107 protein-coding genes, 2 tRNA genes and 2 riboswitches (1 of these 111 only partly in view) are annotated in these 111021 nt (G+C 65.1%); of the genes, 64 read left to right on the forward strand and 45 right to left on the reverse strand.

All coding sequences use genetic code 11. The features are described from left to right. From EN857_RS12945 to EN857_RS12975, 7 genes are all read left to right on the forward strand, one after another. Positions 1 to 313, forward strand: the 3' portion of a protein-coding gene (locus EN857_RS12945; RefSeq protein WP_127392168.1) for a LysE family translocator. Its footprint begins 284 nt before the window's first position; 313 of the gene's 597 nt are visible here — the last part of the coding sequence; its start codon lies off the left edge, out of view; it ends in the stop codon at positions 311 to 313. 340 nt (positions 314 to 653) lie between these two features. Beyond that, positions 654 to 1931: an efflux RND transporter periplasmic adaptor subunit gene (locus tag EN857_RS12950; protein ID WP_127392167.1), complete on the forward strand. Its 1278-nt coding sequence runs from the start codon at positions 654 to 656 to the stop codon at positions 1929 to 1931. Beyond that, a complete protein-coding gene (locus tag EN857_RS12955; protein WP_127392166.1) occupies positions 1928 to 5092 on the forward strand; it encodes an efflux RND transporter permease subunit in 3165 nt (1054 codons plus the stop codon). The genes EN857_RS12950 and EN857_RS12955 overlap by 4 nt, the downstream gene beginning before the upstream one ends. A gap of 69 nt (positions 5093 to 5161) precedes the next feature. After that, on the forward strand, positions 5162 to 5767 hold the full coding sequence (nthA, locus tag EN857_RS12960; RefSeq protein ID WP_127392165.1) for a nitrile hydratase subunit alpha: 606 nt from the start codon (positions 5162 to 5164) through the stop codon (positions 5765 to 5767). Between the two features lie 13 nt (positions 5768 to 5780). Beyond that, a complete protein-coding gene (gene nthB / locus EN857_RS12965; protein ID WP_127285262.1) occupies positions 5781 to 6440 on the forward strand; it encodes a nitrile hydratase subunit beta in 660 nt (219 codons plus the stop codon). Next, positions 6427 to 6795, forward strand: a complete 369-nt coding sequence (locus EN857_RS12970; RefSeq protein ID WP_127392164.1) for a nitrile hydratase accessory protein — start codon at positions 6427 to 6429, stop codon at positions 6793 to 6795. The genes nthB and EN857_RS12970 overlap by 14 nt, the downstream gene beginning before the upstream one ends. Before the next feature lie 152 nt (positions 6796 to 6947). Continuing rightward, the gene (locus EN857_RS12975; RefSeq protein ID WP_127285265.1) at positions 6948 to 8075 is read left to right on the forward strand and encodes an ATP-dependent RecD-like DNA helicase; all 1128 of its coding nucleotides are present in this window, start codon (positions 6948 to 6950) and stop codon (positions 8073 to 8075) included. Positions 8076 to 8087: 12 nt separating this feature from the next. On the opposite strand, the gene EN857_RS12980 is transcribed toward EN857_RS12975, so the two are convergent. Next, a complete protein-coding gene (locus EN857_RS12980) occupies positions 8088 to 8492 on the reverse strand; it encodes an STAS/SEC14 domain-containing protein (RefSeq protein WP_127392163.1) in 405 nt (134 codons plus the stop codon). 145 nt (positions 8493 to 8637) lie between these two features. Between EN857_RS12980 and EN857_RS12985 the strand changes: the two genes are divergently transcribed. Together EN857_RS12985 and EN857_RS12990 are read left to right on the forward strand one after the other, a co-directional pair. Then, positions 8638 to 9378, forward strand: coding sequence for a pyridoxine 5'-phosphate synthase (locus EN857_RS12985; protein ID WP_127392162.1), 741 nt, complete (start codon positions 8638 to 8640; stop codon positions 9376 to 9378). A 103-nt stretch (positions 9379 to 9481) separates the two neighbouring features. Next, positions 9482 to 11401 (forward strand): potassium transporter Kup, encoded by a 1920-nt coding sequence (locus tag EN857_RS12990; RefSeq protein ID WP_127285268.1) that lies wholly within the window; start codon positions 9482 to 9484, stop codon positions 11399 to 11401. Positions 11402 to 11456: 55 nt separating this feature from the next. Here EN857_RS12990 and EN857_RS12995 read toward each other — a convergent pair whose 3' ends face one another. After that, a complete protein-coding gene (locus EN857_RS12995; protein ID WP_127394059.1) occupies positions 11457 to 12350 on the reverse strand; it encodes an SDR family oxidoreductase in 894 nt (297 codons plus the stop codon). A gap of 138 nt (positions 12351 to 12488) precedes the next feature. Between EN857_RS12995 and EN857_RS13000 the strand changes: the two genes are divergently transcribed. Both EN857_RS13000 and EN857_RS13005 read left to right on the forward strand, forming a co-directional pair. Next, positions 12489 to 12899 carry a helix-turn-helix domain-containing protein gene (locus EN857_RS13000; protein ID WP_127394058.1) on the forward strand — a complete coding sequence of 137 codons (411 nt, stop codon included), beginning with the start codon at positions 12489 to 12491 and terminating at the stop codon, positions 12897 to 12899. A 78-nt stretch (positions 12900 to 12977) separates the two neighbouring features. Continuing rightward, positions 12978 to 14216 (forward strand): NAD(P)/FAD-dependent oxidoreductase, encoded by a 1239-nt coding sequence (locus EN857_RS13005; RefSeq protein WP_135858709.1) that lies wholly within the window; start codon positions 12978 to 12980, stop codon positions 14214 to 14216. Here the strand turns inward: EN857_RS13005 and EN857_RS13010 are convergent. Beyond that, a complete protein-coding gene (locus tag EN857_RS13010; protein WP_127392873.1) occupies positions 14164 to 14928 on the reverse strand; it encodes a glutathione S-transferase family protein in 765 nt (254 codons plus the stop codon). The genes EN857_RS13005 and EN857_RS13010 overlap by 53 nt on opposite strands. A 96-nt stretch (positions 14929 to 15024) precedes the next feature. On the opposite strand from EN857_RS13010, the gene EN857_RS13015 reads away from it, so the two are divergent. The 3 genes from EN857_RS13015 (at position 15025) to ilvC (ending at position 17340) form a co-directional block, all read left to right on the forward strand. Then, positions 15025 to 15480, forward strand: coding sequence for a MarR family winged helix-turn-helix transcriptional regulator (locus EN857_RS13015; protein ID WP_127283379.1), 456 nt, complete (start codon positions 15025 to 15027; stop codon positions 15478 to 15480). 160 nt (positions 15481 to 15640) lie between these two features. Continuing rightward, positions 15641 to 16294, forward strand: coding sequence for a TetR/AcrR family transcriptional regulator (locus EN857_RS13020; RefSeq protein ID WP_127392874.1), 654 nt, complete (start codon positions 15641 to 15643; stop codon positions 16292 to 16294). Between the two features lie 26 nt (positions 16295 to 16320). Further along, on the forward strand, positions 16321 to 17340 hold the full coding sequence (gene ilvC, locus EN857_RS13025; RefSeq protein WP_127283377.1) for a ketol-acid reductoisomerase: 1020 nt from the start codon (positions 16321 to 16323) through the stop codon (positions 17338 to 17340). A gap of 266 nt (positions 17341 to 17606) precedes the next feature. Here ilvC and EN857_RS13030 read toward each other — a convergent pair whose 3' ends face one another. Both EN857_RS13030 and EN857_RS13035 read right to left on the reverse strand, forming a co-directional pair. Beyond that, entirely contained in the window at positions 17607 to 17891 is a 285-nt protein-coding gene (locus EN857_RS13030; RefSeq protein WP_135858711.1) for a PilZ domain-containing protein, read from the reverse strand. Positions 17892 to 18041: 150 nt separating this feature from the next. After that, positions 18042 to 18620 carry a BA14K family protein gene (locus EN857_RS13035; protein WP_127392875.1) on the reverse strand — a complete coding sequence of 193 codons (579 nt, stop codon included), beginning with the start codon at positions 18618 to 18620 and terminating at the stop codon, positions 18042 to 18044. Between the two features lie 166 nt (positions 18621 to 18786). On the opposite strand from EN857_RS13035, the gene EN857_RS13040 reads away from it, so the two are divergent. Continuing rightward, positions 18787 to 19899 carry an endonuclease/exonuclease/phosphatase family protein gene (locus EN857_RS13040; RefSeq protein ID WP_127392876.1) on the forward strand — a complete coding sequence of 371 codons (1113 nt, stop codon included), beginning with the start codon at positions 18787 to 18789 and terminating at the stop codon, positions 19897 to 19899. A 28-nt stretch (positions 19900 to 19927) separates the two neighbouring features. After that, the gene (locus tag EN857_RS13045) at positions 19928 to 20653 is read left to right on the forward strand and encodes a hypothetical protein (RefSeq protein WP_127392877.1); all 726 of its coding nucleotides are present in this window, start codon (positions 19928 to 19930) and stop codon (positions 20651 to 20653) included. A gap of 4 nt (positions 20654 to 20657) precedes the next feature. On the opposite strand, the gene EN857_RS13050 is transcribed toward EN857_RS13045, so the two are convergent. After that, on the reverse strand, positions 20658 to 21728 hold the full coding sequence (locus EN857_RS13050; protein ID WP_127392878.1) for a 1-aminocyclopropane-1-carboxylate deaminase: 1071 nt from the start codon (positions 21726 to 21728) through the stop codon (positions 20658 to 20660). Positions 21729 to 21874: 146 nt separating this feature from the next. Here EN857_RS13050 and EN857_RS13055 point away from each other — a divergent pair, with 146 nt between their 5' ends. Beyond that, entirely contained in the window at positions 21875 to 22351 is a 477-nt protein-coding gene (locus EN857_RS13055; RefSeq protein WP_127283371.1) for an Lrp/AsnC ligand binding domain-containing protein, read from the forward strand. Between the two features lie 21 nt (positions 22352 to 22372). Here the strand turns inward: EN857_RS13055 and EN857_RS13060 are convergent, their stop codons facing one another. From EN857_RS13060 to EN857_RS13075, 4 genes are all read right to left on the reverse strand, one after another. Next, positions 22373 to 22615 (reverse strand): hypothetical protein, encoded by a 243-nt coding sequence (locus EN857_RS13060; protein WP_127283370.1) that lies wholly within the window; start codon positions 22613 to 22615, stop codon positions 22373 to 22375. A 91-nt stretch (positions 22616 to 22706) separates the two neighbouring features. Further along, the gene (locus tag EN857_RS13065) at positions 22707 to 23924 is read right to left on the reverse strand and encodes an ABC transporter permease (protein ID WP_127283369.1); all 1218 of its coding nucleotides are present in this window, start codon (positions 23922 to 23924) and stop codon (positions 22707 to 22709) included. Next, positions 23921 to 24628, reverse strand: a complete 708-nt coding sequence (locus tag EN857_RS13070) for an ABC transporter ATP-binding protein (protein ID WP_127393495.1) — start codon at positions 24626 to 24628, stop codon at positions 23921 to 23923. The genes EN857_RS13065 and EN857_RS13070 overlap by 4 nt, the downstream gene beginning before the upstream one ends. A gap of 4 nt (positions 24629 to 24632) precedes the next feature. Next, the gene (locus tag EN857_RS13075; protein WP_128346733.1) at positions 24633 to 25919 is read right to left on the reverse strand and encodes an efflux RND transporter periplasmic adaptor subunit; all 1287 of its coding nucleotides are present in this window, start codon (positions 25917 to 25919) and stop codon (positions 24633 to 24635) included. 101 nt (positions 25920 to 26020) lie between these two features. On the opposite strand from EN857_RS13075, the gene EN857_RS13080 reads away from it, so the two are divergent. The 3 genes from EN857_RS13080 (at position 26021) to EN857_RS13090 (ending at position 28050) form a co-directional block, all read left to right on the forward strand. After that, entirely contained in the window at positions 26021 to 26926 is a 906-nt protein-coding gene (locus EN857_RS13080) for a PhzF family phenazine biosynthesis protein (RefSeq protein ID WP_127393497.1), read from the forward strand. 106 nt (positions 26927 to 27032) lie between these two features. After that, a tRNA-Lys gene (locus EN857_RS13085) sits at positions 27033 to 27108 on the forward strand. 120 nt (positions 27109 to 27228) lie between these two features. Next, positions 27229 to 28050 (forward strand): hypothetical protein, encoded by an 822-nt coding sequence (locus tag EN857_RS13090; RefSeq protein WP_127393498.1) that lies wholly within the window; start codon positions 27229 to 27231, stop codon positions 28048 to 28050. A gap of 21 nt (positions 28051 to 28071) precedes the next feature. On the opposite strand, the gene cobT is transcribed toward EN857_RS13090, so the two are convergent. From cobT to cbiE, 7 genes are read right to left on the reverse strand one after another with little or no spacing between them, the layout of a single operon-like run. Then, complete coding sequence (gene cobT / locus EN857_RS13095; protein WP_128346732.1) at positions 28072 to 29082, reverse strand: nicotinate-nucleotide--dimethylbenzimidazole phosphoribosyltransferase; 1011 nt, start codon at positions 29080 to 29082, stop codon at positions 28072 to 28074. 24 nt (positions 29083 to 29106) lie between these two features. Continuing rightward, on the reverse strand, positions 29107 to 29883 hold the full coding sequence (locus EN857_RS13100; RefSeq protein WP_127393583.1) for an adenosylcobinamide-GDP ribazoletransferase: 777 nt from the start codon (positions 29881 to 29883) through the stop codon (positions 29107 to 29109). A gap of 3 nt (positions 29884 to 29886) precedes the next feature. Further along, positions 29887 to 31200, reverse strand: coding sequence for a cobyrinate a,c-diamide synthase (locus EN857_RS13105; protein ID WP_127393582.1), 1314 nt, complete (start codon positions 31198 to 31200; stop codon positions 29887 to 29889). Continuing rightward, positions 31197 to 32012 carry a uroporphyrinogen-III C-methyltransferase gene (gene cobA / locus EN857_RS13110; RefSeq protein ID WP_135858714.1) on the reverse strand — a complete coding sequence of 272 codons (816 nt, stop codon included), beginning with the start codon at positions 32010 to 32012 and terminating at the stop codon, positions 31197 to 31199. The genes EN857_RS13105 and cobA overlap by 4 nt, the downstream gene beginning before the upstream one ends. Then, complete coding sequence (gene cobM / locus EN857_RS13115; protein WP_127393580.1) at positions 32009 to 32773, reverse strand: precorrin-4 C(11)-methyltransferase; 765 nt, start codon at positions 32771 to 32773, stop codon at positions 32009 to 32011. Before cobM ends, cobA begins: the two co-directional genes overlap by 4 nt. Next, complete coding sequence (locus EN857_RS13120; RefSeq protein WP_128346651.1) at positions 32770 to 33156, reverse strand: cobalamin biosynthesis protein; 387 nt, start codon at positions 33154 to 33156, stop codon at positions 32770 to 32772. Before EN857_RS13120 ends, cobM begins: the two co-directional genes overlap by 4 nt. Beyond that, a complete protein-coding gene (cbiE, locus tag EN857_RS13125; protein ID WP_128346652.1) occupies positions 33153 to 34382 on the reverse strand; it encodes a precorrin-6y C5,15-methyltransferase (decarboxylating) subunit CbiE in 1230 nt (409 codons plus the stop codon). The genes EN857_RS13120 and cbiE overlap by 4 nt, the downstream gene beginning before the upstream one ends. A gap of 154 nt (positions 34383 to 34536) precedes the next feature. Here cbiE and EN857_RS13130 point away from each other — a divergent pair, with 154 nt between their 5' ends. Continuing rightward, positions 34537 to 35301, forward strand: a complete 765-nt coding sequence (locus tag EN857_RS13130) for a cobalt-precorrin-6A reductase (RefSeq protein ID WP_128346653.1) — start codon at positions 34537 to 34539, stop codon at positions 35299 to 35301. On the opposite strand, the gene EN857_RS13135 is transcribed toward EN857_RS13130, so the two are convergent. The 8 genes from EN857_RS13135 to EN857_RS13170 form a co-directional block, all read right to left on the reverse strand. Next, the gene (locus EN857_RS13135) at positions 35265 to 36029 is read right to left on the reverse strand and encodes a precorrin-3B C(17)-methyltransferase (RefSeq protein ID WP_127394070.1); all 765 of its coding nucleotides are present in this window, start codon (positions 36027 to 36029) and stop codon (positions 35265 to 35267) included. The two genes, EN857_RS13130 and EN857_RS13135, sit on opposite strands and share 37 nt — an antisense overlap. Then, positions 36026 to 36784, reverse strand: a complete 759-nt coding sequence (locus tag EN857_RS13140) for a precorrin-2 C(20)-methyltransferase (protein WP_127283355.1) — start codon at positions 36782 to 36784, stop codon at positions 36026 to 36028. The genes EN857_RS13135 and EN857_RS13140 overlap by 4 nt, the downstream gene beginning before the upstream one ends. After that, positions 36781 to 37413, reverse strand: a complete 633-nt coding sequence (locus EN857_RS13145) for a precorrin-8X methylmutase (protein WP_127394069.1) — start codon at positions 37411 to 37413, stop codon at positions 36781 to 36783. The genes EN857_RS13140 and EN857_RS13145 overlap by 4 nt, the downstream gene beginning before the upstream one ends. A 2-nt stretch (positions 37414 to 37415) precedes the next feature. Beyond that, a complete protein-coding gene (cobG, locus tag EN857_RS13150; RefSeq protein ID WP_128346654.1) occupies positions 37416 to 38882 on the reverse strand; it encodes a precorrin-3B synthase in 1467 nt (488 codons plus the stop codon). Continuing rightward, the gene (locus tag EN857_RS13155) at positions 38879 to 42637 is read right to left on the reverse strand and encodes a cobaltochelatase subunit CobN (RefSeq protein WP_135858717.1); all 3759 of its coding nucleotides are present in this window, start codon (positions 42635 to 42637) and stop codon (positions 38879 to 38881) included. Before EN857_RS13155 ends, cobG begins: the two co-directional genes overlap by 4 nt. A 17-nt stretch (positions 42638 to 42654) precedes the next feature. Continuing rightward, positions 42655 to 43692: a cobalamin biosynthesis protein CobW gene (gene cobW, locus EN857_RS13160; RefSeq protein WP_127393663.1), complete on the reverse strand. Its 1038-nt coding sequence runs from the start codon at positions 43690 to 43692 to the stop codon at positions 42655 to 42657. 10 nt (positions 43693 to 43702) lie between these two features. Next, positions 43703 to 44122, reverse strand: coding sequence for a DUF1636 family protein (locus EN857_RS13165; RefSeq protein ID WP_127393664.1), 420 nt, complete (start codon positions 44120 to 44122; stop codon positions 43703 to 43705). A gap of 37 nt (positions 44123 to 44159) precedes the next feature. Further along, positions 44160 to 44366, reverse strand: a riboswitch (cobalamin riboswitch). A gap of 29 nt (positions 44367 to 44395) precedes the next feature. Continuing rightward, a complete protein-coding gene (locus EN857_RS13170; RefSeq protein ID WP_135858720.1) occupies positions 44396 to 45595 on the reverse strand; it encodes a winged helix-turn-helix domain-containing protein in 1200 nt (399 codons plus the stop codon). A gap of 331 nt (positions 45596 to 45926) precedes the next feature. Between EN857_RS13170 and EN857_RS13175 the strand changes: the two genes are divergently transcribed. The 24 genes from EN857_RS13175 to EN857_RS13290 all read left to right on the forward strand — a co-directional run bounded on the left by EN857_RS13175 (position 45927) and on the right by EN857_RS13290 (position 71341). Beyond that, positions 45927 to 46292 carry an NADH-quinone oxidoreductase subunit A gene (locus tag EN857_RS13175; RefSeq protein WP_010910112.1) on the forward strand — a complete coding sequence of 122 codons (366 nt, stop codon included), beginning with the start codon at positions 45927 to 45929 and terminating at the stop codon, positions 46290 to 46292. Beyond that, positions 46283 to 46864 (forward strand): NADH-quinone oxidoreductase subunit B, encoded by a 582-nt coding sequence (locus tag EN857_RS13180; protein ID WP_127392359.1) that lies wholly within the window; start codon positions 46283 to 46285, stop codon positions 46862 to 46864. The genes EN857_RS13175 and EN857_RS13180 overlap by 10 nt, the downstream gene beginning before the upstream one ends. 4 nt (positions 46865 to 46868) lie before the next feature. After that, a complete protein-coding gene (locus EN857_RS13185) occupies positions 46869 to 47471 on the forward strand; it encodes an NADH-quinone oxidoreductase subunit C (RefSeq protein WP_127392360.1) in 603 nt (200 codons plus the stop codon). A gap of 26 nt (positions 47472 to 47497) precedes the next feature. Then, positions 47498 to 47875 (forward strand): four helix bundle protein, encoded by a 378-nt coding sequence (locus EN857_RS13190; protein WP_127311211.1) that lies wholly within the window; start codon positions 47498 to 47500, stop codon positions 47873 to 47875. A gap of 63 nt (positions 47876 to 47938) precedes the next feature. After that, entirely contained in the window at positions 47939 to 49129 is a 1191-nt protein-coding gene (locus EN857_RS13195) for an NADH-quinone oxidoreductase subunit D (RefSeq protein ID WP_127286224.1), read from the forward strand. Further along, positions 49130 to 50401: an NADH-quinone oxidoreductase subunit E gene (locus tag EN857_RS13200; protein WP_127392361.1), complete on the forward strand. Its 1272-nt coding sequence runs from the start codon at positions 49130 to 49132 to the stop codon at positions 50399 to 50401. A gap of 10 nt (positions 50402 to 50411) precedes the next feature. Continuing rightward, positions 50412 to 51716 (forward strand): NADH-quinone oxidoreductase subunit NuoF, encoded by a 1305-nt coding sequence (gene nuoF / locus EN857_RS13205; protein WP_127392362.1) that lies wholly within the window; start codon positions 50412 to 50414, stop codon positions 51714 to 51716. A 75-nt stretch (positions 51717 to 51791) separates the two neighbouring features. Continuing rightward, positions 51792 to 52487, forward strand: coding sequence for an NADH-ubiquinone dehydrogenase (locus EN857_RS13210; protein ID WP_127392363.1), 696 nt, complete (start codon positions 51792 to 51794; stop codon positions 52485 to 52487). A gap of 75 nt (positions 52488 to 52562) precedes the next feature. Further along, the gene (gene nuoG / locus EN857_RS13215; protein ID WP_127392364.1) at positions 52563 to 54644 is read left to right on the forward strand and encodes an NADH-quinone oxidoreductase subunit NuoG; all 2082 of its coding nucleotides are present in this window, start codon (positions 52563 to 52565) and stop codon (positions 54642 to 54644) included. 2 nt (positions 54645 to 54646) lie between these two features. After that, positions 54647 to 55690 carry an NADH-quinone oxidoreductase subunit NuoH gene (gene nuoH / locus EN857_RS13220; protein WP_127284944.1) on the forward strand — a complete coding sequence of 348 codons (1044 nt, stop codon included), beginning with the start codon at positions 54647 to 54649 and terminating at the stop codon, positions 55688 to 55690. A gap of 244 nt (positions 55691 to 55934) precedes the next feature. After that, positions 55935 to 56426 carry an NADH-quinone oxidoreductase subunit NuoI gene (gene nuoI, locus EN857_RS13225; protein WP_127392365.1) on the forward strand — a complete coding sequence of 164 codons (492 nt, stop codon included), beginning with the start codon at positions 55935 to 55937 and terminating at the stop codon, positions 56424 to 56426. A 130-nt stretch (positions 56427 to 56556) separates the two neighbouring features. Continuing rightward, complete coding sequence (locus EN857_RS13230) at positions 56557 to 57177, forward strand: NADH-quinone oxidoreductase subunit J (protein WP_126054028.1); 621 nt, start codon at positions 56557 to 56559, stop codon at positions 57175 to 57177. A 1-nt stretch (position 57178) separates the two neighbouring features. Further along, positions 57179 to 57487, forward strand: a complete 309-nt coding sequence (gene nuoK / locus EN857_RS13235; RefSeq protein ID WP_019858930.1) for an NADH-quinone oxidoreductase subunit NuoK — start codon at positions 57179 to 57181, stop codon at positions 57485 to 57487. Between the two features lie 10 nt (positions 57488 to 57497). After that, complete coding sequence (gene nuoL, locus EN857_RS13240) at positions 57498 to 59471, forward strand: NADH-quinone oxidoreductase subunit L (RefSeq protein WP_127393942.1); 1974 nt, start codon at positions 57498 to 57500, stop codon at positions 59469 to 59471. Continuing rightward, a complete protein-coding gene (locus EN857_RS13245; protein ID WP_135858722.1) occupies positions 59471 to 60976 on the forward strand; it encodes an NADH-quinone oxidoreductase subunit M in 1506 nt (501 codons plus the stop codon). The genes nuoL and EN857_RS13245 overlap by 1 nt, the downstream gene beginning before the upstream one ends. Before the next feature lie 18 nt (positions 60977 to 60994). Further along, on the forward strand, positions 60995 to 62431 hold the full coding sequence (gene nuoN / locus EN857_RS13250; protein ID WP_127309015.1) for an NADH-quinone oxidoreductase subunit NuoN: 1437 nt from the start codon (positions 60995 to 60997) through the stop codon (positions 62429 to 62431). Positions 62432 to 62435: 4 nt separating this feature from the next. After that, complete coding sequence (locus tag EN857_RS13255) at positions 62436 to 63257, forward strand: biotin--[acetyl-CoA-carboxylase] ligase (RefSeq protein WP_128273502.1); 822 nt, start codon at positions 62436 to 62438, stop codon at positions 63255 to 63257. 20 nt (positions 63258 to 63277) lie between these two features. Further along, positions 63278 to 64948, forward strand: a complete 1671-nt coding sequence (locus tag EN857_RS13260) for a ribonuclease J (protein ID WP_127391984.1) — start codon at positions 63278 to 63280, stop codon at positions 64946 to 64948. Between the two features lie 127 nt (positions 64949 to 65075). Continuing rightward, positions 65076 to 65480, forward strand: coding sequence for a methylmalonyl-CoA epimerase (gene mce, locus EN857_RS13265; RefSeq protein ID WP_126054034.1), 405 nt, complete (start codon positions 65076 to 65078; stop codon positions 65478 to 65480). Continuing rightward, positions 65477 to 65761: a DUF1467 family protein gene (locus tag EN857_RS13270; protein WP_126054035.1), complete on the forward strand. Its 285-nt coding sequence runs from the start codon at positions 65477 to 65479 to the stop codon at positions 65759 to 65761. The genes mce and EN857_RS13270 overlap by 4 nt, the downstream gene beginning before the upstream one ends. 532 nt (positions 65762 to 66293) lie before the next feature. Then, positions 66294 to 67622 carry a proline--tRNA ligase gene (proS, locus tag EN857_RS13275; protein ID WP_127391985.1) on the forward strand — a complete coding sequence of 443 codons (1329 nt, stop codon included), beginning with the start codon at positions 66294 to 66296 and terminating at the stop codon, positions 67620 to 67622. Beyond that, positions 67619 to 68920 (forward strand): lipoprotein-releasing ABC transporter permease subunit, encoded by a 1302-nt coding sequence (locus tag EN857_RS13280; protein WP_127284974.1) that lies wholly within the window; start codon positions 67619 to 67621, stop codon positions 68918 to 68920. The genes proS and EN857_RS13280 overlap by 4 nt, the downstream gene beginning before the upstream one ends. Beyond that, on the forward strand, positions 68917 to 69600 hold the full coding sequence (locus EN857_RS13285) for an ABC transporter ATP-binding protein (RefSeq protein ID WP_187331281.1): 684 nt from the start codon (positions 68917 to 68919) through the stop codon (positions 69598 to 69600). The genes EN857_RS13280 and EN857_RS13285 overlap by 4 nt, the downstream gene beginning before the upstream one ends. 490 nt (positions 69601 to 70090) lie before the next feature. Then, a complete protein-coding gene (locus EN857_RS13290; RefSeq protein WP_127391986.1) occupies positions 70091 to 71341 on the forward strand; it encodes a site-2 protease family protein in 1251 nt (416 codons plus the stop codon). 19 nt (positions 71342 to 71360) lie between these two features. On the opposite strand, the gene lipB is transcribed toward EN857_RS13290, so the two are convergent. Continuing rightward, entirely contained in the window at positions 71361 to 72104 is a 744-nt protein-coding gene (lipB, locus tag EN857_RS13295; protein WP_127391987.1) for a lipoyl(octanoyl) transferase LipB, read from the reverse strand. 237 nt (positions 72105 to 72341) lie between these two features. On the opposite strand from lipB, the gene EN857_RS13300 reads away from it, so the two are divergent. Both EN857_RS13300 and EN857_RS13305 read left to right on the forward strand, forming a co-directional pair. Continuing rightward, positions 72342 to 72426 (forward strand) — tRNA-Leu (locus EN857_RS13300). A 250-nt stretch (positions 72427 to 72676) separates the two neighbouring features. Further along, a complete protein-coding gene (locus EN857_RS13305) occupies positions 72677 to 73660 on the forward strand; it encodes an acyltransferase (protein ID WP_187331282.1) in 984 nt (327 codons plus the stop codon). A 37-nt stretch (positions 73661 to 73697) separates the two neighbouring features. Here the strand turns inward: EN857_RS13305 and EN857_RS13310 are convergent, their stop codons facing one another. The 7 genes from EN857_RS13310 to EN857_RS13340 all read right to left on the reverse strand — a co-directional run bounded on the left by EN857_RS13310 (position 73698) and on the right by EN857_RS13340 (position 82575). Further along, positions 73698 to 76382, reverse strand: a complete 2685-nt coding sequence (locus EN857_RS13310; protein ID WP_135858726.1) for a phosphoenolpyruvate carboxylase — start codon at positions 76380 to 76382, stop codon at positions 73698 to 73700. Between the two features lie 70 nt (positions 76383 to 76452). Then, positions 76453 to 77421, reverse strand: a complete 969-nt coding sequence (locus EN857_RS13315) for a D-glycerate dehydrogenase (protein WP_127394206.1) — start codon at positions 77419 to 77421, stop codon at positions 76453 to 76455. A gap of 81 nt (positions 77422 to 77502) precedes the next feature. Next, complete coding sequence (gene sucD / locus EN857_RS13320) at positions 77503 to 78402, reverse strand: succinate--CoA ligase subunit alpha (protein WP_127311843.1); 900 nt, start codon at positions 78400 to 78402, stop codon at positions 77503 to 77505. Between the two features lie 14 nt (positions 78403 to 78416). Next, on the reverse strand, positions 78417 to 79604 hold the full coding sequence (locus tag EN857_RS13325) for a malate--CoA ligase subunit beta (RefSeq protein WP_127285817.1): 1188 nt from the start codon (positions 79602 to 79604) through the stop codon (positions 78417 to 78419). Between the two features lie 18 nt (positions 79605 to 79622). Then, a complete protein-coding gene (locus tag EN857_RS13330) occupies positions 79623 to 80579 on the reverse strand; it encodes a CoA ester lyase (RefSeq protein WP_127312040.1) in 957 nt (318 codons plus the stop codon). 12 nt (positions 80580 to 80591) lie between these two features. Further along, complete coding sequence (locus EN857_RS13335) at positions 80592 to 81782, reverse strand: aminotransferase class V-fold PLP-dependent enzyme (RefSeq protein ID WP_127285815.1); 1191 nt, start codon at positions 81780 to 81782, stop codon at positions 80592 to 80594. A gap of 121 nt (positions 81783 to 81903) precedes the next feature. Continuing rightward, positions 81904 to 82575, reverse strand: a complete 672-nt coding sequence (locus EN857_RS13340) for a response regulator transcription factor (RefSeq protein WP_128346862.1) — start codon at positions 82573 to 82575, stop codon at positions 81904 to 81906. Between the two features lie 452 nt (positions 82576 to 83027). Here EN857_RS13340 and mgtE point away from each other — a divergent pair, with 452 nt between their 5' ends. Together mgtE and EN857_RS13350 are read left to right on the forward strand one after the other, a co-directional pair. Next, complete coding sequence (gene mgtE, locus EN857_RS13345; RefSeq protein ID WP_127285813.1) at positions 83028 to 84446, forward strand: magnesium transporter; 1419 nt, start codon at positions 83028 to 83030, stop codon at positions 84444 to 84446. A gap of 303 nt (positions 84447 to 84749) precedes the next feature. Next, complete coding sequence (locus tag EN857_RS13350; RefSeq protein ID WP_112618641.1) at positions 84750 to 85136, forward strand: MerR family DNA-binding transcriptional regulator; 387 nt, start codon at positions 84750 to 84752, stop codon at positions 85134 to 85136. Between the two features lie 31 nt (positions 85137 to 85167). On the opposite strand, the gene EN857_RS13355 is transcribed toward EN857_RS13350, so the two are convergent. From EN857_RS13355 to EN857_RS13375, 5 genes are all read right to left on the reverse strand, one after another. Next, entirely contained in the window at positions 85168 to 87309 is a 2142-nt protein-coding gene (locus tag EN857_RS13355) for a beta-galactosidase (RefSeq protein WP_135858728.1), read from the reverse strand. A gap of 26 nt (positions 87310 to 87335) precedes the next feature. Then, positions 87336 to 88481 (reverse strand): ABC transporter ATP-binding protein, encoded by a 1146-nt coding sequence (locus EN857_RS13360; RefSeq protein WP_127393114.1) that lies wholly within the window; start codon positions 88479 to 88481, stop codon positions 87336 to 87338. Between the two features lie 67 nt (positions 88482 to 88548). After that, positions 88549 to 89400, reverse strand: coding sequence for a carbohydrate ABC transporter permease (locus tag EN857_RS13365; protein ID WP_127285127.1), 852 nt, complete (start codon positions 89398 to 89400; stop codon positions 88549 to 88551). Further along, positions 89400 to 90284: a sugar ABC transporter permease gene (locus EN857_RS13370; protein WP_127309400.1), complete on the reverse strand. Its 885-nt coding sequence runs from the start codon at positions 90282 to 90284 to the stop codon at positions 89400 to 89402. The genes EN857_RS13365 and EN857_RS13370 overlap by 1 nt, the downstream gene beginning before the upstream one ends. A 65-nt stretch (positions 90285 to 90349) precedes the next feature. Beyond that, positions 90350 to 91621, reverse strand: a complete 1272-nt coding sequence (locus EN857_RS13375) for an ABC transporter substrate-binding protein (protein ID WP_127393116.1) — start codon at positions 91619 to 91621, stop codon at positions 90350 to 90352. A 115-nt stretch (positions 91622 to 91736) separates the two neighbouring features. Here EN857_RS13375 and EN857_RS13380 point away from each other — a divergent pair, with 115 nt between their 5' ends. Next, complete coding sequence (locus EN857_RS13380) at positions 91737 to 92915, forward strand: ROK family transcriptional regulator (protein ID WP_127285124.1); 1179 nt, start codon at positions 91737 to 91739, stop codon at positions 92913 to 92915. 41 nt (positions 92916 to 92956) lie between these two features. Here EN857_RS13380 and EN857_RS13385 read toward each other — a convergent pair whose 3' ends face one another. The 3 genes from EN857_RS13385 to EN857_RS13395 all read right to left on the reverse strand — a co-directional run bounded on the left by EN857_RS13385 (position 92957) and on the right by EN857_RS13395 (position 95821). Next, positions 92957 to 93433: an isoprenylcysteine carboxylmethyltransferase family protein gene (locus EN857_RS13385; protein WP_127393718.1), complete on the reverse strand. Its 477-nt coding sequence runs from the start codon at positions 93431 to 93433 to the stop codon at positions 92957 to 92959. Beyond that, positions 93430 to 94431, reverse strand: coding sequence for a DUF1624 domain-containing protein (locus EN857_RS13390; protein WP_127393719.1), 1002 nt, complete (start codon positions 94429 to 94431; stop codon positions 93430 to 93432). Before EN857_RS13390 ends, EN857_RS13385 begins: the two co-directional genes overlap by 4 nt. Before the next feature lie 211 nt (positions 94432 to 94642). After that, on the reverse strand, positions 94643 to 95821 hold the full coding sequence (locus EN857_RS13395) for an aromatic ring-hydroxylating dioxygenase subunit alpha (RefSeq protein WP_127393720.1): 1179 nt from the start codon (positions 95819 to 95821) through the stop codon (positions 94643 to 94645). A 132-nt stretch (positions 95822 to 95953) separates the two neighbouring features. Between EN857_RS13395 and EN857_RS13400 the strand changes: the two genes are divergently transcribed. The 5 genes from EN857_RS13400 (at position 95954) to cobO (ending at position 99058) form a co-directional block, all read left to right on the forward strand. Beyond that, positions 95954 to 96646: a gamma-glutamylcyclotransferase gene (locus tag EN857_RS13400; RefSeq protein WP_127393721.1), complete on the forward strand. Its 693-nt coding sequence runs from the start codon at positions 95954 to 95956 to the stop codon at positions 96644 to 96646. Positions 96647 to 96710: 64 nt separating this feature from the next. Beyond that, positions 96711 to 96905, forward strand: a riboswitch (cobalamin riboswitch). A gap of 36 nt (positions 96906 to 96941) precedes the next feature. Then, positions 96942 to 97121: a CbtB domain-containing protein gene (locus EN857_RS13405; RefSeq protein ID WP_126054052.1), complete on the forward strand. Its 180-nt coding sequence runs from the start codon at positions 96942 to 96944 to the stop codon at positions 97119 to 97121. A 15-nt stretch (positions 97122 to 97136) separates the two neighbouring features. Continuing rightward, positions 97137 to 97934: a CbtA family protein gene (locus EN857_RS13410; protein WP_127285119.1), complete on the forward strand. Its 798-nt coding sequence runs from the start codon at positions 97137 to 97139 to the stop codon at positions 97932 to 97934. Beyond that, complete coding sequence (gene cobU, locus EN857_RS13415) at positions 97927 to 98442, forward strand: bifunctional adenosylcobinamide kinase/adenosylcobinamide-phosphate guanylyltransferase (protein WP_127285118.1); 516 nt, start codon at positions 97927 to 97929, stop codon at positions 98440 to 98442. Before EN857_RS13410 ends, cobU begins: the two co-directional genes overlap by 8 nt. Before the next feature lies 1 nt (position 98443). Next, the gene (cobO, locus tag EN857_RS13420) at positions 98444 to 99058 is read left to right on the forward strand and encodes a cob(I)yrinic acid a,c-diamide adenosyltransferase (protein WP_127285117.1); all 615 of its coding nucleotides are present in this window, start codon (positions 98444 to 98446) and stop codon (positions 99056 to 99058) included. On the opposite strand, the gene cbiB is transcribed toward cobO, so the two are convergent. Further along, positions 99059 to 100036, reverse strand: a complete 978-nt coding sequence (cbiB, locus tag EN857_RS13425) for an adenosylcobinamide-phosphate synthase CbiB (protein ID WP_127285116.1) — start codon at positions 100034 to 100036, stop codon at positions 99059 to 99061. Here cbiB and cobD point away from each other — a divergent pair. Both cobD and EN857_RS13435 read left to right on the forward strand, forming a co-directional pair. Next, on the forward strand, positions 100035 to 101090 hold the full coding sequence (gene cobD / locus EN857_RS13430; protein WP_127394131.1) for a threonine-phosphate decarboxylase CobD: 1056 nt from the start codon (positions 100035 to 100037) through the stop codon (positions 101088 to 101090). The two genes, cbiB and cobD, sit on opposite strands and share 2 nt — an antisense overlap. After that, on the forward strand, positions 101087 to 101596 hold the full coding sequence (locus tag EN857_RS13435; protein WP_135858730.1) for a tyrosine phosphatase family protein: 510 nt from the start codon (positions 101087 to 101089) through the stop codon (positions 101594 to 101596). Before cobD ends, EN857_RS13435 begins: the two co-directional genes overlap by 4 nt. Positions 101597 to 101607: 11 nt before the next feature. Here EN857_RS13435 and EN857_RS13440 read toward each other — a convergent pair whose 3' ends face one another. Together EN857_RS13440 and EN857_RS13445 are read right to left on the reverse strand one after the other, a co-directional pair. Beyond that, positions 101608 to 102411, reverse strand: coding sequence for a creatininase family protein (locus EN857_RS13440; protein ID WP_128346786.1), 804 nt, complete (start codon positions 102409 to 102411; stop codon positions 101608 to 101610). Positions 102412 to 102467: 56 nt separating this feature from the next. Next, entirely contained in the window at positions 102468 to 102851 is a 384-nt protein-coding gene (locus tag EN857_RS13445) for a RidA family protein (RefSeq protein ID WP_127393756.1), read from the reverse strand. 357 nt (positions 102852 to 103208) lie between these two features. Between EN857_RS13445 and EN857_RS13450 the strand changes: the two genes are divergently transcribed. The 7 genes from EN857_RS13450 to EN857_RS13480 all read left to right on the forward strand — a co-directional run bounded on the left by EN857_RS13450 (position 103209) and on the right by EN857_RS13480 (position 109943). Then, positions 103209 to 104213 carry an ABC transporter substrate-binding protein gene (locus tag EN857_RS13450; protein ID WP_127393757.1) on the forward strand — a complete coding sequence of 335 codons (1005 nt, stop codon included), beginning with the start codon at positions 103209 to 103211 and terminating at the stop codon, positions 104211 to 104213. 2 nt (positions 104214 to 104215) lie between these two features. Further along, the gene (locus EN857_RS13455; RefSeq protein ID WP_127393758.1) at positions 104216 to 105040 is read left to right on the forward strand and encodes an ABC transporter ATP-binding protein; all 825 of its coding nucleotides are present in this window, start codon (positions 104216 to 104218) and stop codon (positions 105038 to 105040) included. Continuing rightward, positions 105027 to 105878, forward strand: a complete 852-nt coding sequence (locus tag EN857_RS13460) for an ABC transporter permease (RefSeq protein ID WP_127284953.1) — start codon at positions 105027 to 105029, stop codon at positions 105876 to 105878. The genes EN857_RS13455 and EN857_RS13460 overlap by 14 nt, the downstream gene beginning before the upstream one ends. A gap of 36 nt (positions 105879 to 105914) precedes the next feature. Then, entirely contained in the window at positions 105915 to 107213 is a 1299-nt protein-coding gene (locus EN857_RS13465) for a cytosine deaminase (RefSeq protein ID WP_128346773.1), read from the forward strand. Between the two features lie 2 nt (positions 107214 to 107215). After that, positions 107216 to 108613, forward strand: a complete 1398-nt coding sequence (locus EN857_RS13470) for an FAD-binding oxidoreductase (RefSeq protein ID WP_127284951.1) — start codon at positions 107216 to 107218, stop codon at positions 108611 to 108613. Between the two features lie 161 nt (positions 108614 to 108774). Then, positions 108775 to 109356 carry an NAD(P)H-dependent oxidoreductase gene (locus EN857_RS13475; protein WP_127311992.1) on the forward strand — a complete coding sequence of 194 codons (582 nt, stop codon included), beginning with the start codon at positions 108775 to 108777 and terminating at the stop codon, positions 109354 to 109356. Continuing rightward, on the forward strand, positions 109356 to 109943 hold the full coding sequence (locus EN857_RS13480) for an NAD(P)H-dependent oxidoreductase (RefSeq protein WP_127311991.1): 588 nt from the start codon (positions 109356 to 109358) through the stop codon (positions 109941 to 109943). The genes EN857_RS13475 and EN857_RS13480 overlap by 1 nt, the downstream gene beginning before the upstream one ends. Positions 109944 to 110080: 137 nt before the next feature. On the opposite strand, the gene EN857_RS13485 is transcribed toward EN857_RS13480, so the two are convergent. Continuing rightward, positions 110081 to 111021: aminomethyltransferase family protein (locus EN857_RS13485; RefSeq protein ID WP_135858732.1), on the reverse strand; the 941-nt coding region annotated here is incomplete at its 5' end.

A 111021-nucleotide genomic window follows, 5' to 3' on the forward strand; every position in this document is an offset into this window, starting at 1 on the left:
GCTGAGCAGCAAGGGCGAGATGGAAGCGCGACCGATGCGCTTCATCGATGCGGCGGCGTTCCAGTGGGTCAATCCCAAGGCCTGGGTGATGGCGATTACCGCCATGGCCGTCTATGCCAATGCGGAGCACCCGTTCCTGTCGGTGGTGCTGATCTCGGTCGCCTTCACCATCGTCAACCTGCCGAGCGTCTCGGTGTGGGCGGGCTTCGGCACGGCGCTGCGCGGGTTCCTGTCGGATCCGGTGCGGCTGAAGTGGTTCAACATCGCCATGGGTGCGCTGCTGGCGGCGACGCTGTGGCCGATGCTGCGTTAAGATCTGTCGATATTCAGGTGCGGCCGGCCTGCAAACGGCGCTTTCCTGCGCTTCCGGTGCTCACCTATCCAAAGGTACGCTCCGCTCCGGTTCTCGGAAATCAACGTTTTCGACTCGGCCTGACCTGAATCTCAACAGATCTCAGGTCGCGGTCCCGGCCCATGGGTCGGGTTGCCTCCTTATTGTGCACTGCACATTAAATCTTCGTAATGCCGTGTTTTGGCCCTTTTCCGCCAAAGCCTTGTCCTATCTATTTCGGCGAAATTCGCGGCAAGGCGCCGCGGATCGAGCAAAAATAGACCACCGGATCCGGCGTGTCGCGTGAGAGGGCTTGTTGTCGATGCGCGGAAAAATCGTCTTTGCGGTGATTGCGCTGGCCTGCGTTGCCGGGGCCGGTCTCTACCTTTCGCCGACGGCGCTGGGCAAAGTCCAGCAACTGATTTCGGGCCAGCAGGCCGCCAGCAACGGCACGGAAAAGACGGCCAAGGCACCGGACAATGCAAAGGGCGGCGGCGGTGGCTCGCATTCGGCCTCGATCGTTTCCGCGGCCGCCACCACCGCCGATTTTCCCATCCGCCGCTATGCCATCGGCTTCGTGTCCTCGCCGGAGGTGGTTGCCATCAACGCCCGCGTCTCCAGCCAGATCGTCTCGATCGCGGTCAAGGACGGGCAGATGGTCAAGGCCGGCGATCTTCTCATTTCACTGGATGACCGGGCGCTGAAGGCGCAGCTCGCAAAAGACCAGGCGACGCTGGTCAAGGACCAGGCCATGCTGGTCAGCGCCCAGGCCGACCTGCAGCGCGCCAAGGACCTCGTCGCCAAGCAGGCCGGCACGCAGCAGACCTACGATCAGGCGCTGGCGGCGCAGAAGGCGGCAGCCGCGACCATCGATGCCGACAAGGCCACCATCGACGCCGATACCGTGCAGTTGAGCTACGCGTCGATCTCGGCGCCGATCTCGGGCAGGCTGGGGGCCGTCAATGTCTCGGTCGGCGATCTCGTCACCACCAGCAACGGCAACAGCAGCAGCTCGACCCCGCTGGTGACGATCACGCAGATGGATCCGCTGCAGGTGAATTTCACCCTGCCGGAGAGCAACCTCGCCCTGCTGCACAAGGCGCTGGCCGACCCGCAGCAAGGCGACGTGACGCTGACCAAGGACGGCGATCCGACGCCGATCGGCAAGGGCACGCTCGACTTCGTCGATTCCAGCGTCGACACCGCCTCCGGCACTATCGCCACTCGGGCGAGCGTACCGAACCCGGATCTTTCGCTGTGGCCCGGCCAGTATGTGAACGTCGTGCTCGACGCCGGCACGATGCCGCAAATGACCTCGGTTCCGACCGTCGCGGTGCAGCCCAGCCAGAAGGGGCCGTTCGTCTACGTAGTCAAGCCGGACAATACGGTGGAGATGCGCCCCGTCCAGGTGGCGCTGACCGAAGGCGACAACAGCGCCATCAGCCAGGGCCTCAAGGGTGGGGAGAAGGTGGTCGTCGAGGGCCAGACCAGGTTGAAGGACGGCGCGGCCGTGCATGAGGGCAAGGCGGCCGCCAAGGGCGGCGCTCAGGGCGCACCCAAGGTCGCGCAAGCCGGCAAGGCGGGCGAGGCCAGCCAATGATCTCCGAATTCTGCATTCGCAGGCCCGTCGCCACGCTTCTGATGTCGTTCGCCCTCGTGCTGGGCGGATTGTTCGCCTACAAGTTTCTGCCGGTTGCGGCGCTGCCCAGCGCCGAGTTTCCGGTGGTCAACGTCTCCGCCCAGCTGGCCGGCGCTTCGCCGGAGACCATGGCGACGTCCGTCGCGACGCCGCTGATCAAGCAGTTCGCCACGATCGCCGGCATCGATTCCATCTCGACCACCAATTCGCTCGGCCAGACCTCGATCGCCATCCAGTTCGTGCTCAACCGCGACATCGACGCCGCGGCCGCGGATGTGCAGGCGGCGATCGCGCGCACGCAAAGGTCGCTGCCGCCCGAGATGACGGCGCCGCCGAGCTATCGCAAGGTCAATCCGGCCGACGCTCCGATCCTGTTGATGTCGCTGGTCAGCGACACGGTCCCGCTGACCGATCTCGATGCCTTCGCCGAGAACGTCATCTCGCCCTCGCTGTCGACCATCGACGGCGTGGCGCAGGTTTCGATCTACGGCCAGCAGAAATACGCCGTGCGCATCCAGATCGACCCGACGGCGCTCGCCGCGCGCGGCATCTCGATCGACCAGTTGCAGGCGGCGGTGGCGTCGGCCAACAGCAACACGCCGCTCGGCGTGCTGCAGAACGACAAGCAGCAATTGACCATCACCGCCAATACTCAGCTTAACAACGCGGCGGGTTTCGCGAATCTAATCATCGCCACCAAAGACGGTCACCCGGTACGGCTGGGCGATGTGACCCGCGTCGTCGATTCGGTTCAGACCACGACGACAGCGAGCTGGTATGACGGCACCCGCGCCATCATCATGGCCGTGCAGCGCCAGCCGGACGCCAACACGGTCGACGTCGTCGACAAGGTCAAGGCGATGCTGCCGTCCTTTCAGGACCAGATGCCGGGCGCCGCCTCGATCAAGCTGCTCAACGACCGCTCGACCTCGATCCGCCAGGCCGTCGACGACGTGCAGTTCACGCTGCTTTTGACGATCGCGCTTGTGGTGATGGTGATCTTCGTCTTCCTGCGCCGCGTCACCGCGACGATCATCCCGGCCGTCGCGGTGCCGATCTCGCTGATCGCCACGCTCGGCGCGATGTTCCTGTTCGGCTTTTCCATCGACAACATCTCGCTGATGGGACTGACGCTCGCCGTCGGCCTGGTCGTCGACGACGCCATCGTCATGCTCGAAAACATCTTCCGGCACATGGAGGAAGACGGGCTCTCGGCGTTCGACGCGTCGCTGAAGGGCGCGCGCGAAATCGGATTCACCATCATCTCGATCTCGATCTCGCTGGTGGCGGTGTTCATTCCCGTGCTGTTGATGGGCGGCGTCATCGGCCGCATCTTCAACGAGTTCGCGGTCGTGGTGACCGTCGCCATCCTGGCGTCGATGTTCGTCTCGCTGACGCTGACGCCGATGCTCTGCTCGCGCCTGCTTTCGGTCTCGAAGGCGGAGAGGGAAGCCCATGGAGGCGGCCACCGGCATGACTTCGTCACACGCTGCTACGACTGGCTGCTGAGCTTCTGCCTGCGCCACACCTTCCTGGTGTTCCTGGTCTTCATCGGCACCGCTGCGGCGTCGGTCTGGCTGATCGAGGTCTCGCCGAAGGGCTTCTTCCCGCAAGAGGACATCGGCCAGATATCGGTGACGACGGTCGCCCGCCAGGACATCTCGTTCGACGCCATGGCGAAGCTGCAGGGCCAGGTGGCCAGCGTCTTCTCCCATTCGCCCTATGTCGATCATGTGGCGTGGTCGGCGGGCAGCGGCAACAATGCGCTCAACCAGGGCCAGTTGTTCGTGCAGCTCAAGGACAAGGACAAGCGCCCGGACATCGAAAAGGTGCTCTCGGATCTGCGCAAGCAACTGGCAGGCGTGGCCGGCATCGAGACCTATATGCAGCCGGTGCAGAACCTGAGGCTGGGTTCGCGGTCGTCGGCCAGCGCCTACCAGCTCGTGGTTCAAGGCCTCGATACTGGCCAGACCGATATCTGGGCACAGAAGCTGAATGACGCGATGGCGGCGGACCACAATTTCTTCGCCGATGTCACCAGCGACCTGCAGAACAATGCCCTACAGGCGTCGTTGGTGGTGGACCGCGACAAGGCCGCCCAGCTCGGCATCGATACCGATACGCTGCGCTCGGCCCTCTATGGCGGCTTCGGCACCGATCAGGTCTCGACGATCTTCGGCTCGGCCGACAGCTATGCAGTGATCACCGAGCTCGACCCGAAGATCGAATGGTCGCCCGAGCGCATGCTTGCCATCCAGGTGCGGACGGCGAGCGGCAGCCTGGTGCCGCTTGGCGCCTTCGCCCATGTCGACCGCACAGCCGGCGCGCTCACCGTCAACCAGCTCGGCCAGCTTCCGGCGGTGACGATTTCCTACAATCTGCCGCCGGGCGTGGCGCTGGGCGACAGCGTGACCCGCATCGACCAGCTCAAGGAGCAGGTCGGCATGCCGACAACGATCGGCACCAGCTTTGCCGGCACCGCCAAGACCTTCCAGGATTCGCTCGCCAACCAGGGGCTGCTGATCGGCGGCGCGATCCTGACCATCTATATCGTGCTCGGCATGCTCTACGAGAGCTTCATCCATCCGCTCACCATCCTCACCGGCCTGCCGTCGGCGGTGCTGGGGGCGGTGGTTGCACTGCGTGTTGCCGGCATGGATATTTCGGTGATCGCGGTGATCGGCATCCTGATGCTGATCGGCATCGTCAAGAAGAACGGCATCATGATGGTCGACGTGGCGCTGGAGCTCAGGCGCGAGGGCATGTCGGCGGTGGAGTCCATCCACAAGGCCTGCCTGATGCGTTTCCGGCCGATCATGATGACGACGCTGGCGGCGCTGATGGGCACGTTTCCGATTGCGCTCGGCACCGGCGCCAGCGCCGAACTGCGCCAGCCGCTCGGCGTCGCGGTGGTCGGCGGCCTGCTCGCCTCGCAGGCGCTGACGCTCTTCGTCACGCCGGTGATCTACGTCTATTTCGAGAATTTTTCCGGCTGGCTGCTCGGCTTCTCCTTGAAGAAGGGCCGGCCGGCGCTGCATGCGGTCGAAAGTGCGGAGCAACCGTCGCTGTTCGATCCGGAAGAAGGCCGGGTCATCCAGCTCCAGAAAGCCGCGGCCGAATAGCTCGACCGCCGCTTGCTGGCCCAAGCCGTCATGCTTGCGGCCACATGTCGGCGGTTCTAGTCTGAGCTCATGTCGCATGATCATGACCATGACAACGAGCTCGATCCGTTCGCGGCGCGCGTGCGCGCGCTGGAAACGATCCTGACCCAGAAAGGCCTGATCGATCCGGCCGCGATCGACGTCATCGTCGACACCTACGAGACCAAGATCGGCCCGCGCAACGGGGCCCGGGTGGTGGCCAAGGCCTGGACCGATCCGGCCTATGCCGACTGGCTGAGGCGCGATGCGACGGCGGCGATCGAATCGCTGGGCTATACCGGCAGGCAGGGCGAGCACATGCAGGCCGTCTTCAACAGCGAGGAGACGCACAACCTCGTCGTCTGCACGCTGTGCTCCTGCTATCCGTGGACGGTGCTCGGCCTGCCGCCGGTCTGGTACAAGGCGCCGCCCTATCGCTCGCGGGCGGTGATCGATCCGCGCGGCGTGCTGGCGGAATTCGGCCTGACCCTGCCGGCGGACAAGAAGATCCGCGTCTGGGATTCGACGGCGGAGCTGCGCTATCTGGTGGTGCCGATGCGGCCGGAGGGCACTGAGGGCTGGAGCGAGGAGCAACTGGCCGAGCTGGTGAGCCGCGATGCGATGATCGGCACCGCACTGGCAAAGGCGCCGGCATGACGGGGGAGCCGGCATGAACGGGCCGCAGGATCTCGGCGGGCAGATGGGCTTTGGGCCGGTCGCGCCCGAAACGGACGAGCCCTATTTCCATGCCGGCTGGGAAAGGCGGGCACTCGGCGTGACGCTCACCGCCGGCGCCATGGGCGCCTGGAACATCGACGAAAGCCGGCATGCGCGGGAATCGCTGCATCCGGCCGATTACTATTCATCGAGCTACTACCAGATCTGGATCAAGGCGCTGGAAGTGCTGCTCAAACGGCATGGCTTCGTCAGCGACCGCGATCTGGCCGAGGGCCGGGCGGTCGATCCGGCAGCTGCTCCCAAGAGAGTGCTGAAGGCGGAAAACGTCCCGGCAGCGCTGGCCAGGGGCGGCCCGTGCAACCGGCCGGTCGCCACGCCGGCGCGGTTCAGGGCCGGCGACCGGGTGCTCATGAAGAATTTCAATCCGACCGGGCACACGCGGCTGCCGCGCTACGCACGCGGCAGGCAAGGCACCGTCGAGGTCGTGCGCGAGGGCTTTGTCTTCCCCGACAGCAATGCGCATGGGAAAGGCGAGAACCCGCAATGGCTCTATACGGTGGTCTTCGACGGCACCGAGGTCTGGGGCGAGGGCGCCGACCCGACGCTGACCGTGTCGATCGACGCCTGGGAGAGCTATCTTGAGCCGGCGTGAAGACCTCCCGGCGGACTTCGACGAGCCGGTCTTCGCCGAGCCGTGGCAGGCCGAGGCCTTCGCCATGACCGTGGCGCTGCACGACAAAGGTCTGTTTTCCTGGAGCGAATGGGCCGATGCGCTGTCCGCCGAAGTGAAGAGGCCGGATGCGGCAGCGGACAGGCATGACTATTACGAGCACTGGCTGGCGGCGCTGGAAAGCCTGCTGTCAGCCAAGGGCGTTGCCGGCAGGAGCGATGTCGATCGACTTGCCGCCGCCTGGGAGCGCGCCGCGCACGCCACACCGCACGGCAAGCCGATCCTGCTCGAGAACGATCCTGGGCTTAGCGCAGGCCGTGGCGGGCCGGGTGTGTAGGCACACTGATTGAAATCGGCATCTGTTCTCTTTACGTTCTCATTGTCGCCTGATAGCCTGCCGAGCCAGTGGTGGGTAACGGCCGCCGCCGCTGACAGTAGTTGTCGGCAGCCGATCTTGTCTTTCGCTTGCGAATCCGGTCTTTCCAGCTGATGGAATTCTCTCCCCAACAGGATGAGGCGTTGAAGGCAGTCGCGCGCTGGCTGAAAGACGGCCGGCCGCAGATCTTCCGGCTATTTGGCTATGCCGGCACCGGCAAGACGACGCTGGCGCGCTATTTCGCCGAGCATGTCGACGGCCAGGTGCAGTTCGCCGCCTTCACCGGCAAGGCGGCGCAGGTGCTGCGCTCCAAGGGCGCGGTCAACGCCCGCACCATCCATTCGCTGATCTACAGGCCGAAGGGCGAGGAATCGGTCTCGGACGAGGTGACCGGCAAGACCTCGATCTCGCCGACCTTCTCGCTCAACCGGCAAAGCCCGATCGCGCGCGCCAAGCTCGTCGTCATCGACGAGTGCTCGATGGTCGACGAGCAGCTCGGCCGGGACCTGATGAGCTTCGGGACGCCGATCCTGGTGCTTGGCGATCCGGCGCAGCTGCCGCCGATCTCGGGCGGCGGCTTCTTCACCGAGCACGAGCCGGACGTGCTGCTCACCGAGATCCATCGCCAGGCGCGCGACAATCCGATCATCCGGCTGGCGCTCGACGTGCGCGAGGGCCGCGAATTCATGCGCGGCGACTACGGCTCGGCGCAGGTCATCGGCAAGGAAGACGTCAACCAGGAGCTGGTGCTGAAGGCGGATCAGGTGCTGGTCGGCACCAACCGCACGCGGCGGCGCTATAACCAGCGGCTGCGCGAACTGAAGGGGTTCAATGCCGATTTCCCGCAGGCCGGCGACAAGCTGGTCTGCCTGCGCAACGACCCCGCCAAGGGCCTGCTCAACGGCTCGCTGTGGAAGGTGATGACCTCGTCGCGCGAGACGGTGAAGCCCGGCATCAACCTGCTGGTCTCGCCGGAAGAGGACGATCCGGACCGCGGCGTCGCCAAGATCAAGCTGCTCAAGGCGGCGTTCGAGGACCCCGACGCCGAGATCCCCTGGCAGCAGAAGAAACGTTTCGACGATTTCGACTATGGCTATGCGCTGACCGTGCACAAGGCGCAGGGCTCGCAATGGAACGACGTCGTGCTGTTCGACGAAAGCTGGGCGTTCAAGGAAACCCGCCAGCGCTGGCTCTATACCGCCATCACACGCGCGGCCGAGCGGCTGACCGTGGTCAGATAGGCCGATCCGGCCTCAGCGACGTTCGACGGGCCTGGCGCCGAGCCAGCGCCAGGCATCCGCCTCGTCTTGCGCTTCGAAATGCCGGAGCTCGAAGGGCAGGGGCGCGGCGAAGAAGCCTTGCGCGTAAGGCACCCAGTCGGGCTTGCCGACCGCGGCGCAGCGGCGGACATGCTCGAGCGCGTGGGCCGTGCCCTGCTTGACGGTTTCATCCGACACATCGGCCCAGTCGACGCCCTCGTGGTCGACCATGCGCACCAGCACGTCGATCTTGGCGTGCAGCGCATAGGCCGCCTCGAGCAGGCCGAACAGGTTTTCCGCATCGGCTGGCGTGACATGGCCGACCACATCGACGGCGAACAGGGTGTCGCGGTCGGTGTCGACGCGCCGGATTGCCGGAACGGACTCGAGGAAGTTCACGGGCACTTTCCTCCTGCTCAATGTTGGGTCGTACCCCTGGAACACCCGAAACCCTCTGTCTGTTCCCGTCAAAGACGCTATAGATGCGCGCAATTCAAACGCGGCGGCGCCCAATCGGGCGCCCAGAGGAGCCCGAGCCGAAGCCATGCCCGCCAAGCTTTCCGTAAACCTCAACGCCATCGCCATGCTGCGCAATCGCCGCGACCTGCCGTGGCCGAGCGTCATAAGGCTCGGGCGTATCGCGCTTGCGGCGGGCGCGCATGGACTGACCGTGCATCCGCGACCCGACGAGCGGCACACGCGGCGCACCGACCTGCCCGAGATCAGGGCGCTGATCGACGACGAGTTCCCGAAGGCGGAATTCAACATCGAAGGCCACCCCACCGAGGAGTTCCTGGCGCTTGTCGAAAAGCATCAGCCCGACCAGGTGACGCTGGTTCCGGACGATCCGAGCCAGGCAACCTCGGACCATGGCTGGAACTTCATCGCCGACGCGGCGTTCCTCACTCCGATCGTCAAGCGACTGAAGAAAGGCGGCTTCCGCGTGTCCCTGTTCTCCGATCCGGATCCGGGCGGCATCAATGCCGCGCGCGACACCGGCGCCGACCGTATCGAGCTCTATACAGGTCCCTACGGTAGCTGCCATTCCGATTCCGCCAAGGCGGCCAAGGAGCTGGAAAGATTGGGAAAAACCGCTGATGCGGCATTTGCCGCCGGGCTGCAGGTCAATGCCGGGCACGACCTCACGGTGGCCAATCTGCCGGCGCTGGCCAGGCGCGTTCCGGCATTGGCGGAAGTGTCGATCGGACACGGGTTGACAGCCGATGCGTTGGAGTATGGCATGGCCGGCACGGTGGGACGGTTTCTCGGAGCTTGCGGTTGGTAGGAAGGCGAGCCCCGCGTTGCCGACATGGAAGCCATAACGTGACGGCACTTGATATTGCATCGCAGCAAGCGTAGAGCACCGCGCGTTTATCGGAGTGTCGTTTATGGCCCTTGCCAACACTGGTAGTGAGGCAGAACCCGTCGACCAATCGAGCCATCCCGAAATCGAGCAGCACAGCACCAAGGTGTTGATGCTTGGCGCGCTCGGGGTGGTCTATGGCGACATCGGCACCAGCCCGATCTACGCCTTCCGCGAAGCTTTGGTGGCGTCGTCCGGCGGCAACGTCGCCGATCGCGGCGACATCCTCGGCGTGCTGTCGCTGATCATCTGGTCGCTGACCATCATCGTCACCATCAAATACATCAACTTCGTGCTGCGCGCCGATAACCGCGGCGAGGGCGGCGTGCTGTCGCTGATGGCGCTGGCGCGCGGCAGTTTCCCGACGCGCTCGGCAATCATCCTCGGAATTGGCATCGTCGGCGCTTCATTGTTTTTCGGCGATGCGGTGATCACGCCGGCGATCTCTGTGCTTTCGGCGGTCGAAGGCATGAATGTCGTCACGCCGACGTTCCAACCCTATGTGGTGCCGCTGACGCTGGTCATCCTGGCGATCCTGTTTTCGGTGCAGCGCTTCGGCACCGGCGGCGTCGCGCTGATCTTCGGCCCAATCACGGCGGTCTGGTTCCTGGCGATCGGCCTGTCCGGCCTCAACCACATCATCGCCGACCCCGAAATCCTCCTGGCGGTCAGCCCGCATTACATCGTCGCCTTCCTGATCAATTCGCCAGATGTGGCCTTCGTCACTATCGGCGCCATCTTCCTCGCCGTCACCGGCGCCGAGGCGCTCTATGCCGACCTCGGCCATTTCGGGCGCAAGCCGATCGTGCTCGCCTGGCTGTCGATCGTGTTTCCCTGCCTGCTGCTCAACTATGTCGGCCAAGGCGCCTTCGTGCTCGCCAATGGCGGCACCGTTGGCCATCCCTTCTTCGAGATGAACCAGGGCTGGACGCTGATCCCGATGGTGGTGCTGGCGACCGCCGCCACCGTGATCGCCAGCCAGGCGGTGATCTCCGGCGCCTTTTCGCTGACCAGGCAGGCGGTGCAGCTCAACATGCTGCCGAGGCTCGAGATCCTGCACACGTCGGAAAAGCAGTCCGGCCAGATCTACATGCCGCGCGTCAATCTGCTGCTGGCGCTGGTGGTGATGCTCTTGGTGGTCGGTTTCGGCGAATCCAGCAAGCTCGCCTCGGCCTACGGCATCTCGGTGACCGGCAACATGCTGGTGACGACGGTGCTGCTCTATGTCGTCATGACGCGCATCTGGAAATGGCAGCTTTGGGTGGCGGTGTCGATGACGGCGCTGTTCGCCTTCATCGACGTCGGCTTCTTCGCCTCCAACATCGTCAAGGTGTTCGAGGGCGGCTGGGCGTCGCTGGCGGTGGCCTTCACGATCATCCTGGCCATGTGGACCTGGGTGCGGGGCAGCCGCTACCTGTTCGACAAGACCCGCCGCAACGAGATCCCGCTCGATTTCCTGGCCGGTAATTTGCTGAAGAAGAAGCCGCAATTGGTGTCCGGCACGGCCGTGTTCCTGACCAGCGATCCCTTGAGCGCGCCGACCGCGCTGATGCACAGCCTGAAACACTACAAGGTGCTGCACGAGCAGAACGTCATCCTGTCGGTGGTGACGGCGCCGCAGCCGGTGGTGCCCGACAGCGACCGCGTCAAGATGGAGACGGTCAACGAGCTGTTCATGCGGGTGACGCTGACCTTCGGCTATATGGAGCAGCCGAACATCCCGCGCGCGCTGGCGATCTGCCGCAAGCAGGGCTGGAAGTTCGACATCATGACGACGTCGTTCTTCCTGTCGCGGCGCTCGCTGAAAGCTTCGCCCAATTCCGGCATGCCGGTGTGGCAGGACAGGCTGTTCATCGGCCTGGCGCGCACGGCAGCCGATGCCACGGAGTATTTCCAGATTCCGACGGGGCGCGTGGTGGAGATCGGCACGCAAGTCGCCATCTGACAGCGGAGCAAAAGGCCGTGCCGCACGGCACGGCCTTCGCACAGAATGCGTCGCTCTAGCCGGCGAACGCGGCCTTGTTGGCTTCGAGGAACTGCTTCAGCGACTTCGGCTTGCGTCCCGACAGCGTCTCGATCGCGTCCGTCACCATGGAGATGCGGCCGGAGCGGGTGTTGGCGTCGAAGGAAACGATGACGCGGGCGAATTCCTCGGGAACGCCGGCCGCCTTCACGCCTTCGGTCAGGGCCTCGTCGGGCAGCTGAATGACTTCCAGCGGTTTGCCGGTGACCTCGCTGACGAGGGCGGCGATCTCTGTCGTCGTATAGGCTTGGGGGCCGGTCAGCGTGTGGATCCGGCTGTCGGTCGAGCCGGAGGCGAGGCCGGCGGCAATCGCGGCGGCCATGTCGTCGCGCGCGCCATGGGCGATGCGCCCTTCGCCCGCCGACGTATACCACTTGCCCGAGGCAATTGCGTGCGGCAGCGCCAGGAACAGGTTCTCCTGGTACCAGCCGTTGCGGAAGATCGTGTAGGCGATCCCGCTCGCCTTGATCGCCTGTTCGGTGCCGTAGTGATCGCCGGCAAACAGCACCGGCGAACCCGGCTCCGGATTGGGCATCGAGGTGTAGAGCAGGTGGGAGACGCCGGCCGCCTTGGCTGCGGCCACCGCCGCCTGATGCTGCTTCAGGCGCCGGTCGCTCTTGAGGTCGAGGTCGCCGGTGGAGATGATCAGCACGCGGTCGGCGCCCTTGAAAGCCTCTTCCAGCGAGGCCTGGTCGTTGAAGTCGGCCGCCCTGACGGTGATGCCGAGCGCCGCCAGATCGGCGAGGCTTTCGGGATTGCGCGTGGTGGCGATGATGCGTGCCGGCGCAATCTTTTGCGCGTCGAGCAGGTGGCGCAGGACGCTGCGGCCAAGCTGGCCGGAGGCGCCGGTGACGAGAAGGGTTTCGCTCATGGGGAGATCCTGATTTTGCGCCGAAGCGGCGGGTGCTCTTTGATGGTCTCAAAAAGAGACCAGCACTAAATTAGGAATTGACCGCTCCCCGTAAAGAAGGCAGTTTTCCGGGACGTAGGCACACGCAGGGAACCAGCGATGGACGGCAAGATCGTCAATCTGAAATCGAAGATCGAGATCTACAAGGCGATGACGAACGGCGCCAATTTCGCCGATTGCCCGGTTCGCGACGTCATGCAAGGCATGAACGGCAAATGGAGCCCGTTGCTGGTGACGGCGCTTGCGGAAAAGCCTTATCGCTTCGGTGAACTGCGGCGGCTGGTTCCCGACATCTCGCAGCGCATGCTGACCCAGACGCTGCACGAATTGCAGCGCGACGGCTACGTCCATCGCGAGGTGTTCCCAACCAAGCCGCCAAGCGTCGAATACAGCCTGACCGATCTCGGCCGTTCGATGTTCGTGCCCCTGTATCAGCTCGTCCAGTGGGCGGAACTCAACCATGACGCGGTGCGCGAGGCGCGAGCCGCATTCGACGCCGCGCAGGCCTGACCCACGCTGCGACGGCGCGGTGGCTTGATTTAGCCATGCCGCTGAAGGATTGTCCGGCCACCTCGGGTTGGGCGGGCAATGCAAAAATCTCTGCACATCGCGATTGCCGGCGCCGGGCCGGCCGGGCTGGCCACCGCGCTCTATCTCAAGCGGGCAGGGCACCGGGTCACTATCTTCGAGCGGTTCGATGAGCCGAAGCCGGTCGGTTCCGGGCTGATCCTGCAGCCGACCGGGCTCAGCGTGCTGGCCGAACTCGGCCTGCTCGGCGACATCCTTTCGCTGGGCAGCCGCATCGATCGCCTGCACGGCGCCGACGCCAGAAGCGGCCGCACGGTGCTCGACGTCCGCTACGATGCCCAACGCGGCGGCCGCTTCGGGCTGGCGGTGCATCGGGCGGCGCTGTTCGGCGTGCTGTTCCGCGCCGCCCGGCGCGAAGCGATCGCGATCGAGACCAATGTCGAGGTCGAAGCGCTGGAAGCTGGCGAAAAGGTGCTGCTGGTTTGCGGCAAGGGACGCAAGGCAGGGTCGTTCGATCTGGTCGTCGACGCCAGTGGCGCGCGCTCGAAGCTGCGCCAAGGCCTGAACGATCCGGCCGAGGCGCGGCCGCTCGCCTATGGCGCGTTCTGGGCCTCGCTCGGCTGGAAGGACGAGGGCTTTGACGAGAACGCGCTGCTGCAGCGCTATGACAAAGCGAGCGTGATGATCGGCGTGCTGCCGATCGGCCGGCCCGAGCCAGGCGCCGAACGGATGGCGGCCTTCTTCTGGAGCCTGAAGCCGGCGGATGCCGAGAGCGTCCGCGCCGCGGGGCTCGATGCCTGGAAGGCGAGGGTGGTCTCGCTGTGGCCGGAGTGCGCCGCCTTCACCGACCAGATCGAGAGTTTCGAGCAACTGTCGCTGGCGCGCTATGGCCATCACACGATGAGGCAGCCCATCGGTCGGCGGCTGGCGGTGATCGGCGACGCGGCCCATTCGACCAGCCCGCAGCTCGGCCAGGGGGCGAACATGGCGCTGCTCGACGCGGCGGCGCTCAGCCATGCGCTTGCGCGGGCGGGCAGCGTCGATGCGGCGCTGGAGGGCTACGCAAAGGCGCGGCGCTGGCACGTGCGCATCTTCCAGGCGCTGTCGCTGGCCTTCACGCCGTTCTATCAGTCCGATTCCGTGGCGCTGCCGTTCATCCGCGACCGCCTGGTGGCGACGATCGCCAAAATCCCACCGGCGCCACAGTTGCTGGCTTCGATGGTGGCCGGAACGGTGGTCGACCCGTTCAGGCGTATCGGGCTTCAGGAAGCGGGGTGGCCTGATCGCGCTGCCGGATGAGTTCCGAGAGATGGGAAGCCTTGGCCCGCAGGAAAGCCTCGAGGCGCTGCGGATAATCAGGATCGACCGCGTCCTTCACCGACTGCCGTCCGCTCAATGCACGGCGCCACGCCTGGACAAGGGGCTTTCCACCGAGGATGCCGAAATCGCCGATCTCGTCGAAGACGTCGAAATAGCGGAAGATCGGGCCATAGACGGCGTCGACCAGAGAAAAACGCTCGCCGGCGAACCAGGGGCCGGGGCTGGTGCGGCCTGCTAGTTCCGCTTCGAGCCGATCGAACATCGCCGACAGGCCTTTGCTCTCGGCGGTGAAGGCGGCCTCGCTGGAGGCGGCAAAGAAGCGGCCGATGGCGTTCAGCGTGGCCGAGCCGAACTCGATCCAGGCGCGGTGCCGGGCGCGTGTCAGCGGATCGGCTGGGTGTAGCGGATTGGCCTCGGTTTCCTCGAGGAATTCGAGGATGACGGCGGACTCGAAAATCACCGTCTCTTCGCCGTCGCGATCGACGCTGAGCAGCGGCACCTTGCCGAGCGGCGATCTCGCCCTGAACCAGGCCGGCTTGTCGGCGAGATCGATCATGACGCGCTCGAACGGCACGCCCTTCTCGGCAAGGGCAATCGCCGCGCGTTGCACATAGGGGCAGAGGTGATGGCTGACGAGGGTCAGCTTGCTGGTCTCACTTTCCCCGGTGACCTTGCAGATTTCGTGTTTCATCCGATGACTCCATATAGATGCAGTTGCATTGATATGGATGCAAATGCATCGAACGTCAAGCTTGATGCAATTGCATCTATCGCTTAGGCTGCGCACATGACGAAGACATCGCCTTCACCCGCCGCCATAAAGGCCTGGGCGCGCCTGATGCGCGTTTCGCGCCAGCTCATGGAAAAGGTCGAGGATGCGCTAAAGGAGAACGGCCTGCCGCCGCTCGCCTGGTACGACGTGCTGCACGAGCTTGCCGAAGCGGGCGAGGGCGGGCTGCGGCCGTTCCAGCTCATCGAGCGGACCTTGTTTGCGCAATACAACATCTCGCGGCTGCTGGCCCGGCTCGAGGCCGATGGCCTGATCGAGAAGCTGCCGGTCGCGGATGACGGCCGCGGCCAGACCATCCGCATCACCGGCAGCGGGCGCGAGACCCGCCGCCGCATGTGGGCCGCCTACGGGCGGTCGATCGCCGAGCTGGTGGGCGCCAGGCTTCCGGTCGAGGACCTTGAGACACTGGCCACCCTGCTCGGCAGGTTGCGCGATCCGCCTGCCGGCGACTGAGCCAGCCAAGACCTGGCGGGTTGCGCGCTGCATCTGGATACCAAAATGATTTTCTCCATTTTGTCCTTGCGTCGGCAGCAGGATTGCGCAATATGCCGAACCGTAACGTACGGTACGCCACCAAGAACGGGCGTGACCTTTCATCAGGCGAGAAAGAAACGTGTTGCAGGCCGGCGCCGAGATCGACAGCAGCGAAGCGCTGACGGAGCGGCAGCAGGCCGTTCTCGACGCCGCCCTTCGCCTGCTGGTCGAGGAGGGCGACAGCCTGACCATGACCGCGGTGGCGCGGCGGGCAAGCTGCTCCAAGGAAACGCTCTACAAATGGTTCGGTGACCGCGACGGGCTGCTGACGGCGACGGTGCAGTGGCAGGCCTCCAAGGTTCGCGTGGCGCCCGTCGACCGCAAGGGCCTCGACATCGCCTCGCTGACGGCGAGCCTCGAACGCTTCGCCTCGGACTGGCTCAAGGTGATTTCGAGCGACACCTCGATCGCGCTGAACCGGGTAGCCGTCGGCCATGCCGGTTCCGGCAAGGATGACCTCGGCGCCATAGTGCTGCAGAATGGACGTTTCGCGCTCGCCAGGCGCTTGAAGCCGGTGCTGGAAGCGGGACGCGAGGCCGGATTGCTGGATTTCGCGGATGCCGAAACGGCATTCCGCACCTTTTTCGGGCTGGTCGCCCGCGATGTGCAGATGAGGCTTCTGCTCGGCGACCGGCTGGAATTGACTGAGGCGACGATCGGTGGCGATGCCGCCCGTGCGACGCAGCAGTTTCTCGCTCTCCATGGAGCAAACAACCGGCCGCAAGGCCTCTGATCTTCAAAACGGGAAGGAAGACGAAAATGCGTGTCTATTACGATCGTGACGCCGATCTCAACCTCATCAAGGGCAAGAAGGTCGCCATCATCGGCTATGGCAGCCAGGGCCGGGCGCATGCGCTCAACCTCAAGGAGTCCGGTGTCAAGGACATCGCCATCGGTCTTAAGGCCGGCTCGGCGACCGCCAAGAAGGTCGAGGCCGACGGGCTCAAGGTGTTGACCGTCGCGGACGCCGCCAAATGGGCCGACCTGATGATGATGGCGACGCCGGATGAATTGCAGGCCGACATCTACAAGAACGAGATCGCGCCGAACATCCGCGATGGCGCGGCGATTGCCTTTGCGCACGGCCTCAACGTGCATTTCGGCCTGATCGAGCCGAAGTCGACCGTGGACGTCGTCATGATTGCGCCGAAGGGTCCGGGCCACACCGTGCGTGGCGAATACCAGAAGGGCGGCGGCGTGCCGTGCCTGGTGGCCGTCAACCATGATGCTTCCGGCAATGCGCTCGATCTGGCGCTCTCCTACGCCTGCGGCGTCGGCGGCGGCCGCTCCGGCATCATCGAGACCAATTTCCGCGAGGAATGCGAGACCGACCTGTTCGGCGAGCAGGTGGTGCTCTGCGGCGGCCTGGTCGAGCTGATCCGCGCCGGCTTCGAGACGCTGGTGGAAGCCGGCTACGCGCCGGAAATGGCCTATTTCGAGTGCCTGCACGAGGTCAAGCTGATCGTCGACCTGATCTATGAAGGCGGCATCGCCAACATGAACTACTCGATTTCGAACACCGCCGAATGGGGCGAATATGTCTCGGGTCCACGCATCATCACCGCCGAGACCAAGGCCGAGATGAAGCGCGTGCTGAAGGATATCCAGACCGGCAAGTTCACCTCGGAATGGATGCAGGAATACCGGGCCGGCCTGGCGCGCTTCAAGGGCATCCGCCGCAACAACGACAGCCACCAGATCGAAGAGGTCGGTGCGAAGCTGCGCGCGATGATGCCGTGGATCGCCAAGAACAAGCTGGTCGACAAGGCAAAGAACTGAGGCGATCCACGGTCTTTGCATTGCGCGTCCTCGGGCTTCGCCCTGCGGACGCGCGGTGCCAATTCTACCCTGCCGGCCATCTGCCGCGGGTTTCTGCGCTTCCGGTGCGCGCGGACTTCAATATCCGCTCCGGTTCTCGCAACCCGCACCAGCTGACTCGGCAGGGCGAATTGTCATCAAGCTTCCGGTCGAGAAACACCGAGCCGGCGGAGCAATCCGCCGGCTTTTCGTTAAGCGGATGAGTTCGCGGTGGAAAAGAGCCCGCTTCAGCCGTAGTGCCAGTGCGGCTTCGGTTCGGTGCCGGTGAACTCGACGCCGATGCGGCCGTCGCGGCGCCAGCGCACCACGGCCTTGTAGCCGATGCCGTCGGTCGGCACGTAGAGCAGGAATTCGTCGGGCACGCGCGCCTCGATCGGGACTTTCAGTTCGGCACCGCCGGCATGCATGTTGCGCAGCGTGCATTTGACTTCCGAATTGGCGATGCCGGTCAGGATCGACGCGCCCTTCAGCACGCGCTGCCTGCGCTTGTCCCTGTTTTCGTCCTCGGCCATGGCTTTCCGCTGCCGGGCGATCCGGTCAGCCTATGTGATAGACCCGCCTGATGAACAGCGCGTTAGCGCCGATGGCGTCATGCCGCTGCCCAGGCAAAAACGGCGCCGCGAGGCGCGGCGCCGTTCGAGCATTCTTCGATTCCTTGCCGCTCAGCTATAGGGCGACCAGCACTGCTGGCGCGGGCCGTTATAGGGCTGGAACGTGTTGTCCCATGCCCGGTACGAGCGGTAGCGGTCGTAGCACCACTGGACATGCGCGCTTGAGAGACGCTGCGTCCGGTAGATCCGCCGGGGCTGAGCGTAGTAGCCGTTGTTGTAGTAGCCGTTGTTGTAGTACAGGCTGCCAAGGCCGAGACCCAGGCCAAGACCAAGAATTGCGGCATCGGAATCTCGGAAATGGCGGCGGTGATGGTGGCGTCTCCAGCGCCAGTCGTCGCCGTTCCAGTTATTGTCACCATCCCAGTTGCGGGAGAAATTGCGCTCGCGGAAATTGCCGGACCGCCAGCGGCCGTCGCGGTTACGCCAGCGCCATTCCTGATTGTTGAGTTGCCGGTCATTGCCGCCGGCCCACTCGTCGCGGACGGGCGTGATGCCCGGCGCCGCCAGGTTGGACGGGACGGACAGGTCTGGCTCAAGGATCGGACCGGCCAGCGACGGCGCCGTCACGCCCGCCACAAGACCCAGCGTCAGCAGACCGGATCTCAACGAAGACAAAAAGAGCGTTTTCATTGCACACTCCGAAGATTTCAGGCCCCACGCCCAGAATACCCCGGGAAGAGGCCCATTTATGGAACTTGCCGTCTGAACGGCGGATGAACGGAAAGGTTCCGTCAACCATGACGGGCGCATGGGAGGCCCTTGTCTTCATCGGGAGTTCTGGGCAAAGGTCACGGCCATGTCGCTGCGCCTTGCCACCTTCAATGTCGAGAACCTGATGAACAGGTTCGATTTTTCCGGCTACCGCAACCAGCTCAACGAGGATCGCACGCTGGCGCTGTTCGATATCCAGAGCGAGGCCGAGTACAAGATGCTCGAGCAGGCGCGCGCCATTTCCCAGTCCGACGACACTCGCCAGCTCACCGCGCTGGCGATCGCCGCCACCCGTGCCGACATCATCTGCATGCAGGAAGTCGACAATATCGAGGCGCTGAAGGCCTTCGAATATGGCTATCTGTTCAAGATGGTCGGGCAGGGCTACCGGCAGAAATACACCACGGCCGGCAATGATTCACGCGGCATCGACGTTGCCGTGATGATGCGCAGCGAGACGGCCGAGGGCCAGCCGATCGAATTCGTGCGCATGACCAGCCACGCCCACGTCACCTTCGAGCAATTCGGCCTGTTCACGCCGGAACTGGCGACACTCGGCTATCAGGCCATCGAGCGCATCTTCCGGCGCGACTGCCTCGAGGTCGACCTGAAGGTCGGCGGCGTACCGCTGACGCTTTATCTCGTCCACTTCAAGTCGATGGGGTCGCCGCGCAACGGCCTCGACGGACGCGAGGCGACCATGCCGCTGCGCATCGCCGAGGCGCAGGCGGTGCGCCGCATCATCGAGGAGCGCTTCGGCAAGGATCACGCCGCCGACAAGCGCTGGGCGATCTGCGGCGACATGAACGACTACCGGCAGCGGGTGAAGATCGAGGGCGACAGCGTCGACGGCTTCCGCTTCCAGGTGATCGACGAGAGCCAGTCCTGCATTAACGTGCTGACCGCCGGCGGCTTCTGCGAAAACGTTGTCGAGCGACGGCCGGAGATGGACCGCTGGAGCTTTTACCACACGCGCGGTCCGGAAGAGCGGCACCTCTGCCAGCTCGACTATATCCTGCTGTCGAAGGGGCTGGCGGCGAAGAACGCGACCGCCGTTCCCGACATCGTCCGCAACGGCCAGCCCTGGCGCACCATCTTTCCGGCGGGCCAGGAGGTCGAGCGCTTCCCGCGCGCCGGCTGGGACCGGCCGAAGGCCTCCGACCATTGCCCGGTGGTGATCGCCCTGGACATGGCCTGAGCCGGATCTCAACACACCTCCGAGTAAGATGAGCTTCGACCTCCCACGCAACGTCATCCTGCCGGTCGACAAGGTCGATGTCCGGCTCGACCCCGGCCCGCATCCGTTCGAACGCGACAACGCCGAGGCGATCGCCGAGAACTGGCGGCGCGAGATGGGGGCAAACCCAGCGCTGTTCGACGGCACGGTGGTGTTGCTCTCGGCGCTCGCCTATCGCGACGGCGGGCTCGTCGGCCGCTGCCATGCGGTGAAGTATTCGACCTTCATGCTGTGGCGGAAGAAGCGCGAGGCGAGCGGCGCCGAGCATGCCTATGCGCATGCCATGCTGGTCGCCGGCGACAATGCGCTGGTGGCGATCCGCATGGGCGCGCATACCGTCAATGCCGGCCGCGTCTACTTCGCCGCCGGCTCGTTCGAGCCGATCGATTTCCGCGACGGCCTCGTCGATGTCGACTTCAACATGATCCGCGAAGTGCGCGAGGAGACTGCGATCGACCTGTCTGGCGCCGAACGCGGCCGGCGTTATCACGCGCTGTCGACGCCGAGCGGCACGGTGATCTTCCGCCGCTATCGGGTCAGCGAGCCAGCCGACGAGATCGCGCGGCGCATCAGCGCCTTCGTCGCCACGGAGGCGGAACCGGAGATCGAAGGTCCCGTCGTCATCCGCGATGCCACCGACCTGCCGGACGGGCTGATGGGACATATGAAGCCGCTGATCGAATGGCATTTCGCGGGCGGCGACGAAGTCCTGTAATGCCTCATGGGAAGATCGGCGGCAGCGCCTCGTCCGGCATGCTTTTCCGGGAGCCGCCGTCGTCCTTATAGTAATAGCTGTAGCCGTTGATGGCCGGCGCGCCGCCGAGATGCGCGTAGAGAATTCGCGAGCCCTCGGGGAAGAAGCCCTTCCTGGTCAGGTCGATCAGGCCCTGCATCGACTTTCCCTCGTAGACCGGATCGGTGATCATGGCCTCGGTGCGGGCCGCCAGCCGGATCGCGTCGTTCGTGGCGTCCGACGGAACGCCATAGGCGGGATAGGCATAGTCGGGGTTGATGACGATCTCGTCGTCGCGGACGGCGCGGCCGAGCCCGACGAGGGCGGCGGTGTCGTCGACGATGCGGCGGACCTGGGCGCGGGTCTGGTCGAGCGTGCCGGAGGCGTCGATGCCGATCACCCGGTCGGCACGGTTTTGCGCGGCGAAGCCGACGATCATGCCGGCCTGCGTCGAGCCGGTCACGACGCAGACGATGATGTAGTCGAAGGCAAAGCCGAGCTCGGCTTCCTGCCGGGCCACCTCCTCGGCGAAGCCGACATAGCCCAGCCCGCCGAACTTGTGCACCGAGGCGCCGGCCGGGATCGGATAGGGCTTGCCGCCGGCATCCTTCACCGACTGGATGGCGTCCTCCCAGCTTTTGCGGATGCCGATGTCGAAACCGTCGTCGACCAGCCGGCTGTCGGCGCCCATCAGGCGTGTCATCAGGATGTTGCCGACCCGGTCGTAGACCGCGTCGTAGTGAGGCACCCATTTCTCCTGGATCACCACGCATTTCATGCCGATCTTGGCAGCCGTCGCGGCGACCATCCGCGTATGGTTCGACTGGACGCCGCCGATCGACACCAGTGTGTCGGCGCCGGACCGAAGAGCATCCGGCACGATGTATTCGAGCTTTCGCAATTTGTTTCCGCCCATCGCCAGCCCGGAATTGCAATCGTCGCGCTTTGCGTAGACCTGCACCTTGCCGCCCAGCGCAGCGCTCAGCCGCGGCAGATGCTCGATCGGTGTCGGGCCGAAGGTCAGCGGATAGCGTACAAACTTGGCGAGAAGTGACATCGTTCTGTCTCCGCTTCTGGTGATTTTCATGAAGCGATCATAGGCGCAGTGGCTCGAAAGGTGCTCTCGAACTTGCGGGCGGATTTTTCACATCTCCCGCAAATCAGCGATATGATTGGCCTAACCATTCGAAGAGGGCAGCAGAAATGGAAGAATCTTCCGCCGAAACTCTGGATCGCATCGACGTCAAAATCCTGCGCGCCCTTCAGGCCGAGGGACGGTTGACCAATGCCGAACTGGCGGCCCGCGTGAACGTCAGCGCTGCCACCTGCCACCGGCGCACGCAGCGCCTGTTCGAGGAGGGCTATATCACCGGAGTCAGGGCGGAGATCGCCCCCGCTACGGTCGGCCTTGGCGCGCTGGTGATGGTCGGCGTCGTGCTCGACCGCTCGACGCCCGAAAGCTTCGCCGCTTTCGAGGAGGCCGTGCTGAAGCTCAAGGAGGTCCTCGACTGCAATCTGGTGGCCGGCGACTTCGACTATCTGTTGAAGATACGGGTCCGCGACATGGCGGATTTCAACAAGCTGCACGGGCAGAAGCTGATCGCGCTGCCGGGCGTTCGGCAAACCCGGACCTTCTTCGTCATGAAGGAGGTCAAGGAGAACGCGCGGCTTCCGTTCTGAGAGGGCCGCTCTTGGTGGTGGTCAGCGCTGTCCCTTATCCGGCAATGCCTTACGGTCGTTGCGGGCGGCGACGAAGAACAGGATCACGCCGAGGCCAAGCAGCGCGCCCATCGCCATTCCCATCGTCTGGCCGACGACCTCCTGGAAATTCGCGGCGACGCGATCGGGATTCTGGAGGCCGTAGCTGGCGAGATACCACCACAGGCCAGCCAGGCCGGCCTCGATGATCGCCAGCGTCAGGACCAGCCGCGCCTTCTTGCTCATTCGTATCTCCCCCATGCGCCAAAGGTCACAGCAGTAGCATTGCAGGATGCGCGGCGACAGAGGCAGGCGAGAGCGTTTTCCCGCGCCGACTTCACTCGTGCCTGAGCGCGTCGATCGGGTCGAGCCTGGCGCCGCGCAGCGCCGGGAAGAAGCCGAACACCATGCCGATCAGCGCGGAAAAGCCGACGGCGAGCAGGATGACCGCCGGGCTCGGCGCGAAGGGAATGGTCAGCGCCACCGAGGCGATGGCGGCGAGCGAGAGCCCGATCAGGATGCCGATGATGCCGCCGAACAGCGACAGCACCGTCGCCTCGACCAGGAACTGGATGAGAATGTGCTTCTCATGCGCGCCGATCGCCAGCCTGATGCCGATCTCGCGCGTGCGTTCGGTGACCGAGACCAACATGATGTTCATGATGCCGATGCCGCCGACCAGCAGGCTGACGCCGGCGACGGCGCCCAGCATGCCGGTCATGGTGGTGGTAGCACTGGCCATGGCGTCGGCGATCTGTGTCATGTCGCGGATCGAGAAATCGTCATCGCGGTCGGGCGTGACGCGGCGCGTGTCGCGCAGGATGTCCTCGACGCGCGGCTGCAGTTCGGTTGTCGGTGTGCGGTCGTCGGCGGCGATGTAGATGGAATCGATGTCGCGGTTGCCGGCGATGCGGCGCTGGTAGGCGGCAAGCGGCATCAGCACGACATTGTCCTGGTCCTGGCCGAAGCCGGTGTAGCCCTTGGGTTCCAAGAGGCCGATGATCTTGCAGGAGGTGCGGTTGACGCGGATGGTCTCTCCTTCCGGATCGCCGGCGCCGAAGAATTGCTGGCGCACCGTCTCGCCGACCAGGCAGACCCCGGCGCCGGCGCGGGTCTCGGAATCGCTGAACGGACGCCCCGAGACCAGCTTCCAGTCGCGCGCGTCGAGATAGGCGCTGTCGGTGCCGGTGACGCCCGATGTCACGCTTTCGGTGCCGAAGATGACGCGGACCTGCTTTTGCGAGGCGGGCGAGATGGCGCGCGCGCCGTCGAGATGCTTGACGAGCGCGGCAAGGTCCTTGTCGGCAAGCGGACGAACGACCTGGTCGAGCCCGCCCGGTCCGCCTGGCCCGGCCGGGCGGCCGGAGCGGACGACGAGCAAATTGCTGCCGAGCTTGGAAATGTCGGACTTGACCTTCTGGGTGGTGCCGGAGCCGATGGTCAGCATGGCGATGACGGCGGCGACGCCGATGACAATGCCGAGCAAGGTCAGGAACGAGCGCAGCACGTTTCGCCGGATCGAGATCAGCGAAAGGCGAACTGTCTCCCAGATCATTGGGCCGCCTCCAGTTTGTTGGAGTCGGACGCGACATGGCCGTCGAGGAAGCGGATCGTGCGCTCGGCATAGGCCGCCACGTCGGCCTCGTGGGTGACCATGACGATGGTGAGGCCAAGCCCGGCGTTGAGCCGCGTCAACAGCTCCATGATCTCGTGCGTGCGGGCGGTGTCGAGATTGCCGGTCGGCTCGTCGGCGACGAGCAGCGTCGGCCTGGTGACGATGGCGCGCGCGATCGCCACCCGCTGCTGCTGGCCGCCCGAGAGTTCGGCCGGCGTGTGGTGCTCGCGCCCGACAAGGCCGACCTCGGCCAGTGCCTGCATGGCAAGCTGGCGACGCTGGCGCGCGGCGACGCCGCGATAGATCAGCGGCAGCTCGACATTCTCGGCCGCCGTGGTGCGCGGCAGCAAATTGTAGCCCTGGAAGACGAAGCCGACATAGAGGTTGCGCAGCATGGCGCGGCGGTTGCGGTCGAGCCGGCCGGCATCGATGCCCTCGAAACTGTAGGTCCCGGCCGTCGGCGTGTCGAGGCAGCCGATGATGTTCATCGCCGTCGACTTGCCGGAACCCGACGGCCCCATGATGGCGACGAATTCACCCTTGCGGATGGCGAGATCGACGCCGGCCAGCGCGTGCACACGGGCCTCGCCCTGGCCGTAGCTTTTCCAGACCTTGTCGAAGGCAATCAGCGTGGAGCCTGACACGGCGTCAGTTCCGCAGCTGCGAGCCGGTGATGACCTGCGCGCCCTCGTCGAGGCCGGACGTGATCTCGGTCAGCTCGCCGTCGGTGGAACCGACCCTGACGTTGACCGCGTGCGGCCGGCCGTTTTCCAGCACATAGAGCGTGCGCGAGCCGTCGGTCGGTCTCGGCGCCGCGTCGCGCTGACGGCCGGGGCGGCCCATGCGGCCGGTGAACAGGTCGCGCAGGCTCCATGTGCGGGCGACCGGCGGCGCCGGCCGGTAGCGGAAGGCGGTGGCTGGCACGGTGAGCACGCCCTTGGCCTGCCTGGTGACGACCGAGACGGTGGCGGTCATGCCGGGTCGGAGCAGCAGCTCGCCGTTGTCGACCTCCAGCCGAGCATTGTAGGTGACGACGCCATCGGTGGTGACAGAGGCATAAGAGATGTCGCGGATCTCGGCGTCGAAGGGCCGCTCCGGAAAGGCATCGACGGTGAAGCGGGCATGCTGGCCGGGCTTGACCGAGCCGATATCGGCCTCGTCGACCGCAGCCTGCAGTTCCATGTTCCTCAGGTCGGCGGCAATGATGAACAGCACCGGCGCCTGCAGCGAGGAGGCGACCGTCTGGCCGGGGTCGACCGAACGGGTCAGCACGATGCCGTCGATCGGCGCGTAGATCGTGCTCTTGGCGAGATCGGTCTGCTGCGCCTTGAGGTCGGCATTGGCGATGGCAAGGTTGGCCTCGGCGCTGTCTCGCGCAGCCTTGGCGCGGTCGCGCGTCGCGGTCGCCGCCTCGAGCGACTGGTCGGTCGCCATGCCGCGCTTGGTGAGCTCGTTCGCGCGTGTCAGCGCGTTCTCGTTCTCCTTCAGCGTCACCGTGGCGTCCTCGACACTGGCCGCGGCCGCCCTGGCCGACGCTTCGGCGCGCTCGATCTGAACTTCGAGCTTGGCGGTGTCGAGCGTCGCCAGCACGTCGCCTTTCTTGACCCGTTGATTCTCCTCGACCGCGACCGATCGGACGACGCCCGAAAGCTCGCTGGAGATGTCGACCTGGGTGAGGGGCTGCAGCGTGCCGGTGGCCGAGACCTGGACGGTGAGGTCGGCGACTGTGGCCGGCACCGTGGTATAATCAATCCTGGCTGGAGAAGCTGAATACAATTGGTAGCCGGCAAAAGCGGCGGCAACGGCGGTCAGCGCCAACAGGGCATAGAGCCAGCCGCGACGGCGTGTTCTGCGCAGGCCCTGATGGTCGAGGCCAAGCGCCGTCTCGATGGCGGAATCCGATTCCGTCTTTGGCGGATTGACAATCTGGTCCACGCTGGACCCCTATAACGCGCAATGTCCCTATCTGTGCACAGATCAGGCTTTGTGGTTCGAATTACAAATTAAATTTCGCCCATGTTGGGATTGAGGCAAGAATGCAGACCCGGAACTACTTGCTCTACGATGTCTTCACGACCGAGCGGCTGGCCGGCAATCCGCTGGCTGTCGTCCTGGACAGCAAGGGGCTGGACACTGCGGCAATGCAGGCCATCGCGCGCGAATTCAATCTGTCCGAAACGGTGTTCGTGCTGCCGCCCGACAACGCCAAGCACCGCGCCCGCATCCGCATCTTCACGCCCGACTATGAAATGCCGTTCGCCGGCCATCCGACCGTCGGTTCGGCGATCGCGCTTGCCGATCTGGCCGGCGAGACCGCCGGCATCTTCGTGCTCGAGGAGAATATCGGCCCGGTGCGCTGCGCGGTGAGCAAGCATGACGGCGCCACCTTCGCCGAGTTCGACCTGGCGAAGCTGCCGGAGCCGCTGGAGCTCTCCGCCGACGCGGAAGCGATCGGCGCCGCGCTTGGCCTTGGACCGCATGAGATCGGCTTCGAGAATCACCGGGTCTCGTTCTGGTCGGCCGGCGTGCCCTACGTGACCATTCCGGTCGCCGACCTGAAGGCGGCGGGCCAGATCCGGCTGGACAACCAGGCCTGGTCGGAACTGGCGCCGCGCAAGAGCGAATGGGCCTTCGCCAGCCCCTATGTCTATTGCCGCGAGACGGTCAACCACGAGAGCGCCTTCCATGTGCGCATGATTGTGCCCGGCAGCCCCTCCTATGAGGACCCGGCGACCGGCTCGGCCGCGGCCGCCTTTGCCGGCGCCATCATGCATTTCGACGGCCCGACCGACGGCATTTCGCAGCTCTGGATCGAGCAGGGGCTGGAGATGGGACGGCCGTCGCGAATCCGCCTCGAGCTCAATGTCGATGGCGGCAAACTGGCCGCCGCCCGCATCGGCGGACATGCTGTCAAGGTGGCGGAAGGCAAGCTTTTTGTCTGATGGGTGCGGCACTTAGGCGATTTGTCGGGAAATGATCCCGGCAGGGCTAGACATCCCGGGAATCGGCGGCTATATGCCCGCCAACGCTGGGTTTTACCGGCCGTGTGGGTGTGTAGCTCAGTTGGTAGAGCAGCTGACTCTTAATCAGCGGGTCCACAGTTCGATCCTGTGCACACCCACCAAATTTTTCTTCAAAGACCTAAGCGAATGCGCGCGAGCTCTACTCCAGCCGCGTCTCTGGCTACCAGCGACCGCAGTGCGTTAAATGAAGCCCAACAAGACTCTCATGGATTGGGCAAGCTATGGATTCGCTCTTACTGCCTGTGCAGCTCAAACTCGACAGAGCGACTCTGCGTGCCAAGAGCTTGCTCGAAATATCGAAGAAGTTGGGCCATGACGTCGCGAGTCATACCGAGCTTTTGCCCGAGCGCAGGGGTTTTCGTCTGATCGTCGACGACATACCGCACTTCAAGTCGCTAGATGATGCATGCCTCGATTTGAGCGAACTCGTTCACATGCTGCGCTCGGCGCTCGACAACCTCGCTTTCGCGTTAGCAAGGGTCAAGCTAGACCCTCCTACTGTGCCCGGCGCGATACACTTTCCCATTCACGAAAGCGAGGCTACGTTTTCCGACAAAAGGATTACAAACTGCTTGTCGCAGATGCCGCCACAAGCTGCAGAGAAAATTACCGAGGTCCAACCGTTTCAGAGAGGGAAGCATCCAGAGATTGGTGATGATGGCAAACCTTCCGATGATCCGCTCCTAGTGCTTCAGAAGTTGAGCAATACAGATAAACACCGGGTTCCGGCGGTGGCTTTGCTCGGGCAGGTTAAGCAGGATCACAGTCACACCGTCGAGTTCTACTCGGAAGAGGACGCTTCGGCCAACGTTCCCCCTGATACGTCAGTCGCGGTAGATCCTCTCCGGCCTGGCCTGGTCGTCCTGGAGTATAGGACGAATTGCCCGATTAAGTCGGCAACTGGACAATGGGCAATCGAAGCGAGATTGATGGTCTCAGTCGATGGCGGTTGGCTGCCTTTCGAGCAAACGGTTGAACAACTCGTTTGGTACGTGAACCTGATTGCAGATCAATTTCGGCCTTTCTTCAAGGGTGAAGCCTAACGGACAGCTACGGCCTTCCTTTCACTTCTCCGACACACCTGCCTCAGCAAAGCTCGCCATGCGGGCGTGGCATTCCAGCGCCGAGCGCACGATGTTGACGGCAAGGCAGGCGCCGGACCCTTCGCCGAGCCGCATGCCGAGGTCGAGCAGCGGCGGCAGGCCGAGCGCTTCGAGCAGGCGGCGGTGGCCGGATTCGGCCGAGACATGGGCGGCGATGGTGTGGGCGAGGCCGGTCGGGTGCAGCCGCGCCAGCGGCGCCGCGGCGGCGGTGCAGACAAAACCGTCGAGCAGGACCGGCACATTGTTGCGGCGCGCGGCAAGCGTGGCGCCGAAGATAGCGGCGAGCTCGCGGCCGCCAAGGGCTGCGGCGATCTTCAGCGGGTCGGACAGCGCGTCGGCATGGCGCTTGAGGCCGGCTTCGATCGTGGTCACCTTGCGCTTCAGGCCGGCATCGTCGACGCCGGTGCCGCGCCCGGTCCATTTCTCGGCGCCGCCACCGAACAGGGCGGCAGAAATCGCTGCCGCCGGCGTGGTGTTGCCGATGCCCATTTCGCCGAAGCAGACGAGGTCGATATCCTTGGTCACCGCGTCATGGCCGGCCGAGACGGCGGCGAGGAAGGCTTTCTCGTCCATCGCCGGCACTTCGGTGAAGTCGCCGGTCGGATGGTCTAGGTCGAGCGGAATGACGTCGAGATCGGCGCCGGCGATGCGGGCAAGCTGGTTGATGGCGGCGCCGCCGCCGGCGAAATTCGCCACCATCTGTACGGTGACTTCCGACGGGAAGGCCGAGACGCCCTGCGCGGTGACGCCGTGATTGCCGGCAAAGACGAAGACCTTCACCTTGTCCAGCCTCGGCATGTCGCGGCCCTGCCAGCGCCCCAGCCAGGCGGAGATGGTTTCCAGCCGGCCGAGGCTGCCTTGCGGCTTGGTCAGCGTGTCCTGGCGGCGGGCGACGGCATTGGCCGCGGTGTCGCTGCCGGCCGGCAGATCGAGGCAGGCAGCGCGAAGTTCATCAAGCGATTTGAAAGACATGGGGGCAAAGTCTCCGAAAAAGAGTCAGGATAGGGATACGGAAGCGACGAGCAGGACTGCGATCTCGCCAAGTTGCTGAAGGGCGCCGATCGTGTCGCCGGTCTGGCCGTCGATCTGGTTGAGGCAAAGGGCGCGGAACGCGGCAAACAGCAGACCAAGCAGGACGATCGCGACAATGGCGCCGCCTGGCCCGAGCAGGAGGAGCGGTATCGCGCCGAGCACGGCGCCAACTATTGCGGCCTCGGCCGAGACGCTGCCGGCGCCGGCCGAGAGGCCGTCGGACCGCGCCGGGGGCAAGAGATGCATGAAGGCGCCCAGCAATCCGCGCGAGGCGGCGTGCGCGGCAATGAGCGCCAGGAGCGCCTGAGTCGGGTCGGCGAATTCCGAAATCGCGCTCCAGCGGATCAGCAGCGACAGGGCCAGTGCCGACGCGCCATAGGCGCCGATGCGGCTGTCGCGCATGATCTCCAGTTTTCCACCGCGCGACTTGCCGCCGCCAAAGCCATCGGCGACATCGGACAGCCCGTCCTCGTGCAGGCAGCCGGTGGTGAGCAATGTTGCGGCAAGTGCTAGCGCGGCCGCCGGACCCATGGCAAGGCCGAACCGTTCCGCCGTGGCGTAGACGACCGCGCCGATCAGGCCGACGGCAAGACCGGCGACAGGGGCGGCCCAGATCGCGGCGGCGAGGCTGCGTCCGCGAAAATCAAAGACGGGCAGCGGCAGCCTGGTGAAGAAGACCAGGCAAAGGGCGATGTCATCGAGGACTTGCCGGAGCGAAAGGGGAAAGTTCTTGAGCTTCATGCCCTAGCCCCTCGCAATGGCATGGAAGAACGTCCCGCTAACATGGCCGCGCCGGTAGCCGGAGGCGCCGAGCGGATTGCCCTGGCCGTCGGCAAGGTCGGCCAGCGGCTCGTCGTTGCCGGTGGCCGTCATCTGCGCATAGTGGAATTCATGGCCGCGGATCAGCGTGCCCTCGGCTCCGAGCGGGCAAGCGGCGCGCAGCCGCGCCTCGCGGTAGCCGAGGTTCATCTTGCGCCTGGCGAAGCTGGTCGAATGGCCGAGCAGGCCAAGCATCGGATGCGTGTCGCCTGCCGCGTCCTCAAGAGTCTTGCCCAGCACCATGAAGCCACCGCACTCGCCGTGGATCGGCTTGGTCGCGGCGAAGCGCGCCATTGCGGCCCGGAAGTTGGTGGCGGCGGCCAGCCTGCCGGCATGAAGCTCGGGATAGCCGCCGGGCAGCCAGCAGACATCGCAGCTGTCGTCGGGCGCTTCGTCGGCGAGCGGCGAGAAGGTAACGATCTCGGCGCCGGCCTTGTGCCAGTGGGCGGCGACGTGCGGGTAGACGAAGGTGAAGGCGGCGTCCTCCGCCAGCGCGATGCGCTGTCCGGGTGGCGGCAGCGCGTCGCCGAAATCGCCAGCCGCCGGCACCAGCGGCGTGGCCAACGCCATGATGGCGTCGAGATCGAGCGACTTCTCGGCCATGTCGGCCAGCCGGTCGAGATGCGCCATCAGGTTCTCGTACTCGCCGGCCTGGACGAGGCCGAGATGGCGCTCAGGCAGGTTGAGCGTGGGATCGCGCAGGATGGCGCCGACGACCGGCAGGCCGATCGCCTCGATGGCATCGCCGGACAGCCGCCGGTGGCGCTCGCTGCCGAGCCGGTTAAGGACGACGCCGGCCATGCGCACGTCCGGGTCGTAGGTTGCAAAACCCTTGGCAACGGCGGCCGCCGTGGTCGACTGGCCGGACACATCGAGCACGAGCAGCACCGGCAGGCCGTAGAGCCGCGCAAGGTCGGCGGCCGAACCCGTGCGGCCTTCTGGGGCGGGAATGCCGTCGAACAGGCCCATGGCGCTTTCGAGGACGACGAAGTCGGCATCGTCAGCCGCTTGCCTGGCCAGCGCATTGAGCAGGGAAGGCGGCATTGCCCAGCTGTCGAGGTTGACGCCGGAGAGGCCGGTGGCGGCGGTGTGGAAGCCCGGGTCGATGTAGTCAGGCCCGGACTTGGCGCCGCGCACCTTCAGGCCGCGCCGGGCGAGCGCGCGCAGGATGCCGATGGTGACGCTGGTCTTGCCCGAACCCGAGCGCGGCGCGCCGATGATGATGGCGCGCGCCGTCATGGTTCGCCCGCCAGTGCCGCGCGCATGGCGACGATGCCGCCGACGACGATCAGCGCCGGCGAGGCGAGCCCGGCGGCCGCGGCTTCCTCGGCGATGGTGGCGAGCGTGGCGACGACGATACGCTCCTGCGGCGTCGTCGCGGAAACGATCACCGCTGCCGGCGTCGACGGCGCCAGGCCGCCCTCCAGCAGCGAAGCGGCGATCCGCGGCAGGTTGGCCATGCCCATATAGATGACGACCGGCTGGCCGGTGCGAGCGATCGCCGCCCAGTCGAGATCGTCCTCGGTGCCGGCGGCGTGGCCTGTGGCCAGGATGACCGCCTTGTTGATGCCGCGCATGGTGGCGGGGATGCCGGTGGCGGCGAGCGCGCTCAGCCCGGAGGTCAGGCCGGACAGCACGCGGAAAGGAATAGCCTCCCGCGCCAGCGCCAAAGCCTCTTCGCCGCCGCGTCCAAAGATGTAGGGGTCGCCGCCCTTGAGACGGACGACGCGGCGTCCCTCGCGGGCCAGCCGCACCAGCAAAGCGGTGATGTCGTCCTGCTTCATCGACGGCTGGCCGCCGCGTTTGCCGGCATAGAAGAGCTCGGCGCTTTCGGCGACCGCGACGATATCGGGCGAGACCAGCGCGTCGTAGACGAGCGCGTCGCATTGCCCGAGCGCGGCCAGCACTTCGAGCGTCAGGCAGCCGGGATCGCCGGGGCCGGCGCCGGCCAGCCAGACATGGCCGGGCTCCAGCGCACGCGGCTTGAAGTTCAGCCGCGCCAGCGCCTGCTCCACCGTGGCCCGTCCGTTTCTGTTGGTGCTGCCGTTCACAATCCGTCCCGTCCGCGAAAACGCCGCTGGTAGTGGGCGTCATAAAGTGAGCTTTCGCCGAAATCCTGCGCCGCGAGCGCGCTGCCGACAAAGATGATCGCCGTGCGTTCCATCGGGTTTTCCGCCAGCTGCGCCGCGATGGTGCCGAGCGTGCCGGTCAGCACGCGCTCGTCCGGCCAGGAAGCGCGAAAGACGACCGCGACCGGACATTCGGAGCCGTAGTGCGGTGTCAGTTCGGCAACGATGCGGTCGATGGCGTGGATGGCGAGGTGGATGGCGAGCGTGGCGCCGGTGCGGCCGAAGCCGGCCAGCGTTTCACCCGGCGGCATCTTCGAGGCGCGGCCGGAGACGCGCGTGAGCACCAGGCTCTGCGCCAGTTCGGGAATGGTGAGCTCGCGCCGCAGCGCGGCAGCCGCTGCCGCAAACGAGGGCACGCCCGGCGTCAGCGTGTAGGGGATGCCGTGCTTCTCCAGACGCCTGATCTGCTCGGCCACCGCGCTCCACACCGAAAGGTCGCCGGAATGCAGGCGTGCGACATCGTCGCCGGCCCTGTGGGCGGCGACATATTCGGCCTCGATCTCGTCGAGCGACATCGGCGCGGTGTCGATCAGCTTTGTCCCCGGCGCGCAATGTTCGAGCAGTTCGGGCGCAACAATGGAGCCGGCATAGAGGCACACAGGGCAGGAGGCCAGCAGCCGGCTGCCGCGCAGAGTGATGAGGTCGGCCGCGCCCGGTCCGGCGCCGATGAAATGAACGGTCATGCGGCATCTCCGCCGAGCGCGATGGCGCAGGTGACAGGACCGAGCACCGTGCGCGGCCCGAGCAGTTTCGCGCCCTTGCCGGCAGCGGCGAGCGCGGAGGCCTCCGAAACCGACGGCGTGCCGGCCTTCGACTGCGAAAGCTCGGAGTGGCTGAGCGCGCCGGATGATGCGGCTTGCATGGCATCGTTCGAGACGACGATCACAGGCAAAGCGAGATCGCTGCCGGCGAGGAAGATCGCTTCCTCGTCGCGTTTGATTTCACCGGTCGCCAGGGCCGAAAGCGCCGTCATTGCCAATCCATGCGCTTCGAGAGCGGTCTCCACGGCGGCGCGCACGTCGCTCACCGTCACGCCCTTCCGGCTGCCGATGCCCGCGACCATCATGGCTTGACCCAGCTCCACTGTGTGACCGGCATGGCCGGCCGCCAGGCTTGCATCGAGCCGACGGGCGAGGCCCGGGAGATGGCGATGCGGATGAGATCGCCGCCATGCTTGTTATGTTGGGCGAGGAGCAATCCCTCCATCTCCAGCGTCACGGCATTGGCGACGAGGCGGCCGCCCGTCCGCAAAGCCTTGATGGCTTTCTCCAGCACGCCGGCGTCGCTGCCGCCGCCGCCGATGAAGATGGCGTCCGGCGCCTCCAGTCCGGTGAAGGCCTTGGGCGCCGGGCCCTCGATCACGACAAGACCGGGCACGCCGCAATGCGAGGCGTTACGGCGGATGCGGACGGCGCGCTCCTTGTCGGCCTCGATGGCGATGGCGCGCAGCGAGGGGTGAGCGAGCATCCATTCGATGCCGACCGAGCCTGAGCCGGCGCCGATGTCCCACAGCAGTTCGCCGCGCCGCGGCGCCAGCGCCGACAGCGTCATGGCGCGGATCTCGCGCTTGGTGATCTGGCCGTCATGCTCGAACAGGTGGTCGGCAAGCCCCGACGCCAGCGGCAGGACACGGGCATCCGGTGTCGATTCAACGTCCAGCGCCAGCACGTTGAGCGGATTGATGTTCTTGAGATCGAAGCCGTCGGCGCGCGCGCTTCGGCGTGCTTCATCGGGGCCGCCGAGCGCTTCGAAGACGGTCAACCGCGAGGGTCCGAAGCCGAGTTCGTCGAGCAGCCCGGCGATCGCCGCCGGCGCATCGCCGTCGGATGTCAGCGCAAGGATGCGCGCGCCGTGGTGGAGGAGGGGGCGGACCAGGTCGATCGCGTGGCCGTGGAGCGAGATCGCCTCGACATCCTGCAGCGCCCAGCCCAGCCGGGCTGCCGCCAGAGACAGCGATGAAGGCGCCGGCAGCACCCGCATTTGCTCGGGTTTCACCTTGCGCGCCAGTGTGACGCCGACGCCGTGGAAGAACGGGTCGCCGGACGCAAGCACGCAGGTTCTTTTTCCCGCCCGTGCCAGGACATCGCCCATTTCGGTGTCGAATGGTGTCGGCCAGGCACGGCTCTCACCCGTCGCCAAGGATGCGACGAGCGCGAGGTGCCGCTTGCCGCCGAAGATGAATTCGGCTTGCGCTATGTGCTGCTTGGCCTCGTCGCCGAGACCCGCTACACCGTCCTCGCCGATGCCGACGATGGTGAGCCATTGAGGTTTTGGCTGCTTGTTTTTTGACATGCCGCGCCGCCGCTCATCCGCCTGCCGGCACCTTCTCCCCGTATAGTGACGGGGAGAAGGGGGCTGGTTGCAACGCCGGCGTTACCCTCTCCCCGTCCTTACGGGGAGAGGGTAAGGGTGAGGGGCCGCGCCGGCGCTGCGCATCGTGGTGCTCATGACGAATATTCTGATCCTCGGCGGCACCACGGAAGCCCGGCAGCTGGCGGGAAAGCTCGCCGCGCGCGCCGATCTCGCGGTCACACTGTCGCTGGCCGGCCGCACCGAAAGCCCTGTCGCGCAAGGCGTGCCGGTGCGCGTTGGCGGTTTCGGCGGCGCGCAGGGGCTGGCGGCCTATCTCAAGGAAACCGGCACGGCCCTGCTGATCGACGCTACGCATCCCTACGCGGCGCGCATCTCGGCGAACGCCGCTGAAGCTGCCCGGCAAGCCGGCGTGCCGATCCTTGCCTTGCGGCGTCCCGGCTGGGAGCCCGTGGCGGGCGATCGCTGGACGTTGGTCGACAGCGTGGCGGAGGCGGCAACGGCGCTCGGCACGGCGCCGCGCCGGGTCTTCCTGGCGATCGGCAGGCAGGAAGCCGGCGCCTTCGAGGCCGCGCCCCAGCACCACTATCTCATTCGCAGCGTCGACCCGGTCGAGCCGAAGCTGACCCTGCCCGACGCGATCTATCTGCTGGCGCGCGGACCGTTTCCGGAAGCGGACGAGCGCGCGCTGCTCGAAAGCCACGGGATCGATGCCATCGTTTCCAAGAACAGCGGCGGCGAGGCGACCTACGGCAAGATCGCCGCGGCGCGCGCGCTCGGCATCGATGTGATCATGGTCCGTCGGCCGTCCGTGCCCGACGTTCCATCGGCCGACACCGTCGATCAGCTGGCCGCCAAGGTCGATCATCTTTTCGAGCCCGTTGCCGAGCGTGGCGTGTAGACCAGCGACGGCTTGTCGCCGCGCCGAATGATCCTGGTTTCCGGCGAGCCGATGATGATGCAGGTGGCCATGTCGGCCTTTTCCGCATCGGCATCGGCGAGCAGATGCACGTCGATACGCTCGTCCGGCCGGCCGGCGGCGCGGCCGAAGATGACCGGCGTGGTCCCGGGCAGGATCGCCTTCAAACATTCGAAGGCCCGCCCGAGCTGCCAGGGGCGCGCCTTGCTGATCGGGTTGTAGAGCGCGACGACGAAGCCGGCGCCGGCGGCGGCCAGCAGGCGCAGCTCGATCAGATCCCAGGGCTTCAGATTGTCGGAGAGCGAGATGGCGCAAAAGTCGTGGCCGAGCGGGGCGCCGATGCGGGCGGCGACGGCAAGCATGGCGGTGACGCCGGGAACGACCGCAAGGTCGATCGCGCGCCATTCCGTCGGGCCGGCCTCGATCGCCTCGCAGATTGCGGCTGCCATGGCGAAGACGCCGGGGTCGCCGCCGGAGACGACGGCGACGTCATGGCCCTCGGCGGCCTTGGCCAGCGCTTCGTTGGAGCGGGCAAGCTCCTCCCGGTTGTCGGATGCGATGCGTGTCTGGTCCGGCCTCAGCTCGAGCCGGTCGACATAGGGCTTGTAGCCATAGAAGAACTTGGCCTCGGACACGGCGCGGCTCGCTTCCGGAGTGACCTGATCGGCGTTGCCGGGACCGAGGCCGATGACGGTAAGGCGGCCGCTCATGCCTTGGCTCCGGCAGCACCGGGACGGGCGGACCAGCCGGCGACCAGCACGATGGCGAAATAGGGGGCCTTGTCGTCCGGCTTGTCGGCTAGCCGCATCGAGACGCTGCCCGGCATGGTGCCGCGCTCGACATAGACGGCTTTGGCAAGCTTGCCGGTCGCCTGCAGCGCGCGGCGGATTTTCGGCAGGTTGCGGCCGACCTTCATGATCACCGCTGCGTCGGTGTCGGCCAGCCGCCGCGTCAGCTCGAACTCGCTCATCGTGCCCGGCAGGACAGTCAGCACGTCGTCGCCCTGGACGATAGGCAGGCCGGTCGCCGACCAGCAGCCGGACATGGCGGTGACCCCGGGGATGACCTCGGTCGGGAAGCGATGCGCGAGGCGCACATGCAGGTGCATGTAGGACCCGTAGAAAAGCGGGTCGCCTTCCGACAGCACGGCCACCATCCTGCCGGCGGCAAGATGTTCCGCGACCGCCTCCGCCGACTGCTCGTAGAAATCGGCGATCTGCGAGCGATAGTCGTCGTGATCCTTGTCGATCTCGGTCGTCACCGGATAGAGCAGCGGCAGCTCGATCATGTCCGGCCGGAAGCGGGCCTCGACGATGGCGCGCGCATTGCTGTTGTTGCCGCGCTTGGCGAAATAGGCGACGACGTCGGCCTCTGCCAATGCCCGCGCAGCCTTGAGCGTCAGTAGCTCGGGATCGCCGGGACCGGTGCCGACGCCGACGAGGCGGCCTTTTACAATCGCGTTCACAGGCCGGGCCTCGCCAATGCGTTGAGGGCTGCGGCGGTCATGGCGCTGCCGCCCAGCCTGCCGCGCACGATGGCGTAGGGCACGCCATAGGAATTCTCCGCCAGCGCGTCCTTCGATTCGGCCGCCCCCACGAAGCCGACCGGCATGCCAATGATCGCGGCGGGCTTGGGGCCGCCGTCACGGAGCTTCTCCAGCAGGTAGAAAAGCGCCGTCGGTGCATTGCCGATGGCGACGACCGAGCCGGCGATGCGCTCGCCCCAGAGGTCGATCGCGGCGGCCGAGCGGGTGTTGCCGATCTCCCTGGCGATCTCGGCGGTACGCGGATCGCGCAGCGTGCAGATCACCTCGTTGCCGGCCGGCAGGCGGGCGCGGGTGACGCCATGCGAAACCATCTCGGCGTCGCAGAAGATCGATGCGCCGGCGGCAAGGGCCGCGCGGGCCGCGCCGACGAAATCGTTCGAGAAAACAAAATGGCTGGCGGCCTCGACCTGGCCGCAGGCATGGATCATGCGGATCGCGACATCGGCCTCGGCGTCCGAGAAGCGCGACAGGTCGGCCTCGGCGCGGATGATGGCAAAGGAGCGTTCGTAGATCGCGGTGCCGTCATGGATATAGTCGTAGGCCGTCATGCTCAATCCTGTCGATAGATGTCGGCGATGCCGGCCGCGCCAAGCCTTGTCATGCAGGCGGCGGCTGTTTCGCCTCGATGTCGTTGCGCGCGGATCGCTGCAAGGATGCCGCCAACGCCGCGCGCGGCGTCATAGCCCGGCCTGTATCCGGCAGGAAGAGCCTTCGCCGTCCCGCCAACGACAAGTCCGGCTCCGTTTTCGTCGCCGACCAGTGTGAGGGCGGCCAAGCCGGGATGCGCGCAGCCTTTGGCGCAGCCGGAAACGTGCAGGCTGAGCGAGGCGTCGAGGAGGTCGCTGTTTTGCGCCGCGATGGTTTCGGCGATGGCACGGGTGGCGATGCGGCCAGAGGCGCAGGCCGGTGTGCCGGGGCAGGCAGCGATGCGAATTCGCGGATCGGCGGCGTCGGTGACGAAGCCGAGGGCGGCGGCGGAGGTTTGCAGCGAGGTGCAGGCGACTGAGGCGAGGCCAAGGAAGAGCATGGCGCGGCCGGGGGACAGGCGGATCTCGGTGGTGCCGAGGCCGGCGGCTTGCGTGGCAAGTTCGATGAGCGATTGTGCCGGCATGCTGCCGTAGGGCAGGCCGATACCGAGAGCAAAAGTGTCGCCGGCCAAGGGGAAAAGGCCGATAGGTTTGCGCGAGGCCCCCCCCTCTGTCCTGCCGGACATCTCCCCCTCAAGGGGGGAGATTACGCTCTCGCCAATGGTTTCGCCAATCTGCAACGTTGAAAATGGGGAGCCGGCGTCGACGCTGCCAATCTCCCCCCTTGAGGGGGAGATGTCCGGCAGGACAGAGAGGGGGGCGACAGAGTGCCAACTTGCGAGTGAATTAAGCTGCCGCTCCGACAAGTCGCGGGTATGCGCCTCACGGCCTTTTTCCGCGACCATCCTGAGTGCCGCCACAGTGATGTCGCGTGCAGCATCCTCGTCGGCCGTCGCCAGCGGCATTGCATTGCGCGCGTCTCCGACGACAGACAAACTCCAGTGCACGGCCGCGTCGGCCCGCACCGCCTTCAGCCTTACGTCGGCCGTGACCGCGTCCATCGCCAGTTGCCCGCCGCCGTCGACAACCACCGACACCTTCGGTCCCAGCCGTGGCGTCAACCCGGCCTCTTCGACGGCCGCCCTGATCCGCTCGGCGAGCGGGCGCGGATCGGCAACCTCCTGCGGATCTATGCCCGCCAGTGGCCCGGTCTCGACCGGCACGCCGATGCGCACGGCAATGCCCAGCGCATCCACCTCCGCCGCCAGCAGGCGCGCGCTTTCCGCCGTTAGGCCACGGATCTGCAAACTGCCGCGCGCGGTCACTTCCATGATGCCGTTGCCGTGGCGCAAGGCGGATTCGCCGAGTCCGATCAGCGACTTCGGGGTAAGTCCTCCAGCGACCGGATTGAGCCGCACCAGCAGTCCGTCGCCGGTCTGCATCGGGGCGCTGAGGGCAGGGCAGGCGCCGCGGCGCGAGAAGGCGTTCATGCCGCCACCTGCTGGGCTTCGGCGATCAGCGCGGCGAGATCGTCGTCGATGGAGTTCCGCAAGGGGTGCCATAGGCCACGCCGTCGCGCGGAGAGGAAGCGTTCCGCGATCACCTTCGCGGCAGCCGGGTTCTCGCGCAGGATGAAGGCGCGAACGTGCGCGTCGCCGAGATAGGCATCGTGCACCGCCTCGATCAGCGCGCCCGATATGGCATGCGTGGTCTCGGCAAAGCCGACGAGGCGGTCGACGGTCTCGGCGAATTCGGAGGCGCCGCGCGGGCCATGGCGCATCTGGCCGGCAATGAAGCGCGGGTTGACGGCGCGGGCGCGGACCACTCTGGCCACCGCTTCGCCCACCGAGCGCGGCCTCGGCTTTTGCGGGTCCGTGGTGTCGAGCACGATGACATCGGCATTTTTGCCCAGTGCTGCCAAGGCGGCCGAAAACCCGCCGATGAAGGCAACGTCGGCCGAGCCTTCGAGGATGTCGCGGCCGGGATCGTCGCCGGTGTGGACGAGCAGGTCGGCCTCGGCGATGCGGCCCTCGAAGGCGCCGGGCGCGGAAGTCGCCTCGCCGTCGGCGCCGCCATAGGCATGCGAGGTGGCGTCGAGATAGGCGCGGCCGATTTCTTCGCGGCCGACCCAGTCGCCGCTGGACAAAAGATCCTCGACGCCGGCGCCGTAGGTGCCGGGCGAGGTGCCGAAAATGCGCGGGCCGATCTTGCCCTCGGCGCGGCTCGCCGCGGCGAGCGGGTTCTCGGAATCGTCCTCGTCGCGGCTGGCGACGGCGGTGGCGGCGGCGTCGATCAGTGCGATCTGGGTCGGGAACATGTCGCGGAACAGGCCGGAAATGCGCCAGGTGACGTCGACGCGCGGCCGGCCAAGTGCTGCCGGTGGCAGCACCTCGATGCCGGTGACGCGGCCGGTGGCGGCATCCCATTGCGGCCGGCAGCCCATCAGCGCCAGGCCTTGAGCGATCTCCTCGCCGCCCGTGCGCAGCGAGGCCGAGCCCCAGAGGTCGATGACCAGCGAGCGCGGCCAGTCGCCATGCAACTGCATGTAGCTGCGCACGACTTCTTCCGCCGCCGCCTGGCCAAGGTCATAGGCGGTCGGCGTCGGCATGGTGCGCGGGTCGGCGGTGAACAGGTTGCGGCCGGTCGGCAGCACGTCGGAGCGGCCGCGCGCCGGCGCGCCGGCCGGTCCGGCCTTGATGTGGCGGCCATCGAGCGCGGCGAGAAGGGCCGCTTTTTCCGCTTTCGCGCTTTGCCTGCGCAGCGGATCAGCCTCGCCCTCGGGCGCGCGGCCATAGACGTGCAGTCCGTCCTTGACGGCGAAATCCTTGAGGTCACAGAGCCAGGCGTCGATGCGGCGCAGCGCTTCGTCCGGCGCGTCGGTTCTGGCAACGCCAGCTTCGGAGGCAAGCCCGGTTTTTCGCGCGGTCTCGACGATCAGCCTGGCCAGGCGGTCGCGGCGGCGACGGTCGAGCCCGTCGGCCTGCGCATATTCGTCGACCAGCCGCTCGAGGCGCTGCTGGTTCTCATCGAGGCCCGCACCAGTCAGCGGCGGCGGCAGGTGGCCGAGCGTGACGGCGGCGATGCGGCGCTTGGCTTGCGCCGCCTCGCCGGGATTGGAGACGATGAAGGGATAGATGACGGGCAGCGCGCCGGTGACGATCTCGGGGAAGCAGATATCGGAGAGCGCGACCGTCTTGCCCGGCAGCCATTCCAGCGTGCCGTGCGCGCCGACATGGATGAGGGCGTGGACCCCGAGCGATTTTTGCAGCCAGAGGCCGAAGGCGATCAGGTCGTGGCGCGGGGGCAAAGTGGGGTCATGGTAGTCGGCGCGGCGGTCGACTGAGCGGCCACGATCGGGGGCGAGTGCCACGGTGACGTTACCGAAGGTCGCTGCGCGGAAGGGGAAGTGGGTTTCGTGCGCTAGCCGCGAAGGCTCGCGTTCTGTCGCGCCCCCCTCTGTCCTGCCGGACATCTCCCCCACAAGGGGGGAGATCAGGCTCGCGCCGTCGATTTCGCCAATCTCCGACTTCGCAGGGGGAAAGCCGGCGGAGGAACTGCCAATCTCCCCCCACGTGGGGGAGATGTCCGGCAGGACAGAGGGGGGCGCCTCGCGCGAACCTTTCCCTTCTGCCTTGCCCCACGCGGCCTCTATTGCATCGTGCGCTGGCCTCGGTAGTTCGGCCGAAAAGGCGAAGTAGGCCTCTACGGAGAGGCCTTGCCCACCCACCTCCAGCGCATCCAGCAGTTCCCGCGGCGATTGCGGAATCCCGTCAACCGCATAGCCCTCCTCCTTCAGGTCATGCAGCATCGCGAGCACGCTCGACGGCACGTCGAGGCCGACGGCATAGCCGGTACGGCCGGGCGCGCTCGGATAATCCGGTATCAGGATCGCCAGCTTGCGCTCGGCCCGCTCGGTCCGCCGCAGGCGAATGAACGCCGCGATGCGCTTGGCGACCTGCGCGATGCGACCTGCCTCCGGCCGGTTGGCGAAGGCGCGGAAAGCCAGCGCCGGGTCGGTTTCGCTCTCGCCCTTGAACGAAATCGCGCCGGCCAGGATGCGGCCGTCGAGTTCCGGCAGCACGACATGCATGGCAAGGTCGGCGGGCGCCAGGCCGCGCTGGTTTTTCTCCCAGACCTCGCGGCGCGTGGTGGCGACGATGACCTGGAAGACCGGCACGCCGGCACGGTCGAACAGCGTCTCCGCGCCGGGTTCGGCGCCGGAGGCGAATGCAGTGGCGGTGATGATGGCGGCCGGGTTCAGTGAGGCGAGGGCGTTCTCGACAAAGGCGAGAGACGCCTGATCCTTGAGGCTCGAAACGAAGATCGGCACCGGCGCGATGCCTTGCGAGCGCAACGCCTCGACCAGCGCATCGATCGGTGCGACATCGGCGGCGAGCAGCATCGAGCGATAGAAGAGGATGGGGATGACAGCGGTGCTGAGGTTGTCAGCGTCGAGTTTCGTCGCCCCCCTCTCTGTCCTGCCGGACATCTCCCCCTCAAGGGGGGAGATTGAGCTGTCGTCGACGCTTTCGCCAATCGCCGACGTTGCAGATGGCTCTTTTGACGCCCTTGAAGAAGGGGCGCCGGGGTCGGTGACGGCTGATCTCCCCCCTTGAGGGGGAGATGTCCGGCAGGACAGAGAGGGGGGCGAAGGAGCGCCGACGCTCGATAGGACTGGTTTTTCGACAACTCCCAGGCCCGGCTCGTAGTACCCAGCCTTCGGGACGCAGACCGGCTCGGCAACCGCCTCATCCGACCCAGCCAGCCGCGCCAGCCTCTTCACCAGCGCTGTCATATTCGCAGGCCCGCCTTCGCGGAAATAGCCGAGCAATCCGTCCAGCTCGGCGCGCGGCAGGGTCGAGGCCTCGATCAGCCGCAGGTCCTCGTCGTGGCTTTCGCCGGGCAGCAGCGCCAGCTTGATGCCGCGTTCGCGCGCGACCGCGGCGAGCTGGTCGCAGCCGTAGCGCCACCAGTCATAGCCGCCGAGAATGCGGACCAGGATGACGTTGGCATGGCGGGCGACGCTGTCGATCCAGAGGTCGACGGACATCGGATGGCGGAGATCGCGCAACGCGGCGAGCCGCATTGAGGGCAATCGTTCCGCGTCGGCCTTCCATGCAGCCGCGAGCCCCGAGAGATCGCTGTCGGTGAAGGACAGCGCCACGACATCCGCAGGCGTCTGCCTGAGATCGACAGGCTCGGCGAGATCGTCGAGCGAGGCGGATGTGGTGGTGAGGATGTGCATCTTGGTTCGGGTCTGCCTCAGCCGGCGAGGATACGCTCGATCGCCGGGCGGTTCAGCCCCTTCAGGCCGATGACGACGAGGCGCGAGCGGCGATCGTCCTCGGCCGTCCAGGCGCGGTCGTAGTAGTGGTTGACGCGCGGCCCGACGGCCTGCAGCAAAAGCCGCATCGGCTTGCCGCCGACCTCGACGAAACCTTTTACGCGCAGCACGTTTTCCTCTTCGGCGGCGGCGGCGACGCGTTTTGCGAGCTCGTCCGGATTGGCGATCGATGGAATGTCGACAATGAAAGTGTCGAAGTCGTCATGTTCGTGGTCGAATGCGCCGTCATGATGGGATTTGCGGTTCTCGATGTCGTCCTCCACGGCAAGACCAAGCCCCAGCAGCACGGAGGGATCGACCTTGCCGTGCGACGTCGGCACGATCTTCACGGCGCGGGCGGAGTGTTCGTTGATGATGGCGTTGGCACGGGCCGAACCGGCGGCGTCCATCAGGTCGCTCTTCGACAGGATGATCAGGTCGGCGCAGGCGACCTGATCTTCGAACACTTCCTCGACCGGATCGTCGTGGTCGAGCGTCTCGTCTTGCGCGCGCTGCGCCTGCAGGGCGTCCATGTCGTTGGCGACGCGGCCTTCGGCCAGTGCCGGGCCATCGACCACGGCGATGACACCATCGACGGTCACGCGGCTCTTCACGCTCGGCCACTGGAAGGCCTGGACCAGCGGCTTGGGCAGAGCGAGGCCGGAGGTTTCGATCAGGATGTGGTCGACCTTCGGCGTCAGCGACAGGATCTGGTCGAGCGCCGGCACGAAATCGTCGGCGACGGTGCAGCAGATGCAGCCATTGGCCAGTTCGACGATGTTTTCCTCCGGGCAGGCATCGACGCCGCAGCCCTTGAGGATTTCGCCGTCGATGCCGACATCGCCGAACTCGTTGACGATGATCGCCAGCCGCTTGCCTTTGGCGTTCTCGAGCAGGTTGCGGATCAGCGTCGTCTTTCCGGCGCCCAGGAAGCCGGTAACGACGGTGCAGGGAACTCGGGAGACGGATGCGGTCATGGTCAGTCCTTCAGCAGGTCGAGGGAGGGATGCGGGCAACAAGGCCGCGCTTCAGGGAATCGGGCCGGCCGCGCCACGGGATGAGGCCGTCGGTCGAGGTGGCGAAGAGCTTTGCGCCAGCAACGAGGTCGGCGCCGCTGGTCGCTGTCAGGTCGCCGAAGACGTAGCTCCAGCAGCCGTCACGCAGAAGCGCTGCGCTTAGGCGACGCTTGCAATTGCCGAGGCATTCGACAGTGCGGATGCGTATGTCCTGGCCGGAAGCAGCCCGGCGCGTGTCCTCGGCGAGCAGCGCGCCGGCGCGCGGATGGGCATCGGAACCCGTTTCGTCGCGGCAGGACGAGCAGACGATGACGGTCACGCCCGCCAAGGCTTCGCCGTCGTCGGACGGTATGTCCGCTCTGTCAGCCGGAAAACTGCTGTCGCGCTCCAAATCAGGCTCCTTGCCCGGAAAACCCGCCAGGCGATCGGATTCATCTGTCTCAGACGGCAGGTCTCCTGGCTCGCGGGTCATCGCCTTGGTTGCCGCCTTCCCGGGACCATCCCAGTGGTTTTCGGCCGAGGCTCATCGCTTACAGTTGCGGGGACAGCCGCGGAATTGGGATTCTCGATCCCGCACCGCATTCCCTCTTGGCCCCTCCCTTTGCCGGGAGAAGACCGTCTGCGGCGGATTTAGGCTTACGGGTGTGGGCCTGTCAACGCACGTCTACGACGCGCTAAGGCCTGCCAGCGCCGGGCCGAGGTCGCCGGCCGGCGTCACTTCGATGCTCTCGAGGCCAAGCCAGCCCTGCATTCGCTTGAGCTCCTCGAAGAGTTCTGCCGCAGTTTCCGGCGGCGTATCAGGCTCAGCATAAGCGGCGTGGACGCGCAGCACGCTCGCCGGGCGGTCGGCGCGGAGATCGACGCGGGCGACGATCCGGTCGCCGAGCAGGAAGGGCAGCACGTAGTAGCCGTATTGGCGCTTTTCGGCCGGGGTATAGATCTCGATGCGGTAGCGGAAGTCGAAGAGCTTTTCGGTGCGGGTGCGTTCGAAGACGACGGGATCGAACGGCGCGAGCAGGGCGCGTGCCTCGATCTTGCGCGGGATGCGGGCGTCCTTGTGGAGATAGGCCGGCTTGTCCCAGCCTTCGACCCGCATCGGCAGCAGATCGCCCGTCTCGACCAGTTCCTCGATCCGGTCCTTAGTATCGCCGGGCGCCAGACGAAAATAGTCGCGCAAGTCGCTATAGGTGGCGATGCCATGCGCGCGGGCGGAAATGCGCAGCAATTCGCGATGCGCGTCCTCGACGGAGGGAACCGGCAGGTCGAGCACGGCCCGCGGCAGCACGCGCTCCGGCAAATCGTAGTAGCGCTCGAAGCCGCGCCGGTAGGCGGTGGTGATGCGGCCGGCCCAGAACAGCCATTCGAAGGCGTGCTTGGCCGCGCTCCAGCCCCACCAGCCGCCATTGCCCTTGTGGCCTTCTATGTCGGAGGCGGCGATCGGCCCGCGTTCGGCGACCTCGTTGTAGATCTCGTCAATCATCTGGCGCTGCTCACGGCCCCATTTCGCCAGTCCGAGATACATTTCCTCGCCCTGTTCGGCGCGCTGCATGCGCCAGCGCAGCAGCGGCCAGGTCTCGACCGGCAGGAAGGAGGCCTCATGCGCCCAATATTCAAAGACGGTGCGCTTGCGCGTGAGCGCGGCGTTGTCGAGCAGGGAAAGCGGGTAGGGGCCGAGGCGCGAATAGAGCGGCATATAGTGCGCGCGCACCACGGCGCTGACGGAATCGATCTGCAGCAGGCCGGTGCGGGACAGCACGCGGGCGAGGTGGCGGCGGTCCGGCGTGCCGCCCGGCTGCGGGTCGGTGAAACCTTGCGCGCCGAGCGCGATGCGCCTAGCCATCGCGAGAGATATCTTTTCCTTCATCCAGAAGCCTTGCCCCGATCCGTCTACCCGAATTTCCAGTCAATGATTCCAGCCATGCTAGCAGCAAATGGCGGGAGATATGTCAGGAGAGAAAAGTGGAGTAAAAAGCGAAGGAAATCAAACAGGAGCGGATCGGACCAGTTTCTTCCGTCTGGCGTCCAGCGCCGCGTTTTGAACAAGGTTTGACTTGCTTCGCCGAAAGCGCTGCGCTAACCCTCGCCGCGTTGCAGCATAGGCCCTTAAAACGGTTCAGCGGTGAATCTGTCACGCTTCCGCAATAGGATCGGTTGCTGTAATCAACGTGGATTGACCGCCAACGGAAAGCCGCAGCATGAACGCACTTTTGAGTTCGTATCTGCCCATCGTCCTGTTTATCGGCGTGGCGCTTGTCGTCGGCCTGGCGCTGCTTGCGGCGCCGTTCCTGGTGGCCTACCGCAACCCCGACCCGGAAAAGCTTTCCGCCTATGAATGCGGTTTCAATTCGTTCGACGACGCACGCATGAAGTTCGACATCCGCTTCTACCTGGTGTCGATCCTGTTCATCATCTTCGATCTGGAAGTGGCCTTCCTGTTCCCGTGGGCGGTGTCGTTCTCGAAGATAGGCATGCTCGGTTTCTGGTCGATGATGGTGTTTCTGGCGGTGCTGACCATCGGCTTCGCCTATGAATGGAAAAAAGGAGCGCTGGAATGGGATTGAACGACAGTTCAGGCACCCTCGTCGCGCCGAAGCCCAAGGGCATCATCGACCCCAACACCGGCCGGCCGGTGGGGCAGGATGATCCGTTTTTCCTCGAGATCAACAACGATCTGGCCGACAAGGGCTTCCTCGTCACCTCGACCGAGGCGCTGATCACCTGGGCGCGCAGCGGCTCGCTGATGTTCATGACCTTCGGCCTCGCCTGCTGCGCGGTCGAGATGATCCACACCTCGATGCCGCGCTACGACTCCGAGCGGTTCGGCGTCGCGCCGCGCGCGTCCCCGCGCCAGTCCGACATCATGATCGTCGCCGGCACGCTGACCAACAAGATGGCGCCGGCGCTGCGCAAGGTCTACGACCAGATGCCGGAGCCGCGCTACGTCATCTCCATGGGCTCGTGCGCCAATGGCGGCGGCTACTACCATTATTCCTATTCGGTGGTGCGCGGCTGCGACCGCGTCGTGCCCGTCGACATCTATGTGCCCGGCTGTCCGCCGAGCGCGGAAGCGCTGCTTTACGGCATTCTTCTGTTGCAGAAGAAGATCCGCCGCACCGGCACGATCGAGCGGTGAGCCGATGAGCCAGAAGTTGAACGAACTCTCCACCTATCTCGGCGAGAAGCTCACTGGCCGCATCGGCGAAGCCGTGCTGGCCTATGGCGAGCTCACGGTTTCCGTCGAGCCGGGCAGCCTGATCGAGGTGGCGACTTTCCTGCGCGACGATGCGCGTTGCCAGTTCGTCTCGTTCATCGACGTCAGCGGTGCCGACTATCCGTCGCGCGCCCGGCGCTTCGACGTCGTCTATCACCTGTTGTCACCGAAGCAGAATGTCCGCATCCGGCTGAAGGTCCAGGCCGACGAGGAGACACTGGTTCCCTCGCTCACCGCCGTTTATCCCGGTGCCGACTGGTTCGAGCGCGAGACCTACGACCTCTATGGCGTGCTGTTCTCCGGCCATCCGGACCTGCGGCGCATCCTCACCGACTACGGTTTCGAGGGCCACCCGCTGCGCAAGGATTTCCCGCTGACCGGCTTTGTCGAGGTGCGTTACGACGACGAGGCCAAGCGCGTGATCTACGAGCCGGTCGAGCTCAAGCAGGAATTCCGCAATTTCGATTTTCTTTCCCCGTGGGAAGGCACCGACTACGTGCTGCCGGGGGATGAAAAGGCGAAACAGTGAGTAGTCAGTAGTCAGTAGGGAAGGAATTGGGAAAGCGGATCGAATCTTATCGCGACCTGATGGTGTGGCAAGCGGCGATGGTTCTCGCCGAAGATTGCTATCGCGTCACCAAAGGTTTTCCGAAAGACGAGATCTATGGAATGACCTCCCAGATGCGCCGCTCGGCGGTATCGATCGCCGCTAATATCGCTGAGGGGTACGGTCGTGAGAACAGAGGCTCGTTCGTTCAATTTCTGCGCATGGCGCAGGGTTCGTTGAAGGAACTAGAAACTCACATATTGTTGGCGTGCCGTGTCGGTATGCTGGAGCGAGACAACGAGACTGAACTGCTGCTGCGATGCGAAGAGATTGGGAAAATGATGCGATCTCTGATCAGAACGGTGCAGGCGAAACAGGCGGAATAGTAGGCGTTGAGCTGATGATCACTACTCACTACTCACTACTGACTCTTCGCCAGAGGCGCCACAATGGCTGAAACCTCCGTCCGCAACTTCAACATCAACTTCGGACCGCAGCACCCTGCGGCGCATGGCGTTTTGCGCCTGGTGCTGGAGCTGGACGGCGAGGTGGTCGACCGCGTCGATCCGCATATCGGACTGCTGCATCGCGGCACCGAGAAGCTGATCGAGGCCAAGACTTATCTGCAGGCGGTGCCTTATCTCGACCGGCTCGACTATTGCGCGCCGATGAACCAGGAGCATGCCTTCGCGTTGGCCGCCGAGCGCCTGCTCGGCATCGAGGTGCCGAAGCGCGGCCAGTTGATCCGCGTGCTCTATTCCGAGATGGGCCGCATTATGTCGCACATCCTCAATGTGACGACGCAGGCGATGGACGTCGGCGCGCTGACGCCGCCGCTGTGGGGCTTCGTCGAGCGCGAAAAGCTGATGGTGTTCTACGAACGCGCCTCGGGCTCGCGCATGCATGCGGCCTATTTCCGCCCCGGCGGCGTGCACCAGGACCTGCCGCAGAAGCTGGTCGAGGACATCGGCAAGTGGATCGATCCGTTCCTGAAGTCGATCGACGACCTCGACGCGCTGCTCACCCCCAACCGCATCTTCAAGCAGCGCAATGTCGATATCGGCACCGTGTCGCTGGCCGATGCCTGGGCCTGGGGCTTTTCGGGCGTCATGGTGCGCGGCTCGGGTGCGGCCTGGGACCTGCGCAAATCGCAGCCCTACGAATGCTATTCCGAGATGGATTTCGACATCCCGATCGGCAAGAACGGCGACTGCTACGACCGCTACCTCGTGCGCATGGAAGAGATGCGCCAGTCGGCGAAGATCATGCGCCAGTGCGTCGACCTGCTGCTCGGCAAGGAAGGCACCGGGCCGGTGTCGAACCTCGACGGCAAGGTGGTGCCGCCGAAGCGCGCGGCGATGAAGCGTTCGATGGAAGCGCTGATCCATCACTTCAAGCTCTACACCGAAGGCTATCGCGTGCCGGCCGGCGAGGTCTATGCGGCGGTCGAAGCGCCGAAGGGCGAGTTCGGCGTCTATCTCGTCTCCGACGGCACCAACAAGCCTTACCGCTGCAAGCTGCGCGCGCCGGGCTTCGCGCATCTGCAGGCCATGGATTTCCTGTGCCGGGGCCACATGCTGGCCGACGTCACCGCCGTGCTCGGTTCGCTCGATATCGTCTTTGGTGAGGTCGATCGCTAAATGTCAGTCCGCCGTCTCGCAGATGCCAGCGTCCAGCCAGCTTCCTTCGCCTTCAACAAGGCGAATACGGCGGCGGCCAAGCAGTGGATCAAGAAATATCCGAAGGGCCGCGAGCAGTCGGCCATCATTCCGCTGCTGATGATCGCGCAGGAACAGGAAGGCTGGGTGACGAAGGCGGCGATCGAGACGATCTCCGATATGCTCGGCATGCCGCGCATCCGCGGACTCGAGGTCGCGACCTTCTATACGCAGTACCAGCTCAATCCGGTCGGCACGCGCGCGCACATCCAGGTCTGCGGCACCACGCCCTGCATGCTGCGCGGCTCGGAAGCGCTGATGGATGTCTGCCGCTCGAAGATCCATCACGACCAGTTCCACACCAATGAAAAAGGCACGCTGTCGTGGGAGGAGGTCGAATGCCTCGGCGCCTGCGTCAACGCGCCGATGGTGATGATCTTCAAGGATACGTTCGAGGATTTGACGCCGGAGCGGCTGGCCGAGATCATCGACCTCTATGAGGGCGGCAAGGGCGCCTCGGTGACGCCTGGCCCGCAGAACGGCCGCACCGGCTCGGAGCCGGCCACTGGCCTGACGACGCTGAAGAGCGAAAAGGCGATCCTGAAGTCGACGCGCGAGAAGGAAGCCAAGGCGGCGGCCAAGGCCGCCAAGGCGGCGCCGGATGCGATCATCGCGGCGCCGGTGCCGGCGCCGGCTGCCCCGGTCGCGCCCTCCAAGGCCAGCAAGCCGAAGACCGACGCGCCCGAGACCAGCCCGGCGCTGAAGACGCCGTCGCCGGTCAAGGTCGCGCCGGCCGTGGAAAGAGCGGCTAGCGTCTCAGCGCCGCGGCATTCCGCCGCCAACGCCAACAAGGCCTCGCCGGAAGTCGAGGGGGTCTCGAAGCAGCGCAACGGACCGAAGAACAAGGGCGAGCCGGTTGCCGCCTTCAAGTCGCCGGAAGCCAAGCAGCCTGCCGCCGCAAAACCTTCGCTCGACGACAAGAACCGGCCCGCCGGCATAGAACGGCCCGCCGCGGTCGACGACCTCAAGCTGATCTCCGGCGTTGGTCCGAAGATCGAGGGCACGCTGCATTCGCTCGGCATCTACACCTTCGCGCAGGTAGCATCCTGGAAGAAGGCCGAGCGCGAATGGGTCGACGGCTACTTGAACTTCAAGGGCCGCATCGAGCGCGACGACTGGGTCAAGCAGGCCAAGGCGCTCGCCAAGGGCGGGGTCGCCGAATACATCCGCGTCTTCGGCAAGAAGCCGGTCTGAGGGACGAACCATGCTTCAGGACAAAGACCGCATCTTCACCAACATCTACGGCCTCTTCGACAAGTCGCTCAACGGCGCGATGGCGCGCGGCGCCTGGGATAACACGCCTGGCTTGGTCGCCAAGGGCCGCGAGTGGATCGTCAACGAGATGAAGGCGTCGGGCCTGCGCGGCCGCGGCGGCGCCGGTTTCCCGACCGGCTTGAAATGGTCGTTCATGCCCAAGCAGAGCGACGGGCGGCCGAGCTACCTGGTCATCAACGCCGATGAATCCGAGCCCGGCACCTGCAAGGACCGCGACATCCTGCGCAACGACCCGCACACGCTGGTCGAGGGCGCGCTGCTCGCCGGCTTCGCCATGGGCGCGATCGCCGCCTACATCTATGTGCGCGGCGAGTTCATCCGCGAGCGCGAGGCGCTGCAACGGGCGATCGACGAGGCCTACGAGGCCAAGCTGATCGGCAAGAACAACACCTCCGGCTACGACTTTGACGTCTACATGCACCACGGCGCCGGCGCCTATATCTGCGGCGAGGAGACGGCGCTGCTCGAAAGCCTCGAAGGCAAGAAGGGCCAGCCGCGGCTGAAGCCGCCATTCCCGGCCAATGTCGGCCTCTATGGCTGCCCGACCACCGTCAACAATGTCGAGTCGATCGCGGTGGCGCCGACCATTCTGCGGCGCGGTGCGGCCTGGTTCTCGTCCTTCGGCCGGCCGAACAATGTCGGCACCAAGCTGTTCTGCGTCTCCGGCCACGTGAACAATCCGTGCACGGTCGAAGAGGCGATGTCTATCCCGTTCCGCGAGCTGATCGACACGCATTGCGGCGGCATCCGCGGCGGCTGGGACAATCTGCTGGCGGTCATTCCGGGCGGCGCGTCGGTGCCGCTGGTGCCGGCCGAGCAGATCATCGACACGCCGATGGATTTCGATGCGCTGCGCGACCTGAAATCCGGCCTCGGCACGGCGGCGGTCATCGTGATGGACAAGTCGACCGATATCGTGAAGGCGATCGCCAGGCTCTCCTACTTCTACAAGCATGAGAGCTGCGGCCAGTGCACGCCGTGCCGCGAAGGCACCGGCTGGATGTGGCGGGTGATGGAGCGGCTGGTGCGCGGCGAGGCGCAGAAGCGCGAGATCGACATGCTGCTCGACGTCACCAAACAGGTCGAGGGCCACACGATCTGCGCGCTGGGCGACGCGGCGGCGTGGCCGATCCAGGGCCTGATGCGGCATTTCCGCGGCGAGGTGGAGCGCCGCATCGACGAGTTTTCGCGCAACGCGCACCGGGTCGAGCCGGTGATGGTGGCGGCGGAGTAAGGTTGGAATTGCGGGCGAAAGCCCGGCGACAGGAATAACGGGCGGGGCATACGAAGAAACGACCAGGAGCACTCGATGGCGCTGTATTCGATACCCTATGCACTGATGCCCGACATGGAACAGTTGGAGAAGATGAACCAGGATCTGACCAGGATGATGCCTAAGGAGATGGCCAGCGCCGTCAATCTCCTGGCGCACCCTGTTGCTGGAGTCGCCGCCATGTCGGCGATAAGCATCGGGCTGGCCAATCATGCCTTCGGTGTCTGGCTGGGCGCGCTTTCGGGCGCCGCAGAAGCCTCGCAGCGGCTGTTCCAGCCGATCGTCGACGATTTCGAGGCGCGGAGCGAGGAGCTCGCGGAAGCCCAGAAGACCTCGTCCAAGGCGCGCAAGGCGGCAAAGACGCTGATCGCCGAGGCGCAGACCTTCGCCAGGGACGTGACCGACATCGCCCAGACCAGCGTCGAGAAGGCGCAAGACACCGGCGGCGCCGACACGGTGGCCAGCAGTGCCGCGGCCGGGCTGATGCCGGAGGATTTCAGGCAGCCCAAGGCCATCGACAGGCCGGTGGAGCCGGCCGACCTCAAGGCGATCTCGGGCATCGGCCCGAAGCTGGAGAAGGTGCTCAACGGCCTCGGCATCTGGTCATACGGCCAGATCGCGGCCTGGACGGCGGAAGAGATCGCCTGGGTCGAGGACTATCTGTCGCTCGCCGGCCGCGTCGGCCGCGACGACTGGACCAGCCAGGCAACGGCGCTGGCGGCCAAGGGTTGAAATTCAATGCCGGGCGCGGCTCTGGTCGCGCCCGCAAAGAGGGATTGCGGGACGTCCGCAGAGGTTTGAGGCGAGATGGCAAAGCTCAAGGTCGACGGGAAAGAGATCACTGTACCCGACCACTACACGCTGCTGCAGGCGGCCGAGGACGCCGGCGCGGAAGTGCCGCGCTTCTGCTTCCATGAGCGGCTGTCGATCGCCGGCAACTGCCGCATGTGCCTGATCGAGGTGAAGGGTGGCCCGCCCAAGCCGCAGGCCTCCTGCGCCATGGGCGTGCGCGATTTGCGCCCCGGGCCGAATGGCGAGGCGCCGGAAATCTTCACCAACACGCCGATGGTCAAGAAGGCCCGCGAAGGCGTGATGGAATTCCTGCTGATCAACCATCCGCTCGACTGCCCGATCTGCGACCAGGGCGGCGAATGCGACCTGCAGGACCAGGCGATGGCCTTCGGCGTCGATTCCTCGCGCTACCACGAGAACAAGCGCGCGGTGGAAGACAAGTATATCGGGCCGCTGGTCAAGACGGTGATGAACCGCTGCATCCACTGCACGCGCTGCGTCCGCTTCACCACCGAGGTCGCCGGCATTTCCGAACTCGGCCTGATCGGCCGCGGCGAGGATGCAGAGATCACCACCTATCTCGAGCAGGCGATGACCTCGGAGCTGCAGGGCAATGTCATCGACCTTTGCCCGGTCGGCGCGCTGACCTCCAAGCCGTTCGCCTTCCAGGCGCGGCCGTGGGAGCTGACCAAGACCGAATCCATCGACGTCATGGATGCGGTCGGCTCGGCGATCCGCGTCGACAGCCGCGGTCGCGAGGTGATGCGCATCCTGCCGCGCGTCAACGAGGCGGTGAACGAGGAATGGATCTCGGACAAGACCCGCTTCATCTGGGACGGCCTGCGCACGCAGCGCCTCGACCGCCCCTATGTGCGCAAGGATGGCAAGCTCGTTGCGGCAAGCTGGGCGGAAGCCTTCGCCGCGATCAGGGACGAGGTGTCGAAGACGGCGCCCGAGCGGATCGGCGCTATCGCCGGTGACCTCGCCGCGGTCGAGGAGATCTATGCGCTGAAGCTTCTGATGGCGGCGCTCGGCTCGAAGAATATCGACTGCCGCCAGGATGGCGCCGCGCTCGATCCGCCGCTCGGCCGCGCCAGCTACATCTTCAATCCGACCATCGAGGGCATCGAGCAGGCCGACGCGGTGCTGATCATCGGCGCCAATCCGCGCTTCGAGGCTTCGGTGCTCAATGCCCGCATCCGCAAGCGCTGGCGCATCGGCAATCTGCCGGTCGGCGTCATCGGCGAGGTCGGCGACACGCGCTACGACTATGAGCAGATCGGCGCCGGTCCGGAATCGCTGAAGGACCTGGCCGACGGCAACGGCAAGTTCTTCCAGGTGCTGAAGAAGGCGACGCACCCGCTGATCATCGTCGGCCAGGGCGCGCTGGCGCGCGCCGACGGTGCGGCAGTGCTCGGCCAGGCGGCCAAGCTTGCCACGGCGGTCAATGCCGCCCGGGCCGATTGGAACGGTTTTGCCGTGCTGCACAACGCCGCGGCCAGAGTCGGCGGCCTCGACCTCGGCTTCGTGCCGGGCGAGGGCGGCAAGGGCGTCGCCGCCATGCTCGGCGAGACGGACGTGCTGTTCCTGCTCGGCGCCGACGAGATCGACATGGCCAAGACCGGCGGCGCGTTCGTCGTCTATGTCGGCACGCATGGCGACGCCGGCGCGCACCGCGCCAACGTCATCCTGCCAGCCGCGGCCTACACCGAAAAGTCCGGCACCTACGTCAACACGGAAGGTCGCGTGCAGCAGACCAATCGCGCCGGCTTCGCTCCGGGCGACGCACGCGAGGACTGGGCGATCCTGAGGGCGCTCTCGGATGTGCTCGGCAAGAAGCTGCCGTTCGATTCGCTGCCGCAGCTGCGCGCCAGGCTCTATGGCGAGTATCCGCATCTTGCCCGCATCGACCAGGTTCTGGCCGGCAGCGCCGACGACATCGCCAAGGTGGCGAAGCTCGGCGGCCGGCTGAACAAGGGCACCTTCACCTCGCCGGTGAAGGATTTCTATCTGACCAACCCGATCGCGCGAGCCTCTGCCGTGATGGCGGAATGCTCGGCGCTGGCCAAGGGCGGCTTCAAGCAGGCGGCGGAATAAGCATGGAAACCTTCTTCTCCTTCTACGTGCTGCCGGCGCTGCTGATCCTGCTGAAGTCGGTCGTGCTGATCGTCGTGCTGCTGATCTTCGTCGCCTACATCCTCTACGCCGACCGCAAGATCTGGGCGGCGGTGCAGTTGCGCCGCGGTCCGAATGTGGTCGGCCCCTGGGGCACGCTGCAGGCCTTCGCCGACCTGTTGAAGTTCGTCTTCAAGGAGCCGGTGATCCCGTCCGGCGCCAACAAGGGCGTCTTCCTGCTGGCGCCGCTGGTGTCGGCGGTGCTGGCGATCTCGGCCTGGGCGGTGATACCGGTCAACGAGGGCTGGGCGATCGCCAACGTCAATGTCGGCATCCTCTATGTCTTCGCCATCTCCTCGCTCGAGGTCTATGGCGTGATCATGGGCGGTTGGGCGTCCAATTCGAAATATCCGTTCCTCGGCGCGCTGCGCTCGGCCGCGCAGATGGTGTCCTACGAAGTCTCGATCGGCTTCGTCATCGTCACCGTGCTGCTTTGCGTCGGCTCGCTCAACCTGTCCGACATCGTCATGTCGCAGCATGACGGGCTGGGCACAAGGCTTGGCCTGCCCAACACCTTCCTCGACTGGCACTGGCTGTCGCTGTTCCCGATGTTCGTCATCTTCTTCATCTCGGCGCTGGCCGAGACGAACCGTCCGCCCTTCGACCTGGTGGAGGCCGAATCGGAACTGGTCGCCGGCCATATGGTCGAATATTCGTCGACGCCGTTCCTGCTCTTCTTCCTCGGCGAGTATGTCGCCATCGTCCTGATGTGCGCGCTGGCCACCATACTGTTCCTCGGCGGCTGGCTGCCTCCGTTCGACTTCGCCCCCTTCACCTGGGTGCCGGGGCTGATCTGGTTCGTGCTCAAGGTCTGCCTGGTGTTCTTCGGCATTTCCATGGTCAAGGCGTTCGTGCCGCGCTACCGCTACGACCAGCTGATGCGGCTGGGCTGGAAGGTCTTCCTGCCGATCTCGCTGTTCATGGTCATCGCCACCGCCGCCTTCCTCAAGCTCACGGGATTTGCGTGATGGGCGACTTGGTGGTCTTGGTGTTAGGCGGCGCTTTTGGAGTCCTGGTGGGGTGGCTTATGACGCGCTCTGGGGCTCCACTCGAGCGATACCGGAAAAGGCAAACTAGCCTTTTTGGCTTTCCCCTATCCGATGAGGTGAAGCAATTGGACGAGCATTTCGTCAAGCGCGTCTTGACGGCTTATCCGCTCATATTGGGTGTCATGTTCGCGACCATTGCGTTGGTCGCGTTTGGGAGTGGCAAATGGGTGCACTAACTCAAGCCGCAAAGGCGCTGCTGCTGAAGGATTTCGTCAGCGCCTTCTTCCTGTCGATGCGCCAGTTCTTCGCGCCGAAGGAGACGATCAACTATCCGCACGAGAAGGGGCCGATCAGCCCGCGCTTCCGCGGCGAGCATGCGCTGCGCCGTTATCCGAACGGCGAGGAACGCTGCATCGCCTGCAAGCTGTGCGAGGCGATCTGCCCGGCGCAGGCGATCACCATCGAGGCCGGCCCGCGCCGCAACGACGGCACGCGCCGCACCGTACGCTACGACATCGACATGGTGAAGTGCATCTATTGCGGCTTCTGCCAGGAGGCTTGCCCGGTCGACGCCATCGTCGAAGGGCCGAATTTCGAATTCGCGACGGAGACGCGCGAGGAGCTTTACTACGACAAGGACAGGCTGCTCGCGAACGGCGACCGCTGGGAGCGCGAACTGGCGCGCAACATCGCGCTGGACGCACCCTATCGCTGACATTTGACGCATGGACGGGGCGAGGGGCCTCGTCTAAGGACAACGCGGCTTCGTAACCGGAGGCGGAAACGAAGCCAGAAAGAGCAAACAGGACGAACGTCCTGTTTGGACAGGAACCCGGGGGAACCCCATGCTGAGTGGACTAGAGGCGGCCTTTTTCTACCTCTTCGCCTTTGTCGCGGTGGCGTCGGCGTTCATGGTCATTTCGTCGCGCAACCCCGTGCATTCGGTGCTGTTCCTGATCCTGACCTTCTTCAACGCCGCCGGCCTGTTCATGCTGACCGGCGCCGAGTTCCTGGCGATGATCCTGCTCGTCGTTTATGTCGGCGCGGTCATGGTGCTGTTCCTGTTCGTCGTCATGATGCTCGACGTCGACTTCGCCGAGATGAAGGAAGGCGCGCTGCAATACGCCCCGATCGGCGCGCTGGTCGGGCTGATCCTGGCGGCGGAGCTGATCGTCGTGCTCGGCGGCTACACTTTCGCGCCACAGCTGGCGTCGACGGTGGCCAAGCCCATTCCGGATCTCGCCCAGCGCACCAACACGGCCGCGCTCGGCGATATCCTCTACACGGACTACCTCTATTACTTCCAGATCGCCGGCCTCGTGCTGCTGGTCGCCATGATCGGCGCCATCGTGCTGACGCTGCGCCACAAGCCGGGCGTCAAGCGGCAATCGATCGCAGCCCAGGTCGGCCGCACGCCGGCGACGGGCATGGAAATCCGCAAGGTCAAATCGGGCGAGGGCATCTGAGATGGTCGTCGGCATCGCGCACTACCTCACCGTATCGGCGATCCTGTTCACGCTCGGCGTGTTCGGAATCTTCCTGAACCGCAAGAACGTCATCGTCATCCTGATGTCGGTCGAGCTGATCCTGCTGGCGGTCAACATCAATTTCGTCGCCTTCTCGGCGGCGCTCGGCGATCTCGTCGGACAGGTGTTCGCGCTGTTCGTGCTGACGGTCGCCGCTGCGGAGGCCGCGATCGGTCTTGCCATTCTCGTCGTCTTCTTCCGCAACCGCGGCTCGATCGCGGTCGAAGACGTCAACATGATGAAGGGTTGACGGGACAGTCATGTATCAAGCGATCGTCTTCCTTCCGCTGCTCGGCTTCCTGATCGTCGGCCTGTTCGGCACGTCGCTCGGCGCCAAGGCGTCCGAATACATCACCTCCGGCTTCCTGGTGATTTCGGCCGTGCTGTCGTGGATCGCCTTTTTCTCGGTCGGCTTCGGCGAAGGCGAGGTGTTCACCGTACCGGTGCTGCGCTGGATCCAGTCGGGCGGGCTCGACGCGTCCTGGGCGCTCAGGATCGACACGCTGACGGTGGTGATGCTGGTCGTCGTCAACACCGTGTCGGCGCTGGTCCACATCTACTCGATCGGCTACATGCACCACGATCCGAACCGGCCGCGCTTCTTTGCCTATCTGTCGCTGTTCACCTTCGCCATGCTGATGCTGGTGACGGCCGACAATCTGGTGCAGATGTTCTTCGGCTGGGAAGGCGTCGGTCTCGCCTCCTACCTGCTGATCGGCTTCTGGTACAAGAAGCCGTCTGCCAATGCCGCGGCGATCAAGGCCTTCGTCGTCAACCGCGTCGGCGATTTCGGCTTCGCTCTCGGCATCTTCGGCGTCTTCGTGCTGTTCGGCTCGGTCAATCTCGGCACCATCTTCGCCAATGCGGCGAGCTTCGTTCCGGCGGAGGGCGCCAAGCACGGCGCCGCCGTGCTCACCTTCCTTGGCTATGCGCTCGACAAGCACTCGGCGATGACCGTGGTCTGCCTGCTCCTCTTCATGGGCGCGATGGGCAAGTCGGCGCAGGTGCCGCTGCACACCTGGCTGCCCGACGCCATGGAAGGCCCGACGCCGGTCTCGGCGCTGATCCATGCCGCCACCATGGTGACGGCAGGCGTGTTCATGCTGGCCCGGCTGTCGCCGCTGTTCGAGCTGTCGCATTCGGCGCTGACGGTCGTCACCTTCATCGGCGCCTTCACCGCCTTCTTCGCGGCCACGGTCGGCCTGGTCCAGAACGACATCAAGCGTGTCATCGCCTATTCGACCTGCTCGCAGCTCGGCTACATGTTCGTGGCGCTCGGCGTCGGCGCCTATGGCGCGGCGATCTTCCATCTGTTCACGCACGCCTTCTTCAAAGCGCTGCTGTTCCTCGGCTCGGGCTCGGTGATCCACGCCGTCTCCGACGAGCAGGACATGCGCAACATGGGCGGCCTGAGGACGCTCATTCCGAAGACCTACTGGATGATGGTGATCGGCACGCTGGCGCTGACCGGCGTCGGCATCCCGGTGACGGTCATCGGCACCGCCGGCTTCTTCTCCAAGGACGCCATCATCGAGAGCGCCTTCGCCAGCCACAATCTGTTTGCCGGCACCGCCTTCGTGCTGCTGGTCGTTGCCGCGGCCTTCACCTCATTCTACTCTTGGCGGCTGATTTTCATGACCTTCCACGGCCAGCCGCGCGCCAGCCACGAGGTCATGCACCATGTCCATGAATCGCCACCGGTGATGCTGGTGCCGCTGTTCATCCTGGCCGCGGGCGCGCTGTTTGCCGGCATCATCTTCCACGGCGCCTTCATCGGCGAGGGTTATGCCGAGTTCTGGAAGGCATCGCTGTTCACGCTGCCGGACAACCACATCCTGCACGAGATCCACGAACTGCCGCTGTGGGTCGAACTGGCGCCGTTCATCGCCATGGTCATCGGCTTCGCGGTTGCCTGGAAGTTCTACATCCGCTCGCCGGAATTGCCCGCCAGCGTCGCCGCCAACCATCGCCTGCTCTACGCCTTCCTGCTCAACAAGTGGTATTTCGACGAGCTCTACGACGTCCTGTTCGTGCGGCCGGCGAAGCGCCTCGGCAGGTTCCTGTGGAAGACCGGCGACGGCGCCATTATCGACGGGCTCGGGCCTGACGGGGTCTCGGCGCGCGTCGTCGATGTCACCAACCGCGTCGTCAAGCTGCAGACCGGCTACCTCTACCACTACGCCTTCGCCATGCTGATCGGCGTTGCCGCACTCGTCACCTGGATGATGCTCTGATGACCGCCTGGCCAATCCTCTCGCTGGTCACCTTCCTGCCGCTGGTGGGGGTGCTGCTCATCCTGTTCATCAACGACGACAGCGAAAACGCGCGCCGCAACATCCGCGCCATCGCGCTGTGGACGACGAGCATCACCTTCGTCATCTCGCTGTTCATCTGGAAGGGTTTTGACAATTCGCAGGCCGGCTTCCAGTTCGTCGAGAAGGCCGCCTGGCTGGATTCGGGCATTTCCTACCACATGGGCGTCGACGGCATCTCGATGCTGTTCGTCATCCTCACCACCTTCCTGATGCCGCTCTGCATCCTGGCGTCGTGGGAAGCGATCGAGAAGCGGGTCAAGGCCTGCATGATCGCCTTCCTGCTCCTGGAAACGCTGATGATCGGCGTCTTCTGCGCGCTCGACATCGTGCTGTTCTACGTCTTCTTCGAGGCCGGCCTGATCCCGATGTTCATCATCATCGGCGTCTGGGGCGGCAAGCGGCGCGTCTACGCCTCGTTCAAGTTCTTCCTCTACACGCTCGCCGGTTCGGTGCTGATGCTGCTCGCCATCATGGCGATGTTCTACCAGTCCGGCACCACCGACATCACGACGCTTTTGACGCACAACTTCCCGGCCAACATGCAGACCTGGCTGTGGCTCGCCTTCTTCGCCTCCTTCGCGGTGAAGATGCCGATGTGGCCGGTGCACACCTGGCTGCCGGACGCGCACGTCGAGGCGCCGACGGCGGGCTCGGTGATCCTGGCCGCGATCCTCCTGAAGATGGGCGGGTACGGCTTCCTGCGCTTCTCGCTGCCGATGTTCCCGCTGGCGTCGGAAATGTTCGCGCCGTTGGTATTCACGCTCTCGGTCGTCGCCATCATCTACACCTCGCTGGTGGCGCTGATGCAGGAGGACATGAAGAAGCTGATCGCCTATTCGTCGGTCGCCCATATGGGCTTCGTCACCATGGGCATCTTCGCCATGAACCAGGAAGGCGTGCAGGGCGCGATCTTCCAGATGCTCAGCCACGGCCTCGTCTCCGGCGCGCTGTTCCTGTGCGTCGGCGTCATCTACGACCGCATGCACACGCGCGAGATCGACGCCTATGGCGGGCTGGTCAACAACATGCCGAAATATGCCACCGTGTTCATGGTCTTCACCATGGCCAATGTCGGCCTGCCCGGCACCAGCGGCTTCGTCGGCGAATTCCTGACCATGCTTGGTGTGTTCCGGGTCAACACCTGGGTGGCGTTCTTCGCCGCCACCGGCGTCATCCTGTCGGCGGCCTACGCGCTCTGGCTCTACCGCCGGGTGATCTTTGGTTCGCTGACCAAGGACAGCCTGAAGGGCCTGCTGGACCTGTCGACGCGCGAGAAGGCGATCATCTACCCGCTGGTGGTGCTGGTCATCTTCTTCGGCGTCTATCCCGCGCCCGTCTTCGACGCCACGGCCGCATCGGTCAAGGCGCTCGTCACCAATGTCACCGCATCCATCGGCTCCGCGCAGACCGCGGCGGCGAACTGACCAGGGGTTTTGCGAACCATGACGCCGGACCTTCTCTCCAGCTTTTCGCTCTCGACGCCGGAGCTGATCCTCGCCATCGGCGCGCTGGCGCTGCTGATGGTGGGCGCCTATTCGCGCTCCAACACCACCATGACGGTGACCGGCCTTGCCGTCGCCATACTGGTGCTCGCCGGCTTCTGGGTCGCCTCTTCCGGTGGGCAGGGCACGGCTTACGGCGGCGCTTTCATCCAGGATTCCTTCGCCCGCTTCATGAAGCTGCTGGCGCTGATCGGCTCGGCGGTGACGCTGGTCATGTCGATGCGCTTCGCCAAGCAGGAGCATTTCGACAAGTTCGAGTATCCGGTGCTGATCCTGCTCTGCACGCTGGGCATGATGCTTATGATCTCGGCCAACGGCATGATCGGGCTCTACCTCGGCCTCGAACTCCAGTCGCTGGCGATCTACGTGCTGGCGGCGATCAACCGCGACAGCGTCCGCTCGACCGAGGCGGGCCTCAAATATTTCGTGCTCGGCGCGCTGTCGTCGGGCATGCTGCTCTACGGCATCTCGCTGATCTACGGCTACACCGGCAACACCGGCTTCCAGGAGATCGCGACGGCGCTGGGCAGCGGCGAGCGCCAGCTCGGCCTCGTCTTCGGCCTGGTGTTCGTGCTGGCCGGCCTTGCCTTCAAGATCTCGGCGGTGCCGTTCCACATGTGGACGCCGGACGTCTATGAGGGCGCGCCGACCCCGGTGACGGCCTTCCTGGCGGCGGCCCCCAAGATGGCGGCGATGGCGCTGATCGTGCGCGTCACCATGGGCGCGTTCAAGCCGATCGCCGCGGACTGGCAGCAGATCATCGTCTTCATCTCGATCGCCTCGATGGCGCTCGGCGCCTTCGCGGCCATCGGCCAGACCAACATCAAGCGGCTGATGGCCTATTCTTCGATCGGTCACATGGGCTACGCGCTGGTCGGCCTCGCCGCCAACAGCCAGGCCGGCGTGCGCGGCGTTGCCATCTACATGCTGATCTATCTGGTGATGACGCTCGGCACCTTCGCCTTCATCCTCGCCATGCGGCGCAAGGAGGGCAATGTCGAGCAGATCAGCGACCTCGCCGGGCTCGCCTCGACCAACCCGATCATGGCGACGATCCTCACCATCCTGATGTTTTCGCTGGCCGGCATCCCGCCGCTCGCCGGCTTCTGGGGGAAGTGGTACGTCTTCCTCGCCGCCATCAACGCAGGCCTCTACGCGCTGGCGATCATCGGCGTGCTGGCCTCGGTGGTGGGCGCCTACTATTATCTGCGCATCATCAAGATCATGTGGTTCGACGAGCCGGTCGGCGGCTTCGTGCCGATGGCCAGCGAACTGCGCCTCGTGCTTGGCGTCAGCGGCGCCTTCGTGCTGTTCTACGTGCTGATCGGCGGGCCGATCGGCACCTATGCCGAAGCCGCGGCGAAGACCTTCTTCTGACGGGATGGCGTTTCGGCTGGCTCCAACCGCGGCGTCGGAAGGGTTCCGGCTCGAAGCCCATGATACGGTCGGCTCCACCAACGCGCTGGCGCTCGCCCATGCGCGGGCCGGCGATCCGGGCAAGCTGTGGGTCGTTTCCAAAAAGCAGGAAAGCGGGCGCGGCCGGCGGGGCCGGACCTGGGCGACGCCCGAGGGCAACCTGGCCGCGACATTGCTCATCGTCAGCGGCGGCGAATTGCGGCTCGCCGCGACGCTCGGCTTCGTCGCCGGGCTGGCGCTTGCCGATGCGCTCGATGCCGTCGTGCCGCAAGGCAGGATCGCGATCGGCGTTGACGGCGCAAGCCAGGGCAAGAACCGCTTCGAGCTGAAATGGCCGAACGACGTGCTTGCCTCCGGCGCCAAGCTCGCCGGCATCCTGCTGGAATCGGCGCTGCTCGAAGGCGATCGCTTTGCGGTGGCGGTCGGCATCGGCGTCAATGTGGTGGCATATCCCGAGGATTTGCCGTATCCGGCGACATCGCTGCGCGCGCTTGGCGCGAATTGCGATGCCGAGACCCTGTTTCTGGCGCTGTCGGATGCCTGGAACGAGAATGCCCGGCTGTGGGACGACGGGCGCGGGCTTGCCGCCATCAGGCGGCGCTGGCTGGCGCGCGCGGCGGGGCTGGGCGGCGAAGTTGCTGTCAGGGTTGACGGTAATGTGGTGCGCGGGACGTTCGAGACCATTGACGAGGACTGCCGTTTCGTGATCCGCGACGATGCGGGAACTGTCGTGACGATCGCCGCCGGCGACGTGCATTTCGGCGCCGTCGCGTCGGCCCGGGTTTGACGGGCCAGGAAGGAAAGAACATGGCGAAAGCGGAAAACGCCGAACTCGTCTTCGTGCCGCTCGGCGGCGTCGGCGAGATCGGCATGAACTTCGCCCTTTACGGCTACGGGCCGGCCGATGCGCGCGAGTGGATCGTCGTCGATGTCGGCGTCACCTTTCCCGACACCGCGCATCCCGGCGTCGACCTGATCCTGCCCGACACGCGCTTCATCGAGGAGAACCTCGACAATCTGCGCGGCATCGTCATCACGCACGCGCACGAGGACCATTACGGCGCGCTGCTCGACATCTGGCCGAGGCTGAAGGCGCCGGTCTGGATGACGCCGTTCACCGCCGGCCTGCTGGAGGCCAAGCGGCAGGGCGAGCAGGGTGCGCCGAAGGTGCCGGCGATGATCTACCGGGCCGGCGAGAAATTCACCATCGGTCCGTTCGAGATCGAGGCCATCCCGGTCGCCCACTCGATTCCCGAGCCGATGTCGCTGGCGATCACCACTCCGGCTGGCACCGTCATCCACACCGGCGACTGGAAGATCGATCCGGAGCCGACGATCGGGCCGAAGACCGACGAGGCGCGCTTCCGCGCCTATGGCGATAAGGGCGTGCTGGCGCTGGTCTGCGATTCGACCAACGCGCTGCGGGAGGGAGAATCGCCATCGGAGGTAGCGGTCGGCGAGGGGCTGAAGGGCGTCATCCAAAGCGCCAAGGGCCGCGTCGCCGTCACCACCTTCTCCTCCAATGTCGGCCGCATCGTTTCCATCGCCAGGGCGGCGCGCGACGCCGGCCGCCAGTGCCTGGTGCTCGGCCGTTCGCTGAAGCGCGTCATCGATGTCGCTGGCGAGCTCGGCTACATGGACGGGCTGCCGGAGTTCATCGCCGAGGAGGATTACGGCTTCATCCCGCGCGAGAACCTGGTCATCATCTGCACCGGCAGCCAAGGCGAGCCGCTGGCGGCACTTGCAAAGCTGTCTCGCGACGAGATGAAATCGGTGTCGCTGACGGCCGGCGACACCGTGGTGTTTTCCTCGCGCACCATCCCCGGCAACGAGAAGGCGATCCTCGAGATCAAGAACCGGCTGATCGACCTTGGCATGAAGATCATCGAGGACGGCGATGCGCTGGTGCACGTCTCCGGCCATCCGCGCCGCAGCGAATTGCGCAAGATGTATGAATGGGTGCGGCCGCAGATCGGCGTCCCGGTGCATGGCGAGGCGGCGCATCTGGTGGCGCAAGGGTCGCTGATGTCGATGTCCGGCATCGGCCAGGTGGCGCAGGTGCGCGACGGCGACATGCTGAGGCTCTATCCGGGCGCCGCGACCATTGTCGACCAGGTGCCGTTCGGCCGCGTCTACAAGGACGGCCGGCTGATCGGCACCGACCAGGCGATGGGCATCCGCGACCGGCGCAAGCTGTCCTTTGCCGGCCATGTCGCCGTCAATGTCGTGCTCGACGACAAATACGAGCTTGCCGGCGATCCCGACCTGGTGGCGATCGGTGTCGCCGAGGCGGACGCCAGCGGCGAGACCCTGGAGGATCTGATGCTCGATGCGGCAATCGGCGCCGTGGACTCGATCCCCCGTCAGCGCCGAAAAGACCTCGACCTGGTGCAGGAGGCGGTGCGCCGCGCGGTGCGCGGTGCCGCCAACGAAGCCTGGGGCAAGAAGCCGCTGGTGACGGTGTTCGTCACGCGGTGACGAACAAGGGAATAGGGGAGTAAGGCAGTAGGGGAATAGGGAAGAATAAGCAGTCTGTATTTGTTCAGACTCGTTTCCCTACTCCCATACTGCCCTACTCCCTTACTCCCCTAAAGCGGAGCGCTTTATGCTCGGACGCCTGAACCATGTCGCGCTTGCCGTGCCGGATCTGGCCGCGGCAATGGCGGCCTATCGCGACACGCTCGGCGCGCGGCTGAGCGCACCGCAGGCGCTGCCGGAACATGGCGTGACCGTGGTGTTCGTCGATGTCGGCAACACCAAGATCGAATTGCTGGAACCGTTGGGCGAGAACTCGCCGATCACAGCCTTCCTGGAGAAGAACCCCTCGGGCGGCATGCACCATGTGTGCTATGAGGTGGATGACATCGTGGCCGCGCGCGACCGGCTCAAGGCCAGCGGCGCGCGCGTGCTGGGTGACGGCAGCCCGAAGATCGGCGCGCATGGCAAGCCGGTGCTGTTCCTGCATCCCAAGGATTTCTTCGGCACGCTGGTCGAACTGGAGCAATCATGAGCTGGGTCTCGTTCATCGCGCTGTTCTTCGCCACCTGGTGGGTGGTGCTGTTCGCCGTCCTGCCGTTCAGCCTCAGAACCCAGGATGAGGACAAGGATGTGACGCTGGGCACCGTTCCCAGCGCGCCGCGCGGGCCGCACATGCTGCGCGCGGCTTTCCGGACGACGATCGCCACCCTGGTCCTTCTCGGCATCTTTTACGGCATCACACGGGGGCTTGGCCTCGGCATCGACGACATCCCGCACATCGTGCCGGACTTCAACCAGACGCCGAAGAATTAACGACGCCAGTCGACCCAAACTCGTCCCATTTCATGCGAGTCGGCTCAGCCGGAAATCCGGTAGCCGGCTTTCGAATTCTCGTTGCGCTGACGTCGGGTAAAGCAGTTTGGCAATCTGTCGTGCTAAGCAGATGATTGCACAAAAAAAATGCAAGGCACGAGGCCTTGCAATTTAAACGCGTCCGATCTGTTTCCGGTATCCGGCGGCTGCGAGTAACCGCGCCTAGATCGCATCCTCCCAAGACTTTGACCGCGTAGGAGAGCAGATTTTTTTCCGCCCTCTCGGTTATCGGGGCACACTAGCCTAAGGCAGATGAAATTGTCACGAAGAATTTTGCCCGGAAACGGGCAATATCGTGCTGCAGTGCACAATAGTACGGCAGGCCTTGCTTGTGAAACGATCAACCGGGCGGTTGCAGCACTTCGGTCGCTCGCTCGGGTTTCCAATCCGCCATGAAATGGCTATGAAGCCGGGGCAAGCAGCCCATGCCGCGCCGATTCCGGCGGGGCCATCCTCACTTACGGACCAGTCCATGCGTTTGTCGCGCTATTTCCTGCCCATTCTCAAAGAAAATCCGCGCGAGGCCGAGATCGTCTCGCACCGGCTGATGCTGCGCGCCGGCATGATCCGCCAGCAGGGGCAGGGCAGCTTCTCCTGGCTGCCGCTCGGCAAGCGCGTGCTGGACAAGGTCTGCCGGATCATCCGCGAGGAGCAGGACAGGGCGGGCGCGCTGGAAATCCTGATGCCGACCATCCAGTCGGCCGAGCTGTGGCGCGAAAGCGGGCGCTATGACGACTACGGCAAGGAGATGCTGCGCATCAAGGACCGGCAGGAGCGCGAGATGCTCTACGGGCCGACCAATGAGGAAATGGTCACCGAGATCTTCCGCGCCTATGTGAAGTCCTACAAGGACCTGCCGCTCAACCTCTACCACATCCAGTGGAAGTTCCGCGACGAGGTGCGGCCGCGCTTCGGCGTCATGCGTTCTCGCGAATTCCTGATGAAGGACGCCTATTCCTTCGACCTCAACTACGAGGGCGCCAAGGCCGCCTACAACCGGATGTTCGTGTCCTATCTCAGGACGTTCACGCGCATGGGCCTGCAGGCGATCCCGATGCGCGCCGACACCGGGCCGATCGGCGGAGACCTAAGCCACGAGTTCATCATCCTGGCCGACACCGGCGAGAGCCAGGTGTTCTGCCATCGCGACTATCTTTCGCTCGCCGTGCCGGGCGCGAACACCGACTTTTCCAACGACGCCGAGATCGCCGACATCGTCAAGACGTGGACGACGCCATACGCGGCGACCGACGAGATGCATGACGAGGCGGCCTGGGACAAGGTCTCCGAGGGCGACAAAGTCTCGGCGCGCGGCATCGAGGTCGGCCATATCTTCCATTTCGGCGAGAAGTATTCCAAGCCGATGGGCGCCAAGGTGACCGGGCCGGACGGCAAGGATCATTTCGCTTCCGGCGGCTCCTACGGAATCGGACCCTCGCGGCTGGTGGCGGCGATCATCGAGGCCAGCCATGACGACAACGGCATCATCTGGCCCGACGCGGTGGCGCCGTTCGACATCGGCCTGATCAACATGAAGGCGGGCGACGCCGAATGCGACCGCGTCTGCGACGAGCTCTATGCCGCGCTCTCCGGCGCCGGCAAGGACGTGCTCTATGACGACACCGACCAGCGGCCGGGTGGCAAGTTCGCCACCGCCGACCTGATCGGCCTGCCCTTGCAGGTGATCGTCGGGCCGCGCGGCGTGGCGAGCGGAGAGGTCGAGATCAAGAACCGCAGGACCGGCGAGCGCGAGACGCTGCCGATCGAAGCGGCGAAGAAGCGCCTCGGTTTCGCCGCATGAGCCAGGCGGCCGCAGCCAAAGCCCCGGCCGTCAAAGCCCCAGCCGCCGGCGCCTTTTCGGTGTTCGAGCGCATGGTTGCCTGGCGCTATCTGCGCTCGCGGCGCAAGGAGACGGTGATCTCGGTCATCGCCTCGATTTCCTTCCTCGGCATCATGCTGGGGGTGGCGACGCTGATCGTCGTCATGGCGGTGATGAACGGGTTCCGCGCCGAGCTGCTGACCCGCATCCTCGGCGTCAACGGCCATCTGATCGCGCAGCCGCTGGATTCGCCGCTGGAGGACTACGCCCAGGTGGCGGGCCGCATCAACGGCGTGGCCGGCGTCAAATACGCCATTCCGCTGATCGACGGCCAGGTGCTGGCGCAAGGCAATGTCGGCGGCGGCACCGGCGCGCTGGTGCGCGGCATACGCGGCGAGGACCTCGGCAAGATCTCGATCGTCTCCAGCAATATCAGGCAAGGCACGCTTGACGGCTTCGACACCGGCGAGGGCGTGGCGATCGGCAAGCGCATGGCCGAGAATCTCGGCCTCGTGCTCGGCGACACAATCACGCTGATCTCGCCGGACGGCGACGTGACGCCGCTCGGCACGACGCCACGCATGAAGGGCTACAAGATCGCGGCGATCTTCGAGGTCGGCATGTCGGAATATGACAGCTCGATCGTCTACATGCCGTTCTCGGAAGCGCAGCTCTATTTCAACATGGACGGCCGGGCGCAGACCATCGAGATCTATGTCGACAATCCCGACAATGTCGACGCGCTGAAGCCGCTGGTCGAGCAGGCGGCGCAGCGGCCGATCGACCTTGTCGACTGGCGCCAGCGCAACGAGACCTTTTTCTCGGCGCTGCAGGTCGAGCGCAACGTCATGTTCATGATCCTGACGCTGATCGTGCTGGTGGCGGCGCTGAACATCATTTCCGGCCTCGTCATGCTGGTGAAGGACAAGGGCCACGACATCGCCATCCTGCGCACGATGGGCGCCACGCGCGGCGCGATCCTGCGCATCTTCCTGATGACAGGGGCGGCGATCGGCGTCACCGGCACCATCGCCGGCGTTCTGCTCGGCGTCGTCATCTGCCTCAACATCGAATCGATCCGCCAGTTCTTCTCCTGGATGACCGGCAGGATCCTGTTCAATCCCGAGCTCTATTTCCTCAGTCAGCTGCCAGCGAAGATGGATGCGCGCGAGACCACCTATGTCGTCATCATGGCGCTGGGCCTGTCCTTCCTGGCGACGGTGTTTCCGGCCTGGCGGGCGGCGCGGCTCGATCCGGTCGAAGCCTTGAGGTACGAGTGATGGCCGAAGCCATTATCGAGCTGAAGGGCGTCGAGCGGCACTATGTCCAGGGGCCGCGCAAGCTGACCATCTTGAACGGCGCCGATTTTTCGCTGCGGCGCGGCGAGATGGTGGCGCTGGTGGCGCCGTCGGGCACCGGCAAGTCGACGCTGCTGCACACCGCCGGCCTGCTTGAGCGGCCCGACGCCGGCGACGTGATTCTCGGCGGCCGCGCCTGCGGCCGGCTGTCCGACGAGGACCGCACGGCCATCCGCCGCAACGATGTCGGCTTCGTCTATCAGTTCCATCATCTGCTGCCGGAGTTTTCCGCGCTGGAAAACATCATGATGCCGCAGCTGATCAAGGGGCTGTCGCGCAAGGAAGCGGCCGAGCGGGCGGCACAGCTGCTCGACTACATGCAGATCGGCAAGCGGGCGCAGCATCGCCCGTCGGAGCTCTCCGGCGGCGAGCAGCAGCGGGTGGCGATCGCACGCGCCGTCGCCAATGCGCCGCTGGTGCTGTTGGCCGACGAGCCGACCGGCAATCTCGACCCGGTCACCGCCTCCTATGTGTTCGAGGCGCTGGAAGCGCTGGTCAGGCAATCGGGCCTCGCGGCGCTGATCGCCACCCACAATCACGAGCTGGCTTCGCGCATGGATCGGCGGGTGACGTTGGCCGAGGGCAAGGTCGTCCCCCTTTAGGTCACGGCGATATTCGGGTGAGGCCGGCCTGCGAAAGGCGGCTTCCAGCGCTTCCGGTGCTCACGTACTTCAAGTTCGCTCCGCTCCGGTTCTCGGAACCCACCGTTCTCGACTCGGCCTGACCCAAATCTCGGCGTGCCCGCGTCGGCGCTGGTGCGTGGCCGCCCGCGCATTTCGCCCGTCAACCTTTCCTTAACCCTGCCGGATTGAGCGCCCGAAATTTCCGGGCAGCGCCTTTCTGCGGTCGTTGACATTCGAACAAAATTAGAACAAAATACGAACATACTAACAACTGGAGAGAGTTATGTCGGACCTTGTTCAGGATGTTGTGTCGCTCGTGTGCATGAGCACGTTTCTGATTTCCATGGCGATCTGGATCGGCGCCATGTGAGGACCATGCCTTGCGGCCGGCTGCCGCAAGCGCCTCGACGTTAAGCTTTTCTTGCCGCCATTGACGCTAGGGTGCCCGCGAAGACAGGGAGCAACACCGGTGTCGCCGATCGTGATGGCCATCCTCCTGGCCGGCAATCTCGGACTGATCTTTCTGCTGATGACCCTGCCGCTCGGCCTGCGCACGGTCAGGGTGTCGAGGCTGGTGGCGGCGGACCGCCACCGGCTCTGGCAAGCGCTGTGGCCGTTCGGCAGCGATGCCGGCTGGTCGGGCGAAATCGTTTCGGCTGAGGCGCTGGACGGGCAGGGCGTGGCCCGCATCGTCCTGTCCTGGGAAGGGCGCGACGGCCAGCCGATCGAACGCAAGGTCGTGCTGGAGGATGTCGTCGAGGGCGGCCGCTTTTCCATGCGCGTCCTCGATGATTCCTCGCTCGATGCCTCCTTCTGGGCCAGCTATCGCGAGACCACCGAACTGGTGGCCGAGGGCGCCGCGACGCGGGTCAGCCTCGGCCAGACCGATCGCTATCGCGGCGTCGCCTTCCTGATCTTCCGCTATTTCGCCATGCGGCGCGAACTCGGCAAGCTGCAGCGCTGGGCGAGGACGGGAGAGTATCGCAAGGGCGGCTGGTTCGAGCATCCACTCAGCCAGGTGGGATTCGCCGTGCTTTCAGCCTTCATCCTGTGGCCGTTCTTCGGCCTCAGCCTCGGCGGCCTGGCGCTGGCCGCGATCCTGACCTCGGTGGTCGCCCTGCACGAGCTCGGCCATATGGCGGCATTCCGGCTGATGGGACATAGCAGGGCGCGCATGATCTTCATCCCGCTGCTCGGCGGCATCGCCATCGGCGGCAGGCCCTACGACAGCCGCTTCGAAGTTGCCTTCGTGGCGCTGATGGGCGCCGGCTTCTCGGCCTTCCTGGTGCCGGTGCTGATCGCCGCCAGCGGGCTTGCCAGAGGCGAGGGGCATGGCGCCGTCGCCGCGCTGCTGGCCACGCTCGCCGGCTTTTCCGCGCTCTTCAACATCGCCAATCTGGTGCCGGTGTGGAAGTTCGACGGCGGCCAGGTGCTGCGCCAGATCTGCCCCGGCCCGATCGTCCTGGCGCTGGCTTCGTTCCTGCTGCTGTCCGCCTTGCTGGCGCTCGGCTGGCTGGCTGGATTTTCGCCGGGCTTCCTGCTTGCGGCGGGCGTCGTGTTCCTGATCCTCAGCCTGCTCACAATGGGCAGCGCGGTGAAGCCGCGCCATGAGCTGAAGCCGATCCGGACCTTCGACCGGTTCGCCATGGCCGGCGCGCTGCTCGCGGTCTTCGCCATCCATGGCTATGGCGTGCTGTGGGCGTCCACGCTGCTGGTCTGAACTGGTTCCGGACAGGTTCTCAGCCGGCCTTGCGGGCTGCCTCGACGGGTGAAGCCGCGACAGGGCCGAAGACATGCTCGAAAGCGGATTTCAGCGCCAGGTCGAGGTCGGCCATGGTCACCGGCAGGCCAAGGTCGACCAGGCTGGTGACGCCATGATCCTGGACACCGCACGGCACGATGCCGGTGAAGTGTCCGAGTTCCGGCTCTACATTTATGGCGATGCCGTGAAAGCTCACCCAGCGCCGCAGCCGGATGCCTATTGCCGCGATCTTGTCCTCGACCGGCGTGCCGTCGGCAAGCGCGGGACGATCCGGCCGCACGACCCAGACGCCGACCCTGTCCTCGCGCCGCTCGCCGCGCACGTTGAAGGCGGCAAGCGTTGCGATGATCCATTCTTCGAGCGCGGCGACAAAGGCGCGCACGTCCTCGCGCCGGCGCTTGAGGTCGAGCATGACATAGGCGACCCGCTGGCCAGGGCCGTGATAGGTGTATTCGCCGCCGCGTCCGGCCGAAAAGACCGGAAAGCGGTCGGGCTCGATCAGGTCCTCGATGCGGGCGCTGGTGCCGGCCGTGTAGAGCGGCGGATGCTCGACCAGCCAGACAATCTCGCCGGCCGCACCGCTGCGGATTGCCTCGGCGCGCGCCTCCATGAAGGCGATCGCATCGGGATAGGCGGTGAGGCCGGGCTCGATCCGCCATTCGACGGGTACTGAACCGGGCAGGGGCAGGAACGACGTGGCGATCTGGCTGCGTTCTGGCATGATAAATCTCGTGTGCCCCCTCATATGGCGGCAATGGGCGAAAACGTCCAGTTCCCCGGCATTTTCCAAAGCTGTGGAGCGTTGTGTCGGCAGCTCTGTCAGATGCGTGTCGTTCCCCCAAAACCGCTACGCACTTTTGGGCGACATGCATTGGCGATTATTCCGCACGGCGCACTTGTTTCGCCGGAAACGATTTGCTACAGGCCCCGAGCCGGTTCGTTCCGGCTCCTACCACGTGCGGTCGTGGCGGAATTGGTAGACGCGCAGCGTTGAGGTCGCTGTGGGGCAACCCGTGGAAGTTCGAGTCTTCTCGACCGCACCAAAATCTCCCTGTTGAATTTTCAACGGTTGCGGCAAAGAGCCCAACCAGCCGCCGGGACGTCGGGTAGCCTGCCCGGTCAGGCCGCTGTTTGAGGCGTGCGCGCCGGTTTGGCGGCTAAGCTCCTGCGTTGCTATGTCAGGCGCGGCAACCCGCGAGCAAAGGTTGTCATTGCAAGCAAAATGCAACCACAAGGAAACCCAATTTAAAGAATGCCAAAGTACCTTCGCCAGCTGTTCCGGGGGAGGTTCCTTTGCCTTACAATCCTGCGCTGGATGGATTGCGCGCCATCAGCATCCTGGCTGTTTTGGCTTTCCACTGCGAGGTGCCGCTGCTGCATGGCGGCTTCTTCGGGGTCGATCTGTTTTTTGTACTTAGCGGCTTTCTGATCACCACCATGCTGCGCAACGAACTTGACGAGACCAACAGCATCGATCTCGGCCGCTTTTACTGGAACCGGCTGGTACGCCTCACTCCGCCCCTTTATCTGATGCTGGCGGCAATCCTGCTCATCGGTCTGGAGACGCCTCGAAAAATCTTCATCGCAGCCGTCTACCTGACCGATTTCTTCGCGCCCTATGAGCACTTCTACGGTGTCCTGCGGCACACCTGGTCGCTGGCCGTGGAAGAGCAATTCTACCTGGTATGGCCGTTGCTGTTGGTGGGCATATTGCGCCTGCCTCGACCGGCTGCCGTGGTTGTCGCCATGTTTTGCATCGCGACAACCTGGAGGATCGTGCTGCTGCAGGAATTGCCGAGCGAATGGGTCTACTATCGTCCCGACGCCCGCCTGACAGGCTTGCTTGCGGGTGCGATCGTGGCTTTGGCAAAGCCGGAGTTCAAAGACCTATCCCAACTGGACAGCATCGGCAGAACGGCCGCGGGCACAATCCTGCCGTTCATGGTAGGCACGCAGATATTCACGCCGGTCTCGCTGCTGATCATGCAGCCTCTGGTCGAGGTTTCGGCAGCGGCCCTGGTTGTCGTGGCGACGGACAGCAGGAGTGAAATTCATCGCCTCTTGTCCCACCCCATGCTGGTGCGGGTCGGGGTCCTTTCCTATTCGATCTACCTTTGGCATTACCCGATCGCCAACGTCATGAAGCAGTCCTATGGCTGGGCTCCAACCCTGTTCGTAACGGCTGTCCTGTCGATGGCTCTCGCCGTGCTGACGCACAGTCTCGTCGAGATCCCGATGAGGGCGCTTCGTCTGCGACGTCGCGTCGTTGTAGGCTGATTTTGCAGATCTGCCCCGACTGGGACCGTCGCCGGCGCTATCCCGTCCAGCCAAGGCCGGCCGAGATGCAGTTGATCGAGACGAGCAGGGCGTCGGTCGCTCGCTTTTGATCCGCTGTGCCGGTAGTTGCCCGGACTTCCCGCAGCAGATCGACCTGCAGCCGGTGGATGTCGTCCATCTGTCGTCGCAGATTGTCGAAACGCCGCTTGAACATCGGAAAGCGCGCGGAAAGGTCGCCTCCCGTGAGGTCGCCGATCAGGCGTCGCGTCAACTCGTATTCGGCACCGATGCGGGCGTGGATTCGCCCGGCCGCATCGCTGTCGGACACTAGGCCGGCGTAGAGGCGCGCGATCTCCATGTCGGACTGGTAAAGCGTCTTCTCGGCCTCGTCGACGATCAGGCGGAAGAAGCGCGAATGCTCGAACATGCGGGCCAGAAGGTCGCGCCCGGCCTCGCCGCGCACGGTGACGAAGGAACTCATCGCGCTGCCGATGCCATACCAGCCGGTCAACAGATGACGGTTCTGGCTCCAGGCGAACACCCATGGAATGGCGCGCAGGTCGGCAATGCCGCTGGCGCCGAAACGGCGATCCGGTCGTGAGCCCATTTTCAGGAGCGCCAGCTCCGCGACCGGGCTCGCCTGGTTGAAATAGGCGAGGAAGCCGGGCTCGGCCATCAGCCCGGCATAGGATGCCTGCGACATGCCTGCCAGCGCTTCCAGCGCTTCGTCGAATTCCGGCGTTTCCTTCTTCTCGACATCGCCGGGCGATCCGACACTATGGGCCAGCACGCCGGCGGCGAGTATCTCGAGCTGGTTGAGGCCGGTGCCGCGATTGGCGAATTTCGACGAGACGACCTCGCCCTGCTCGGTCACCCGCATGGTTCCCGCGACGGTGCCTTGCGGCTGTGCGGCGATCGCCCGGCCGGTCGGCGCGCCGCCACGGCTGACGGAGCCGCCGCGGCCGTGGAAGAAGCTGATCCTGACCTTGTGCTTGCGGCCGACGGCAGCGAGGCGCTTTTGCGCTTTCGCCAGTTCCCAATTGGACGCGAGGAAACCGCCATCCTTGTTGGAGTCCGAATAGCCGAGCATGATTTCCTGGCGCGCGCCGAAATCCCGCACCGTGCGCCTGACCAGCGAAACGCCGAGCAACCCGTCCAGGATGGCGGGGGCGGCCTGCAGATCGGCGATGGTCTCGAACAAGGGCACGATCCGCAGCCGGATTGTGCCGCCGCCACTGGGCGCGGTCGAAAGTCCGCAATATTGCGCCAGCAGATAGACCGCGAGCAGATCGTCTGCCGAGCGGGTCATGCTGAGAACGAAAGCGCCGACAGCATCGCCATCCGATCCGGAGATGTGCCTGGCGATGACCGAGAATGTCGAAAGCAGTTCGCCTGCTTCAGGCGAGAGCCGGCCTGCGTCGATCTCCAGCTGCTCGCCCTGGCTCAAGGCAGCGCGAATGCGCGCCGACCATTGCGGCGTGCCGGCTGCCACCGGATCGGCGGGATTTGCCAGGGCAAACAGCTCGGCCAGCACGCGGTTGACGACGGTGGAGTTCTGCCTGACGTCGAGCGAAACCGTGCGGAAGCCGAAGCTTCCGACCTGCCAAAGCAGCGGCTGGACGAAACGCCTGGCCACCGCGCGCCCTCCGATTGCTTCGAGGACCGAAGATAGGGCGTTGAGATCGGCCCGAAACGCCTCCGCCGAGGGGTACGCCGCCGTACTGCCATCCCGCGTCGCGTCCAGCCGGGCAAGCAGGGCCGAGGCGAACTGGCGAAGCGGTTCGTCAGGGTTGCGGGCGGCGATCTCGTCGGCCTGTCCGCTTCTATCGAGCGCCGTTTGCAGCACCGGCTCGAAGCTGGCCGGCAGGTCGATGACGTTCGAACTGGCACTGAGCACCGACACCAGCCGCTGCATCTGCGCCAGATACCAGCCTATGGCGGTGTTGCGGTACTCGGCCATGGCATGGGCCGTGACCGCGGCCGTCACGTTGGGATTGCCATCGCGGTCGCCGCCGATCCACGAGGCATAACGCATGAAGGAGGGAATTCTTATCGGCTCGCCCGGATAGTGACGCTCAAAGGCGCCCTGAAGCTTGCCATAGAGCTGCGGCGTCGCCTCGAAGATGACTTCGCGAAAGAAATGCAGGCCCCAGGCGATCTCGCGCTCGACCGTCGGGCGCTCCAGCCGCAGCTCGCCGGTCATCCACAGAAGCTCGATCTCGCTTTCCAGATCGGCGACCAGCAGGTCGCGTTCGCGCGGCGCCCAGCGCGGCTGGTCGAGCTCGGTCAGCTTGCGATATATGCGGCGGTGGATCTCCAGCACCGTGACGCGCTTGGCCTCCGTCGGGTGAGCGGTCATGGTCGGGCCGACGCAAAGCTCATTGAGCGCGGCCTGGGCCTCCTGCGCCGAGTGGCCGTTGGCCGCCATCTGCGCGATCACGCTGGCGAAGGAGCCGGGCACTTCGTCGACGCCGGCGCCCTGTTCGAGTTCGCGTCGCGCCCGCATGGCAAGCAACTCGTCGGCGATCGTCAGCAGCTGGAACCACACGCCTGTCGCCTGAAGCGCCGGGATGCGCTGGCCAGGGGCGAGGGAGCCAAGCGACCTGCGTCCGCTCAGAACGGCGGCGATCTCCGGCTCGCGGGCGCTTGCGACCTGCAGCAGCAGGCGCAACAAAAGGCTGCGCTCGTCCTCGCGAAACTTGATGCGTCTGCTCTGTTCCAAGGCGCTCTCCTGATCCGTCGGCATCGACCGCCGCTGTAGCCGCGCCCTGAATCGAGGGTGGCGCCGGCTGTCAGGCGACCCGGTCGGGAACCGGACGCCCCTCGAAGAAGGCGGTCAGGTTCTCCACCACCTTCATGCCCATTGCCACCCGCGTTTCCTCGGTCGCGCTGCCGAGATGCGGCAGCAGCACGACATTCTCCAACTGCTTCAGCGCCTCCGGAACGGCCGGCTCCTCGGCAAAGACGTCTAGGCCAGCGCCGGCGATCTCGCGCCTTTGCAGCGCGCCGATCAGGGCGTCCTGGTCGACGACGTCGCCGCGCGCGGTGTTGATCAGGAACGCGCTACCCTTCATCAACCGCAGGCTTCGGGCATCGATCAGGTGGCGGTTTTCCGCGCCGCCCGGGCAGTGCAGCGACACGAAATCGGATGCCGTGAGCACACCTTCCAGAGTCTGCATCTGCACCGCGCCCATGGCGCGCGTTTCCTCATCATCGACCGGCGACCGGTTGAAGAACACGATCTTCATGCCGAAGCCGAAATGCGCGCGCCTGGCCGTCGCCTTGCCGATGCGCCCCATGCCGACAATACCCAAGGTCTTGCCCGAAACCTTCGCGCCGGCCATGTGGGTCGGCGACCAGCCGTGCCACTCTCCGGCTCGCAGCTGCCGCTCGCCTTCACCGGTCCGGCGCGCGACCGCCAACATCAGGCTCAGCGCAAGGTCGGCGGTGCAATCGGTCAGCACGCCAGGCGTGTTGGTCACCACGATGTCGCGGTCGCGGGCCGCCGCGACATCGATATGGCTGAAGCCGACGCCGAAATTGGCGATGATGCGGGTACGGGGGGCGCTCTCGGGAAACACCGCGACCGGCAAGCGGTCGCTGACCGTCGCCAGGATCGCGTCAAAATCCGCGAAGGCGGACGTCATCGCGGCAGCGCTCAGCGGCGTATCGTCTGCGTTGAGCGTCGCGTCGAAGCGCTCTGCGAGGATCGCCTCGACGGCGGCCGGCCATTTGCGGGTGACAATCAAACGCGGTTTCATCGAATTTCCTGCCGATCGACGGGCCGCCGCGATGCCTGCGCCGGCCCAGATTTCACATTTGCTATGCGGCCTTCGCCGGCGTCACGCCGCCTTCTTGGACCGCGCCAGTGTCTCGGCCACGACCTCGCCGAACGAGGCGGGAGTCGGCACGATGACGACGCCGGCTTCCTTGAGAATCTCGACCTTTTCCTGCGCCGACTCGCCAAAGGCGGAGATAATGGCCCCGGCGTGGCCCATGCGGCGGCCCTTCGGCGCGGAAAGGCCGGCAATGTAGGCGATCAGCGGCTTGCGCATGTTGTCGCGCGCCCAGATCGCGGCTTCGGCTTCCTGCGGGCCGCCGATCTCGCCGATCATCACCACGGCATCGGTATCCTCGTCGCGTTCGAAGAGCTGCAGGATGTCCTTGAACGACGAGCCGTTGATCGGGTCGCCGCCGATGCCGACGCTGGTCGACACGCCGATGCCGAGCGCCTTCATCTGCGAGGCAGCCTCGTAGCCCAGCGTGCCGGAGCGGCCGACGATGCCGACCCGGCCGGGCAGGTAGATGCTGCCGGGCATGATGCCCATCAGCGCCTGTCCCGGCGTGATGACGCCGGCGCAGTTGGGACCGACGAGGCGCATGCGGTCCTCGAAGCGGTAGCGGCGCATGTAGCGCTTGACCTGCATCATGTCCTGCGACGGGATGCCGTCGGTGATGCAGACGCAGAGCTTGATGCCGGCGTCCGCCGCTTCCATGATCGAATCGGCCGCGAAGGGCGGCGGCACGAAAACGATGCTGGCCTCGGCGCGGGTCTCGCGAACCGCACCCTTGACGGTGTTGAAGATGGGCAGGCCGAGATGGGTCTGGCCGCCCTTGCCGGGGGTGACGCCGCCGACGAGCTTGGTGCCGTAGCGCTTCATGTCCTCGGCGTGGAAGCTGCCGATCTTGCCGGTGAAGCCCTGGACGATGACGCGGGTGCTGCGATTGAGCAGGATTGCCATTTTTTAGACCTCCCTCAGGCTGCTTTTTTCTTCTTGGCGGCCGCGCGCCAGGCGGCGACGGCCTTTTCGGCGGCTTCGGCCAGCGTCTCGGCGACGATCACCGCCTCGCCGGAATCGGCCAGGATCTTGCGTCCTTCCTCGACCTTGGTGCCGGAGAGCCGCACCACCAGCGGCACGTCGACGCCGACTTCGCGGATCGCCTTGATGACGCCTTCGGCGACCCAGTCGCAGCGGTTGATGCCGGCGAAGATGTTGACCAGGATGGTCTCGACATTCTTGTCGCCGAGCACGGCGCGGAAGGATTTCGCCACCCGCTCCGGAGAGGCGCCGCCGCCGATATCGAGGAAGTTGGCCGGCTCGCCGCCGGCGATCTTGATCATGTCCATCGTCGCCATGGCGAGGCCGGCGCCATTGATGATGCAGCCGATATTGCCCTCCAGGCCGACATAGGAAAGGCCGCGGTCACTGGCGAAGGTTTCGCGCGGGTCTTCCTGGCTCTTGTCGCGCAATTCGGAGATCTCCGGGCGGCGGAACAGGGCGTTCTCGTCGAACGACATCTTGGCGTCGAGCGCGACCAGGCTGCCGTCGCGGGTCACCACCAGCGGATTGATCTCCAGCATCGAGGCGTCGTAGTCGCGGAACACCTGGTAGCAGCCGAGGATGGTTTCGGTGGCCTTGCCGATCAGATTGCTCTCGAGCCCGAGGCCGAAGGCGATCTCGCGCGCCTGGAACCCCTGCATGCCGACACCGGGATCGACCGTGGCGCGGATGATCGAATCCGGTTTCTTTTCGGAGATATCCTCGATCTCCATGCCGCCGGCGGCCGACGCCACGATCATGACGCGCTCTTCCTTACGGTCGAGCACGAAGCCGAGATAGAGTTCCTGGGCGATGTCGACCGCTTCCTCGAGATAGAGGCGCGATATCAGCTTGCCGCGCGGCCCGGTCTGGTGAGTCACCAGCTTGCGGCCGAGCATGGCCTCCGCCGCGTTGGAGATCTCCTCGTCGTTGGAGCAGAGCTTGATGCCGCCGGCCTTGCCGCGCGCGCCCGAATGAACCTGCGCCTTCAGCACCCATTTCGAACCGCCGATCTCGCGCGCCCGGTAGGTCGCCTGCTCGGGGCTGTAGGCGAGGCCGCCGCGCGGCACATGCACGCCGTGGCGGGCGAGCAGTTCCTTGGCCTGGTATTCGTGAATGTCCATTTTGTCCTCCGGTAATTCTCAGTGCGTCGCAGCCTGGCCGGCGCGCTCGATGGCCTCGCTGACCACCAGCACGTTGCGCGCCATGCGTTCCGACGCGGCGTCGATCATCTTGCCGTCGAGTGCTGCCGCGCCCTTGCCGAGCGCCTCGGCCTCCTTCAGCACCTCGAGGATGCGCCTGGCGCGCGTGACCTCTTTCTCTGGCGGCGAGAACACGTCGTTGGCGAGCGCGATCTGCGACGGGTGGATCGCCCATTTGCCTTCGATGCCGAGTGCCGCGGCACGCCTTGCGGCCGCATTATAGCCTTCGGGGTCGGAGAAATCGCCGAACGGTCCGTCGATGGCGCGCAAGCCGTAGGCGCGGCAGGCGACCGTCATCCGCGACAGAGCGAAATGCCACTGGTCGCCGGGATAGTCGGGGTTGAGGCCGCCGATGTTGACGGTGCGCGCCTTGTTGCTGGCGGCATAGTCGGCAACGCCGAAATGCATCGCTTCCAGCCGGCCCGGCGTGGCGGCGATCGCCTCGACATTGGCCATGCCGAGCGCGGTCTCGATCAGCGCCTCGAGGCCGACGCGGGTCTTGTAACCCTTGGCCATCTCGATCTGGTTGACCATGGCCTCGACCATATAGAGGTCGGCCGGCACGCCGACCTTCGGCACCAGGATGGTGTCCAGCCGGTCGCCGGCCTGTTCCATGACGTCGACCACGTCGCGGTACATGTAGTGGGTGTCGAGGCCGTTGATGCGCACCGAGACGGTCTTGCCCTTGGCGCGCCAGTCGATGTCGTTCAGCGCCTGGATGATGTTCTTGCGGGCGCGTTCCTTGTCCGGCGGCGCGACCGCGTCCTCGATGTCGAGGAAGACGAAGTCGGCGGCGCTGTTCGCGGCCTTGTCGATCATCTCCGGGCTCGAGCCGGGAACCGCCAGCTCGCTGCGCTGCAGCCTGAGCTTCTTCAGGTGGTTGATGGTGTGGCTCATGGTCGGTCCTCCTCAGGCCGCTTCGGCGACCGGCACGGCGGCCGAGGCGCGGAAGTGCTGGATGGCGGCGCCGACGCCGGAGCCCGGCGCCAGCTTGACCCCGCAGTCGAGCAGCGCCAGCTCGGCGGCCGACAGCGAGGCCAGCACCATCACCTCGTTCAGCCAGCCGAGATGGCCGATGCGGAACACCTTGCCGGCCACCTTGTTGAGGCCGCCGCCGAGCGATGTCTGGTAGGTCCCGTAGGCGCGCTTGACGACGTTGGCGCTGTCGATGCCGTCGGGCACCAGGATGGCGCTGACCGTGTCGGAGTGCCATTGCGGTGTCCTGGCGCACAGCTTCAGGCCCCAGGCCTCGACCGCCTTGCGCACGCCTTCGGCTAGGCGATGGTGGCGGGCGAAGATGTTCTCCAGCCCTTCCTGAGCGATCAGGTCAAGCGAGGCGCGCAGACCCCGCAGCAGCTGGGTGGCCGGCGTATAGGGGAAGTAGCCGGTATCATTGACGCGGATCATGTCCTCGAAGGAGAAGTAGCAGCGCCGGTGGGTCGCGACCCGCGACGCGGCAAGCGCCTTCTTGCTGACCGACAGGAAGCCGAGGCCGGCGGGCAGCATGAATCCCTTCTGCGAGCCGCTGACGGCGCAGTCGACGCCCCATTCTTCCTGACGGAAGTCGATCGAGCCGATCGACGAGACGCCGTCGACAAAGAGGAGCGCCGGGTGGTTCGCCGCGTCGAGCGCGGCGCGGCAGCCGGCGACGTCGCTGGTGACGCCGGTCGCGGTCTCGTTCTGGGTGCAGAAGACGGCTTTGATGCGGTGCGCCTTGTCGGCCTGCAGCTTCTCGGCATAGAGATCGAGCGGAACGCCGGTTCCCCATTCGCAGTCGATGACGTCGACCTCGAAGCCGAGACGCTCGGCCATGTCGACCCACAGATGCGAGAACTGGCCGAAGCGCGACATCAGCACCCGGTCACCGGGGCTAAGCACGTTGGTCATCGCCGATTCCCAGGCGCCGGTGCCGGACGAAGGGTAGATGAAGACGCGGCCGGTCTCGTTCTTGAACACCTTCTTGATGTCCTCGAACAGCGGCAAGGTCAGATCCGGGAAGGAGGAGGCGCGCATGTCCTCCATCGGCAGGTTCATGGCCTGCCGGACCTGCTCCGGAATGTTGGTGGGCCCTGGGATGAAAAGATGGGTGAACCCAGCCATGCGCGAACTCCTCCGGTCATTTGGGATGGTGGAGGAAGTTTCGTTTCGATGAGCCTGAGCGACAACACTCTGGCGGGTAAGTTGTCGCCGCGCGCGGGTAGGTTCCGCCTACCCGGCCGTCCTACCCGATAGGTGATTTGGGCGTACGGCGCTTCTCGCTCGAATAGAGCGCGACCGCCATGGCGCGGTTGCGGACGTCGAGCTTGTCGTAAAGATTCTTGAGGTGGTACTTCACCGTATTCTCGGAAATCCCGGTCCGTGTCGCGATCTGCAGGTTGGTCCAGCCGTCGGAAAGCACCGCCAGCAGCTCGCGCTCGCGCACGGTGAGCTGCGACAAGGGCGTGTCGTTGACCTTGTTGATGTCGATATAGGGGATGCAGATGCGGCCGTGCGCGACCGCCAGGATGGTCTCGAAGATGATCGGCGGGTCGTCGAACTGGAAGCAATAGCCTTGGGCTCCAAGCCGCACGCACTGCTTCAGGATGCCGATGTCGTGGTCGTTGGAAAAGACGGTGATGCGGACGTCGAGCCCACGGTTCTGGACCTCGGCCAGGATGTCGGCGCCATCCATGTCGGCGAGCTTCCAGCCGATGAGGGCGACGTCGAAGTCAGGCTCCGCCGCGAATTCCAGGAATTGCTTGCCGCTTTGCACGGTGGCCAGAAGCTCGAAGCGCCCGTCGCATTCCAGCATTTCGCGAAGGGCCGAGATGACGAGCGGATTGCGTTCGGCAACGATCACGCGAACGCGTCGTTCCTCAATTGACCCGTTTCCTCTCTCCGGCTTCGTCGTCAAGGGTTCCCGGTTTTTCTCTTTGCGGCCGGGCGAGCCCGGCCGTGGTCCTCTATGCTGACAATTCTGCCGCAACCGCGCGGGCGTGCTCTTTCCCCAGCGACATGCGCTGTCGCGTCGCCTGAAGCCGGACCGGCGTTCCTTTTTGATGGTATCGCCATTCCCGGTGGCTTACCGGACGATGTCTCCTGCCAACGGAATTGATCGGGCGGGAAGGGCGTATTTCGTTTGATATTCCTGAGCGTTAGAGCGATAGGTTCGCAAATCGAATCGTGCTGCCGAACCATCATTCCTTCGAGCTTCGGATTTCCCAAATGCGGTTTCCCCTTTGGGTTCGATGCTCTAGACCTGAACTCTAGACTATTTGCTTCTGCGCAATTCCGAACGGAAAACCGTTACACACTTTTCCTGGAATTGCTCTAGCTTTTCCGGAATCCTGACGGCGGGAGGCGCTGGTGGAAGGCCAGGACAATCAGACGACCGACGCCAGGCCGCATGAGGAGGCCCACGCCGACATCTATGGCGAGGACGGCGCCGTCCTGTCGTCTTTCCTGGCCCATGTCGGCGCGGCGATCGCCGACCGCGACACGCTCACGCTCAAGCGTGACGTCGGCGACCTGCACCAGTCGGAGCTCGGCGATCTGCTCGAGGCCTTGCATCCCGAGCAGCGCCGGGCGCTGGTCGAGCTGCTCGGCTCCGATTTCGACTTTTCCGCGCTGACCGAGGTCGACGAGGCGATCCGTCTCGACATCGTCGACAATCTGCCGAACGAGCAGATCGCGCAGGCGGTGCAGGAGCTCGATTCCGACGACGCCGTCTACATTCTTGAGGACCTCGACCAGGAGGACCAGGACGAGATCCTGTCGCAGCTGCCGTTCACCGAGCGGATCAGGCTGAGGCGGTCGCTCGACTATCCGGAGGAGTCGGCCGGCCGGCGCATGCAGACGGAATTCGTCGCCGTGCCGCCGTTCTGGACCATCGGCCAGACCATCGACTACATGCGCGAGGACAAAAACCTTCCCGACCGCTTCAGCCAGATCTTCGTCATCGATCCGAGCTTCAAGCTGCTTGGCGCCATCGATCTCGACCAGATCCTGCGCACCAAGCGGGCGGTGAAGGTCGAGGATGTGATGCACGAGACGAGGCACGCCATCCCGGCCACCATGGACCAGGAAGAAGCGGCGCGCGATTTCGAGCAATACGACCTCCTGTCGGCGGCCGTGGTCGACGAGAACGAGCGGCTGGTCGGCGTGCTGACCATCGACGACGTCGTCGACGTCATCCAGCAGGAGGCAGAGGAGGATCTCCTGCGCATGGGCGGCGTCGGCGACGAGGAACTGTCCGACACGGTGCTCGCGACCTCGCGCTCGCGTGTGCCGTGGCTTCTGGTCAACCTGTTGACGGCCTTCCTCGCGGCCTCGGTGATCGGCCTGTTCGACCACACGATCGAGCATATCGTGGCGCTGGCCGTGCTGATGCCGATTGTCGCCGGCATGGGTGGCAATGCCGGCTCCCAGACCATGACCGTCACCGTGCGCGCGCTGGCGACGAAAGATATCGACATCTACAATGCCGCCCGCATCATCCGCCGCGAGGTCGGCGTCGGCTTCATCAACGGTGCCGTGTTCGCCGTGCTGATCGGCATCGTCGCGGCGGCTTGGTTTCGCGATCCCAACCTGGGCGGCATCATCGCGGCGGCGATGATCATCAACATGTTCGCGGCGGCGCTCGCCGGGATCCTGATCCCGCTGCTGCTCGACCGCTTCAAGATCGATCCGGCGGTGGCGTCGGCAGTCTTCGTCACCACGGTCACCGACTGCGTCGGCTTCTTCGCTTTCCTCGGCCTCGCTACCTGGTGGTTCGCCGTCCCCTGAGCATTGTTGATATTCCGGTGATGCCGGCCTGCAAATGGCGGTCTCCTGCGCTTCCGGTGCTCACGTACCTTTAAGTACGCTCCGCTCCGATTCTCGGAGACCACCATTTTGCTCGCTTCGCGCCCGTCTTCGACTCCGGCTCGGCCTACACAACAACCCAATCCCAGTTTGGGATCGTGTCTTCAATTGACTTTTACGTAAATGCCGTGCGAGGTTCGGCCAGGTTCCATTCGATTCCGCTCATGGAACGGAGGGGAGGGGCGACGCCACGGACGGCGCCCAGAATCGGCATCGGGAGCGACAATGCGGGAATACTACACGATCACCGAACTGACCCGCGAATTCGACGTGTCGACCCGGACGCTGCGCTTTTACGAGGACGAGGGGCTGGTGCAGCCGGTGCGGCGCGGCCGCACAAGGCTGTTTCGGCCGTCCGATCGGCATCTGATCCGCCAGATTATGCGCGGAAAAAGGCTCGGCTTCTCGATCAACGAGATCCGCGAAATCATCCAGATGTACAAGGAACCGCCCGGCGAGGTCGGCCAGCTCAAGCTGATGATCAAGCGCATCGAGGAAAAGCGCGAGGATCTCAGGCAGAAGCGGCGCGACCTGGAAGAAACGCTCGCCGAGCTCGACCAGGCCGAGGAATCCTGCGTCGAACGCCTGGTGGAGCTCGGCGTCAACACCTGAACGTGGCTGTCCCTTGTCGGGCGGTGTCTCCTCAACTGAGCAAGATCACCGCGCTGCCATAGGCTTCGAGTTGCATGGGCCCCGCGGTCGGACGACCGGTCAGTAGGTCTAGGCCTTGGGGCACGCCCGGCACTGCCACCGGTACTTCCGTGGTATTTTGAACGAACATCAGTTGGCGATCCTCGGCCTCGCGGATCGACACTTCCACTCCATCAGGCAGTTCAGGAAGCAGAGGCGCCACGCCAGCCCTGGTCAGAACGCCCTCGGCGATGGCTTCCGCAAGCTCGTGCGTCAGATAGGTGCCGACATAGACGACGCGGCCTTTGCCGAGCTGGCGTGAGGTGATTGCCGGCTGCCCGGCGCAAAAGCGGCTCGACCATGCGCCCAGCACCTCGGTATCCGGCTCGACCTCGAGCAGTTCGTAGAGATGCGCGGCCTCAAACTGCCTGTTGCGGAAGGTGAAATGATACTTGCGCTCCGCCGACGAGGCCGGGAGAGGCGCTGGCGGGACATGGGCGCCAGTCGCGGCCTGGCGGAACAAGGGAAACAGTCCGGCGCCGCCTTGCGGAACGAGGCGGCCGAACTCGGCAACCTTGACGCCGCTCAGTGCCGAAAGGTCGCGCCCGGGTGCCTGCTCGCGAACGATGTGGTTGTTCTCATCCCTTGTGCCGGTCAGCGCCGACAGGATCAGCGTGCCGCCGCTGCGGACGAAAGCCTCGACCGCAGCATTCCATTCCTGCTTCCACATCACCCAATGCGGAACATAGAGCGCCTTAAGTCGCGACAGGTCATCCTCGGGGTGGATGAAGCCGCAGGCTATGCCGTTCCGGTAGCAGTACCGGTGCAGCAGCGTTGCATCGTCGAGTGGGCTCGGCAACCCCATGGCATAGGTCTTATGCGCTTCCTGGTTGTCGAAATCCGCGCCGGCGATGCCGATGTCCATGCGCACGACCGTGCCAAGGATCTGATCCTTGATAGCGGCGATGTCGTGGAAGAACCGGCTCGCCTCGTCGTAGCGGCGTCGGGGCACGTCGTCGTGATCGATGACGCCCATCCAGTAGATCTCTGCGCCAAAATGCGCGGGGCGCCAGCGGAAAAACATGATGCCGTCGGCGCCGCGTGCCACCGATGTCATGGCCATGCGGCGCATCTCGCCCGGCTCCGGTGTCATGGTCGAGAAGCCCGGCTGGCTGCCAAAGCCGGAGGCCTGCTCCGGCACGATATAGTTGCCGGAGTATGCACGGCAGATGTCGAGATGCAGCGCCTGCGTGGCCGCGTGTCCGCCCGTGCGCCGCATTTCGTCATACAGCATCGGGTAGATGTCGAAGCCGATGAAATCGAGGTCCTGTCCGAACTGGCCGCGGAAATCGATGTCGGCGAGCTGGCCGAGATTGTGGAAGACGAACCAGTCCGGATTGGCGGCGCGCAGGATCTCGACCTGGTCGTGCTGGAAAGCCGCCGTCGCCGCGGCCAGGAAGCGATGGTAGTCCTGCACCTGCCCGGGGCTCGGATAGGATGGCATCAGCGGCCGCGGCAGGTCGATTTGCGAGAAATCGTCGTAGGCCGTCGCCCAGAAATGGCCGCCCCAGGCGAAATTCAGCGCGCCGATCGCGCCGTATTTGTGCTGCAGGAATTTCTGGAATTCCAGCCGCGTCGAAGGCGCGAACGACTCCGAAACCGTCGTGTTGAGCTCGTTGTCGGTCTGCCAGCCGATGACGCGAGGATTGTTGTTGTAGTGCTCGGCCATGGCGCGCGTGATGCGGCGGCTGTGAGCGCGAAACACGGGGCTGGTGGTGTCGGCGTGCTGACGCGATCCATGGCTCGCGCGGTGGCCGTTGACGTCGACGCGCAACACCTCGGGATAGTTGACGGTCAGCCAGCGCGGCGGCGTCGCTGTCGGCGTGCAGATGATCGTGTCGATTCCGACCGCGCCGAGAACCTCGATTGCCCGGTCGAACAGATCGAAGTCGAACTTGCCTTCATAGGGCTCGAAAATATGCCAGGCGAACTCCCCCATCCGGACCGTGTTGACGCCGGCGGCAAGCATGCGCTCGGCATCGCGTCGCCAGCAACTCTCGTCGACATGTTCGGGATAGTGCGGTGCTCCCAGAAGAAAGCGGTCGAGATTGAGCGGTCGCCAAACCGAAAGCGGGGCGGGCTTCTTGCGGTGCATGCGGATGATACTCTTGGATGCGAGGGTCAGGTTGCGGGAACGGGTTTTCGCGACGTCAGCGTGCGGCCATCGGGTCCGAACAGATAGGCGCCGGCGATCTCGAAGCCGGCCGTCAGCCGGGCGCCGACACTGATGGGCGACACCTTGTTGAGCTGCACCGTGAAATTGCCGGTGCCGCTGTCCGAATTGGTTGCTTGGAGGGGGGAAGCGTCGAGGTAGAGAACTGTTTCCCGTCCCAGATGTTCGACCAGCCGCACCTGGCCAGGGAACGATGCCTGGCCTGCGTCTGCCCGCTCGAGCACATGCAGGTTTTCCGGTCGGATTCCGACGGTCACCGCGTCGCCAGCCGAAATGCCGACCGGATCAATGTCGCCGAAGGCAAATGCCGGCATTCCCGCCGCCGTCAGCGTCAGGCTGGCCGCGCCGACGGTTTCCACCCGCGCTTCGATGAAGTTCATGCGCGGCGCGCCGAGAAAGCCGGCGACGAAGATGTTGGCCGGGTTGGCGTAGAGCTCGAGAGGGGAGCCGACCTGCTCGACCTGCCCTTTGTTCAGCACCACGATCCGGTCCGCCATGGTCATGGCTTCGATCTGGTCGTGGGTGACGTAGACCATGGTGGAGCCGAGCTGGGCATGCAGGCTCGAAAGCTCCACCCGCATCTGCGTACGCAGCGCTGCGTCGAGGTTCGACAGCGGTTCGTCGAACAGAAACACCTCCGGCGAGCGGGTGATGGCGCGGCCGATCGCGACACGCTGGCGCTGCCCGCCGGACAATTGCTTGGGTCGTTTGTCGAGCTGCTCCTCAAGGCGAAGGATTTTGGCGGCGCGCTTGACGGCGGCATCGATCTCCGCCTTTGGCCGCTTCGCCATCCGCAAGCCGAAGCCCATGTTTTCCGCCACGGTCATGTGCGGGTAAAGCGCGTAGGACTGGAACACCATGGCGATGCCGCGATCGCCGGGTTCTTCCCGGGTGACATCGTGGCCGTTGATCACGACCTGGCCGGAATTGATGGTCTCAAGCCCGGCGATTGTCTTCAGCAAGGTCGACTTTCCGCAGCCCGAAGGCCCGACCATGACGACGAATTCGCCCTTTTCGATCTTCAGGTCGATCGCCTTCAGGGCATGATAGCCGGCGTAGTGCTTGTCGACCTTGCGCAATTCCACGCTGCTCATCGCGAGGCGCCTTTCCGTGTCTGCCGGTTGCGTCCGTATGGTCCGACCTGAAATCCTGAAGCGAAGATCATCCCTTGACCGCCCCCATGGTGAGGCCGCTGATGAAGTGCTTCTGCATCAGGAAGAACATGACGACCGGCGGCAGGGCGACGAAGATCGTTGCCGCCGAAATGATGTTCCAGGCCGACGTCCACTCGCCGCGCAGATTGTTGAGCCCGGCAGTTACGGGTTTGACCGCGTCGCTCTGGGTCAGCACGATCGCCCAGAAATAGTCGTTCCAGATGAAGGTGAAGGTGAGGATGGCGAGCGCCGCCAGTGCGGGCCGCACCAGCGGAACCACCACATGACGCAGCACCTGGAAGGGCGAAGCCCCTTCGGCGCGCGCGGCCTGGAACAATTCGCCGGGCAAGGCGGCGATGAAGTTGCGCATGAAAAGCGTCGCAAAGCCGGTCTGGAAGGCGATGTGGAAGACGATCAGGGCGTAGACGGTGTCGTAGAGGCCGAGCCTCACCATCAGATCACGCACCGGGATCATCATGATCTGGGCCGGCAGAAAATTGCCGCCGACAAACAATGCGAAAATGAGGTTTGAACCGCGGAACGGATAGCGGGACAGGACGAAGCCGGTCAACGTCGACAGGATCAGCACGCCGATCACCGAGGGAACGGTGATCAGCAGGCTGTTGAGGAAGAAGCGCAGCATCGCGGTCTGTTCGAAGACCGCCGTGTAATTCTCGATCAGGCTGAATTTCTGCGGCCAGCCCCAATAGTTGCCCGCCATCAGCTCTTCGTTGGAGCGGATCGACGTCAGCATCACGGCGAAGAGCGGCAACAGCCACAGCGCGACGACCAGGGTCACGCCGCCGACATAGAGCGCACGCTGGAGCTTGGCGTCTTCAGGGATCGGGCGGGGATACATCAGGCATTGCTCCGTTCGGCCTTGATGAGGCCTCGCAGGTACCAGGCGATGAAGACGATCATGATGGCGAAGAGAACCGTGGCGATCGCTGCGCCGTAGCCGAAGCGATAGGAAAAGATCGATTCCTCGTACATCTGGTAGGCGAGCACCGTCGACGAGCCATAGGGGCCGCCGGTGGTCATGACCGCGACCATGTCGAAGGAGCGCAGCGCGCCGATCACCGTGACCGCGATGGCGATGAAGCCGACCTGCGACAGTTGCGGCAGGACCACATGGCGCAGCATGCGCCAGCCGCGCGCGCCGTCGACGCGACCGGCGCCGATCAGGTCCTCGTTGAGGTTGTTCAGGCCGGCCAGGAACAGCACCATGCAGAAGGCGATCTGCGGCCACAGACCGGCGGTGGCCACCGCGAAGGTGGCGAAATTCTCGTCGGAAAGCAGCGCCGGCGCGGTGCCGCCGAACAGGCCGAAGATCAATTGCAGCAAACCATAGGTCGGATCGTAGACCCAACCGAAAACGACGCCCACGGTCACCGTGGCCAGCACCAGCGGGACAAAGAACAGCGATTTCAGGATGCGCATGCCGCCGATCTGCTGGTTGACGATCAGCGCCAGCGCGAGGCCGATCGGCGGCGCCAGCATGAAGATCAGCAGCCAGATGATATTGTTCTTGAGCGAGACGTAGAATTGCGGGTCTTCGGCCAGCTCGACATAGTTGGCGAGGCCGACCCAGGTCTTCGCGCCGATACCGTCCCAGTCGTGCAGCGAAATCCAGACCGTCTCGAAGGAGGCGGCAAGAATCACCAGGCTGAACAGGATGAGACCCGGCAGAAGGAGAAGTGCCGGTGTCATCCAATGACGATTTCTGCGCCAGAAGCGGGGCATGGGAATTCATCCAAAAGAGAGACGGGACCGCCGGGAGAGGCGGCGGCCCGTCAGGTCCGGGAGGACTAACCGAAGATTCTCTTGCGGGTCTTTTCCAGCCGCTCGAGGATCTGCTCGCGCCGTTCGGGCTTGACCATGAATTCCTGGAGCCCGGTCATGCCTTCCTGGGCCATGTCCGGATCCGTGTCGCGATCGTAATATTGCGACGTGCCGACCACCTTCTTCAGTTCCTCGACCGCGGCGTTGACCAGCGGATCCTTGCTGGGCGGGCAGTCGTTGCGCGGCGGGATGGCTCCCTCGGCGGCGAGGAAGGCGCCCAGGTTCTCCGGCTTGTAGAAATAGGCGAGGAAGTCGCGCGCGCCTTGCTTGTTCTTGGCGTTGGCAGGCACGTGAATGGAGTTGACGGAGAAATCCTCATACCGGGCGACGCCGGGGACGACTTCGGGAAACGGCGCATAGGCGAGTTGCGGAACGTCGGCCTCCGGGAAGGCGGATCTGACGAAACCGCCGAGGTCCAGCATGGCCGCCTTCTTTTGCGCCAGCGCCGCACCTGCCTGTTCCCAGCCGAAGGAACTGTGGTTGGGCGAGAAGAAACCGGCCTTGATCAGATCGTTCCATTTGTCGAAGACGGGCGTCAGCATCGGATCGGTGTACTGGACCTTGCCGTCCATCAGCGCGATGTGCTTGTCGAGACCGTTGATGCGCAGGTTCATGTGGTCGAACCAGCCACCTGCGGGCCAAAGCTCCTTGGTGCCCATGCTCATCGGGATCATGCCAGCGGATTTCGCGGCCTCGCCGAAGGCGAGAAGGTCGGTCCAGGTCTTCGGCGGGGTCCAGTTGTGTTCGGCAAAGACGTCCTTGCGGTAGAACAGGCCCCAGAGCAGGCCGCCCATCGGCAGGCCATACTGCTTGTCGCCGACAGTGACGGCACTGGTCGTGGCGCCGAGCACGCTCTTGAAGTTCTCGCGGGCAAACAGATCGGAGATGTCGTCGAACAGGCCCTTGTTGACGAACGCCTTCATGCGGTTGCCGGAGAACCAGAAGCAGATATCGGGGGCGCCGACGACGAGATAGCTGCGGATCGCGGTCTTGTGCGCCTCGTGATCCATGTTGTTGATGGTGACCTTGGCGCCGGATTTCGCCTCGTATTCGGCCGCCAGCCTGTGCAGGATGTCGCGTTGCCCGACATTGCTGAGGTTGGAGATGATGGTGATTTCCTGCGCCTGCGCCAGGGCCGGCAAGCAAAGCCCGCTTGCGGCGGAAGCGGCGAGGGCTGCGCCGGTGCCCTTCAGGAAACGGCGCCTTGTCGTGGACAGAGTCGTGACGTCGATGGCCATGGCTATTTTCTCCTCCCTGAGAGCAGCCGGATTCCGATTGAACCGGGGCAAGTCGTAGCGTATGCAGATGAAGTCGGTCAATAGTTAATTTACAAAATTAATAATGAGGCTAGAAATGAAACTCAAGGGTGATCAGCAGACATCGCGCGCCATGAACCGACGATTGATCCTGAACATGATCCGCGCCGACGGACCGATGAGCAGGGCGGACATGGCGACGCGCAGCGGTCTGAGCCCGGCTGCGGTGACCTTCGTGGTTTCCGAACTCTTGGACGAGAACATCCTCGTCGAGGGAGAAGCCAGCCTGGGGGCGCCGGGGAGGCGGCCTATCCCGATCAGCATAAATTATGCGGGCCGCCTGGTCGTAGGGCTCAAGCTGAAGGCCGGCGCCATCGATTGCGTGCTGACCGATCTTGCGACGACCCCGCTTGTCTCCAGGCAGGTGGCGGTGCCCGACCCGTCGCCTCAAAGTACTGTCGAGGCCTGCGCGGCCGCCGTCAAGGAATTGCTAGCGGACCGCAAGGCGCCGAGCGGCGCGCAGCTAAGCGGCATAGGCATCGCGGTGCCAGGTGTCATCGACAATGGCGTTTGCCGGCTCAGCCACCGGTTCAACTGGATCGACGTACCAATCGCGGCCATGCTCGCCGAACTCGTGCATGTGCCGGTCTGGGCTGACGACGACACCAATGCTTTCGCGCTGGCGCAGCAATTGTTCGGCCTCGGCCGGCATCATCGCACGGTCGGCGCGTTGGCGATCGGAGCCGGCATCAGCTGCGCCGTGGTGATCGACGGCGCCGTGCATCACGGCGCAAGCGGTGCCGCGGGCAAGATGGGGCACTCCATCTACAATCCGAACGGGCCACAATGCGAATGCGGCCGGCGCGGCTGCCTGCAGACCTTCTTCTCGGAGCCGGCCCTGGTGAGGCGGTGGCGTGAAGCGAAAGGCCTGCCGGGCGAGGCCTCCCGCCATGACATGTTCGAAGCGGCCCAGGCCGGTGACGAGACCGCCGTGGAGATCCTGCGCGAAGCCGGCGAAGGCATAGGCCGGTTCCTTGGCGGCTTCTGCAACATCATCGATCCGGAGGTCATCGTCGGCGGCGGTGAAGCGGTCAGCTTCGGCGACTATCTGTTCGAGCCGATGCGCGACGCGTTGAAGCGCTATGCGATGTGGAACCCGCCGCCGATCACGCCTGACTGGGCCGACGATTCCTGGGCGCGTGGCGCTGCCGCATTGGCTACCCAGAGGCTTTTCGATTTCGAAAGCAGGCCTGGGGAGACCAGGGCGGTCATGTAAACGAGGACCCGATCAAGTCTGGCGGCGCTTGCCCGCGAGGCTCAAATCCAGCGCCGCACCCGCTTGGCGTAGTCGCGGTATTTCTTGCCGAATTTCGCCGCCAGCACCTTCTCCTCCTTCTCGATCGCCAGCTTCTGCGTGGCGAAGGCGGCGATGAAGGCAAACAGCAGGAACCAGGCGATCCCGGTGATGAAGGCGACGCCGATCAACAGCAGCGTGTTGGCGAGGTACATCGGGTTGCGGGTGATCGAGAACGGACCCGAAGTGACGAGATGGTCGGGCACCGCGTTGGGATTGAAGGTCGTCCTCGCCCGCAGCATGACGCGGATCGCCGTGAACCAAAGCGCGGCGACGAAGAACAGCGCCACCCAGCCGGCGGCAAACATAAGGTCGCCCAACAGGTCGCCGATCCACGGCAGCGGAAAGAAGAGGCCAAGCGCGACGCTGGCGGCGATGGCAATGACATAGATCAGCGGCGGCCACGGGATGAGCCCGGGTTTCGGCTGACTGTCGGTCATTGCTGTCCTCCCTCCGTCGCGTCGTCAGTGCTCGCCGTGCAGGCGCCGGCGAGATCGGCGAGATGCGCCTTGAACTCCGGTGTCTGGTCGCCGTCGTAGAGCCTGTCCAGCGTCCCTTCGCCCTGCAGCGTATCGAGCATGCAGCCACAATAGCTCGTACAGAATTTGCTGTCGCGCTGCTGCTCGCAGGATATCTGGCAGGATTTGAGGAAGCTGGCGTCCTGGTCCAGCGGCGCCGCCGGCATCACCTGCGAAAACAGCCAGACCGAACCGAACAGCAGCGGCTGGTGGATCAGGTAGAAGGCCAGGCTGTGGCGGCCGATGAAGACCAGCGGGTTGGACCAGCGGCCGGGCGCCAGCTTCGCCAGCCGGGCGAGCACGCCGGACGTTGAGGCAAGTTTCGCCGCGGCAATGCCCAGCAGCACGGCGCCGAACCAAGGTAAGAGCGGCACATAGTCGTTGGAGCGCGGATTGGTCGCCGACAGGCCGACCCACCACAGCGCCGGGTGGTCGAAGGCTTGCGAGCGCAGATAGAGCGGGGCGGCGATCACAAGCGCCGCGACGGCGATGGTCAGCAGCGAGGGCAATCGCAGGAAGGCGAGGCCGAGCAGGGAGGCGAGCGCGATCTCGTGCAATATGCCGAAGAAGATGAAGCCATCGGGCGTGGCGATGCGGGTGATCAACGATATGGCCAGCGCCGCCACGGCTACCATGGCGAAGCGCTTCCAGAAGCCCGGCCAGCGGATTTGCCTTCCATGGGCGAGGAACAGGCTGACGCCGACCAGGAACAAGAAGGTCGAGGCGATGCAGCGCGCGTAGATCTTCCACCAGCCGAAGGCGGTGAGGCCGGGATCGGTGTAGCCGAAATTCTCGAGGTCCCAGGTGAAATGGTAGCTCGCCATCGCCAGCAGCGCGATGCCGCGCACGATGTCGATGGCGACGATGCGTCCTTGCTTCGGCGTGTCCTGAACAGGTTCGGCCGGCGTTTGAAGGCTCATCGTGTCTCGCATTCCGATTCAGTGATGCCAAACGACTATCATGGTTCAGCCAGACAAAAGAAGGCGGGGCTGCTGTGACATGCATCAATCTGCCCGCCGTTTTCGTCCGGGCGGTTCGAAGGGTGGCCGAGCCTGGGTTCAGCGTTCGCCACGGGCGGGCTGCTGGCGGCGGCCGTGGCTTTGTCACCTGACGGCGTCTGCCGAAGTCGCTCTAGGGTTTGGGCGAAAATGCCTGATGCCGCGCGCGCACCCATTCGTGGAAACGGTGCAGGTCGTACTCCTCCGGCATCAGCACGCCGGCCTCGTGGCGCATCGAACGCAGGCCCTTCTGGTTGACCTCGCAGATCGCCGCGTCCTCTTCCAGCACCTGCCTGCCGAAGGCGACGATGTTGTCGATGTCGGCTTCCGGCGAGGCGAGCGCTTCGGCCGGGAACAGCCATTCGGCCGACAGTTCCGTCTGCTCCGGGCCGAGCGGCACAAGCCGCACGGTGCGCACATAGTCGACATGGCCGACGATGAACATCGACGGCAGGCTCGTGGCGTAGGTCTGGCCGGCGGCGCATTCGGCCGGCGTCAGGCCGGCAAACACCGGACCGTGCACGTGCCCGTCGCGCGACCAGGTCTCGGCGCCGGCGCGCAGGCCGCCGGAGAATTCCGGCGCGTCATTGTCGGCGTGGCGCGCCCATTCGGGATCGTCGTGCCTCGCCATCAGGCCTCGGCCATAGATCGGCACCAGCCGCGACAGGTCCTTGTGGACGCCGGGGCAATGCAGGCACTCGTTGAAGTTCTCCCAAAAGATCTTCCAGTTGCAGTTCATCACCTTGCGCAGCGCATGGCCGGTGACCAGCGTCTCCAGCGGCCAGTTGGCGAGATTGCCGGAAGCCTGGTCGAACGAGGCTTCCGCCGAGCCGGCGGCATCTTCGGCGAGGTTGATGAAGACGAAGCCGCGCCACACCGACAGCGCCACGCCATAGAGCGGGTAGTCGGCCTTGTCGAAGCCTTCGGGCAGCGACTTCGACGGCACGCGCACGAGGTCGCCGCGCAGCGAATAGGACCAGGCGTGGTAGGGGCAGGTCAGCAGCCTGGCCTTCAGCCTTCCCTCGCTCTCCTGGCAAAGCTGCGAGCCGCGATGCCGGCAGGTGTTGTGGAAGGCGCGCAATTCGCCGGCCTCGTCGCGCAGCACCACGATCTCCTGCGTGCCGACGCGGAATGTCCTGAAAGCCAGCGGCTGGGCAAGGTCGGCCTCGCGGCAGACCAGCAGCCAGCTTTTGTACCAGATCGCGTCGAGGTCACGACCGTAAGCCCCGGCATCCCAATAGGCCGACGACGGCAGCGTCGGCTCAAGCCTGGTCAGGCCGGTGTAGAGGTCGTCGCTCGGTTTGGGCTGCATAGGCGGCTCCCTGAATGGTCCAGCCGACACCCGGCCAGGATGTTTGTCAATCGCTCGCGCCGTGGCCATTGTGGCACGCAATCGCCGCCCCTAAGGTCGGCGCTTCACAAGTCGGGTGCCCAGGGACAGTTCATGCCGCCAAGGACAATGTCGCTCACCGAGGAGCTGGTCGCGCGCTGCTTTCGCGTCGTCGAGGACAGCGGGCCTGATCCCAACGCGATGCATCTGGACGATGCCGACTATGAAGCGATGCTGGACACGCTGGAGGCTGAGCTGCCTGGCAGCGAACCGCTCTGGCTGTTCGGCTACGGCTCGCTGATCTGGAAGCCCGAGATCGATCATGTCGAGGAACGGGTTGCGGTCGCGCGCGGCTGGCACAGGTCCTTCTGCATGAAGATGACGCGCTGGCGCGGCACCAGGGAGCAGCCTGGCCTGATGATGGCGCTGGACCGGGGCGGGCAGTGCAAGGGCGTCGCCTTCAGGCTTGGCGACGCCGACCGGCGCCGGCAGCTCGACAAGGTTCTGCGGCGCGAAGTGACGCTGAAGCCGACCAGCTACCATCCGCGCCTGCTCAACCTTTCGAGCGACGGCGGCACGTTGCGGGCGCTGGCATTCGTCATCAACCGCAAGGGCACAACCTATTCCGGCCCGCTCGAGGAAAGCGTGGTGGTCGAAAGGCTGGCGACATCCTGCGGGCACTGGGGATCGGGCGCAGACTATCTTTACAACACGGTGAAGAACCTCGAGCAGCGCGGCATCCATGACCGCCATCTGTGGCGGCTGCAGCATCTGGTTGCCGAGCGGATTGCCGCGTCGGACAGCTAGGCCCGGTGGCGCATTTGCGCTGGTGGCCGCCGGAATTTGGTTTGCCGGGCGCGACGATTCTGCCTATAGTCCTGCCGTCGTCGGTTCCGTTTTTGGAGCCAAGAGGGAATGCGGTGAGGGCGAATTCGTCCAATGCCGTGGCTGCCCCCGCAACTGTGTGCGGTAGTCCTCTCCAAGACCACTGAGGAAAATCCTCGGGAAGGTGGGGAAGGGCGCTGATCCGCGAGCCAGGAGACCTGCCGGCGACAGAAACGTTGAATTCTATGCCCTCGGGTGGAGGGCGAAAGGACAAGACATGACGACCGCTTCCGTCTCCCTCGGCACCTCCGTCTCCTCGCAGTCGCGCTTCATGCAGCTGGCCATGGCCGCGTTGCTCGGCATTTTCGTCGTCGGCTTTGTCGGCTTCTCGCATCTCGATGCGGTCCACAACGCCGCTCACGACTACCGCCACTCGATGGCGTTTCCCTGCCACTGACAAGGGCCTGACATCATGAACCTGTTTCGCAACGTCGTGTTCATCGCGGCGATTGCAGGGCTCGTGGCCGGCGTCGTTCTCGCTTGCCTGCAGGCCTATGCAACCGTGCCGCTGATCCTCAAGGCGGAAGTCTACGAACAGGCCGGCGGCGGCCATCATCATGATCATGCCGCGGCGCCTGCCGAGACCGGCGACGCCATGAGCTCCGCCGCTCCGGCCGGAAATGCCATGAGTTCCGCGCCGGCTCCGGCCGAAGCGGCCGCGCCAGCGGAAGACGAGGGCTGGGCACCGGCCGACGGCTTCGAGCGTTTCGCCTTCAACGTCGTCGCCAACATCGTCACCGGCATCGGCTTCGCGCTGATCCTGGTCGCGGTTTCGGAATTCGCCGGTGGTATCGGCAACTGGCGCCAGGGCGTGTTCTGGGGTCTCGCCGGCTTTGCCGTGTTCACGCTGGCGCCGGGCCTCGGCCTGCCGCCGGAACTGCCGGCGATGCCGGCCGCCGAACTCCTGCCGCGCCAGATCTGGTGGACGGCGACAGCGGTCGCGACCGCCGCCGGACTCGGCCTGATCGCTTTCCGCAAGTCGCTGCCGCTGGCGATCCTGGCCGTGGCCCTGATCGTCGCGCCGCACATCGTCGGCGCGCCGCAGCCGGAAAGCTTCGAGACGCCGATTCCCGAAGGCCTGCATCACCAGTTCGTGGTGGCGGTGACGGTCACCGACCTGGTGTTCTGGCTGGTGCTGGGCGCTGCCGTCGGCGTGGTGCGCGGCCGCTTCACCGGCACGGCCACCAGCCTGCGCGACAGCTTTGCCTGATCGCAGGGGACTGACCTTCATCATCGGCGGTGCGCGCTCCGGCAAGAGTGCGCATGCCGAAACCCTGGTGACGGCGAGTCCCTCGCCATGGGCTTACATCGCCACCGCGGAAGCCTATGACGATGAGATGCGCGAGCGCATCGCGCTGCATCGGGCGCGTCGCGGCGAGGGCTGGGCGACGGTCGACGCGCCGCTCGATCTTGCCGCCGCGATCGAGGCGCTGCCTGACCACCAACCCGTCTTGATCGACTGCCTGACTCTGTGGCTGACCAATCATATGCTGGCCGAGCGCGACCTCGATGCGGAATGCCGGCGGCTTGTGGATGTTCTATCGCGGCCGCGCGGGCCGTGGTTCGTGGTGTCCAACGAGGTCGGCCTGGGCATCGTGCCCGACAATGCGCTGGCGAGGCGGTTTCGCGATGCGGCCGGCCGGCTCAACCAGCAGGTCGCCGCCGTCGCCAATACGGTGCTGCTGATGGTGGCCGGTCTGCCGCTGAAGGTGAAGTGAGATGACTGAGACCGATGACAAGGATGCCGAGCGCCACCGCGCCAAGATGGCCAAGCGCAAGGCTGTGCAGGATGCCGAGGTGGCGGCAAAGACGATCGAGAAGGGGCTGCTGATCGTCAACACCGGCCCGGGCAAGGGCAAGACCACGGCCGCCTTCGGGCTGGCGCTCAGGATGCTCGGCTACGGCAGGCGCGTCGGCGTCGTGCAGTTCATCAAGGGCAAATGGCATACCGGCGAGAAGGACGCCTTCGCCGCCTTCGGCGACCGCGTCGTCTGGCATGCGATGGGCGAGGGCTTCACCTGGGAGACGCAGGACCTGAAGCGCGATATCGCCGCCGCCGAGGCCGCCTGGGCAAAAGCACTGGAGCTGATGGCGGATCCGTCGATCAGCCTTGTCGTGCTCGACGAGCTCAACATCGCGCTGCGCTACGACTATCTCGATCTGGAAAAGGTCGTTGCCGCGCTGAAGGCGCGCCGTGCTGACCTGCATATCATCGTCACCGGCCGAAACGCCAAGCCGCTGCTCGTCGAGGCGGCCGATCTCGTCACCGAAATGGGCCTCACCAAGCACCATTTCTCGGCGGGCGTGAAAGCCCAGCAAGGCATCGAGTTCTGATCACATCGTCAGATAGATCAACAGCGCCGACAGCATGCCGAACAGCGCGATCAGCAGCCAGTCGGCCACCTGGTAGAGCTTCAGCGCCTGCCTGATGTCGAGGCTTTCCGCCTCGCGCCGGCCGCCTTCGCCCATGTAGGCATCCTCGACGACCACGCCGCTGTAGCTGCGCGGGCCGGCCAGGGCGAGACCCAACGCGCCGGCCATCGCCGCCTCCGGCCAGCCGGCATTGGGCGAACGGTGCTTTTTCGCGTCGCGCCGCATGGCCTGCCAGGCGTTGCGGGGGTCCGCGCCTTTGACGAAGAAGGCAGCCAGCACGATCAGCAGCCCTGTCAGCCGCGATGCCGGCAGGTTGATCCAGTCGTCGAAGCGCGCCGCCGCCCAGCCGAAGGCCTCATGGCGCGGCGTGCGGTGGCCGATCATCGAATCGGCGGTGTTGGCGGCCTTGTAGGCGACGCCGCCGGCCAGGCCGCAGACCCCGGTCCAGAAGGCCGGAGCGACGATGCCGTCGGAGAAATTCTCGGCCAGGCTTTCGATCGCCGCGCGGGAAACGCCTGCCTTGTCGAGCTTTTCGGGATCGCGGCCGACGATGCGCGAGACGGCGATGCGGCCGAGCGTAAGGCCGCCGGTGTCGAGCGCGTCGGCCACCGCCTCGACATGATCGGCCAGGCTCTTCTGCGACATGAGCGTCGACGCCAGGATCGCGGTGATGATGAGGCCGACCGGAAACATCTGCCAGAGCAGGAGCTGCACGGCAAAAGCGATGGCCGCCGGCACCAGAACAATGACCAGCAGAGCCATGACGCCCCGGCGGCGACGCTGAGCGTCGGAATCAGTGGCGCGGTTGAGCGCGCGATCGAGAAAGGATATCAGCCTGCCGAACCAGGTGACGGGATGGCCGATGGCCCCGAACAGCCAGTCCGGGTAGCCGAGTGCCCGCTCAATGACCAATGACAGGAAGGCAATCAGTATCGACATGAAGCTTCTTGATGGAGCGATTGCGGCAGTGGATCACGGCGGATCCCTTGGCCGGGCGAGCGCGCTCTTCCCTCACGCGCCACGGCCTTTCGTCGATCTCTCGACGGGTATCAATCCGCACTCCTATCCAATTTTCGAATTGCCCGCCACCACCCTGTCGCGATTGCCGGAAGCGGCGCGGCTCGGCGAACTTCGAGCGGTCGCGGCCGGCGCCTATGGCGCGCCGTCGACGGCGCATGTGGCGGCCGCGCCCGGCACGCAGATCCTGCTGCCGCGCGTTGCCTCGCTGGTGAAGCCCGGCAAGGCGCTGGTGCTCGGGCCGACCTATGCCGAGCACAGCCGAGCCGCCGCCATCGCCGGCCATGCGGCGGCCGACGTCGATGATGTCGAAGCGCTTGCCGAGGCCGACCTCGCCGTTGTCGTCAACCCCAACAATCCGGACGGTCGCGTCGTCGAGCGCGAAAGACTGCTTCAGCTTGCCGCCCACCTTCGCGCCAAGGGCGGCCTGCTGGTCGTCGACGAGGCGTTCATGGATGTCGGGCCGGGAGGGGAAAGCCTGGCCGGCGATGTCGGGCAGGGCGGCATCGTCGTGCTGCGTTCCTTCGGCAAGTTCTTCGGCCTTGCCGGTGTCAGGCTCGGCTTCGCGCTGGCCGACACGCTGACGGTCCAGCGGCTGGAGACGCAACTGGGACCCTGGGCGGTGGCAGGCCCGGCGCTTGAATACGGCATCCGCGCGCTTGGCGACCTCGATTGGCAGGCCGCCATGCGTGGGCGGCTGGCGCAGGACGCGGCGCGGCTCGACAAGCTGTTCGCCCGGTTCGGCGCTACCGTGGCCGGCGGCACCACGTTGTTCCGCTATCTGCGCCTGCCCGAAGCCGCCGGCCTGTTTTCGGCGCTGGGTGAGCGCGGCATCCTGCTCCGGCATTTCGCCCTGCGGCCACAGGTCCTGCGCGCCGGACTGCCGGGCGATGAGGCCGAATGGCAGCGGCTCGAAGCGGCGCTTGCCGACTGGGCCTCATTGCGCGAGGATCAGACGAAGGAAACCAACCCATGATCCATGTCTGTTCGCTGTCGAAGGTCGAGGAGACTGTGGCGAGAACCGGCGCGCAGCGCCTGCTGTCGTTGCTTGCCGCTGGCACCGAAGTGATGCGCCCGGCCTCGATCGTGGCGGAAAACCACTTGCATCTGGTCATGCACGATATCGCCGTGGCCCAGGAAGGCATGACCATGCCGGGCGAGGAGCATGTCCGCGCGCTGCTCGATTTCGGTTATCGCTGGGATCGGGCAAAGCCGCTGGTCGTGCATTGCTATGCCGGCATCAGCCGCTCGACCGCCTCGGCCTATGTCATTGCCGCGGCGCTGGCGCCGAAGCGCGACGAGGTCGAGCTGGCGCAGACGCTGCGCGCGCTCTCGCCCTCGGCGACCCCCAATCCGCGGCTGATCGCCGTTGCCGATGCCTTGCTTGGCCGTGATGGCCGCATGATCGCCGCGATCGAAGCGATCGGGCGCGGCGCCGACGCTTTCGAGGGCATACCTTTCGAGTTGAAGATCGAAGCCTGAACCCCTTCGGATTACGACAGCCAGTCGGCGAGCTTTGCCTTGCGCACATCCCTGACCAGGCTGATGAAGCCGTCGGCCTGATGCTCGGCGGTCAGCCGGCCTTTCTCGGCCGTTGCGATCGAGGCGTCGCCGACCACGCCGTTCGGGTTGAGGTCGCTGGCGATCCAGGCGAAGGCGTGTGTGCCGGTCTGGCGCAGCAGGGCGAATTCCTTCTCGGCGCGGCCGACATTGGAAACGAAATTGTCGGCCTTGCCCATGTCGACGAGGTCGGGCCGGAAATGCAGCATCAGCGAGGTCTCGACGTCGCCGCCATGGATGCCGTGGCGGTCCTCGAGCTCGGTGTACATGGCGGCCGGACGGCCGAAACGCTGCCAGCTCGTCTTCACCGCCAGCATTTTGGCTCGCACGCGCAGCTCACGCGTGATGATGCCCATGATCTCCTCATTGCCGCCATGCGAGTTGACGACGATCAGCTTTCTCACCCCGGCCCTGGCGATGGACAGGCCGAGTTCGGTCCAGGCATCGACCAGGGTCGTTGCCGGCAGGGTGAGGGTGCCCGGCGCATGCAGATGTTCGTTGGATTTGCCGACCGCCTGGACGGGCAGGATACGGATGTCGAGATCGGCGGGCAGGCGGGCGATGACGGTGTCCAGCATGCCGTTCATGATCGAGGTGTCGGTCGACACTGGCAGATGCGGTCCGTGCTGCTCGATCGCCGCCACCGGCAGCACGGCGATCGTCGCTTCCGGGTCGATCGAGGCGTATTCGGTGGTCCGGTAGTCGCCCCACCACACGCGTCTGTTCGCAACGGTCATGTCGTGCCTCTTCAAATCATCGCGCCAGACCTAGCGCGGCTGGCATCGCCTGTCGATCATCCGGCGGCGATCACCTCGATCTCGACCTTGAATTCCGGCCGGGCGAAACCGGAGACGATCATCAATGTCGAGGCCGGCGCCGGGCTGGCGAACAGCCGGTCGCGCACCTCCATATAGGGCCTGAGGAAGGCACGGTCGGTGACATAGGTGTTGATGCGCACGATGTCGGAAAGGCCAAGTCCGGCCTCGCCGAGAATCGCCGCTACGTTTGCGAAGCAGAGTTCGGCCTGCGCCCCGGTATCTTCGGGAATCTGGTCGTCCGCGGTCATGGCGACCTGGCCCGAACACAGCACCAGGCGCTTGCCGGGAGGCACTTCGACGCCGTGGCTGTAGCGTGCAAAGGGCGGCTTGATCGACTTCGGCGCGAGGAATCGGAACATGGCAATCTCCTGTCTCAGCCTAATGCATGTCGCCCAAAAGTGTGCAGCGGTTTTGGGATAACGACATGCATGAAACAACAACCTAAGGCGCGTCGCATAAGTGCCGTTCAGGCGCGAGGGGCTTTAGGTAAGGCACGATCAAAGACGCCTTCAAGATGGCTGTGCCCATCGTCCTTGCGATTATGGACAGGCGTCCAAAAAATATGCACGATGCCTCTCGTACAGCATGACCCGTCCGCTCCTCGCAGCGACTGTCGCGCAAGCAGGCGGCCCAGGCGGTGGCATGTGTCTTGCTTCTTGAACCAATGGTGTCGAGCCCGGCGCGCAGCGCGTCGGAGCAAATTGAGGGTGATGTTCATGGTCGGAAAACGGAAGAACCTGGCGGGCGCAGTCGTCCTGCTTGCGGCAGGCACGCTGGGCGCGGCCGCCAACGAGAAAGTCACCTTCGGCACCAACTGGCTGGCCGAGCCTGAGCATGGCGGCTACTACCAGGCGGTCGCCGACGGCACCTATGCCGCGTGCGGCCTCGACGTCACCATCATGCAGGGCGGCCCGCAGGTCAGCGGCCGGCCGATGCTGCTGGCCGGCAAGATCGATTTCTACATGGGCGGCAACCTTCTGTCGGCCTTCGACGCCGTGCAGCAGGGCATTCCGATGCGCGTCGTCGCCGCCGACTTCCAGAAGGATCCGCAGGTCATCATGTCCCAGCCCGGGCAGGGGCTGGACAAGTGGGAAGACCTGAAGAACGCCGACCAGTACATCCTCGGCGACGAGGGTGCGCAGACCTTCTTCCAGTGGATGGTGACCGAGCTCGGCTTCGATGCCGCCAAGCGCGTCCCCTACACGTTCAACCCGGCGCCGTTCATCGCCAACAAGAAGTCGATCCAGCAGGGCTACGTCACCTCGGAACCGTTCGCGGTGCAGAAGGCGGGCGGCTTCGTTCCGAACCAGTTCCTGCTCGCCGACTATGGCTGGGATACCTACGCGACCACCGTCGAGGTCATGCAGGACACGATCGACAAGCGGCCGGAGGTGGTGCAGTGCTTCGTCGATGGCTCGGCCAAGGGCTGGTACAACTACCTGTACGGCGACAACAAGGCCGCCAACGATCTGATCAAGAAGGACAATCCGGATATGACGGACGAGCAGATCGCCTTCTCGATCGAGCAGCTGAAGAAGTTCGGCGTGGTCGATTCCGGCGATACCGAAAAGCTCGGCATCGGCGGCATGACGGAAGCGCGTATCCAGAGCTTCTACGACAAGATGGTCAAGGCCAAGGTGGCGCAGCCGGGCATCGACATCAAGAAGGCCTATACGCTGGCCTTCATCAACAAGGGCGTCGGGCTGGACCTGAAGAAGTAACCGTGAAGCTGGAGAAAGTGGCGCAGGCGCCGGCAACGGCATCGGGTGAAGGCCCGATGCTGTTGGCGCTCCGCAATGTCGGCAAGGTCTTTTCCAACGGCGTGACGGCGCTGAGCGACGTCGACCTGACAATCCGCGAAGGCGATTTCCTCAGCCTTCTCGGACCGTCGGGCTGCGGCAAGTCGACGGCGCTCAGGCTGATCGCCGGCCTGTCGACGCCGACCTCCGGGCTGCTCGACTGGCGCGGCGGCATCGATCGCTCGAACATCGGCTTCGTCTTCCAGGAGCCGACGCTGCTGCCCTGGGCGAATGTCTTCGACAATGTCTGGCTGCCGCTCAGGCTGAAGGGCGTGTCGCGCGCAAAAGCCGAGCCCGCGGTGATGGCCATGCTGGCGCGCGTGCATCTCAACGGCTTCGAAAATGCCGTGCCGCGCGAGCTCTCCGGCGGCATGAAGATGCGCGTCTCGATCGCGCGGGCCATGGTGACCAAACCGCGCATCCTGTTGATGGACGAGCCCTTCGCGGCGCTCGACGAGATCACACGCTTCAAACTCAACAACGACCTTCTGGAACTGTGGCAGGACGAGCGCTTCACCGTCGTCTTCGTCACCCACAGCGTTTTCGAGAGCGTGTTCTTGTCCAGTCGCGTGGTCGTGATGGCGGCGCGGCCGGGCCGCGTTCACGGAGAGCTTGCCGTCGACGCTCCCTATCCGCGCGACGAGGTGTTCCGAACCTCGCCCGATTATGCCGCGCTTTGCCGCCAGGCGTCCGACGTGCTGGTCAACGCCATCAATTCAACCGCCGGACCGCACCATGACGGCCATTGAAGACACAGTCCTGAAGCTTGATCCCGAAGAGGCGCGCCGTGTCCGCCAGGAGCGGCTGGAACGGATCGGCAGATGGGTGCTGCCGCTGGCGATCATGGTGCTGGCTATCTGGCTGTGGGACCGCATCTGCGTCTGGAACGAGATCCCGCAATACATCCTGCCGCGCCCGGGCGTGGTCCTGCAGACGCTGCATGACGATGCCGGTCTGTTGTTTTCCTCGCTGCTGGTGACGCTCAGGATCACCTTCCTCAGCCTGCTCCTTGCGGTCATCGGCGGCGTCGGGCTGGCGGTGCTGTTCGCACAGTCGAAATGGGTGGAGATGTCGTTCTTCCCCTTCGCCATCGTGCTGCAGGTGACGCCGATCGTCGCCATCTTCCCGCTGATCAACATCTACATCAACAACCAGACGACCAAGCTGCTGCTCTGCGCCTGGATCGTCGCCTTCTTCCCGATCCTCTCCAACACCACGCTTGGCCTGAATTCCGTCGACCGCAACCTGCGCGACCTGTTCAAGCTCAACGGCGCGACCCGCTGGCAGCAATTGCGCTATCTGCGCCTGCCGGCGGCGATGCCCTATTTCCTTGGCGGGCTGAAGATCGCCGGCGGCCTGTCGCTGATCGGCGCGGTGGTGGCGGAGTTTGTCGCCGGCGCGCAGGGGCAGTCGTCGGGGCTCGCCTCGCGTATCATCGAGGCCGGCTATCGGCTCAACGCGCCCCGCCTGTTCGCGGCACTCATCCTGATCTCGCTCACCGGCATCCTGATTTTCCTGGTGCTGTCGCTGGTGTCGCATCTGATCCTGCGCCGCTGGCACGAGAGCGCGCTGAAGCAGGAGCGGTAGGGTGGTGTCTGTCCGCGTAATCCGAGGAGTTGCGGCTTGATACCGGCCTCTGGTTCTTACCATCTCGCCAATGTCCGCGTTCACCAGTCGCTGACGCCCGGCCTCACTGCCACATTGGACAGCGACGGCTTCGCGCTCGCCGACATCGCCGTCGCCGACGGCAAGATCGCCAGCATCGTCGCGCGCGGTCGCTCGAAAACGCCGGCCGATGCCATCGATCTTGCCGGCCGCATCGTGCTGCCGTGCTTCGTCGACTGCCACACCCATATCGACAAGGGCCATATATGGCCGCGCAAGCCAAATCCCGACGGCACTTTCATGGGCGCGCTCAATGCCACGGGCGCCGACCGCGCCGCGCGCTGGAGCGCGGAGGATGTGGCGCGGCGCATGGATTTCTCGCTGCGCTCCGCCTACGCGCACGGCACCAGGGCCTTGCGCACGCATCTCGACAGTGTCGCGCCGCAGGAGGAAATCTCCTGGCCGGTGTTCGAGACGATGCGCGAAAAGTGGCGCGGTCGGATCGAGCTGCAGGCGGCCTGCCTGCTGGGCATCGAGAGCGTGCGCGACAAGGCCTGGTTCGAGCGGTTGGCGAAACGTGTCGCCGCCGCCAAGGGCGTGCTCGGTGTCGTCACCTATATGGTGCCGGACCTGGAAGAACTTCTCGACCAGGTCTTCGCCCAGGCGATCAAGCACGGGCTCGACCTCGATTTCCACGCCGACGAGACCGACGATGTCGCGGCGATATCGCTGAAGAAGATTGCCGAGGCCTCGCTGTGGAATGGTTTTGACGGCAACATCCTGGTCGGCCATTGCTGCTCGCTCTCGCGCCAGCCCGACCTTGAAGTGCTGGACACGCTGGACAAGGTGGCGAAGGCAGGGCTCGCCGTGGTGTCGCTGCCGATGTGCAACCTCTATCTGCAGGACCGGCGCAGCAACAACACCACGCCGCGCTGGCGGGGCGTGACGCTGCTGCATGAGATGAAGGCGAGGGGCATTGCGGTCGCCGTCGCGTCAGACAACACACGCGATCCGTTCTACGCCTATGGTGATCTCGACATGCTCGAAGTCTACCGCATGGCGACGCGCATCCTGCATTTCGACCACCCGGTCGGCGACTGGCCGCAAGCGGTCGCGGCGACGCCGGCCAAGGTGATGCGGCTGGAGGGCTTTGGTACACTCAGCGCCGGCGGCAGCGCGGACTTCATCGTCTTCAAGGGGCGGAGCTGGACCGAAATGCTGTCGCGGCCAGAATCGGATCGCATCGTCGTGCGCGAGGGCAGGGCGATCGAACGGAAACTGCCCGACTATGCCGAACTCGACGAATTGATGGTGTGACGATGGATATCGCAGCGCTGAAGCGTGACCTCGAAGGGCTCAAGATCGACGACCATCCGGCGATCGTCCAGCAGAAGAGCCGCGACTTCTACTGGTACAGCCCGGTGCTCAAAGCACAGCTCGACCATGTCACCGGCGACCTGATCGTCACGCCGAAGAGCGAGGACGAGGTGATCCGCGTGCTCGCGGCATGCCATCGGCGCGGCGTCCCGGTGACGCCGCGCGGCAGCGGCACCGGCAACTACGGGCAGGCGATGCCGCTGTCCGGCGGCGTGGTGCTGAACCTCGCCGAAATGAACCAGGTCAAGGCGATCGCACCGGGGCGGGTGGTCACCGGACCGGGCGCGGTGCTGGCCGAGATCGACAAGGCGACGCGCGCGCATTCGGCGCAGGAGCTGCGCATGTCGCCCTCGACCTACAACACGGCGTCGATCGGCGGCTTCGTCGCTGGCGGTTCGGGCGGCGTCGGCTCGATCCGCTGGGGCGGCTTGCGCGACCTCGGCAATGTCATCCGGCTCCGGACCGTGACGATGGAGGCGGAACCGCGCGTCATGGAACTGACCGGCGAGGAGGTGCTCAAGGTCATGCACGCCTACGGCACCAACGGCATCATCACCGAGGTCGAGATGCCGCTGACGGCGTCCTATGACTGGATCGATGTCATCGTCGGCTTCGACGATTTCATGGACGCGGCCGGCTTCGGCAACGACCTCGCCATCCAGGACGGCATATTGGCGAAGCTGATCACGCCGATCGCCGCACCGATCCCCTACGACTATTTCAAGCGGCACCAAAAATTCTTCCGACGCGAGCAGAGCATCGTGGTGTGCATGATCGCGCCGCATGCGATCGAAGCCTTTGTCGCCTTCGTGAAGAGCGGCAAGGGCGAGATCGTCTTCCGGGCCGACCAGGAGGCCGATCTCAAGGGGCTGCCGCCGGCCTACGAATTGACCTGGAACCACACGACGCTGCGGGCGATCCGCGTCGATCCGACGATCACCTATCTGCAAGCACGCTATCCGTCGCCGGATCATCTTGCCCACGTCAAGGCGATGGTCGACCGCTTCGGCGACGAGGTGCCGGCGCATCTGGAATTCATCCGTTTCGACGGCGCGATCGGCGCTGCCGGCCTGCCGTTGGTGCGCTACACCACGCAAGAGCGGCTGGACGAGATCATCCGCATCCACGAGGATAATGGCTGCTGGATCTTCAATCCGCACCGCTACACGCTGGAAGAGGGCGGCATGAAGCGGACCGACGATGTCCAACTCGCCTTCAAGCGCGAGACCGACCCGCAAGGCCTGCTCAACCCCGGCAAGATGATCGCCTGGGAGAACCCGGACTATGATTACCGCTCCGGCAAGTCGTTCCTGTTCAAGGGGCTGCAAAAGGTGGGGTGAGACGATGACGGCGTTTGGCGCTGCACCCCCCTCTGGCCTGCCGGCCATCTCCCCCTCAAGGGGGGAGATCATTCGCTCCGCCGCTTTCGCCAACCTCCAACGTTGCAAGGACAGGCGTGGCGGAAAAGGGTGCCTGGCGCTGACCTAGGGAAACTCCTCCCGTGAACGTCCTCGTCCTCTACGCTCATCCGGTGGAGACCAGCTTCAATGCCGGCCTGCACCGGACGATCGTCGAGCGGCTGAGCACGGCAGGTCACACGATCGACGACTGCGACCTCTATGCCGAGGATTTCGATCCCCGGCTGACGCGGGCCGAACGGCTCGGCTACCACGACCAGCGCGGACCGGATGACGCCGTGGCCGGCTATGTCGAAAGGCTGCGGAAAGCCGAAGCGCTGGTGCTGTCATTCCCGGTGTGGAATTACGGCTATCCGGCGATCCTGAAAGGCTTCTTCGACCGCGTCTTCCTGCCTGGCGTGTCGTTCAAGCTGGTCGACGGCAAGGTGCGGCCGACGCTGCACAACATAAGCAAGCTCGCCGCTGTCACCACCTATGGCGGCAGCCGGTTCCGGGCCCTGCTGATGGGTGACCCGCCGCGCAAGGTGGTCAAGCGCATGCTGCGCGCCACCATCAAGCCGGGCGCCTCCGTCTCCTACCTCGCGCATTACTCGATGAACCTCTCCACCGACGCGTCGCGGGCGGCCTTCACGGCGAAGGTCGCGGCGAGCATGGATCAATTCTGATGCGCGTGCTGGTGGTCTATTGCCATCCGGTGCCCGAGAGCTTTTGCGCATCGATCCGCGACAGTGCCGTCGAGGTGCTGACCCGACGCGGTTGGGAGGTCCGGCTGCTCGATCTCTATGCCGAGAATTTCAACCCGGTGATGAGCTGCGAGGAGCGGCGTTTCTACAACGAGCGCGCGCCGCAGGATCCGGCGCTCAAACCGCATTTCGAGCATCTCATGTGGGCCGAGGCGATCCTGTTCGTCTATCCGACCTGGTGGTACGGGCTGCCGGCAATGCTGAAGGGCTGGCTCGACCGGGTCTGGGCGACCGATGTCGCGTTCAAGCTGCCGGCCGGCAAGGGGCGGATCACGTCGCTGATGCGGCATGTGACCAAGGTCGGCGTCATCACCACCTGCGGCGCGCCGACCTGGTGGAGCGTCGTCGTCGGCCAGCCCGGCCGCAAAACCATCCTGCGCGGCATGCGGGCGCTGTGCGCCACGCGCTGCCGGACCTTCTTCCTGGCGCATTATCTGATGGACGCCTCGACGCAGAAGAGCAGGGCGGCGTTCCTGGCGAAGGTAAGGGCGCGGTTGGAGAGGTTTTGATAGCCTTCTTCGCCCCGTTTACGGGGAGAAGATGCCGGCAGGCAGATGAGGGGCGGCGCTTCACTGACAGAACTTGGCGCTGCCCCTCATCCGCCCTTCGGGCACCTTCTCCCCGTAGAACGGGGAGAAGGAAGAAATCACATCTTCACCCGCTCCGCCTTGGGGTCATACATCGGCTTCAGCGATGCCTCCGCCGCGAAGCGCTCGCCGGCGATCTCCACCTCGTAGGACGAGCCAAGAACATCCGCCTCGCTCTCGCCCTTGCAAGGCACGTAGCCCAGCCCGATCGCGCCGCCGAGATGGTGGCCGTAATTGCCGGAGGTGATCGGGCCGACGATCTTGCCGTCGCGCAGGATCGCCTCGTTGTGGAAGAGCAGGGGTTGCGGGTCCTTGAGGCGGAACTGCAGCAGCCGGCGGTCCAGCCCGGCTTCCCTCTTCCGCAGCACGGCATCACGGCCGATGAAGTCGCCCTTGGCCGTCTTGACGGCGAAACCGAGGCCAGCTTCCAGCACATTATCCTCGTCGGTGATGTCGTGGCCGAAATGGCGGAAGGCCTTCTCGATGCGGCAGGAATCCAGCGTGTGCAGGCCGCAAAGCTTGAGGGCGCCCTCCGCGCCGGCGTCAGTGAGCGCCTCGAAGATGTGGGCCGCCTGCTCGGTCGAGACATAAAGCTCCCAGCCGAGCTCGCCGACATAGGTGACGCGGTGGGCGCGGGCCAGCCCCATGCCGATCTCGATCTCCTGGAAGGTTCCGAACGGATTGGCCTCATTGGAGAAGTCGTTGGGGCTCACCTTCTGGATCAGTTTTCGCGACTCGGGACCCATCATGCAGATGACCGCTTCGGCGGCGGTGACGTCGGTGATAACGACGAATTCGTCGGCGACATGCCGCCTTAGCCAGGCGAGGTCGCGCTGCAGCGTAGCGCCGGGCACGACGAGGAAATAGGCTGTCTCCGACAGGCGCGACACGGTGAGGTCGCTCTCGATGCCGCCCTTGGCGTTGAGCATCTGCGTGTAGACGATCTTGCCCGGCGCGACGTCCATGTCGTTGGCGCAGAGCCTTTGCAGGAAGGCACAGG

Source organism: Mesorhizobium sp. M4B.F.Ca.ET.214.01.1.1 (assembly GCF_004791545.1).
Taxonomy (GTDB): Bacteria; Pseudomonadota; Alphaproteobacteria; order Rhizobiales; family Rhizobiaceae; genus Mesorhizobium; species Mesorhizobium abyssinicae.

What these genes read in the sequence shown, in the direction of transcription:
- EN857_RS12950 (WP_127392167.1), top strand. Translation starts at nt 654, where the DNA reads ATGCGCGGAAAAATCGTCTTTGCGGTGATTGCGCTGGCCTGCGTTGCC.
- EN857_RS12955 (WP_127392166.1), top strand. Translation starts at nt 1,928, where the DNA reads ATGATCTCCGAATTCTGCATTCGCAGGCCCGTCGCCACGCTTCTGATG.
- nthA (WP_127392165.1), top strand. Translation starts at nt 5,162, where the DNA reads ATGTCGCATGATCATGACCATGACAACGAGCTCGATCCGTTCGCGGCG.
- nthB (WP_127285262.1), top strand. Translation starts at nt 5,781, where the DNA reads ATGAACGGGCCGCAGGATCTCGGCGGGCAGATGGGCTTTGGGCCGGTC.
- EN857_RS12975 (WP_127285265.1), top strand. Translation starts at nt 6,948, where the DNA reads ATGGAATTCTCTCCCCAACAGGATGAGGCGTTGAAGGCAGTCGCGCGC.
- EN857_RS12985 (WP_127392162.1), top strand. Translation starts at nt 8,638, where the DNA reads ATGCCCGCCAAGCTTTCCGTAAACCTCAACGCCATCGCCATGCTGCGC.
- EN857_RS12990 (WP_127285268.1), top strand. Translation starts at nt 9,482, where the DNA reads ATGGCCCTTGCCAACACTGGTAGTGAGGCAGAACCCGTCGACCAATCG.
- EN857_RS12995 (WP_127394059.1), bottom strand. Translation starts at nt 12,350, where the DNA reads ATGAGCGAAACCCTTCTCGTCACCGGCGCCTCCGGCCAGCTTGGCCGC.
- EN857_RS13000 (WP_127394058.1), top strand. Translation starts at nt 12,489, where the DNA reads ATGGACGGCAAGATCGTCAATCTGAAATCGAAGATCGAGATCTACAAG.
- EN857_RS13005 (WP_135858709.1), top strand. Translation starts at nt 12,978, where the DNA reads ATGCAAAAATCTCTGCACATCGCGATTGCCGGCGCCGGGCCGGCCGGG.
- EN857_RS13010 (WP_127392873.1), bottom strand. Translation starts at nt 14,928, where the DNA reads ATGAAACACGAAATCTGCAAGGTCACCGGGGAAAGTGAGACCAGCAAG.
- EN857_RS13015 (WP_127283379.1), top strand. Translation starts at nt 15,025, where the DNA reads ATGACGAAGACATCGCCTTCACCCGCCGCCATAAAGGCCTGGGCGCGC.
- ilvC (WP_127283377.1), top strand. Translation starts at nt 16,321, where the DNA reads ATGCGTGTCTATTACGATCGTGACGCCGATCTCAACCTCATCAAGGGC.
- EN857_RS13030 (WP_135858711.1), bottom strand. Translation starts at nt 17,891, where the DNA reads ATGGCCGAGGACGAAAACAGGGACAAGCGCAGGCAGCGCGTGCTGAAG.
- EN857_RS13035 (WP_127392875.1), bottom strand. Translation starts at nt 18,620, where the DNA reads ATGAAAACGCTCTTTTTGTCTTCGTTGAGATCCGGTCTGCTGACGCTG.
- EN857_RS13040 (WP_127392876.1), top strand. Translation starts at nt 18,787, where the DNA reads ATGTCGCTGCGCCTTGCCACCTTCAATGTCGAGAACCTGATGAACAGG.
- EN857_RS13045 (WP_127392877.1), top strand. Translation starts at nt 19,928, where the DNA reads ATGAGCTTCGACCTCCCACGCAACGTCATCCTGCCGGTCGACAAGGTC.
- EN857_RS13050 (WP_127392878.1), bottom strand. Translation starts at nt 21,728, where the DNA reads ATGTCACTTCTCGCCAAGTTTGTACGCTATCCGCTGACCTTCGGCCCG.
- EN857_RS13055 (WP_127283371.1), top strand. Translation starts at nt 21,875, where the DNA reads ATGGAAGAATCTTCCGCCGAAACTCTGGATCGCATCGACGTCAAAATC.
- EN857_RS13060 (WP_127283370.1), bottom strand. Translation starts at nt 22,615, where the DNA reads ATGAGCAAGAAGGCGCGGCTGGTCCTGACGCTGGCGATCATCGAGGCC.
- EN857_RS13065 (WP_127283369.1), bottom strand. Translation starts at nt 23,924, where the DNA reads ATGATCTGGGAGACAGTTCGCCTTTCGCTGATCTCGATCCGGCGAAAC.
- EN857_RS13080 (WP_127393497.1), top strand. Translation starts at nt 26,021, where the DNA reads ATGCAGACCCGGAACTACTTGCTCTACGATGTCTTCACGACCGAGCGG.
- EN857_RS13090 (WP_127393498.1), top strand. Translation starts at nt 27,229, where the DNA reads ATGGATTCGCTCTTACTGCCTGTGCAGCTCAAACTCGACAGAGCGACT.
- cobT (WP_128346732.1), bottom strand. Translation starts at nt 29,082, where the DNA reads ATGTCTTTCAAATCGCTTGATGAACTTCGCGCTGCCTGCCTCGATCTG.
- EN857_RS13100 (WP_127393583.1), bottom strand. Translation starts at nt 29,883, where the DNA reads ATGAAGCTCAAGAACTTTCCCCTTTCGCTCCGGCAAGTCCTCGATGAC.
- EN857_RS13105 (WP_127393582.1), bottom strand. Translation starts at nt 31,200, where the DNA reads ATGACGGCGCGCGCCATCATCATCGGCGCGCCGCGCTCGGGTTCGGGC.
- cobM (WP_127393580.1), bottom strand. Translation starts at nt 32,773, where the DNA reads ATGACCGTTCATTTCATCGGCGCCGGACCGGGCGCGGCCGACCTCATC.
- EN857_RS13120 (WP_128346651.1), bottom strand. Translation starts at nt 33,156, where the DNA reads ATGATGGTCGCGGGCATCGGCAGCCGGAAGGGCGTGACGGTGAGCGAC.
- cbiE (WP_128346652.1), bottom strand. Translation starts at nt 34,382, where the DNA reads ATGTCAAAAAACAAGCAGCCAAAACCTCAATGGCTCACCATCGTCGGC.
- EN857_RS13130 (WP_128346653.1), top strand. Translation starts at nt 34,537, where the DNA reads ATGACGAATATTCTGATCCTCGGCGGCACCACGGAAGCCCGGCAGCTG.
- EN857_RS13135 (WP_127394070.1), bottom strand. Translation starts at nt 36,029, where the DNA reads ATGAGCGGCCGCCTTACCGTCATCGGCCTCGGTCCCGGCAACGCCGAT.
- EN857_RS13145 (WP_127394069.1), bottom strand. Translation starts at nt 37,413, where the DNA reads ATGACGGCCTACGACTATATCCATGACGGCACCGCGATCTACGAACGC.
- cobG (WP_128346654.1), bottom strand. Translation starts at nt 38,882, where the DNA reads ATGAACGCCTTCTCGCGCCGCGGCGCCTGCCCTGCCCTCAGCGCCCCG.
- EN857_RS13155 (WP_135858717.1), bottom strand. Translation starts at nt 42,637, where the DNA reads ATGCACATCCTCACCACCACATCCGCCTCGCTCGACGATCTCGCCGAG.
- cobW (WP_127393663.1), bottom strand. Translation starts at nt 43,692, where the DNA reads ATGACCGCATCCGTCTCCCGAGTTCCCTGCACCGTCGTTACCGGCTTC.
- EN857_RS13170 (WP_135858720.1), bottom strand. Translation starts at nt 45,595, where the DNA reads ATGAAGGAAAAGATATCTCTCGCGATGGCTAGGCGCATCGCGCTCGGC.
- EN857_RS13175 (WP_010910112.1), top strand. Translation starts at nt 45,927, where the DNA reads ATGAACGCACTTTTGAGTTCGTATCTGCCCATCGTCCTGTTTATCGGC.
- EN857_RS13180 (WP_127392359.1), top strand. Translation starts at nt 46,283, where the DNA reads ATGGGATTGAACGACAGTTCAGGCACCCTCGTCGCGCCGAAGCCCAAG.
- EN857_RS13185 (WP_127392360.1), top strand. Translation starts at nt 46,869, where the DNA reads ATGAGCCAGAAGTTGAACGAACTCTCCACCTATCTCGGCGAGAAGCTC.
- EN857_RS13195 (WP_127286224.1), top strand. Translation starts at nt 47,939, where the DNA reads ATGGCTGAAACCTCCGTCCGCAACTTCAACATCAACTTCGGACCGCAG.
- EN857_RS13200 (WP_127392361.1), top strand. Translation starts at nt 49,130, where the DNA reads ATGTCAGTCCGCCGTCTCGCAGATGCCAGCGTCCAGCCAGCTTCCTTC.
- nuoF (WP_127392362.1), top strand. Translation starts at nt 50,412, where the DNA reads ATGCTTCAGGACAAAGACCGCATCTTCACCAACATCTACGGCCTCTTC.
- EN857_RS13210 (WP_127392363.1), top strand. Translation starts at nt 51,792, where the DNA reads ATGGCGCTGTATTCGATACCCTATGCACTGATGCCCGACATGGAACAG.
- nuoG (WP_127392364.1), top strand. Translation starts at nt 52,563, where the DNA reads ATGGCAAAGCTCAAGGTCGACGGGAAAGAGATCACTGTACCCGACCAC.
- nuoH (WP_127284944.1), top strand. Translation starts at nt 54,647, where the DNA reads ATGGAAACCTTCTTCTCCTTCTACGTGCTGCCGGCGCTGCTGATCCTG.
- nuoI (WP_127392365.1), top strand. Translation starts at nt 55,935, where the DNA reads ATGGGTGCACTAACTCAAGCCGCAAAGGCGCTGCTGCTGAAGGATTTC.
- EN857_RS13230 (WP_126054028.1), top strand. Translation starts at nt 56,557, where the DNA reads ATGCTGAGTGGACTAGAGGCGGCCTTTTTCTACCTCTTCGCCTTTGTC.
- nuoK (WP_019858930.1), top strand. Translation starts at nt 57,179, where the DNA reads ATGGTCGTCGGCATCGCGCACTACCTCACCGTATCGGCGATCCTGTTC.
- nuoL (WP_127393942.1), top strand. Translation starts at nt 57,498, where the DNA reads ATGTATCAAGCGATCGTCTTCCTTCCGCTGCTCGGCTTCCTGATCGTC.
- EN857_RS13245 (WP_135858722.1), top strand. Translation starts at nt 59,471, where the DNA reads ATGACCGCCTGGCCAATCCTCTCGCTGGTCACCTTCCTGCCGCTGGTG.
- nuoN (WP_127309015.1), top strand. Translation starts at nt 60,995, where the DNA reads ATGACGCCGGACCTTCTCTCCAGCTTTTCGCTCTCGACGCCGGAGCTG.
- EN857_RS13255 (WP_128273502.1), top strand. Translation starts at nt 62,436, where the DNA reads ATGGCGTTTCGGCTGGCTCCAACCGCGGCGTCGGAAGGGTTCCGGCTC.
- EN857_RS13260 (WP_127391984.1), top strand. Translation starts at nt 63,278, where the DNA reads ATGGCGAAAGCGGAAAACGCCGAACTCGTCTTCGTGCCGCTCGGCGGC.
- mce (WP_126054034.1), top strand. Translation starts at nt 65,076, where the DNA reads ATGCTCGGACGCCTGAACCATGTCGCGCTTGCCGTGCCGGATCTGGCC.
- EN857_RS13270 (WP_126054035.1), top strand. Translation starts at nt 65,477, where the DNA reads ATGAGCTGGGTCTCGTTCATCGCGCTGTTCTTCGCCACCTGGTGGGTG.
- proS (WP_127391985.1), top strand. Translation starts at nt 66,294, where the DNA reads ATGCGTTTGTCGCGCTATTTCCTGCCCATTCTCAAAGAAAATCCGCGC.
- EN857_RS13280 (WP_127284974.1), top strand. Translation starts at nt 67,619, where the DNA reads ATGAGCCAGGCGGCCGCAGCCAAAGCCCCGGCCGTCAAAGCCCCAGCC.
- lipB (WP_127391987.1), bottom strand. Translation starts at nt 72,104, where the DNA reads ATGCCAGAACGCAGCCAGATCGCCACGTCGTTCCTGCCCCTGCCCGGT.
- EN857_RS13315 (WP_127394206.1), bottom strand. Translation starts at nt 77,421, where the DNA reads ATGAAACCGCGTTTGATTGTCACCCGCAAATGGCCGGCCGCCGTCGAG.
- sucD (WP_127311843.1), bottom strand. Translation starts at nt 78,402, where the DNA reads ATGGCAATCCTGCTCAATCGCAGCACCCGCGTCATCGTCCAGGGCTTC.
- EN857_RS13325 (WP_127285817.1), bottom strand. Translation starts at nt 79,604, where the DNA reads ATGGACATTCACGAATACCAGGCCAAGGAACTGCTCGCCCGCCACGGC.
- EN857_RS13330 (WP_127312040.1), bottom strand. Translation starts at nt 80,579, where the DNA reads ATGAGCCACACCATCAACCACCTGAAGAAGCTCAGGCTGCAGCGCAGC.
- EN857_RS13335 (WP_127285815.1), bottom strand. Translation starts at nt 81,782, where the DNA reads ATGGCTGGGTTCACCCATCTTTTCATCCCAGGGCCCACCAACATTCCG.
- EN857_RS13350 (WP_112618641.1), top strand. Translation starts at nt 84,750, where the DNA reads ATGCGGGAATACTACACGATCACCGAACTGACCCGCGAATTCGACGTG.
- EN857_RS13355 (WP_135858728.1), bottom strand. Translation starts at nt 87,309, where the DNA reads ATGCACCGCAAGAAGCCCGCCCCGCTTTCGGTTTGGCGACCGCTCAAT.
- EN857_RS13360 (WP_127393114.1), bottom strand. Translation starts at nt 88,481, where the DNA reads ATGAGCAGCGTGGAATTGCGCAAGGTCGACAAGCACTACGCCGGCTAT.
- EN857_RS13365 (WP_127285127.1), bottom strand. Translation starts at nt 89,400, where the DNA reads ATGTATCCCCGCCCGATCCCTGAAGACGCCAAGCTCCAGCGTGCGCTC.
- EN857_RS13370 (WP_127309400.1), bottom strand. Translation starts at nt 90,284, where the DNA reads ATGCCCCGCTTCTGGCGCAGAAATCGTCATTGGATGACACCGGCACTT.
- EN857_RS13375 (WP_127393116.1), bottom strand. Translation starts at nt 91,621, where the DNA reads ATGGCCATCGACGTCACGACTCTGTCCACGACAAGGCGCCGTTTCCTG.
- EN857_RS13380 (WP_127285124.1), top strand. Translation starts at nt 91,737, where the DNA reads ATGAAACTCAAGGGTGATCAGCAGACATCGCGCGCCATGAACCGACGA.
- EN857_RS13385 (WP_127393718.1), bottom strand. Translation starts at nt 93,433, where the DNA reads ATGACCGACAGTCAGCCGAAACCCGGGCTCATCCCGTGGCCGCCGCTG.
- EN857_RS13390 (WP_127393719.1), bottom strand. Translation starts at nt 94,431, where the DNA reads ATGAGCCTTCAAACGCCGGCCGAACCTGTTCAGGACACGCCGAAGCAA.
- EN857_RS13395 (WP_127393720.1), bottom strand. Translation starts at nt 95,821, where the DNA reads ATGCAGCCCAAACCGAGCGACGACCTCTACACCGGCCTGACCAGGCTT.
- EN857_RS13400 (WP_127393721.1), top strand. Translation starts at nt 95,954, where the DNA reads ATGCCGCCAAGGACAATGTCGCTCACCGAGGAGCTGGTCGCGCGCTGC.
- EN857_RS13405 (WP_126054052.1), top strand. Translation starts at nt 96,942, where the DNA reads ATGACGACCGCTTCCGTCTCCCTCGGCACCTCCGTCTCCTCGCAGTCG.
- EN857_RS13410 (WP_127285119.1), top strand. Translation starts at nt 97,137, where the DNA reads ATGAACCTGTTTCGCAACGTCGTGTTCATCGCGGCGATTGCAGGGCTC.
- cobO (WP_127285117.1), top strand. Translation starts at nt 98,444, where the DNA reads ATGACTGAGACCGATGACAAGGATGCCGAGCGCCACCGCGCCAAGATG.
- cobD (WP_127394131.1), top strand. Translation starts at nt 100,035, where the DNA reads ATGAAGCTTCTTGATGGAGCGATTGCGGCAGTGGATCACGGCGGATCC.
- cbiB (WP_127285116.1), bottom strand. Translation starts at nt 100,036, where the DNA reads ATGTCGATACTGATTGCCTTCCTGTCATTGGTCATTGAGCGGGCACTC.
- EN857_RS13435 (WP_135858730.1), top strand. Translation starts at nt 101,087, where the DNA reads ATGATCCATGTCTGTTCGCTGTCGAAGGTCGAGGAGACTGTGGCGAGA.
- EN857_RS13440 (WP_128346786.1), bottom strand. Translation starts at nt 102,411, where the DNA reads ATGACCGTTGCGAACAGACGCGTGTGGTGGGGCGACTACCGGACCACC.
- EN857_RS13445 (WP_127393756.1), bottom strand. Translation starts at nt 102,851, where the DNA reads ATGTTCCGATTCCTCGCGCCGAAGTCGATCAAGCCGCCCTTTGCACGC.
- EN857_RS13450 (WP_127393757.1), top strand. Translation starts at nt 103,209, where the DNA reads ATGGTCGGAAAACGGAAGAACCTGGCGGGCGCAGTCGTCCTGCTTGCG.
- EN857_RS13460 (WP_127284953.1), top strand. Translation starts at nt 105,027, where the DNA reads ATGACGGCCATTGAAGACACAGTCCTGAAGCTTGATCCCGAAGAGGCG.
- EN857_RS13470 (WP_127284951.1), top strand. Translation starts at nt 107,216, where the DNA reads ATGGATATCGCAGCGCTGAAGCGTGACCTCGAAGGGCTCAAGATCGAC.
- EN857_RS13480 (WP_127311991.1), top strand. Translation starts at nt 109,356, where the DNA reads ATGCGCGTGCTGGTGGTCTATTGCCATCCGGTGCCCGAGAGCTTTTGC.